This window comes from Bdellovibrionales bacterium (assembly GCA_016716765.1).
Classification (GTDB): Bacteria; Bdellovibrionota; Bdellovibrionia; order Bdellovibrionales; family UBA1609; genus JADJVA01.
The window spans coordinates 288,358-403,700 of record JADJVA010000004.1 but is presented as its reverse complement, the minus strand read 5'-3'; the positions used below and the strand labels follow the sequence as shown (position 1 = coordinate 403,700).

Here is a 115,343-nt window from a genome sequence, read left to right as displayed (position 1 = left end):
GAAAGCGATACGGCAAAAAAACCATCAAGATCATCAAAAGCGTTTTCATCTGGTCCGGATTGTCGCAATAATCGTACTATTTGTCTTGGCGTTTGTAAGAATTTTAAGGTGGATACAAATTATCTGAGGGAAATGCTAGAGTCCGTGTTTTTTCTTCCTTTAAGGAGGAGTCGTCGAGTGGGTGCTAAAATCTGTCTGCGGAGCTCGGTTTACAAAGCACGAAAATTCTTGTTTGTGGTTGGAATGGGATTTCTTTTTGGATCTTATCGTCCTGCATGGAGCATGAGCGAAGCTGAGAAAGAAGTCTACTATTGGAGACAAACGGGCCTTAGTCGACTTCAAGTTCTTGGACTCATTAACAATCGAAGTTGCTCAAAATCGGGTGATGCATTTAAGCTCTGCCTACTTGTTCTTGATGCAATTGCTGGGCAACTGAGACCAGCATTGCAATTGGCTGTAGATCAAAAAAAAGAGGCTCCAGAGAGGCTACGATCGGTGGGGAGCGTAGGGTTTCTTCCAAAAGAGGTCCTTGCGGACGACCAAAGCCTAAGAAATGGATTCCAGACAAAATTGCACCTTGAAAATGAGAAAAATGAAAGAAGAAAGCAATTAGAGTTGTATGGGAAAATTTATTTGATTCATCGGGAAACCCAGTTAGATATAGATAAGGCTGTCATCAATTTATATGACAAACTATTGAGTGAGCCAGGAAATGAAAATCGTGAATCAGCAATTACAGCCGCTGCTATAAATAAATATCTTAAATTCAACGATCCTCATACGTATATCATTGATGAAAAAAGCTTTAACGATCTGCAATCAAATAAGATCAATGAAATTCAGAAAAGTAGTCTGGGTCTTCTGGTGATGCCTTTAGGAAACAAGCTGTACTTGCGCGCTTTGAAAGGAAGTCCCGCTGAAAATGCCGGTATCATGGACAATGATGTTCTTTTGGGCATCGATACGGCAGTTTTTGATCAATCACCTTCTGTCGATCAAGTTGCACCCTTGCTATTAGGGGATCCTGGAACCAAAGTCACTCTCAAGATACAAAGAGGCGACAACCTTCTTGAAGTGGTGGTTCAGAGAGCTGATGTGACGACTGATATTGTGGTGCCTGAATTTATTCAACATATGGGTCGAATGTACGGTTATATCGCTTTAAATGACTTTCTCAATACCGATGAAAATCGATCTACTTGCAAGCAAATTAAAACAGCGATTCTCGAGGTCGAAAGACAGGGAGCCGAAGGAATTGTTCTTGATTTGAGGAACAACGGAGGCGGTTTTTTGGCTCAGGCCAGCTGTGTTGCGGGCTTGTTTTCAGGAGAGAATCGCATTGCAGCCAAGGTGCGAAACCTGAAAGAAAACTCCTTGCTCTTGATGATGACGGATCATCAGCAGGTGACCAAGCTCAACCTAGTGGTGCTGATTAACTCGTTCACCGCGAGCGTAGCGGAGGTCGTTGCTGGTTTTTTCCAGGAGGTTCAGCGTGCATGGATCGTTGGAGAACAATCCTTTGGGAAGGGTACGGCTCAGGACGCTGTGGTAATCGGAGGCTCAAAAGAGAATAGAGTTCTGTTATTCTATACAAGCCACCAATTTTATCAGTCGAGTGGCCTTTCACATCAAGGAAGGGGAATTACACCGGATTTTGATGTCCCTATCGACCCCAGCCTCTCCTCTGATGAGCTTTGGCGGCCTCGAGAAATGGACTTGTATGAGAACGCAATAGCCAACGATACACAGATAAAGTGGACTCAATCTCGACCCGAAGAAGTGAAGAAAATTAAAGAGTGCGTCCATAACAAGAATCTTACAGAACCTGTTTATCAAATCGAAAAGGCAAAGCCTTTTGGAACTGACTATCAGGTTCTAATGGCAGAATCTGTACTCTTTTGCACCCAGTAAATAGGATAGGGACAAATAGACTCAGAATTCACCCAGAGATCGCAAGAATTTCCCATTATTTTCTTTAGATTCGTTATACAGGTGCAGGAGTGTCACGTTTCTTGTAAGACCATGGGTATCGAGGAGGTTCTCTGATGCCAAATAAAAATGCCTGGATTCTGGTTGCTGACGAAAGCCATGCGAAGGTGTTTCGTCTTATATCGCTTACGCAAGGGATAAAGTTTGTAAAAGGTCTCGAATTCCCGGAGGGCCGCGACAAGATACATGAATTCACGGCGGAGCGACCGACCCTTAAGGGCTACACGCGGACTCACAAACACACGACAGGAACAGAGGTTGATATCGAACGCCAGTTGGCGCAGCGGTTCTCAAAGGCCATTGCAGAAGTTTTGGAAAAAAGCCGATGTAAATCTGACTTTGAGAGTCTCATACTGGTTGCTCCTCCAAAATTTTTGGGAGAATTGCGTAACAGCCTCACCGAAGAGACTAAAAAATTGGTTCGTGGAAGCTTAAACAAAGAAATGACTCTAGCTCCGGAAGTTGAGATTTTCTCGGCAGTGAAGGACCTTTTTTAGCTTCTAGAGAATGAGTTTTCTCAGCTCCTGCTGGGAATACAAATAGTCAGCGTAGACCATTGTATTTGTAATATTGCGGTGGCCGAGGGCAACCTGTAGGAGTCGCAAGTCCTTTGTTTTTCGATAAAGCCTGATGGCAAATGTGTGCCGCAGGGAGTGAAGTTTTTTGGGGACGGGCCGATAGAGATCCCATATCTGCCGAAATCTGTTGTAGCCAATGGGAAATAGTCTTTCTCTGTCAGGAGCCCTGGCAGCCAGTTGTTGGAGCTCCCCAAATAGCCAATGCGGCAGTGGGATCTCTCGGTCATTGCTGCCCTTTATCCCCTTGATAAAAAGACTAGATTCGTAAACATTGATATCTTTCTGGCCGAGATTGAGCAGCTCGGTGGCTCTAGCTCCCGTATTTAAGGCCAAAAAAAGCAATACACAGTTGCGTGGGTCTCTCTTTAAATGGCTTTTGAGTAAATACTCTAGCCTTTCAAATTCAGGATCAAGAAGGTACTTATTCTTGTTGAGTGAATAGCGTGATGTGCTTGCCATGCTGCATATACCTCGCGTGTGGTTTTTGTATAACTAACTTTAGTTTATACTCATCGAGTCATTGCGGTTGACGCAATCCAATGCTATGCGATCAAGTATAAGACCTTAACCAGTACACTCTTTAAATTAAATATAATCAACTACTTAATACTGTGACTTATAACTATAAGTTACAGTCAAATTTGAAAGTAGGCATATGGAGGGCAGGGTCAAGAATGCAACCTGTCTATCCAAAACGAATTTTAGACAATTTTATGCGGCGCTCTCTATCCAATTGTGATTTGCTTCATATTTCATTGTATTTCACAATAATGATTATGTAAAACACAATATTAAGGATGATAAATGGAAACACTAAATCAGGAGACAAAGGATAATTCCGAATTGGAGCCCAGGAGAATTCAACCTAAAATCGATGCTGAATATGCATCGAAAAGCATGGTTTTTGAGTCATATTCTGAGGCAAAACTTCGTGAAAAAGGGGGCGCTGACAGATCAAAGACCTCCCTGCGACTCAAATATGAGGCTGAGACTGCAGTCATTCAGAAGAAAATTGGGCACCTCGAAGACATACGAATCTCTCTTGGCTTGAGTCGCCGAAAAATGGCGCAGCTCTTGCTGGTTGACCCTTCTGCATGGACAAGGTGGACCAAGAACGAAGACTCGGCACCTCCTCACATATTTAGAGCCCTTCAGTGGTATATGGCTCTGATTGATAAACAGCCAGGATGGCACCCACAAAACTCATTTAATTCAGGAGATGTGGCGAAGGTCCAGGAGGAACGACTAAACCAAGTTCAATCGGAATTGGAACGGCAAATCTCTTATCTAAAAAGCGAGAACAATCGTTTGGAAACTGAACTGATCAAAAGGGTTGAAGATTTTGAAGACTCCAGATCTCTCGATACTGCGGAACGCCAGGTTTCGATAGAGCTGGGCTGGAAACTAGTTGCTCTAGTGAACTTTCTAGGATTACTTGCTGTTTTCATGTGGAAAATGATTTTCTGATGGAGACCACAAGGCAATTTTTTGCCAATCATTCCAAAACATTTGTCATTTTCTTTGAGCTCACATATAGAGGGCGGATGAAATTCCAAATATTTTTATCTTTTGTCGTGGGTCTTTTTGCTTTTGAGTTTAATTCGGCCGTTGGAGCGAGCAGATGCCTGAGCTATTTGGGCCCAAATTCACGATATGTGAACATTGATTCTGATTCACGGTATTACATTCGTGTCTCAACCCCTGCTTTTAAGTTACCCATTGTAACCATTCATGAAAGAAATGGAAAGCAAGTTTATGATGATCAATCGTTTGAAACGCTTCAACTGAGTCGACCTGGAGGCCGCTACCTGTCGAGTATCGATATTGATCTCGGCGAAGGCCTCACCTTGGAAAGGGCGACTCATCCCAGGAAAGATACAACACGATTCCATCTCATAAAGAGTTTTAAGGTTCCTTCTGACGGTTCGGAGGTAAAAATTCATTATGAATTAACTCAAGGCTCTGTACAGATCGGATCTCATTCTGAAATTACGAGCTTGGAATATAAATTGTCAGTACCTTTGAGGCAATTTCGAAATGGCAGGTTTGCATTTATGGCTACAGAAACCTATGCCCGTTGGGTATTTGGGAAAGGAAGTCCTTTACTCGCTGACATTGCGGTCACGTGGTCCCTGAGCAGCGACGTATCTGATGATAAATACATAGAAGACGCAGTTTTTACTTTTTCTGCCGACGGGACTCTTGATCGCGCTGAGTGGCATGCAAGTGAATCTAGAAAAGCATCGAATGCCATCCATTGCGCTCCTTGGGAACCTTGTGCCGAGCTTCTTTTCCGAACTGTATTTAACAGAGAATTAGGTGACCTCATCGGACCTTCTCCAGATTTAGTTCAGGAAATCGCAGGGTCCGCAGAACGCAGAGAACGCTTAGATATCGTAAAACTGCTCAGTTTCGGCCCGAAAAGGGGACCCCTCTGAAAGAAGACAGAACACCCTTCTAAAGAACCGGCGTGGGTGCGCAGAGAGGGGCCGGAAATTGTGAGCCACTCCAAAAAAAGCACCTCTGAATCTCTTCTTCAAAAAACCATTCTATCGTGAACAATTGAATACACTCAAGTGGGTTGCTATTGCAAAAGGACCTGAAACGAACTCGCCCCTCTCAAAATTTGATATCGCTCGAATGAGAGCACATCTCATTCTTCTCATTATCAATCATTTGCCTAAAATTAGCGATGTGAAAAAACGAAATGAACTGGAACAGGGGCTCAAGGACCTGCGTATTAAGCTGACTGAAGCAGAGAGAATATTCGAGGCCCGTCAGCGCCAGGGGAATAAAATAAGGACATGTCGAAATAGGTTGGCTGCAGATCCAAAGTAATTCTGAAAGCAGCAAAGTATCATTTTTGTATTCTGATTCAGAGTCGTTTAAAGTTGAAAACCCGGACTTCTGAATTATTCAATCTAAATATTAGGTTCGGATTCGGAAAATATTACGATATTTTTAAGAGAAGCTACAGTAGTTTTTACCAATCACTCCAAATAATTGTCCTTGCTTGAGACTTCCGGTAGGGGAAGGGGCATGCATATAGTTGAATCACCAAGAAAGAGGGCACTAACTATCGTGAAATGCAACAAGAGTTTAGCTGCCGTTCTCATGGCTTTTATATTTTCACAACCGATAGCCGCGCAAATTTCATACAGATCAGGAATAGCACTCGCCAAGTCTCTTGAATCTACCTATCGCCATAAGTTTGAAGTTGTAGAAGCTGGCGAAAGGTTTTTGAAGGAAAAAGAGTTGTTCTCGGCTTCAGTTAGCAGAACCGAATGGGCAGTTTTAGAAAGACATTTGCTCAATTATTTGAGAATTCATGATGACCCAAAGACTTGGGAAAGAGAGCGACTCATTGAATTCGGTTATCCTGATGATTTGCCAACAATAAAATCCTTTCTAGCGAAAAGTTATGGTACTTCTTTTCAATCACTCCCTGAGAATAATATTGCCCATAGAGTAAAATCAGAACTCAACAAAACCGAAATGAGATTTAAGATTCAATGGGCAGAGTCTCAAAACGTATCTAGCGAGATGTTTAAATCTATTATGTTTTGGGAACATTATTTGGATATATTGGCAACGAGACTTTCAGTTGAAAGAGCGCAAGAATTGAATTTTAAATATGAACTTTATAGCGGGACAAAATGGCTCTTGAAAATTTATAAAACTGAGTACCTTGATCAGATCACAGACCGAGTTGATGTTTTGAAGGAATTTGAAAAGAAATATTATGATTACGTGATTCAAACCACTGCTGTCCGGTTTAAATTAGATAGGCAGCATCAGTTGTTTGTCAGGCGGGTGGCGGGTTTTACGTGGCATCGACCCTAAGAGTCGCTTTAGTGGCTCTTTTAAAAGGATCAATGTCCCAATCACCGCCATGGCATCGGGGATGCTGATTCTGGTCTTCAGCATGAAGCGCCAAATCTGAACCATCAAATACGCAATTAACGCGACCCAAATCTGCGCTTTCACAGCGTGGAAGCTATTTCCAAGGAATTTTTTAATTTTCAGGTTTTGCTTTAGAGTTTTAAAGAAAAGTTCCACTTTCCACCTGGCTTTGTATAGGTCACAGATCGTCTGCGTCGCGAGATCGAAGCGGTTTGTTAGAAAGATAAGTTTTTTTCCCGTGTCCGGATCGCGGTAGCTGATCCGTCGTAGCTTTGTTTTTGACCGCATTTTTCGCTTAGCGACGGGACCGTTGAAATAAATTTCTTGATCGCAAATGTGCCCTCGTGTTCGGTCCGTGACTCTGGATTTAGCGACTTTAAATTTAATGCTGGTTTTCAATCTGGTAACGAAGAAAACTCCGGCGTCGTTCAGATCGCGAAACCACTCAAAATCGGAATAGCCTTTATCAAAGATAACGGTAGTGCCCTTTTTAAATTTGAACTCTTTTCGAGCGACACGCAAATCCTGAATACGAGCGGGTTCTAAAACGATGACCTCGGGTAAATCTCCGGCCAAATCGATTGCAGCATGAAGCTTAACGCCACCAACGGTGCGGGTTTGCTGTGACCATGGCATAAGTTTTAAACTTAAACTGATCGAGGACGAATCCAGAACGGAGATATGGCCATTAAATCGAAAACTATTTTTTGGAGCAAGCTGTTGCGCCTTCCTTAGTAAGTAACTGAAAGTATTTTCCAAAATCTCGAGAGGCCTACTTTTATTTGCATCGGCCAAGGTGCTTTTGCAAACGGCATTGAATCCAAGTTTTTTTATCTTTGAATCATTTTTTGCAAAAACTCTCTCGATAGAGCGAATCGAGTCGTGGCCAGTGAGCTGGCCAAAAAGCAATGCCCCAAACCAGGTCCAACAATCGAGTGATCTGACACCATGATCACCCTCGTGCTTGTTTACAAAAGATTCGAACTGCGTGCGCGGGATTAATTTGACTACTTGTCCAAAAACAGTATTTTGTGCCAAGGCCTGACTCCTCATTTGGAAAACGTTGTGTGGTAATGACGTCTCTAAATGCCGGATAATCGGGCCTTTTTCAATTCAATCTACAATTTAAACCGGACAGCAGTGGATTCAAACACGATGTGTTCATCATTTGGAAGGTATGAAGTGAAGGTTCTAAAAAAATCGACCTCCCTTCTCTCAACCTTCAAGCCTAATCAGGAAATTCGAATCCTATATGGATCATTCTGATACGTATCCTGTGAAGTTCATTTCCTTTTCGGGTGCCATCAGAGTTCTCGACAATCAAGTGGTAGAAAATAGAAATTAAGGAGTCCCTTATCTCTCGAGTTAATTCTATTCTCTTATTGAGTTGAGTCTGTATCAGTTGAACAACCGGAATATTCTCATTTTTTTCGCACAGATCTCTGACTTCTAAATAAAGTTCTAAATCATGATTTATTCTTTCAATGACGAGTTTGAGATCCTCTTCATCAACACCTCTGACTTTCTGGAGCCATGTAAGTGACAGGTAATTCATCCAATGAATGATCCCGTTTTCTTTGTCCACGGCCCAACCATGAATCTCTCTTACGTCTGCATCAATTTTTTCAATTTCGGCTTTAAAACGTTGAACGATGAGTGCGAAAGAGTATTTAGCTTTAAAGGAACGATCGAGATCGTTGGCAGCAGAAAAAGAACTCAGCTTTAGAATGTCCTCTTGTAACTCAATAGAATGTCTCTTTTTCTCAACCTCAAGGGGGCCTCTATTCCGATTGGATAATCCAAAATAGGACGCTGGTTTGATTCGCTCAAGGCGACTATCTTCTTTTCTTCTTTTCTGAGGAGCATTCCGTTCCTGAGCCTTTCGAGTACCTAAATCTCGAAAACCTAATTTCCATTTGTAGAAGCCATCCAATGCACGGCTGAAAACTGTTGACTGACCATCGGATTCACCGGCGGCAGATCGAGAGACTAAATTCGACTGCGAAGGCAGCACAAAAGAAAAAGGTGGGGCACCATCCAAACTCTTGCTTGTTGGGAGGTCGCTGGGGATTCCAAGAGTTTTGCGCAAAAATTGAGCCTGATTTGCAAAACTTCCGCCTGCGTCGGGAGTTGGCGGCTTCCCGTCCCCGTCATCGAGGATAAAGGCTGGCCCAATTTTAAAATTCAAGATCTCCGGAACCAAAGAGTATGGAGAAGAAAAATAATGAGGTTTTAGAAATAACTCTAAAATAGAAAAAAGGAGAGTCCTTGCAACCGAAGAAGGCAGATTGTACACGAGAGGATTTGAAGATGAGGGCGGGTGATTATGGCCTGAACGGATGGTGTAGATCGCATGGGATTTTGGCAAAGAGTTGAAAAAATGATCTGAGTGTTTCAAGCGACCTGAATTTATAATTCTTCCCAAGCGCTGAAAATATTTACGAAGAAACTCTGCGTCTTTATTGATATGCTCATAAGCATAACCACTGGCCTTTAACATATGGAGCGCTATCTGAGGATCATCTTCTTTTACGGAAGCTGTCCCGTATGACACCGGCTGGTTCGACTCCGAATCGGCAACAGGGGGATCATCAAGAGCGAAAAGATCCTCAAAAAAATTAAAGTCGAGAACCCGGGCGAAGACGGGAGAGAACATCTTTAAGACATTGGCATTTTCAAAAGAAAGTTGTCGTCCCGTTCGTTGAATAGTTTCAAACAAATGTAAATCCAATTGCAAAAAAAAGAGAGTGATCAAGGGATGTGTGTGAAAATCGAGGAGGCTTGGACGTAAAGTATCTTCAATAAGCCTCTTCAGTGGCAAACGAGACCCCCCTTCTGGGGGGTTCGATCGATTCTCCCTCTCATCTAAGAAAATATATTTCCGTTGAAATTGGGAGTCTCGTACAGAAAGTTGCGACCGAGAGTATATTGTGTAAATGAATAAGGCCGTCTCAGCGACAACCTTAGCGCCGTGACGAGGTGATAGTAAATTTTCAAATAAAATTTGCAAAGCACCAAGGCTGACAAAATCAGGTTCAACAGTGACTTCGACAGGCTCATTTGCGGAGGATCTCATCGTAGCTAATTTAAATGTGCCAAAATGAGGGACTACATGAGAGCTATCAAACACCCCAGGTTCATGGCCAGGAGGCGGTATCGCAACGGGCCCAGCGCCTCCCACGGCATTGCCACTTTCAAAGTGCGAATAGGCAAACAAAATCATGTCAATGAAAACGGGATGCTGAAGCCACTGGATTTGGCGCACCATAAAATCACTAATCGCCAGCTGTGTTCGAACAATATCAGCAACTTCCTCTGATCCACTTCGAACAAGCTGGGCCACAAATGCCAGATTGTACAGCAGGACCCGGAGTTTTCGATCTATGGCTACGTCTGGAGAGTCCAAAAAATGGTCCACCTCAGCACTGTAATTTTCTATCTTTTGAGAGATTTCAGCGAGTTCAAAGATGCGATCTGCTGAAAGTTGGGCGTTCGCCAAATCCGATTGCCTCAAAAATAAAAACCAGGGACTCAATCCGTCGGTTTTCACAAATTCGGTCAAATCACCAATTGGCAGTTGCTCGTCGGGCATCAGCCTAGGCTCAGATATCAGTTGCCTTATGCAGGACCCTCGTCTGTCCACGGCCGTGCCAGGCGAGGAACCAAAAGTTGGAACACGAGCAAAGTCTTCAAGCGACGCCGGAGCTTCGACTGCCAAAACCAAAAAACCTGCGGCAAGGAAACATGGAAAGAGATATTTTTGATAGAACAGAGATTTGCCTCCAGAGAAAATGCACTGGTTCAAAAAAAATAGTAAAAGGGGCTTCACTGATCCTGAGATCTAGACTGATTCATAAGCAGCAGCTGTTACCGCACAAGAGCGCGCCGAGTCAACAATCGGATCATATCGATGGAGCTCACAGACAACTGCCTGATGAAATGCGTTATAGTTCACATTATGATCTGACCGAGGCGAAGGACACATTTTTTACTTGCCCGCAATAGGCCCAGTTTCTAAGGTGTTTGGGACATCATCAACCTAAAGGACAATTGAATAAAACCTTGATTGAGCCAAAAAGAAATGGGTGGAGGCCGAGATGTTGAGCTTTGAGTTAATTGAAAAGCACGGGGACCATGAAGAGGTCATTTTCTGCCATAACAAGGAAGTGGGCTTGAAGGCTATCATTGCCATTCATAATACAGCTCTAGGCCCTGCACTTGGCGGGACGCGAATGTGGGATTATGCCAATGAGGAAGAGGCTCTTATAGATGTCCTTCGTTTATCAAAAGGAATGACGTACAAAGCTTCCGCTGCTGGCTTGAATCTGGGTGGAGGCAAGGCCGTCATCTTAGGAGACCCCAAAAAGCATAAAAGCGAAGGTATTTTTAGAGCTTTTGGAGCTTATGTGAATTCCCTCAACGGAAAGTACATTACGGCTGAGGATGTCGGAACAACGGTTCATGACATGGAATATATTTTCATGGAAACCCCTTATGTCACGGGAATCCCTAAAGCTCTCGGAGGCTCAGGTGATCCAAGCCCCTACACAGCACATGGCACACTCATGGGAATCAGAGCAGCCGTGAAGTATAAGTTGGGTGTGGATTCTCTTTCGGGTGTGAGAGTTGCCGTACAGGGGCTGGGCAATGTGGGATCCCACCTAGTTGAGTACCTCGTAAAAGAGGGCGCTGTGGTCACAATTGCTGACATAGACAAGGATCGAGCAAAAAAAATATCCTTAAGATTTAACCTTTCTGTCATCGATCCCAAAGAGATCGTGACCAGCGAATGCGATGTTTTCGCACCCTGCGCCATGGGTGCCGTTATCAATGATCAAAGTCTGTCCAAGCTAAAGTGCAAGATCGTGGCTGGCGGCGCTAACAATCAGCTCGCAGAGTATCGGCATGGGGACGCCCTCATGGAAATGGGTATTTTGTACGCTCCTGACTACGTGATCAATGCAGGCGGCTTGATGAATGTTTTTGTAGAGCTCGAGGGGTATTCTTCGGAACGTTCATTTGAGAAGACAAATCAGGTGTATGACAATTTGATCAACGTTTTTCAAATAGCTAGAAACGATAATATTGCTACGCATCGAGCAGCCGATCGCCTCGCAGAGGCCCGAATTCGATGCATCGGAGGATTGAAGCAGCACCATCACGGCCGCACTTCACGACCCTTTTCAACTTTAAAGGAAATGACAAATAGACAAAAATAGGTAGATAAACAGAAGAATAAAAATAGTTGGGTAGAAACTTTGGCCCCGATGCCAGAATCCAAGCCACGATATGAATATCGGAGCTTTACTTCTGGTTCATTCGGATCATATTCTGACCCCAGATTGTGTAATAAAACGGAGTTTGAAACGTGACTAAAAAGCTAGATAAAGACGACATTAAGGGTCCTGATTCCTTCATCGCCACTTCAGATATGGTGGGTCTGTGGATTCAGAAGAATCGCAAACTTGTGTTCTCAGTCCTCGGTGGTTTGCTTGTTATTGGGGCAGCCGCTGGAGGTTGGAGCTGGTACCTAAAATTCAGAGAGACTCGCGCCCAGGAGGCACTGTATGAAGTGGAGTCAAAGATTTATAAAATTCAAGCCGATCTTCTAAGTAAAAATGAATCAACCACTCAGAAGGACGGAAAAGAGACGAAAAAAAAGGCCAGTGATAAAAATATCGACGCTGATTATGGTTCTCTCTTGGGTGACTTCGATACAAAGATCAAAAGCAATATGGGCTCAAAAGCTGCTTTGATTGGGAGTATCCAGTTGGCTTCTATCTACATGGAATACGAAAACTTTGACCGGGCCCATCAAATCTTAAAGGAAATATCTCCCACTGCTGGAAAAAACGGCGTCTTTTTCGGATTGGTTCAAATGCAGTTAGCATCGGCCCTTGCAGCCATGAATAAACAGGAAGAAGCAAAAGCTCTCTATGATCAGGTTTTGAAGGACAAGGGATCTTCCTTTCTTCATTCCGAAGCTATTCTTAAGTTAGGATTGATGGAGGAAAAGTTGGGAAGGCTCGACCAGGCGAAAACGCATTATCTTCGAGCCAGCCAGGAGTTCTCCTCTACGGATGCGGGGAAAGCAGCCAAGGCCTATTTGAGATTGATAGAACTCGATAAGACTGGGGCGAGCCGATAGTTCCTCTGTTTTTTTGTTAATCTTTATAAGGAGAGGTTATGGAGCACCGTCGAATAGCTGCATTCATTATTGTCACATTGACCGGACTTGGTGCTCTAGGATGTTCCTTAACTCCTCTGCAAAAGCTGCACGCTGAGAAAAAGGACTTTATCATCGAACGAGAGTGGATAAAAGCCACGTTTGCAGAGGAGTCATTGGATTTTCGCCGTCTCAACCGAATGAAGCCCGTCGTAACAGAAAAATTCGTTGTAGCAGGAAATGCCATCGACCAACTTGTGACTTATGATCGATTAACAGGAAAACTAATTTGGTCTCGATCCTTTCAAGGTGGAGTGGAGGGAGGAGCTCAGGCTATCGACAACAGGCTTTTCTTTGGATCCAGCGATGGATTTTTCTATTCTCTCAATTTAGGCACAGGCGCAACCGAGTGGACGTTTCCCGTTCGAGCTGAAGTTCTCGGTGAGCCTTTAGTTCAAGACAACCGAGTTTATTTTGTTTCTGGAAACAATATTTTAAATGCATTGGATGCGAGTTCGGGACAAGTGGCGTGGACCTACAATCGCATGGATCCCTCTCAGATTTCCGTTCGGGGAGCCAGCCGTCCCGTGATCGTCGGACCTCTCATTTACTCAGGCTTCAGCGATGGATCCTTTGTGGCTTTGAATAAAGAAAAAGGAACTCTCGTTTGGGAGCAAAAACTCAATCAGAATAAACGGTTTCGCGATGTGGACTCCACTCCTGTGATTGAAGGCGATAGTATTTACGTATCGAGCTTTGATGGCGCTCTTTATTGCCTTGATAAGGACAAAGGAAACATCCGCTGGAAAGTGGACGAAGGCGGCTATTCCCCAGTGACCTTGAATCAAAATTCTCTTTACTACGGCTCAACTTCAGGAAAGATGATGGCCTTAGACAAGGCTTCCGGGAAAGTTCTTTGGAGTCGACCGGGCATCAAGGGCTTTGCGACAGAATCTGTTGTTTACCGCGGCCTATTGGTTTATGGGGAATCGAGCGGTTCGCTTCAAGTTCTAGACGCTGCCACAGGCAATTGGGTGGATCAATTTGATACCGGCAGGGGCATCACCTCAAGTCCCTATTTGGATACGCAAACCGGCCAGCTCTACTTCATGTCCGCAAATGCGCTCCTCTATAGGATTCGCCTCGGATGGAATTTGCGCACAAAATACTGGCCGTGGGGTTAGCAAAGTTGAGAACTCTGGCAACTTTCGTCATTTTTTGTGCTCTCTGTTCGTGTACAGTTGGCAATTGTCGAAGCAATGGTCAGATGATATATCAAAAGGACCTTCTATCCCAAGGGCATGCTCAAGCTGCCGCAAATGAAAAGAGTTCAAGTGACAAAGCCGCAAATTTTGAAAACCCCGAACGTCGCGTTTTTGTTTACAAGCAAGATGGGGGTAAGCAGTGTGAGCCTGGGACATCCATCTCGCTCAATAAAATGGCAAGAGAACTGAAAAATATAAAGATTTTCTCAAAGAAAAAGGGGCAGGGCGACGGTTTTGTCATTGCTCTTTGCGGAGCTCATGGCACCGGAATCAATGTGTTTGAAATAGGCATCAAAGACTTGGAGAGGGCTAAAGAACTGGGCTTTTTAGAGCTGACGGGAGATAAACAGTGAAGCATTGGCAAATGAGCGACATTGGTTCTTTGATCTTGGATGTGCCCGATTTTCCAAAGAAGGGGATTTTGTTTAAGGATATCACACCCATCTTCGCGAACGGGGCGGCATTTCAATCGCTGGCCATGAAATTCGCAGAGAAACTCCCTTCTGATGTAACACATCTCTGCGCCATCGAAAGTCGTGGGTTTATTATTGGGGCCGCAGTCGCCCAACACAGGGAAATTGCCTTGGTCCTCGCTCGTAAGCCAGGCAAGCTCCCTCGCGAAACGGTGAACCACAGCTATGATTTGGAGTATGGCTCAGACTCATTGCTAGTGCACAAGGATTCCTTTTCGGAAGAGAGTCGCGTTGTGATCATTGACGATGTTTTGGCGACTGGAGGAACAGCCTCTGCCGCAGAAACCCTGGTCAAAAAATGTGGCGCCCATGTCGTCACCCATCTTTTTCTCATGGAATTAAAGGCTCTCGAAGGAGGAGTTCGGCTTAAAGCCCCGTATCATGCATTTCTTAAATTCTAAATAGACTCTTCTGCCGGGGCTCTAAGGGGTCTGCAAAAAATTTCATAATTTTTTCATACGATTCGTCACGGATCGATCATAAAAAATATTTGAGTTGTCCTGAAGTCAGACCTGTGGCAAGGCTTGCGCCAGCTAGTTGGTCCCCTCGAGAGGAAATTCTATGTTTAGTGTGTTTAATCTCTTCACTTCTCTTTTTTCTGACATTCAGTTTCTTTGCAAGCGACTTTCCTGCTTTCTTTTGACGGTCATGATCCCGCTCTTTTTTTCAGTCTCGTCACCAAGCTTGACTGCAATGGCCGGGGATCCGGAACCGCTTAAAAGTGGAGCCAGATTAACAATTGTTGATGCAGATGCAAAGGGCTCGCTCTTTGTGGAGGTGCTAACACAAGCACCGCAAAAAATATCATCAAGAAATCTTCAGCTAGATGATATTCCGGCTTTTCTGTTTGGTCTTAATGGACAAAATAAAATCGAAGCCGATGAGTGGACGCTCTTCTACAATAATTTGCAGTCTCCAGATAAGTCTGTTGAGATCGTCACTCGTGAACTGGATCAAAAATCTAAAATTTACAAAACCATCTTTCGTGTCGAGCTGGGCAAGATCCCCACAGAAGTAACCGAGCTGAGTTTAGCTCTCGCTACCTCACTTGAAGGGGACGCGCAAGATCCGATGGTTAAAGATCTTGAATTCATTACTACTATTGTGCGAGCGGGAGAAAATAAAATTGCTATCTTCTCACCTCAAGTTGGATCCTTGACCGAAGAAAGAGCGATTTTCCTGTTAACTCTTTACAGGCATGGCAATGGTTGGAAAATAAGGACCCAGGGAGATGGGTTTAAGGGCGGATTTGCAAGTTTATTTGAATCCTTCGGTGGAGCGAGAGCTGACGACCCGGAAATGAAAGGCCAAGAGTCGGCCCCTCAACCTGCTGTTCCTGAATCACCCGCACAGCCACTCCAACCACCTCCCTCCACTGCAGAGCAAAGGAACAAAATCACCCTGGAAAAGATTTCAAAAAAAGCGCCTGGTCTCGTGGATTTGGCAAAGAAAGTGAATGTCCTTGTCGACAAAATGGGTTTGGGTGAAATATTTGCGGATGTTCTCCTTGTCCTGGATGCATCCGGATCAATGCAGAGCCAATACCCTGAGGGTGTTCAAAGGCTAATTAATCGCATCGTACCCTTGGCTCTACGATTAGACCCTGATGGGGCCATTCCCTGTTACGCATTTGCCTCCCATTGCGCTAGGTTGTCGATTGATACGACAGGGGACGAGGTCGGTGATTCTATTACACTGGAAAATTATGAGCAGTTTGTAAAGAGAGCACAACAAAGCCGCATGCCCTATGAACAGACAACTCAAGGGGGATTTTTAGGAAAGATTTTTCGAAAGTCTTACTCCAATCAGGAAGATATCTTGCACGCACTTGGTTACGATGCGAATCAGCTGAATGCGGATCAACTGAAGGATTTAGGGATATCTCGACAGCCTTATTCCGGTTGGAGCGGGATATTTCCAGGACTTGGCTCCAGCAATGACGAGGTTGCCCTTCTTGAAATGTTGAGCCGAGATTATGCGGGAACAAAAAAACCGGTACTTGCTATTGTTGTTCATGATGGCGGAGTCGGGAGCTCAAGGGCCATAAGTGAGAAAATTAAGTCTATGGCTAGCGATGGTGTTCCAATTTTTCTTCAGTTTGTCGGTTGGGCAGGAAGTGGTTATGGCGTTTTAGAAAAACTGGATACACTTGAGGGTCGCCGGATCGACAATACAGGTTTCTTTGCATTGACGGCTAAAGATTTAACCGAAATGCCCGAAGAAGTTTTATTGCAAAAAATATTAAAAGAATTTCCTGCTTGGCTAAAAGCGGCTGAAAAGGAGGGGATTATTCAGTCTCATTCCTGCCGAGAGCGATTGCTATGATCTATGAGGACTACCTACCTGAGACTGACGAGATTAACCGCGGACTGACTGCTGGAATTTGACCGGGGTATCAAGAAAAAAGCTCAAGATAGTTGGAGAGGCCCAAAAAAGTGAGGGCAGAGCTCTCCTAGGGTTTTCTCTCTCACAACTCCATCGAGGTTGCACAGGAAAACAGGGACCTCTGCTGAGGCAAATTCGCTCAGGACCTGACGGCACATCCCGCAGGGAGGCCATGGTTCGAGAGAATCTGTCACAACCAATATGGCTTGCACATTTTTAAATCCCTGTCCGATCGCTGAAAATATCGCAGACCTTTCGGCGCAGATGGTGGCCCCGTAGGAGGCGTTTTCAATGTTGCAACCAGAAAATATTCGTTGATCATCCATCAAGAGTGCCGAGCCGACCTTGCATTTACTGTAGGGGCTATAAGAATTCAATCGCGCCTTTATGGCGGCATCAAGAAGTTGCTTTTTTAGGGAAGGAGTGAGGCTCATCTAGTTCTTTTCTTCCTTGGCTTTGTTAGACTGAATGGCCACCGTGCCTGAGATATCCTGGAGGTGATCAAACTGCTCAAGTCTCTTTAGGCCTCCAGACCCCTTGAGCTCGATCGTCAGCACGGGAACGTTATGATCTTTCCACATATAACGCCCTAAGCTGCCCGGAAAATTGCCTAATGATATCCAAGGTAGGGGCTCAAAACGGGGATACTTCAGTCTCGGCCCATCAAAATCCAAAACTCCGAGCGGGGTATGTATCGAAATAATAAAATCTGGGTTAAAATCCTCAATGTGCTTCATCGCGCAGCGAGTTTCCATTTCACTTCCTGAATTCGGACCCGGATATCGACGAGGATCGCTTTTGCTCATTGATTTCCATCTTTGAACAGCTTCACGCTCCCATCCCTCTGTCGGGAAGTTGCGGTTGATATCAACTCCGCGGGCATTGACACGGGTTTTTTTGCCAAATCCATCGGGATTCAAAACAGGAATAACTCTCCAGGAATTACGCGGCTCAACGCTTTCAAGTCTCGCCATCCATGCCCGCGCAACGCTGCCGCTGGGCAGTTCATCCCCGTGAATAAGGGCCAAAGCAAGAATTTTTTTTCCTTTCGAATCACTGCTTAATCTTTCGTAATGAAATATTGGACGTCTCTCCTCGCTCACACATCCCTGAAGCACCTGAGCTTTTTTACAAGCTTTGGCAAAATCTTCACTCTTTAATGGACCTGGAAGCCGCGCCAACTCAAGATTGCAAATGGATGAGACTTCGTTTTGATCATACTGAATTTCGCTTTTGTCAGTTTTATCTGTCTGTTTTTCCACCTTCAGCGAAGAAGGTAGAATTTTACTTGAGGAATCAATTGCTGAAACCAATGGCGGGTTTTCTCGGGTAGCAGTTGTCTCAGTGGGCGCAAGAGAGATTTTCTCACTGCTCATTTCTACCAATAAATTAGAACAGGATTGGATTAGGGGAGCCACCAAAACTCCGATCACAGCGAAAAATAGTCTGCCCATGAATGCTCGCCTCACAGTAAAAATGACGCAGAAAATATATCCTCCATTCTTGGACAGGCCTCGACTAGAGTCAAGCTTCGGGGAACTTGGTTTGGTCACTTTTTTTGAATTATGAGGAGCCAATGTCTAAATCATCCTTAGTCATTTTATCGAGAAAGGCTTATTTCAGTGCCGGAGTGAGATATTTTAATTTTACCTGGACCGAAGACCAAAATCAGAAAGTGTTTGGTGATTCCTGTAGCGAATATGGCCATGGGTATAATTTTATATTGGAAGCGCGTCTGGCTGGGCACCGCGATCCAAAGACCAGTTTAGTCGTCAATCTCACCGACGTAGAAGAAGATCTGAAAGAAGTCGTTGCACTCCTCAACAAAAAGCATTTGGGATATGAAGTCGATTTTTTCAAAGTACGGGTCCCAACAGTAGAAAACATCGCAGAATATTGCTTTATTGAATTAAAAAAGCGCCTAGGATCACTTCTTGTCGGAGTCAGATTGCGACAGGGAGAAGATGATTGGGTCGACATTCTCTAGACGACTCTCAATCACAATCCACCTGCAAGGGAACCTGAATTTTTTCTGGTCAGCGAAAGGCCCGAGTATTGCTATAGAGTACTTATGAGCTTGCTATTTACCCTTGAGCTGCTTAAGGAAACTCCCTTGTGCCAAATTAGACGATCTAATGCCAAAAATTGTCTTCTTCACGGCCTCATTTGCTTCATTGCCGGGCCGTTGTTTTTAATCTCTCAGAATTTGGCAGAGGCTTCAGCTTGCCGAAATAACTTGTCACCACCTGCCCAAATCAAAGAAAGAATCCTTAGATTTTTCGCAAAACAATTTGCAGTTGATCAAAATTGGGCGGACGAGTTGACTCGCGTTGATCAAATTCTGGCTCAGATCATTGCGGAAGATTTTAGTTCCTTTCCCGATGAAAAAATGGAAGCTCTCCTAAAAGGCTTGGAAGACACGGACTACGACATGTCCGAAGACAACAGGCAACAGGGATCCGTTCGGTTCTCTCCTGACCGTTTACCTCGACTGGTGATGGAAATCCTTCATTCAGGACCCTATAGCCGAGTTACTTTACGACATGAATTAAGTCATTATTTGAGATTACATGGGGGTCACAGTGACCCAAAGTTGGCATTCAATGAAGCTGAATTGCGTCTGAATAGGCTAAATGGCGTCTTTCGCGAAGAGGCTCATGCGTTTTCGGATGAATATGATTTTGTCCACCGCGCATGGACTCTCAATGACATATCAAGATTGAGAAATATGATCAATCCTGAGCCTGGCCAGGAGGCAATTAAGATACTTCGTGAAGTCGGTCTTCTAGCAGAGAATGGGCAGGGGACAGCAGTTGGAAAGCAATTTTCTAAGTTATCAGACGAGGAAAAGCTGGCAGCAATGGCCCTATTGAGAGGATGGATCAGCTACAGGCAGGACATTGATTTTGTAGATAAAATTGAAGAAATTCTCTCGACGCCAAAACACGCGTTTGTGAAGAAACGATTGCAACTATATCGGTCTGAGCAAGTTCACAGGAATATTGTTTTAAGGGCCAAGAAATATTTTCCGAGTGGCCTAGTTGATGTCTTCGATACTCTAGGTATTTTCAATCTAATAAGCAGACGGTATAAATTCAGGTGATAGCTGCTTCTCCAGCGAGAAGTAATTCTGCGGATTTAATAGACTCGCTGGTACCGAGTAAATATAGCGTATCGTTCCTTTCAAGAGAAAAATTGGCATCGGGCACTGCAACGCCTAATCCGTCACGAAAAACAGAGACAAGTGTGGCTCCAGTGCGCTTTCGTAAATCAAGCTCACCGAGAGTCTTTCCTGCGGCATAGGAATCGCTCTTTAATTTCATGGGGTAAAGATTTGCCAGAGCTTGCCAGGCGGGCATGTCTATTGTTCTTCGCTCGGACTCCTTAATTCCATTTCGAGAACTCTTTAACCGTTGCTGAGCTTCCAGAGTAAAGTCATAAATCTGCTTCTCGTCCGCTCCATAGGCACGTAGGGTACGGGCCAATATTTCCAATGAAGTTTCGAATTCAGAAATGACGGGCTCAAGATTTGGATTAAAATCCATTTTTTCTAAATCACGCATATATTGCAAACGAACAAGAACTTTGATTTCCGGGCGAATCCGATAAATGGTTCGTAAAATTGCTTCGGTAATATCCAAACTATTTACGACAAGTATAACCAAATGAGCTCGCTCAAGCCCGCCCTGATGAAGTATTTCTTCTTTTGAACCATCTCCAAAAAAAATAGGTTCACCTCGTTTAAGACCCTCCCGAACTGAAGTTCCGTTCATTTCGATGATTCGATAAGGCAGGCGAAGTGACTTTAACGCTGAAGCAACTTCCTGTCCTGCAATTCCGAACCCAATAATAAGCGAATGACCACCCTGAGGAGCAGACTCCTGGTTCGTTGATGAGCTGCCAATCAAACTCCTGATCCAATGAATTTTCAGACTTTTTGCAAGATTCTGAAACCGCTGAGAAACCATGCTGAGGGGCTTGTCTCGAAACCCCAACTTTGGCGCAATTCGATAAAGTAGGGGAGTGAGGATCAGTGAAATGATGGAGACAGCCAAAAAATACTGATACTGTCTATCCGACATTAAGCCAAGGACCCTGCCACGATCCGCGAGAATAAATGAAAATTCACCAATCTGAAATAATATCAAGGCTGTGACGGAGGCAACAGAAGAGGTATGGCCAGAAAACCACAGGACCAAATAGATAGATATGAACTTTAACAAAGAAATGCCAAGAGCAAAGGCCAATATCTGGAGCGTATTTGATGCAAGAAAATCCAAACTCAGCAGCATTCCGATTGAAACAAAAAATAATCCCAAAAAATTATCTCGCAGAGGAGCAAATTCGGCGGTTGCCTGTTTTCCAAAGGGGGAGCTAGATATCATAAGGCCAGCAAAAAAAGCCCCAAGAGAAAGAGAGAGACCTATTTTTTCAATCAACAGTGCCGTTCCGCCGCAAATAAATAAGACCGAAAAGAAAAATACCTCGCTGCTACGGGTTCGAACAACTCGATCGAGCACAAAAGGAACGATCCATCTTGCACACACTCCAATGAACAAAATAAGCCCCATAGATTTCAAAAGAAACATGCCGATCATGAGAGGATCAAATTGAATGAGATGCTCGCCGCCACCCTCCGCTAAGAGCGGGACAGTCAGCAACAGAGGTATGACAGAAAAATCTTGGAAGAGAAGGATTGCCAGCGATGTCTGTCCAAATGGAGAATCGAGATTTCTTCCCTCTTTTAATAGTTTTAAAACCACAGCAGTCGAACTGAGAGCAATGATCGATGAAAAGAAAAATGACTGGGGCCAGGAAAGATCAAATCCATACCGAAGGACAAGCAAACTGACTCCTATGGTCATCCCCATCTGCCCCCCTCCAAGGCTAAGAAAAATTCTTTGCAAGGAACGCAGTTGACGCAAAGAAAACTCCAATCCGATCGTGAACATCAATAAAATACCGGCAATTTCGGTGAGGAGTTCCACTCGCATTACGGTCTTTACCCATCCAAGTCCATGTGGACCGACTAAAATGCCTGCAATAAGAAAACCGACGATTGGCGGCAGTCGCAAGGAGTGAAAGATCGTGGCTACCAAAGTAGCTGAACCTAAAATCAAGATAAGATCCGTGAATATCACATGGTTATCTGACATAAATGGCCTTCTCCAACAAAGTTGCTAAATCAAAAAGTCGAAGGTTCATTCCGCGAGGATTTCTCCTACACAATAGCGGCTATGGGCAGCCTCGAGAAGAAAAAACTCCACTTGCGCCCACTGTCTCTGGATAGGTTTTGTGAATCAGACTCATCAAACCCTCAAAATCCATTCTCCGTCCTTCTTTAAAGTAACCAGTCAGTTTACTATCCCTAAAAGAGCTGCCTGCAAGCAGGCTTTCCACTTCTGCGGCTTTTGGCTTCATTCCAAACGTATTTCGCAGAATTCCGATTGTCAGAGCAGCGGCACCAGAAACAATTGGGGCCGACATTGAAGTTCCAGAAAGTCGAGAATACAGCAGATTCTGATGAAAGGCGACAGGAGTTACAGTTGAAAGAAGACCCAAACTCGGACTTTCCGCTCCCGGGGCTGAGAGCTCAACATATCTTGGGCTAAAATGACTGAAGGTGCTCCAATTATTGGTATTGCTGTCAATGGATCCAACCGATATCATTCCTTGAATGGATTCACCATACAATGCAGGCAATGAGGTCAGGTTAACCCCATCGACCTGACGTCCTGGCGCTGATGCACTGCTTGAATTGCCGATGGCCGCAACGACCACACTGTCTCGATTGACTGCTTCACGAATGGCGTCGAGATAAAATGGATCACTGTCCGAACCGGAGGTTAGCCGCCCTAAACTCAAATTAATGACATCCGCCCCATTTTGATAGGCAAATCGGATTCCGTTAGACACAACTTCGCTCGTCGTTTCATAGCTATTTTCTCGAAAATAGAACACTCGAATTGCCATAATCTTTGCAAAAAACGGCATGATGCCAATGAGGCCCACTCCATTATTTCCAGCGGCTGCAACCAAACCCGCAACGTGCGTGCCGTGGGAAATCGAGGAGTTGTCCATAGGGTCATAGTTCACGGCCGAAGTTCCAATGGTTGAGGCATCAATGCCAACGCCATTTCGATTTCGCCACATTCTAGAAATAAGATCTGGGTGCGTATAGTCAACTCCCGTATCAATGATAGCAATGATTGGTTCTCTGCCATTGTTGATCAGAGGCATGCCATTTGTTTGATCGTAAAAGCCATCAAATGTGGATAACAATCTAAGAGCACGCACATGCCCTTGATTGACCGCCTCTGGGTCATTAAATGTCGCCTGCATTTTGTAAGTGCGGTTGTAGCTGACCCCCAAAAGACACTCGTCTTTCCTGGCTTCGTTTTCGAGATCACTGACAGCTAGGGGCTTTGAGGTTTCAAAACTGAAGGCTTGCTTATCCAAATCACTAAAAATGGGCCGATCCTTGGTTAACTCCATACTGAGCAATTCTGGAACAGGATTCTCCGTTTTCATCTTCATCAGACAGGAGGTGTCGACAAGGGCGACAAGCTTTGATCCCACTGGCAATATTTCTGGACTGTCCGTGACTTTCTGGAAGCCTTGGAAGCTGCCATTCGAAATCTTATATTCTCCCAAGAGGACCTTTTCTGCTGAAAACGGAGATGAATATTGGCGCTCAAAAGATTTCTCAGCAATAGTATTTCTGACGAGATTTCCGAGCGGAGAGTCTGCCGCGCGACAGACACTTGCCCGGGGAGCGAAATCTCCACCGCAAGAGTTAAAAACAATCAAGAGGCCAAAACCTGAGGCACAGATGAAAAAGCCAGTTGGTCGCAAATATCTTCCCCACATCACCACGTCTCGGGCTCTCCTCTTGTTTCCTGAAGTTCTTTCCCTCAATCGGTACTATCCTTCTATTCTACAGAGGGAGACAGGCGATTATCTATGAGATATTCCTCGAATCAAAATGAAGTGAACCAGGAGTGACGAATTTTGCCTCCTGTCTCAAAATGAGTCACTTCGGAACTGGAAAGAATATTGGCCGATATCGTTCATTGAAAGTTCGAAAGTCGGGTTCTAGCATAGCAAATACATCAAAGCCGTCAGGTATGTCTGGCATTGGCTTCCCAAAGATGTGTGCGTAAAGCGCCATGGAATACACTTTCGAAATGAGAGCACTTCCTCGATGTGCCGGTGTCGCGTTCATTATCCAATACAACACACGCATAAAATCAAGATCACTCTTTGTTTCTATAGCACGAGCTGATATCTTCATAGCATCATCCAAAATAACATGTGATTCATCTTTTCTAGGATGGAATACCGTCAACAACTGAATAGGTGGATTCGATGTCCCCCATGCTAGATCTGTATCTATATTAAGAACATACCACTCAGACCCCGTCTGTACACCCATCTCAGTTTCGATGTAATTGCGTCTCTTGAAAATCCACGTTCTATAATTGGCATCTTCATCCTGAAGAGGCTGGCGATTTTTATCATCCGATGGCGAAGACCCTCGTTCATTCATTATTTCTATAAAGCGACCCCGCAACCTTTTGGAAAGATCGCCATTTTGAAAATAGGAATCATCACCATCATCAATGCGAGCTATTTCCGAATAACCTGCCATGGAACGAACTACCAATTCCCCATCTCTGAATGGATCTAGCCATCGAAAATATCCAAAAGTCATAATGGATCTGCTATCTCCAGCAGGCATCATTGCTCGGGCGAGGGACCTTCTTAGAATAGCTAATTCAGAAAAAATAGCAAAAGGTGGCTTATTTGATCGAAAGGAAGCTTGCGCTGTATTTACCATTTCAACAGCAAAACCAGGATAAATGCTCTCGATTCCGGCTTGAATCCCCCATGCTTCCGAGTGAGGAAAATTGCTAGGACTATAAAACTGATGAAATGTAAAACTTCGGCAGGTAGATTCCGCCATAGGATACGCCGGTGTTGACACAAAGATCATCACCCAAAGAAGCAGAGCCGGGCACCACGTTTCAAATTTGACATCAAACATGCTTTCACTTTCTCGCTTACTCATCGAGATGATCCAACTTTTTCAAATACATTGATTTGACTTAACTTGACTATTTCAGAGGCTATAGCTCGCGTTTTATAAATGAAAAAGTAGAAAGTACACATCAGCACAAGATCTTTTAGATGAGGGTAAATGTTCTATCGATTTCTTACCTATTTACAAAAGTCCTCCTGAGTCTCACTAGGGCGTGTCCTCAAATTGGCTTAAAGAATCTGAACTGGCCCGCTTGATTATGCTTATAATTTAAGAAGCTCGAAACTGAGACTGAGTGTCCGCAGGCTTGCTTCTCAAAAATTCGATATCTTCCTGAATGCGAGTTTCACTCACAGTTTCGATAAACATTGCCATTTCAATATTTTGAGTAATGATATCCCAAAATCCCTCATTGTTTATCTTCAGAACTAGTACGTTCTCCAAAGCCACAACTGAGGCAGTTCGGGAAATATCTGCAACAGACGAAATCTCACCAAAAAAGCCTCCCTGACGAATTTTTTTAATAAGAATGCCGTTGATGACGACGCCTACTGTTCCTCGAACTAAAAGATAAAACCCCTCACCTTTACTCCCTTGGTGATAAATTATCTCATTCGCGGAAAAAACTTCAATCAGACCCTTGCTCAAGAACAATTGAACAATATCTTCGGGAAGGTGGCGAAACATAGGTGCGCTTGAAAAAAATTGGGCGACCATGATCGCATTTTTAAAATCACCAATCTCTCGAACGTATTGAGATTCATTGCTCACCGAACGAATCATATCTCCAGGAATCTCCAAAACTTCACTTCCTTCTTCAGCAACAACAGTCGAAGTTCTCTTGACTTGCTCAATAACCGCAATTTCACCGAAAATCGATGGAGGCAAAATTTCACCAACAAATTCCTCTTTGCCCTCGACACTTCTGTGGACAGACAAAGTACCTTTCAAAAGAACGTAAAGATGGTGACCAATATCACCTTGCAGAATGACGCAACTACCAGCTGGAAAATGTCGAATTTTACTCCCATCCAATATTTTCCTCAAAAGCGATTCAGAAAAACATGAGAGCAGAGGGAGATCTCGCACAATATAGATCAGATTGTCCGCGGTGGAAACAACACTGTCCTTCACCTTTACGTGAGCTACCAACTTACGATACGTGGATCTGAGCAGAATATCTATGGAAGTTCCAAGACTCAACATAAGATATTTTAAAAGGCTAAAAATTGAAAACAACATTAGCCCAACAAAACCAGTGCTCCAGCCTTTTCTCCTAATGGCTCAGTCTGGAAGCTATAGGCAATCAAACTGTAGTTTTCTGCAAACATGCGCCAAACAGCAATTGCAGAAACGGACAGCCAGGTTGCCGCTAAATACGCGTAAGGAGTAAGAGTGCCATTTTGAGGATTTAGATAGATCTCATCATGCAATAGACTAAAAATATTTTTGTCTCTGTAATAGTGAGTAACTTGATTAAGACCGTCGTCATCCCGTAGGGCTTTAAAATAAAGAGAGATCTCACTTTCACCGTAAAACGGATTGAGTTCAATTAGCGCAAGAATTACCGAAACAAATACGGCTTGATCAAAAAATTCAGAATTAGGTGCAAGCAAATGGAGGCCATAAATAAAGGAAAAATAACACAAGATAAGGCTGCCGTGAAAAATAGTCAGATACAACCGATTGGAAACCAGGAATAGAGATTCATTCCCAACTTTAAAATAAACTCCAAGTAAGCCCATAACCAGACGGAAGTTATAGGCTTTTCCAGCTAAAAAAAGCAGAAGAAGAGTTTTCAAAAGTGCCTTCGCACTGAGCAGAATACTCGATAGTCCGAAGACATATAGGACGCCTAGCGCATAGCTTCCTTCAACCCTCAAAAATCTAACATTCAAAATTCTGAATTTATATTTTGCATGCCAAAAATTGAGAGAACTATCGTCGCCATCGATATAAAATAAAAAGCCAATGGGTGCGTTTCTTCATTGCTGATTCTTTGACCAAAATAAATCTCAGCTAATGGTCGATAAAATATTGATTTGCCCGAATCAATAAACCGGAAATTCGATTTGGAATAAAGCAGCTCTGATCCGTTTTCAAAGAAGCCTTTTTCCTTGAGTCGATAAACAGCTCCAAAAATCGTTTTGAAATGAACAACACCTTGACGCTTATATATTTTTTCGACTATTTCCTTCATTGAACGCTGACCGTTGCAAAGAATAAGAAGATCAGCCAGCTCGATTGGAAGTATGATTTGTCGATGTTTTTTTTCTGATTCAAAAACTAATTTTGCGCCCTGTGGAGTTACACGACCCATCACCAATTTCGGACGAAAATTGTCAAAATCATGGCGTTCAACTTCACTCATTCCTTGAGCCTCTGATATTCCTGAATCGCTTCAGTGAGATTGACAAGCAAATTTTTGAGTCCCTGCGATTGACTTCTAATATTGGATACAAAGATCAAAAGATCGTACAAAAGACTTTCTTTAATTCTCTGTCCGGGGATAGTGTCTTTGCTTTTTACACAATACACAGGGGCTCCATGTCTATAGAGGAAGATGCGAGTTCCATAAATTGATACCTCAGCCAGTGGCATATTCAAGTCAGTTCCTGGGAATATCGTCAAGGCCTCTCCAGTCATCCCGACCCACATCTCGTGAGTTCCGATATCTAGATGGGCGGCGTCCTTGGCCAAGATCTTCCTCATCTTTAGTCCTAAAAATCCTGGTTTCAATAGCAGGTTGAGGCGAACAAAGGATTTTGAATCCAAGTCAAGAAAGCGCAAGTGTCGCTTGTCATAACCCGCTGCTACAATCAATGAACGTTGCATTGCAACTCCATCAGTCCAAACTAGTTCCAAATCAATTTCATTTCCTACAGTGGATCGTAAGCTGTCAAAACTGTCTATCAAGCAAATTCCACCTAAACTGATATCTTGAACTTTGATTGGTCTACCTTCAAAGCGAATCTTTGGAAGAGTTTCGACATTGCCAAATTCAGGATATTGGACACGAGCCGTTCTTCGTCGGTCGAGCGAATTTTCAGTGGCCAAAGATTGTGTTGAAATTTTAGATTTCTCATATTCATCGGTACTGAATATATCCAGAAGACGTGAGAGCCAACTATGAAGTCTAATGTACTCCATCTACGATATTACCCAAAAATCCAAGTTTTCAAAAGTTCTACTTTTCTATTTTCACGAATGTAAACGATGTTCTCCGGATTATTTTCAGTCTTTTGCTCGCAAGAAAGAGAGATTTTTTCCTTGCCATTACATAACCATACTTGAAAGGTGTCGGACACCCAGTCCGGCAGAGAATCAATTAGATGAAGTTCTCCGAGGGAAAGTGCTCTGGTGAAGGTCAAGAATCTCTCATTCTTACCCTCTATTTCTATTTCAAATTTTTTTGCAATCAAGGTGGAAAATTTCGAAATATCAGAGGATTGAATTGTGCTGTCTGACTCAGCAAGCGGGAGACCTATACTTCGTATATAGGTCGCCGTTTTTGTGACCTCGTCATCTGGTCCCAACCCAGACCCCTTATCAAGGGCACTTTTAAGGGCACTTTTCAGTTCAGGAAATCCACTCAGAGGCTTCCAAGATTTTTCCCCAGTTTTCCAGGCCAGCCAGTGATGTCGATTGCGTATAGGAACAGACTTAAGAATAACCCCAACTTCGGCGAAATTCAATCCGTCCACTTGGTGTTCTTCAACCTGATCATATAAGCTCCAGAGTTCTGCCCGCGATGTTTCACCCATTGATTTACCTACCAGAAGTTGTTAACGCTCTTTGCTTTTGCTCTAAACCCAAAACTCAAATGACCGATTCGAGACAATTTAATTTTGCAAGATTAGAATGCCAAATCGGGAAAAAAATATCTCCTCTTTGTGATTTTATTTAATGCTGATTGGTCGTAACTACCACTGTTTCCATTGAAGTAGTTCGGTACATCATCTAGATCCCAAAAATCGTTGCACAAGTCTCCAATTCCTGAACAGTTTCCGCCGCCCTCAACTCCCGATCTGTCTGGATTTACAGTCACTCCCGCTGAGGATATATACGTCAGATAGTCCGAGTACACATCCCATTCGCGGATATATAGCTTGATCCGATTCTTCACCTCGTAGGCCTTGTCTAGACAATCAAAGGTCCACGCATCGCTCGTCGCTGAAAGCAAGGTCCCGCTTCGATCGTCGATCGGATCAATAAAGTAGGGGAGTGAGGATGAAATGAGTCCAGTACCTATATCCACGTGATCGTGCAAACCAGAAGTTGTATAGTAATTTGCCACTGTCATCGTGTCTGAGCCTTTCGGTTCATCAATGAGAGGTGGCAAATTCGTTGTGTTATTTAAACCTTGAGCGCCGCCTACATATTGCAGACTGCTCAATGGAAATCCCAGGTAACTGATTAGCGTCCAACCTGAGGTGCGCACGTGGCCCCCATAGCAACCAATTCGGTTCCCACCCCACTTGCTATCAGTTCGGATAGATGACGTAATGTTTGGAGGACCTGTGGACGGTATACGTGTGATATTTTGGGTCATAATGTAATTTCCAAAGCAACAATTGTTTCCACCGGAAGCGGAGCGGTCGTATACGCAGGTGGCCCCGGCTGTGGTGAGGTCAAAGTTGAGTTCTCTATAGTTTGGCACGGCGTTATCTAAAGTGCATGGCCCAGCCGTTCCATCAACGACACAGTCGCTGGTCACGACCGCATTTGTGCTATCATAAGTCACATTTATCACGACGTCACTGGGTCCATATCCAACTTCTTGGTTGTAGAAATAATATGGAGTTATTCGAAGGTAATCGCACATTCCTGTGGGGACGTTATAATGAAACTGAATTTTGTTGAAATACAGATCCAACTCATTTACCTCGACATTGCAATTTATCGCGGACAAGGATGTCGCAAACGGAATCTTGCACTCATCGGAAAATCCAGTTGACTTGTGTGCATGAAACGGAAACTTTCCGGAATCATACAGACGAACCCAGAAATCATTATTATCAATGGATCCGATCGGGGGATTGTTCCCTCCACCTCCATTTCCATCATCTCCATCATCGCCTCCGTCGCCACTGGCCGCGTCAGTCGCACCCTCTTTTGCACAGCCGCTAAAGGCCAAAATGGGGAGAGCAAGAATGATCAGGCACAAAACCAATTTAAACAGAGACCTGATCGCATTTCGAGAACAGCAAATAGATAGATCAGACATCTTAAGATTTCTCCTCACTGTCTTTCCGGCCCAAACACAGGCAACTCAGAATTACTCCATAGCAGTGTATACTTATCGGAATGCTTCTGCGGTTTTCGAGCCATTCTCCTGAAATTTCGAGTGACCTGCTAATCCTGGTTCATTTTGGGTCGAGAAACTCAATACGACTGTTTGCCTTTCGTCCATACGAGAGATTAAATTCTGGAAACTTTCGACAATTCTTGACGTTTGGCTAGTCTCATTTTGATTAAGAAATAACTAAAAATATACGATAATACTCATGGAGAGGAATCGCATGGCACTATTTGCAAAGTTGAGCATGAGAATTATCTTGGCGCTTTTACCTGTTTTATGTCTTGGATCTTGTGGTTCGAGCGATGATGGCGGCAGTGATGATTCTAACATTGTTTCAGAAATCGATGAAGCAACAGAGGATATCTCTAGCGACGAAGGGGGATCTTCAGATGGCCAAGCGCTCAGTGATGAGAGCGGCGAAGACAGCGAAGTCAGCGAAGATGGTAACGAAGAATTTGCCTCTGACTATGAAGAGCAGGACGAAAATGGCGACCAAGGAAAAAGGCAAGCGGCTTCAGAAGAAGGCAAGGGGGACGAGGAGTTTGGTGACGAGGAATTTGCCGATGAGGACCTTGCTGAAGGGGAAGGCGATGCCGACAAGACGGATGAAACTGAAGAAGTGGCCGGAGCCGGAGACGAGGATTTTGAGGATTTTGAGGATGCAGGAGACACCGAAGGACAAAAAGGGGGTGCTGCGGAAGAAGATCAAGAGCTCGCCCAAAACGATGAGCCAACCCTCGAATCTTTGGATTCCCCTTCGACCGCTGAGCTCAATGAACCAGCCGAGAAGGATGGAGACGAGGACATTCCAACAACTCCTGAGCCCAGTGTCGACAACCCAAAGGATTTGAATGCTGCTGCCGATATTCCAAGCGAGGAAACTGCCGAAGGAAGCAGTCCTGCTGAATCCGCTGGACCCTCGGGAAGAGGTTGGGTTCCTGTCAAGAAAATTAGATCTGAACCATTTCGTCAGAATGGTCGCTTGATGAATAGTGTCTATATTGTTAGAAACGATTCTAATCTTGCAGGAGTCAGCCAGAAATTATTCGGAAAAAATAGGGCGAAGATTTTCCTGGAAGACAACCCTCATTTGGCGAGGGGTCTCAAAACGGGAGATAAGGTCTATTACAATTCGCCCCTGAGACCTGATGACTCGACGACCATGAAAGTGTCTTATGACGATGTCGGAGCCGTCGCAGAGGAGTATGTCACTCGAGTGGGCGATAACATCAGAAACTTTTCGAAAAAATTGCTTGGTTTCCCCGACGCCTGGAAAGAAGTTTGGTCCACAAATGAGAATGTCGACTCCAAGGATGTCGTAGATCAAGGTCTCACCTTGCGATACTGGAGAGATGACCTTGGCTCACTCAACACCAAACTGGCAAAGGAAAGTCAGCCACCCAGTTTGGATGTTGCAGACGGAAGCGTCGCAGATGATTTCAATTCGGGCTTAGGGCAAACCGAGGCCATTCCTCCGCCTCCAGGACCCGATACAAATGGAATGGCCAACAATGCGCCGTCTCCCAATATGAATCCAGCAATGCCACCCCCAGAGGTGCCTCAAGTAGCCGAGAATATTCCTCCGCCACTTCCTCCGCCACAGCCCCTAGCTGCTGCCGAGAATCCTCCCGAACAAGCCGGAAATGGCGCCAATGGAGATTCAGAAGGAGGAGGATCCATTGGTAAGATCGGGGTGGGGGACAACACGACATTAATTTATATTACTCTGGGACTCATTGCTGCAATGGCAATATTCATTAAGCGCAAGAAAGGGTCTCGCCCATCAGACCTGTTTGAGGCAACCCAGGTTTAATAAATTTTCTGACATCAAAAGAAACTGACAGGGTGACCTTTTGAGGCAACCCTGTCCTGGCACTCTATTATTGAGGACAGCACAAAAAGAGACCGGGAAAAAAATCATAGCAAACCGAGCCTGGGATGAACTCCAAACTGACTTTGCACTCTGACCCCGGAAAGCCGATCGTAGGACTTGGTTCCTTGGGCTCATTTTCACCTGGGGTCTTCGGCTGTCCGCATAATCACTGTAGAAAACTGTGTAAGAAACCCTTCGGCCAACAGAATCTAAGATTTTGGCCAATAAACTGGGATCCAGTTGGGACGATTATCGAATGCCTTATGCCACATTATGGTGATTTTCTGCGACAGCAGAATTCTGTTGGTTTTGGTGTCTCAAATTGAGATAGTGTTCGATTCAGATGTTTTTTATAATGATCTGATAAGATCTATTATGTTACTTTTTTTAATTCTTTGGGTTTGAGAATATTGAGGGGGTTTTCTATCAATCCGTCATATCCACGTAGATTTCTTCTTCAAATGGTTTGATGACAACTTTCCTAATGCCATATCCAGGATATTCTAAGGTTATCTCTGCTGACCTTTCGTCTATTACTTTGACTAAACCTGGCGTCTGAAGTCTCAGAGCTTTTCCGTTTTGATAAATCTTAGCCCCCGACGGCTTGGTTCGAATCTGCACGGTGACAGGATCTTTTGGATATTTTAGACCCAATTTTGAAATTGAAGAAGGTTCGCGATCGCGATCAGCGTCGCTTTTAAGCCCAAGAACCTTTTTAGTATAATCGATATTTTCAGACCAAAATACACTTAGGTCCTTTCTTACCATCTTAGACCACACCATAGAGATTAAAATAAGAGAGGTCGCTACTTTCCAAGAAATGGAAATGCCCTTCTTAAGCTCATAATTGCGCCACATGCCGCGAGCCTGTTTCTTTTTTTCGGTAATTGCCAGGCGAGAATTGCGAAATCGCTCAACTGCCTCCTGAGTATTTGCAGTATTTCGCAACTCCTCTTTTGGCCCAATGACTCCCAGAGAGTCCACAAGATCTGCGTATTGATTGAACTTGCTTTCAAATTTCTTTAGGTTGAGGTCTCCACCCATCTGCGCGATGTACTTTGCTAGTTTGTTATCAATCTCATTCATTTCCTTTCCAAAAACTGTTCTAATCATTTTTTGGAAATCGTGAGGCGAAAAATTTGGATAATTGAGATTCAAATATGAATTGATGTCTTTATAGAGTTCACCAGCTGATTGATAGCGATTTTTTACATCTCCGGCGCATGCTTTCGCGACAATTTCGTCCAATTCTGGCGTGACTGCAGGATTGTAAGCAATCAATCCGGAGTGTTCTGGATTTCCTAACCATCTCACAATGCCCGCATCTGGAATATCCTGATAGAACCGTCTCCCCGATAGCATCTCCCAGAACACAACTCCTAGAGAAAATACATCTGAGCTGTGCCTGACTTCTTCTCCTTTTGCATGTTCTGGACTAATATATTTTAATTTACCCATGATTTGATCGGATTGGGTCTTTTCATTGAACTCGGAAGTTCGGGCCAATCCAAAATCAATTATTTTCACTTCCCCCTCAAAATTTATCATGATGTTCTGAGGACTTATATCTCGATGAACAATATTTAATGGCTTTCCAGACTCAGGATTTTTACAGGTTCGAGCGTATTCGAGGCCAGCAGCGACAGATCGGACAATATGCAAAGCATGTTCAATCGCAATTGTCTTTTTATGCAACATAGCATGGTGCATGAAACGACTGAGTGGCAGCCCCTTTACAAAATCCATGGCAACATAAAAGTCTTCGCCTTCATTCCCGCACTCATATAGGGAAACAATTGAATTGTGCTTGAGCACATTCGCCAACGAGGCTTCCCTCTTTAACATCTTAACAGCACGCGGATTTGTTGATTGCTCAGCACTAAGAACCTTGACGGCAAAAAACTGCACGACATTGTTCTGCATTTTTGAAAAGGCCAAATACACTTCTCCGCTGCCACCCGCTCCCAGCTTTTCCAGAAGAGTATATTTTCCCATTTTCCTAGATTCAGCCGCTGCCACTCTACCTCCGGTATTTCCCAAGGGTATTATCGGCTTCCGACCAAATGCACTTAAAATAACTACTCTTTTTAGAACAATTGGGGAACCAGCGGAGATTATGATCGCAAGATGATTCTATATTCAGGATTAAGGTCTAGGTTCAGACCTTGTGCTTGGTTGATTTTAGATAATGAACTTAATCTTCCAGGGAAGTCTGAGCTTCTGCCAAAAGACTTTCAATGTATGATCGAGCCATTACATTCATCTTAATAATTCGAAGTCCGTAAAGATAAGATGGCGACTTGTGTTCAGATAAATCCTTTTTCACTACGAGGACTTTCATCGTAATTGAGTCAGATCCATTCGACATTTCCAGATCTGCCACATCTCCCTTTTGCAAGATCTCTGACTGAGTTACCAATCCAACGCCTGACAAGCTGAAATTTCCCAAATATCCGGACACTACGGTCGTCAATTCAGAAGAATTAACGCGAACTGAAATTGATGTGATCAATGCTTTGCGATCATAAAGTCGGCGCTCACCAACAGACTCGACATCCTCCAATTCATTTATCTGATCATTTGCAATCTTTGTATCGTTAACATCCAGCCCAACCTGTGGGCCGAAATCAATCAAGTCATTGGCAAATTCAACAGAAGTTTTTCCCGGCGTACGATGAAAGAAACTCTCCATCTCCAAATCAACCCCTGCCGTGCTTTGGCTCAGATCAATAGCATCCTGAATAGTCCGTTCAATTTTTGATTTAAACAATTGTTTCTCCTCAGTGATCGAAACAGATCAAATCCCCCACTCAATCATAAAGCAATGCTTGTGCCATTCAATGCCCACCAAAATCACTCGATTCGATCTCCGCTGTCCCATTTCTGGACATTTGATCAAGATTTCTCGAAGTGTCGTCAGGATAAACAGACAGTCCCATGGTCTGATTTTGCTCCTGAGGTAGCTACAATGGATTGGCTAGCTGCATTCAGTTCCATTTGGAAGAGTTTGATCCCTGCACAGCGGGTAATAGGGCGAGCATTTTAAGCGTAAGTGGAAGTGGTCGTCGTGACCAGAATATGCTCTCAAGGCCGTCAGTACATCCTTTGCTTCGCCCATGAGACCTTGAGATTTCACCCATCCGCACATACTTTTTTTTATTTTTTGATCCACAAAAATCCGGTTGACGTAACCCGTTGCAACTAACATTTTAAAAAAATGATAATTTTTTTCTATATCAAAGTCCTTTTTAACCTCTCCTCTTTTATCCAAAACGGTCCCCCATTTTGACTCTCCAATATAGACAATATCGGCATCGAGACCATTTTGATGGGAAGAATGACCACCCAATGCGCCTCCGCCCTTCTTGCTGAGTGCGTTCACTCGAATTAAATCCTTGTTCCCATACATCTCTTGAAATCGAAGGCTGGCCTTTTTAATTGTAGCAACCAATAATCCAGATCCATAATGCTGCTCTCTTCTCAAATCAATGACTTCGAATTCTCCCTTTTCAGCCTCACCGAGAAAATTCGGACCAGAGCCGGATTCGGAGATAGATCCGCCTACCAAGCGTCGATCATTCTTCGAACAGGCTTGTTTGAGGCAACGACTCGAGCCACAACGCGAAAAACAAACGAAGTAAGGCAATCCTTTGCTTTGAGCTCCCAGTTTTAAATCACTCTCCTCAAGCAAAATTCCAGTCATGGCTTGTGAAGACCGTTCTCTCTCAAGTGATGTTTCACTCTCGCCTGAAGTAGTTGTGCCCGCTCTCATACCTGAAGTAGTTGCGCCTTCACTATCTTGTCTGCCATCAACTTTGACCACATCGCTATCCTCAACATCTGACTGATTTCCCTTTGGCGAAAGTGACGGATCCGGAGAGGTCGGATCTGGATGTGATCTTCCATTCATAGAGACCTTAGGATCCTGACGAATCACCTCGATCCCATCGATCGGTTCCTTCGCACCAGTGCCAGATTTGCTCCCTGTTTGATCCCTGCCTTTAATTACAGGGATTTTTTCAGGCGGGAGCGGCTGCTCCGACGGAGGCTCTCTCTCCTTGGGCTTTCCCAAATCCCTGACCTCCTCATAAAATTTGGAGTCGACTTTATAGCCCACAAATTCGCCGGCACAACCAGTGTGGTCATCACATACTGAAACAATGGGAGTCTCATCGGCCTGACGGTCCTCCAATTTCTGGGATTTGACTTTTTGATCATTGAGAAAGGCTTTCGGAAGATCTAACTGCATTTCTTTGTCAGACTCATCACTTATGAATTGTTTTCTTCGATTAGCTCCATTCTCTCGATAGTAAACATCAACATAAATCGATTGGCACATTGTCAAATCAATACACTGAGCTATTGCGCGCAGACGAGAACCCACATCAGTCGTTTGCGTTTCTTCAAGGTCCGCACGCCCTTGGGCTCCAACTCTCCCCCTCAGAACCAATGGGATCTTTTCACCTTCCGTTTCAATGGTTACACGCAATTCTATATCGCGATTCCTTTTGTCAAAATAAATTGAAGGCTTCACAAACCTCAGAGTATCGTTCAAGTATGTTGTGCCTGCGATTCCGCCGCCCTCCCTGTCAGAATTCTCTGACAGAGCGGGATAGAGAACAACTGAACCACTCAGGTTTACATCTTCCTCGTCACCCTTCTTTGCGTCTCCTGGTTCGAACAGGGCACGTGAATCCCCTGCTCTCATTTCATCCAGTTTTGGTTTGGACTTTTTTGGCGTACAGGCTCCAATAAAAAGAAAAAGACACCCACCTAAAAAATAGAATAATGTCATTCGCCAATTCATATTCTGTGCTTTCCTAATAAGCATAAGATCCGAATCCGTGGTTCGCTGCTTCATCACAAAGCAATTTCAAGACCCCTCAGATCCTGTTATAGCCCAGATAGTTACCCAAAATGCCCATACAATTATCAAGTGAATGACAGTTTTTGTCCTTGATTCGGCAAAAAAAAACCCCCCCCTTTACGGAGAGGGTTCTATCGCAAGAGTGCTGATTCTCTCGCTCCCCCTCGAAGACGATAAAAGCCAACATCCCATCCCTTGCAATCATAAAAGGAAGACCAAAAGGTGAAATGAAACCTATCAATCTGGATGAGCAAGCGAAATACACAAATTCGCACAAATGTTCACATATTGTGCCCACCGCTTTTTGAAAAAACTTCTTAAGCGGGAAAAGAAGGTCCAAAAGGTTTTAAAAGTAGATTTGAACGGAAATAATATTAAGTGTGAATATTATTTATGGTGGACAATCACTTCTTTGCTATTCATTGATAATCATTTGATTTTTATCCCTATTCGTAGATTAAATCACCAGAATCAAACATGAAAAATGGGCAGGCTATGAATAGAGTTCACTCCTCAAGATTTAACAGTCGAGCGATTGTTTGGTGTTCCGTTCTCTCTTTGCTGACACCCGCTTTTACGGCGTTCCTGAATGCGAGTGAGGCATCGGTTGGGGAAAAACTTGCTTCTCCGACAGGCAGTCCTCACTTGGCATCTCCTTTCACCTCGTTCCATGAATTGTCGGGGACTGGGGATTCAACCTATACGGACAGTCGAGGATACAAATACGAGATCTTCTTCCCCTCCTCCCGCCCGAACCTTCAGGCGATCATCGACGACATCAGTATTGATTTGACAAAAACGAAGATTGGAAGCTCTATTTGTTCAAGTATATTGAATCACGACCCCAGTTTAATCGAAAATCACTTATCTGTAAGTGTCAAAGCGGCCAATGAAATCGCCCGCAGTTGTTTGTGGCCGGAAGGTTCCATTCCTGATTCGTCTCAGAATAGCCTTGTTTTTTCAAGTCCACCAGAAGTTCTGAATAAGCTTAGTATCCGACCAGGCAGTAATCAGAAACGATTGTTCATTTTGATTGTGACTGATGCCCCCTCTTTTCCTTTTGATTCTTGGACGGATCCTTTTCTAAATCACACGATACTTTTGGTTCGACACACACCGCAATATTCTGACCTAAACAAGATCTTTCTAACTCAACTTTTGGCCCATGAATTGGCTATTTATTTCGACGGTCGATCATGGCCTGGAACAAAAGAATGGTCAAATATTGAACCGAATCGGATATTCAACAGGTACGTTGGACCAAACAACCTCAGGTCTGTGAACACAGTTCTTTCCAACCCGCTGATTAGCAACGTCTTTGCCTTTATTCGTGCTTTCAATGTCGAGCGGGCCATGATTGACGACATGGTTCAAAATCAAGGATTAAAGCTCCCAGATCGCTACAGTTATGACTTTAAATCATTTCCGTTTTTAGCAGCCAATTATACAGATCAGGATCTCATTGATTTTGTCAAAACTCAGTCCGAGACACTGCTCCCTCTCTCCCTCCCTTTGGTCGCTTGGGCGCCGAATTATCGGGCAAAGAAATGGAGAGACCTGGATGATTCTGTCGCTGGCTCTCAAAATCAATTAACAACTGATTCAACCCTGGTTCTAAAAACTTACGCTCCAGGTTTTATCCGGTCATTTATTGAATCGAATTCACTCAAGGAGTTGCTTAATTTGCCTGAGAGACAATTCGGTGAGTCCGCCTGGCTAAGAACAGAGCAAGTTTTTGCGACTCTGTTTTTTCCAAATGAATTTTCATTCTTAATAGGAGTGGATTCGGCCCTATCATCTAAATATCGACCATCTGATTTCAGCGTATTTAGGTTTATGTCTGAACCCGCTTTAAGTGGCTACAACGTTAAAGGATCTGGCGGTCCTAGACCCCGCATAAGAGGGGGAGGATTTTCTCTCAGTCTAGAAAAATCAAATCTGTTGGCTCATGAATAATACCAGCACTCACCCTTATCATTCAAGTTTGACATCAACAGATATCATTCACAACATGAGATCTCAGACTGAAGCTTTGATCCAAAGCGGAGATTTAGACCTTGCAACAAAATGCATCGAATATTTTGAACCAAATTCACTAGCTGAACGTAGACTAAAGGAACATTTGCGTGGCCTTATCTATGAGTACTCGGGAAATCTCGAAAAGGCTTATTCGTCCTATTTGTTGGCCCTAGAAAAATACGGTGAAAATGTCAACCTCATCCGAGATCTGGCTAGTGCTTGTTATCAACTTGATCTTATAACAAAATGGCGCTTCTACCATCAAATGCTAAGACGGTCATTGACTGAATTGGGAGATACTCTCTCTGTTGAATCACGGATTTCTTGTACCCTGCAGGTCGGGAAATACATGGAGGAGGACGGAGATCTCAGTGGAGGGCTTGCTGTTTATGAGGAATGTTTTGAATTTGTAAAGTCTGTGCGCAATCAAGATGAACGTAGACTTTTGTATTTGCGCACTCTTCCTCAGATTGTCAGGTTAAAATCCCATTTTAATCATACGGAAAAAATGGGATTCTATTATTCTGAATTAATCAGCATTAATAGGTCTGATTGTCCGAAGTCCCTAGATACCGAAGTCCAACACAGCCTTATGCTTGCTGAAATATATTTGGTTGGTATTAATCACGCCTGGGCCCGAGCCCAAACTCTTCTTGAAGACAACAGTCTCTTGGAGAGTGACCGCCGCCTCATCTACTTCGACTTTCTGGAAGAAATGCTGATTCGCGGCGAGTGCATAACCGACGGAATGCGCTCCTTTCAACAGCTTTGCCTCCATGCGAATTCTTTTGAAACTGAGATTTCCGTTCTCGCTTTCAATCCGGAGGGAGCGAGGGACTTGGCGGAACTATCAGGCTTAGCAAGTGTACTCTCTTGGTCCTGTTACCTACGAATTCTAATTCTTTATTTTGGACGCACGCAAGACGGAGTTCTCATTGATGAGCTCCGAAATAAAATTAACCTGATCTTAAGCTCCCTACCTTCAGCGGAGGCAAAGGGATTCTGGCTCAACAGAATGAAACCATATCTCGGTGCAGGGGACCTCATTATCAATTTTTCTCGAGAGGCACGAACGGTCATATTCCAGAACAAGGAAGTTGATCTCTCCCGTAAAAAGGGAATGCTAATCTTGCTTGATGTCATGACTGACGAATCGGAAAAATCAGTTGACGAAATGATTCGCCTTCTTTGGAATTGCGATTATTCTCCAGAAAACTATCACAGACTGAGAATGACTGTTCATCGACTCAATCAAGTCCTTTATGATTTGACCGCCATTCCAAAGGTTTTTGAAATCAGCGCAGATCGCCTCACTGTAAAACCTTCGGTCATCCTAGAATATTTGGTTAACTGAGTAAAAAGGACGATGTGAAGCATCCGTGCTTCAGGATGTCTTCCTGTACGACATCGCCCCCCCATAAACCTAATGCTAGCTTTTTTTGAACTGAGTTCAAGATCTTTTTACATAGTATATTGCAAATATTATAAATTATACTTTTGACTGAGAAAGATGGATGTTTATTTAGCCCCGAATACAGGGCCAAGAGCATGTCTCTTGACCCTGCTGGAAAACAGACGGACGACCTCTCATAGAAAAAAATCTATGAGACGATCACCTCCGCCTTGGATTGATAACCTTGTGTGTCCATAGGCATCACCTCCTTCCGCGGTCCGTTAGAACCAACTGTGCGTTCCAGTCTACCTAAAGTCAGTCTAATTGCCTAGCGCGCGATGAGCATGAACTCCGATTCGATCGATTAAAAAAGACAAATCAGACAAATGTCCAGCCAGGTCATCGAAGTGATCAGCATTCGCAAACTAAATTTCAAATATTTGGATATTGATATCCCCAATGCTTGAGCATAGCATGGACCAGCGATTTGGCACAAAGACTGTATGAATGGGCAGCATGAAACCATTTGCGATGGGGAGGTGTATGATCCGTTGCCAACATGAAAAAATAGACCAGGACAGCGCTTCTGATAATTCAGTTTCTGGATACATCAGAAGGTCTTTTAGAGTTATTTTACTGCCGTTCGTCGTAGTCACCTTGGGCTTTTCAACCGGAGATCTGAGCGCCGCCGGGTCCTGTCTTGAGAAACTGGGGCAACTCCATAGGGATCATGATTCTGCTGTTTCTTCTTTGCCCTCCGTTACTTCCCCCCGGCGGGCTCCGGTTACTTTTGCTGCATTTGAAGCCTCGCGCGAGACCTGGGAGCCACTCGTCAGGAGCCAACGCGAACAGCTTCTGCAATGGTCCAGTCGAAGAGACGCAGGAGAGCCTGTTCTCTTCATTGTTGTTCCATCTCTCAATTTTGACCCCGCAGAGATAGGACCAATCATCGGATCTGCCCACTACGAACAAAGGTCCCTTTGGACTTTGCTTCGAGCAGCTGATCCAAATGTGCGAGTTCTTTTCGTCTCTTCATCGAAAGTGCCTCAAACTGCGCTTGACGAGCTATTTTCTGGGCTTTCTCGGAGTGAAATTAATGCGATAGAGAGTCGCTCCGAAATGATCGCTTTGAATGACAATGGAACTGACTACTTGAGTGATAAAATAGCCAATTCACCTGAGGCCTTGACTCAGATCAAACTGGCATCAAGGAGACTCCTCAACGATCAAGAACCAACAGAAGAAAATACCGTTCTCAGCGGATTTGTAAATGAATCAAGTATGAATAGATTGTCCGCCGAACTCCAGCTTCCTCTTGCGGGAATGCATCCTGCATTAGAAATTCTTAATTCTAAACAGGGCAACAGGATCATCGCTAGAGAATCTATGATCCCTTTTGCCGAAGGTACTGATTCTAATTACACCATAGAAGAGATTGTGCAATCCATTGATGATCTTTATGTCCAGATGAAGGGCAGAGGAAGTTGCTTTATTAAGGCCAACTACGGAGCCAGCGGACAGGGAATAATCAAAATCGAGTTTCGTAACGCAACAGATGCAGACGGCGCGCACAACAAGGATTCAAACATAGTCCTGGCTATGGACATTGAGGACAGTGAAAAAAACCGCAGGGATGCAATTTTAGAACTACTCCAGCGCCATTCAGAGAGGAATTCTCAATTAAAAAATGTTCTTTCGCGCGCAGAAGAATTTGGCGTTGTCATTGAATCCGGAATTGTGCACACACGGGCTCCAAGTGTGCAGCTTGAGATTCTGGCCAACGGTGAAATTGTACCCTTATCCACTCATATGCAGGATATGGATGGCCCGGTTTACAAAGGAGCCTCTCAGCCCGCCTATGGAGACATAGAGCTTGAATCCAAACTCATGTTCTATGCCGTGAAATACGCTGAAGTTCTCGCTCGCTACGGAGTTGTTGGAAGAATCGGATTGGATTTTTTTGAAGTCAATAACAACGAGAAGATTGACTTCATTTTTGGAGAAGCAAATATCAGAGAAGGCGGAACAACCCACCCCTGGGAGACAGTAGCGAGATTGCTTCGCGCAAACTATGATGCCACCAGAAAGGCCTTTATCTCCTCAGAAACAGGTCAGCCTATTTTTTATAAAATGACGGATAACTTTGTTGATAAAGAAACTTTCCAGAATCTATCTTTACAAGACCTGTGGGTGGAATTTAAAAAAGACCCGGAATACCCATCATTGAAAGCCAAAAAGCAGACTGGAACAGGTGTCAAGTTCCACCTATTGTCTGCCTTACCCGAATTTGGAAAAATTGGATTTACTGCTTTTGCAGGATCAAAACAAGAAGCCGCAGATCTTTTTGAGAAGGCCAAACTGGTACTGCTTCGATCCGCGAAGCGACTTCGAGAAAAAACGGGGATTTGAATTGACCCTTTATCGGAGATAAAAAATTGACGGACATCAACGAGAATCTTCTCAGAGATATTGGCGGAACAGGAATGATGCATCTCACCTGGACCCGCCGAATCAATGAGCTTTCTTTAGACTTGGCTAGTTTTCTTCGTGAGCATGAAAACTTACATTTGGCACCACACGAGTACCGAGTTCCCGAAATATCCGGCGACTCCTCTTGTTCATGGAACATGCTACCTCATCCTTTTGATTTGAAATGGGTATTTCACTTCAATGAGAAGAGCCAACTTCGTCTTAATCGCCTTTATTCGGGTCTTCACTGGCTTCAAGGAAAGTGTCAGCTCGATTGGCTGGGTATTTATCAAGAACAAGCGAATCTTCTCATTCCCAGTTATCTTAATGATTTTTATGGAAATGATCCCAGCGTTCCTTTTTTAGTTAAAATCTGTTATCTCGGCGCTCCAAGTCGGGCAATCTTTCCTCTCAACGATGACTATGCAAGAAGAAGCAACAATTGTTCAACCTACATGAACAGACATCACGCGCTCATTCAAGATCTGGATCAGGCCTTGAGCCAGGCTCTTACCTATTATGAGTGCGATTCAAGAGTCAAAAGCGAACTCTGTTTGCCTCTGACTTCGCAAGGTAGCCTTGTTGGTGTCTTAGATATGGAGTCTTTCACAAGGGATTTCTTTGTTACGGAAAGAGTGTTGCCCTGTTTGGCCTTGGCCGAGTTAATTGATGACAGCGGTTTGCTGAGCTAAACTCAACTCAGCTAGAGACACTCAGTCTCTGGAAGAATAGTCCGTCTGTAATCTTCGATTCTTCTTGTCTCTATCGATAGCCAAATAGATCAATTTTTCGATGAGCTCACCGTAAGAAACACCGGAGGCTTTCCAGAGAGTAGGATACATGCTGATCTTTGTGAACCCAGGCAGCGTATTGATCTCATTTACCAGAAAGCGTCCATCTTGAGTCATAAAAAAATCCACTCGCGCCAGACCGGCCGCTTCGAGAACCTGAAAGGTTTTTAAAGCAAGCTCCTGAACCTCGTTTAATTGAGCCGAACTTAACGCCGCCGGCACCACGAGGTCAGCCCCATTTTCATCGACATATTTTGCTTCGTAGGAATAAAAATCTCCCTTGGGAATAATCTCACCTGCTACCGATGCCATTGGAGGATTGCCATCTAGCACCGCGATTTCAATCTCGCGGACGATCTCTCCCTTTTCAATTAAAACTTTGTTGTCAAAACGAAATGCTTCATGAATAGCCCGATCTAATTCTTTTGGGTTTTCCGCTTTGTTCACGCCTATGGAAGATCCCATATTCGCTGGCTTCACAAACACTCGAGGACCCAGCTCTTCCATAATTTTCTTTGAATCCCATTCCTCCGCGCTTCGACGGCGATCTAAAGTTATCCACGGCAGAACTGGGAGCCCCGAATCCCGAAGCAGACGCTTCATCACATCCTTGTCCATTCCCACAGCGGAGCCCAAAACGTCTGAGCCTACAAAAGGAATGTCCACGAGTCTCAGCAAGCCCTGGACAGTCCCATCCTCTCCCATTGGCCCGTGAAGCACTGGAAACATCACATCCACATCTAAGGGCGTTCGAGAGCTCGCGACCAATGGGGCCTCTCCTGAGCCCGGATTAACAGCAACAAGCTGCCCCTTGACGTCTAATTTTATCAACTTTGGATTCTGACTCGATAGGAACAGTTTGGCTGAATCGTCCAAATGCCATTGCCCCATTTTATCGACGCCGATCATCACGACCTCAAATTTGCTCTTATCTATCTCATCTATTATGTTACGTGCTGAGAGCAAAGAGATCTCATGTTCTGCTGATTTTCCGCCAAATAATATCCCGACACGAATTTTTTTGTTTTTCATAAACGTACTTTACCATCTCAGATTGAGAGGGGAAACTACTCAAAGAGCCCTCTTCAAATCATCTGTTCTGTTTTCATTTGAGATATCTATGGCTCGCTGATCACGACGCCCAAGAAATTTCAAAATTATTAACTCAGTAAATTCAAGCGGTTGCACGTATCAAATTGAGGGCTTTCTGGGTAATTCCAAAAATTCTGAGGACTTGAGCCAATTGCAATTTTGACGCGTTGAGCTTCAGAAATCAGGACATCGGTCGATAAGTGAGTATCTGTTGCATGTAATCTCCTGTCACCACCAAGTTCCCGCAAAAGCTGGACGTATTTCATTGGGCCGCAGGTCCAAACAGGGGGCATTTTTATGAAAAGAACAGGCGCATGCTACAGCATTATCATTGCTGGCGTTCTTTTAAGTAGTTTTGGGTGTGAGAAAAACGCGCCCTCATTTTCTCTTCTTCCAGATTCAGAAATATTTTTTCAGAATTCGGGGGCCGTTTCTCCAAAGATAGATTTGCTATGGGTCGTCGACAATTCCGGATCCATGCACAGTTCCCAGGTAAATGTAGCTAACAACTTCTCAAGCTTTATCAATGACTTCTCTTCTCGAGGATTTGACTACCGCATGGCGGTAGTTGCAACCGATGCCTATCGTCAGCTATTCACTGGCAGCCCAACCGTCTCACTCTTCAAATCTGCCGGTGGCACCTCAATTATCACTCCAAGCACACCTGATATTAACAATGTATTCATCAATAATATTATGGTTGGGACCGCCGGTTATGGCGATGAGCGCGCCCTTCAGAGCTTCAAAGTTGCCATGGACAATCCTTCAAACAGCGGCCTCTTACGTCCCGATAGCTTTTTTGCAATCATCATTGTTGGAGATGAAGACGATTTTTCGCACGATGGTAGCGACTACATTAAAAATCAATATTTGGCGTACACTGACCCTCTTCACGTCAAATATAACAGCGCCAAAAATCACACTATCACAAAATATATGGAGTACCTTGAGACTCTCACCGGATCTTCTGGAGCTACAAAACGCTTTAGCGTTAACTCAATCGTTATAAAAAATGAAGATGCTTATTGCCTGAGTCAACTCACTGGTGGCGGTCAACAATATGGCATTCGCAATCAGGGCCTTGCCGAAGCTTCAGGTGGAGTTGTCGGAAGTTTGTGTGGCGATTTCTCCGTTGAATTAAAGAAGATTTCTGAAAATATTTTAACGCTCTCAACACAATTCTTTCTAAAACGACTGCCAATTCCTGAAAGCATCGTAGTATCTATCAACGGTGTGAGTATACCAAACCTCAGCGCTAACCCTGGGCCCTTGTCTGGTGGCTGGACCTACAATGCTGAAGCAAACAGCATTTTATTTTATGGAGACTACATTCCGGCAGCAGGCGCTCAGATCTCAATCGACTTCGATCCAGCTAATCTTGAAATCTGATTGGCCGTGCTGGGAAATCAGATCTAAACTGAGAGAATGAATTGGCTTGGTAAAGTTTTTTTGCTCATTGTTCCTTTTTCATTTCTTATGGGAACCTGGTGGGGCCTACGTAAAATCGAAGGTCAGATAAAAAATCAAGATCGTTCCGGAACTCAATTGAAACTTCTTTATCGCAAAGGAACTATCCCTCCTGAAGCTCTTTCTGATTTCACTTTAAAATCTGGTTTACAGATCCTTGGATATTCAGTGGATTCAGACGAAGCTTTGTTCGCGGAAATCGTCGGTCATCCAGACAAATACGATCTCATCCAGATCTTTTCCTATATGGCAAACAAGCAAATTGGTTCAAAGGGATTTGCCAAACTCAAGCCTCAATTGCTGGCTGATATATCAAAGGTCTCTGCTGATCTGTCAAATCTTTCAATTGATCCTGAATTTGAATATTTGCTCCCTGTCACCTGGGGGATAAATGGATATTTATGGAATACCGAGGTTGCAGGCCCACCTCCCAGAAGCCTTCCTGAGGCCTACGACAATCAAATCCTCAAAGGCAAAATTTTTGTCTTGCCACAAGAAACGGAATTATTCAGCCTCATGCAAAAGACCGGTTTCCTTTCGCCTGACACCATTGATCAAGAAAGGTCCGATGGTTTAGAATCGACGGTTCATCAATTCTTAGCGCAGTATAAAATTGCATCACAATCCATACAACAGCTCTGGATGACGGGACAAGCCCTGCTGATTCAAATACCTAACGGCCCTGCCGCAGAGATTCTTTCCGTCGCAAATGCTGACAAGACTGACAAGACTGACAAGACTGACAAGACTGACAAGACTGTATTTTGGATTCCAGAAGATAAGTCAAATTTATGGGTTTCCTATATTGGAATCTCAGATAGCACGCAAAGATACAGCGAAGCTCATGAGTTTTTATCCTATCTACTTCAAGACAATGCGATTCACCTCTTTGTGCGTTTCAATGGACAGGCCACGGCCATAACCCCCTTCCAAGATGGACAGCTAAAAGCCATGCAGTTACCCAGTTACCTCCGACAAGTGAGTTTGAGTAGAATTGAAATTCCCTCCGAAACCCCTTCGCTCAACTCGTCCTGGCAACGAACACTTCATAGGGTCGCTCCTGAATACTTCGCAAAATACCGCAGAGGAGAAGAAAACAATGAACCAAATACGAAGGTTCAAGAAAGTCACGAGAAAAATGGATTAGAACAGGATGCCGTTTTGGAGATCAAAGCTATCACCGAGGACTCACCGTGATGCTTTTTTTTGCCATAAGTGGATTTTTAAATAGCTCACCATTGGGGTCTATTCCAATGAGCTCTACATCCAATCGGTGCTCTCGACGAACCCCAGTTGTATCCTGAAGTCCCGCTCTTGGTAATTTAACTCGAGTCGAAAAGCGACCGTAAACGCAAGTAGTGCCAAGTCCAAGGTTCTGTGAACTCTGAATCAGCGTGTTATCAAGAAATAATTCCCACAAAACCAGGTTCTGTTCAAAGCCACCCTCATTGCAATCACCTGCCACATCAAATTCTATATCACTAACACCGACGGGATAGTTGTTTTCTGTGTTAATCTTGAGTTCCATAAAGTCAGATGATTGGTGAATGCAGTCGTTTGTATCGACACAATTGGATTTCAATTCAGCAAAGAGATTGTTTTCAGAGTAGACATCACAACTGGTGAAGCAAGCCATGGCAGCCGCCACCCCAATGCCTAAAGTGAATACAATCAATTTTCTTTGGTCGATCTTAAACATTTCAATCCCATTTGTGTCTATTTTTGAGACGTTTCCACCTTACGGGCCACCCAGTCATTGAGAGAGCTCTACATCAAAGGTAATGCATCCCCTGTACCACCCCATCTCCAACTCTTTCCAGATGAGCCATCTATTTTGTTAAATTATTTTGCAGCAACCAAGTTCCAAACAATCCCGCACTTTGGTCTCATATTAAAGCACTGAGAAAAGAGAGCCGATAATGAAGCTATAGATGCCCATTTCAAGGAGTTATCATGGCTAAAAAGGAAAATAAGGAATCTAACGGCCCTTCGGGTGCAGGAACTCCAACTGTTCTAGCAAGATGCTTGGTAGAAAAGTGTGGAAAGAAAATAGAGAGGCTGGACTTCTGCGAAGAACATTATCTTTGGTTTAAGGAAGGACTCATCAATAAGAAAGGCGAAAAACCCAGAGATTTTGATAAAAAATATCAAAATTACATTCGCCGAAATAAACCTGCCGCATAATAGTGAGCACCACTTGGGAAAAGGCCACCTTGACGTGGCTTTTTCCTAGTTCCAAAATCAATCTGCCGTCACTCCTGTCTTCAATATCGAGCAAAAAAGATCAATCCCATGATCAATGAAAAAAGAAATACTTTAAGTCCAAAAATAAAAAAAACCCTCACCTCTTTGATCATCCAAGTCCTTTTCCTACGAGTTTTTTGGATTCCCACAGGATTCCTTGACAGAGCTCGAATTCTTAATACTAATCTCAATATAAAAATCGGGCGAGGAAACCAGGACCTCTGGCCCTGGGAAAAACCTAAGGAGCTCATTCGTGGAAAACTGTGTACTTGTAACGGGCGCAGGCAGTGGCATAGGAACAGAAATAGCAAAACTCTATTCTTCGAAAGGTTTTGAGGTCTGGCTTCTGGGTCGAAATCCAAAAAAATTGGAGACAGTTTCTCAATGTCTCGAGGGAAAATCTCAGATATTTCCATGTGATCTCAATGACTTGGATCAAATAGAGAAAATCAGCCGGAATATTTTGAGCTCCCAAAAAGGCAAGACGCTTAAGTGTCTTATTCACAATGCAGGCTTGATCAAAAGAGCGCCCTTTGTTGACTCAACCCGAAGCGAATGGCAGGAGAGTTTTAATGTGCATTTGCTTGGCCCCGTCATCTTGACCCAAGCCCTCCTGCCCCTGATGTACCCTGCTGCGCCAGCCTACATTGTTAATGTCTCCTCGAATCTGGCCATAAACCCAATAGAAAACACTTCCAGCTATTCGGCTCTCAAATCCGCTCTTCTTAACTGGACGAAATCCCTTGCTTTGGAGTTGGCAAGTAAAAAAATCCACGTGAATGCGGTGGCACCAGGCATTGTTGAAACTCCCCTCCATGGCAAGTGGTCTCCTGAAGACAAAAAATACATGGATAAACTTCAGCCATTGGGACGAGTGGGAACTCCCGAAGAAATAGCCCAAAGTGTTTATTTCCTTGGATCTGAGGGGGCATCGTGGACGACGGGCTCCATCCTCACCGTCGATGGAGGGATCTCCCTCATCTAAGCAATTATCCTTCCGGCCACCTTCAGGTATTTGCCACCAACAAATAGATGAAAACCCCCAGCACTGTCAAAACCCCGGCCACCAATGAAAAGGCTTGGACGAGTTCCAATAAGCTATAGACCCGGACAATTGCAGATTTCCTATGACGTACTACATTTTGTTTCATTTCAAATCATCACCTTGATTAGAAAATTCACTGATAATGTTAATTGTAATCAATGTATTAAAGTATTTGATGATTTTTTCTAATTCAGCCCGTAGATTCCTGGAATGACCCATAATTCGACCCAAATCTGTATATTGACCCCATCGAAATGGGACGTGAATTCCCCACTGGATCAACTATGACCGACGAACCAATTCGCCTTTCTAAACTCATGGCAAATCGCGGAATCTGCTCACGTCGTGAGGCGGACGAACTCATTGCGAAGGGTTGGGTCCTTGCAGATGGAAAAATTATAAGCGAACTGGGAACAAAAGTATCTCCACAGGCTGAGATCGTTCTGAAAAAAGAAGCGACCCAAACTCTCAGTAAAAAAGTTTCTATTATTTTGAATAAACCCATTGGATATTTATCTAGTCCCACTGAAAAAGATTACAGATTGGCGACCGACCTGATTGAACCTGAAAATCAAGAACGTGAAAATCGCCGTGTGCATAAATTCCACCCTTCTCATCGACGAGGACTCGCCTCCGCTGGCCGCCTAGATATTGATTCGAAAGGATTGCTTCTTTTGACTCAAGATGGAGTGCTCGCAAAGACCGTTATCGGCGCCCTAAGTGCCATTGATAAAGAGTATTTGGTCCGAGTGCGTGGCCAAATCAACTCCGAAAAGTTAGCCCAGCTCGCTTTTGGCTTAGAGCTTGACGGTAGAAAACTAAAACCGGCGCAGGTCAAAGAACTCCAGCCAGGTCTTCTCCAATTTGTTTTGCGAGAAGGTCGAAAACGTCAGATTCGGCGGATGTGCCAGCTTGTCAATCTGGAAGTAGCTTCTTTAAAGCGAGTGCGAATCGGAAAAATACGCTTGGGGAACTTAAAGGAAGGCCAATGGCGCTATTTGGGTCCAAATGAAAAACCCTGAAGACTTGATTTTTTGTACTCACCTCGCAATGATGGGAGCTTCATGAGGCGTATTTTGTACAAAATTTTTGAAAAATTTTGATAGATATTTATAATTGAAAAAGTCCACAACACTGAGGTGCCGATTATGGGAAAGAGTTGGAAAAATCCTGCAAAAGCAGCTATCGCAGCTAAAAAAGGAGCTCTATTTACAAAGCTAGCTCGCGAAATCTCAGTTGCAGCTCGCCTTGGCGGGCCGGACCCGCAGTACAATGCCCGATTGTCTCTCGCTGTCGCACAAGCTAAAACTCAAAGTTGCCCAAAAGACACAATTGAACGAGCTATTCGCAAAGGTTCAGGACAGGATTCGGATGCGGCCCAATTTGAAGAGACTCTCTATGAAGGATATGGGCCTCACAATGTAGGAATCATGGTTGAATGTCAGACTGACAATAAAAATCGCACTGTTACCGAAATCCGTAACCTCTTTCGTAAGTACGGCGGCCACATGGGAGAAACTGGAAGTGTGGCTTGGATGTTTGATCGAGTGAGTCTGGTAGAGGGAACAAAGGAAAACATTGGAGATCCAGAAGAGGAGGCCATTGAAGCGGGAGCCAACGAAGTCGATGGAAACCCAGAGGAAGGATATAGCTTCTATGGTTCTCCCGAAGAATTGGATGCCATTCGAACCGCTCTCCAATCAAGGAATTGGGGCATAACAACATCTGAGCTCAGTTACAAAGCAAAGAACTACACGGCTCTGAGCGAAGAGCAACTTACTGAAGTTTCGACTCTGCTGGAAGCACTTGAAGACAATGAGGATTCCCATCGAGTCCATGCCACGATAAAATAGAGGCCGAATTTCCGTTTTTTTTTGATGCCGCTAAGTAATTCGTGACGAGACCTTCTGTCTAGGTATAGATAAGCAATGGTCGATTTGATAACGCGCCAAGATGAATTGAAAGCGGAATTCAGCCAAATTCAGACTTGGGAAGAAAAATATCGCCGCCTCATTGAAATAGGAAAAACTCTTCCGGAATTTCCCGAAGACAAGAGACTGGATGATTACAAAGTAAAAGGCTGCCAGAGCCAGGTATGGCTGTATGCCTACACCGATGAAAATGGGAGAATACAGTTTCAAGCCGACAGCGACGCCCTGATTGTCAGGGGTCTCGTTGCTCTGCTCTTAAGGGTATATTCTAACTCTTTACCTGACGAAATTCTTTCCACTCCTCCGCAGTTTATTAAGGATCTGGGTTTTACCTCCAATCTTTCGCCTAGCCGTGCCAATGGTCTCTTCTCCATGGTCAAGCAGATTTTCTATTACGCAACGGCCTTCAAAAGCCTACAGACCACGAAATAGAAATGAACTACCTCAAAACCCTTCTTTATTTTGGAACCTTGGTATCTCTCTACTCATATAATTTATGTTACGCAGGAACCTGCCTCGGAGTTATCTCAGAGGAAGGAAATATCCTCCGGAGCAAAGCTGAGCAGCGCAAACCTGAGCAGGTTAAATCAGAGCAGAGCACTCCTAAGCAAAGCACAGCAAATTCAAAACCGCATCTCCATGAGGATTTAACTGCCTACATTGCGAAAATGGAGAAAAGCTCTCTTCAAAAGTCCGCCTTTGCGGCCCTTGCACACCCTGGCCATATCGTGGACCTCGGAACTGGATCAGGAGTTGCCGCAAGGGATTTGGCTCTTTTGTATCCAGATTCCCAAGTCATTGGAGTGGATCTTGATGAAAAAATGGTGAACCACGCCAAAGAGCACTACGCTCTACCAAATTTAGATTTTCTCGTCGGAAATGCCGAAGATTCCGCTTTTCCTGCGAATTCCTTGAACGCTGTTTTTATGTCTTCGGTAGGTCATCACCTGACGAGTTACGGAGACGGGGCTCCTTTCGATACATCTCACGTCAAGAAAGCTATTTGGGAAATTCACAAACAACTCAGATATGGTGATATTTTTATTCTTAGAGATTTTGTTATGTCTCCAGGACCAGCTGAAGTTTTTCTTGATTTGCCAACTGATGATGGAACTGAAATTGGCGATAGCGAGCACCTCTCCACTGCTGCATTATTCGAGCGATTTGCAACTGATTTTAGAAATAGCCAACACCCAAATTCAGGCGTCCCCTATCAAGTCACACCGATCGTCAAGGATGGGCAGAGTCAACGGCGAAGGTATCGGATGAGCCATCGGGATGCTGTCGAATTTATTCTTCGAAAAGACTATCGAGAGAGCTACTTTGCTGAAATCCAGGAAGAGTACACCTATTTTTCTCAGTCTGAATTTGAAAATGCACTCCTAAAGGCAGGGTTTCGGGTGGTCCTATCTTCTCCAATATTCAATCCATGGATCATAGCAAACCGGTTTAAAAATAAGTTTTCCCTCCAAACCTTGGATGGCAAAACTCTTCCCTTTCCCGCCACCAATTATGTCATCGTAGGCGAAAAAATTCGAGATGACGAAGCGACTCGAATAGATGAAACAAGTCACCAGGTGACCAAAGACCCTAAATTCCTTTCTGTCAGAGCCATGCAGCAGCTAAGAACTGGCGAAATCTATGACGTCGTTGGTCGTCCCCACGATACAATTGATGTACTTCCATTCTTTAAGCGAAAGGGACAGCTCTTCGTTTATGGCCATCAAGCCTATCCGAGGCCCATTCTCACTGCTGTAAAATCAGATGAATTATTAAATGGGGCCAGCACAAAGGGCTATTCATTTGAGCCCCTTAGTTTTGTTCGGACGCACGATCAGGCTCAAGCTGCAGAGATAGAACGCGAACTCCAAAGCCGCATGGGAATAGGACCCGATCAGTTGTTGCGAGCAGGTTCAGATCAGACTTATACTTTCTATACGAGTCCGGCCTTAGTGACTGAAAGAGTCACGTCCGTCGCAATTCCAATTAAAAAACGAAAATTTAGTCTCCACTATCCGAAGAAAAATGAGTCTGGCTTGTCCTCATTAGGCGCGATAAGACCCATCGAAGCCACTCAACTTTTAAGAGCTTCACAGGCGGGCTCCATTCTCGACTCGAGAATGGAGATTGCAACCTACAATCTTCTGCTTGATGAAAGACAGAGTATTGGCTTATGGATTGGAGAAGAGATTAGTCTTATTGATAACCCTGACTACCGAAAGTCTCGTATCAAATCTGCTTTTGACGTACTGTCTCCGCGACGCAGGGCCCGAGTCTTTCAAGAGGTCGATCTTAGAAATTTTGGTCAATTTCTTGAAGTTCGAACTGGGCAATTCTCTGACTTTGATCAACAGGGAAATACAATCCTTACAACCGAAAGGGAATATATCGTCCCTAAGAAGTTCAGCAATTCTGTGATCTCAGTTATTCCCAGCTTTCGAATGGGAAATAATATTTTTGTCGGAATTGAGACGCGAAATTTACCCGGTATACAATTAAACGAGGGCTATTCCGACATCGCAGTCAATCCTGCATGGAGGATTCCTAAAGAGATCACCACTCTTGAATCTGGAATCGAATTCGTTAAATCGCATGTACAAAGTGATTTTGGGCTAAGGGTTCGTCGCACCTATGGTCTCGGCGGAGCCTACCACCCTACTCCCGGTTTAGCTCCTGAAATTGTCTATCCCGTTGTCGTCGAGGTTGACCCTTCCGCATTTCCAGCGAAAACCAACACCCCTCTTGTTTGGGTTGATCTAGCTGACCTTATTCGGAATCGACGTCACATCAAAGATGGCCACCTTCTCGTCGTCGCCTTTCGCCTCGCTCATGCCACTCTTTACTAAGTTTGTTGTCTTATATTTTTCTGAGCCATTCTGCAGCAGCTATGTTTAAGATCTATTCAACCTGCAAGCCCATTTTGTCATCCTGGTCAAAATTCTATAGATGCTTGGTTAATTATTTTTTTGATTCGATTTAAGTCAATATTTTCAGCCAGTTACGAAGCTGAGGTAAAGTTCTTATGGCTTAGCTCTTGCTCTTCAAAAGCTCTATAAAGAGGAGCATTGTAATGAAATACATTTATGGTTTTTTCTCGGTCTTACTGATTCTTGCCGCAAGTTATCGAGCGGCAGCGCGACCTGCAGGCGAGCACTCCGACGGCCATCCATCCAATTCAACTCCAAAAACTTTTCAGTGCAAATATGAGTCGGGAGACGTTGGCACAATAATCGGAAGAGGTGCGACGGCTAACGAGGCCTTTGCTGATGCCAGCGAAAAGTGCTTTGAACGTAGAGTTTCAATCTATGAAAAAATCCGAGGCAAACATGTTGATGAAGAGCGCGGACTCGATTTCATTGACTCTTGCGTGAACCTGTCTTGCGGATGAATTTGGCGGCGCTCACAAATAGGAAGATCAGCCGAGATCACTTCGTTTTTACCAACCGGACACTTCTTTTCCCGTCTGCAGATATGCCTGCCAGAAAAAGAACCCCGTTGTCTCCAATAGCTGCAGCGGTGATTCGTGACATTGCTCCCTCCAAGGATTGAGAAAGTTGAGCTGAAAAGCCCCTGTCAACCTCCAGCCCTTGCTCAGTCTTGATGAAGCGTACCAAGTTAAAATCCGAAGTCACTTTTTCGAATACCGGCGGAGACGCCTTTTGATCTTTATCATCAGATTCTTCATTGGCATTTTCTGATATCTCTCCCGCATCCTTGGAATTAGCGGCTACATTGATATTTAATTCTAGATTAAGGGGAGCAAAGTCATCGCTCGGTCCATCAGTATATTTCAACAATACAAAAACGGCTGCAGGATCTTCAAAAATATCCACGTCGAAATCTTTGCTGTAACGGGAAGTAGCAGTTAGGAGATGTTTCAATATCGGTAAATTCCAACGATTTTTTCTCAATGGGTAATCGGGAAGAAAGATGCGGGCATCAACTTGATAGTCTTGATCACTTAGAGCTTGCGAAATGTTGGGTTTCATTTTCAATCCAAGAGAAGCAGTTATCCATTGCCCCTCGGAGGCCAGACCATGCCGATGAACGAATTCCATCGACCTTGGAGGATAAAAATAAGGCCCGAAAAGATACCCAATAGTGTCACTGCTCTTTATCAATTTATAACTAACACTTTCTTTTACAGTTATACTCAAGGGAAAAAACTGTCGGAGGGAATTCGGACCTGCCTGATAATTCTTTTCTTGTCCGCACCAGGACCAGCTTTCACGAGTAGATCCGCCTTCGCCGCATTTGCGATTTACCATTTCAAGCCTATTCGAATAACTGCTACTATCTGCTGGCACAACCAAGATTCCTGAGAAACCATTGTCAACCAAGGTCTGAAAGCTGGGCCTGGGATTGGTTGGACCGACTGAGGTGGGCCAATCTATTCCCAACCCACCAAATACCCGAGCACTCTCATCATCATAATTAGGATAGAGCACAAAGACCTGTGAAAATGACGATGGAGCCTCCGAGAGCGCTACCTTGACGTCATCGCCCTTCTTCTCAGATGACGACATCAATGAATTACTCAAGATAACGGCCTCGCGCCATTCCTTCATTCTTTTGTTTGTTTTAGTATTCAGACAGTCGTTACCCACAGCAAATCCTTTACCAACCAGCCAAACTTGGCTATCGGGGGATCGGAAAGATTTGAGTTCTTCAATTTGATAATGAGCTGAATAGCACATCATGTTATTGCTGAACAAAGTGAAGAATTCATTGTTTGGCGGATTATCCAAATAGAATGACTGCAAAACTCCTTGGGTGTTAGCTGTATAGATCCGAGTCCCGCCATTAGACACAATAAAAAATTGATCCGCGCCCGCGCCACTGAAAATTTTAATCTGAGGGCTGAGGGGTTCCAGTTGATCCTTGGGGGACCTTCCAGACCCAACAAAAAGACTTGTCACATCCCAGTTTTTCTCGCGCTTTCCGTCAGAATCAAAAACTACCAATTGCACGCTCTCAATTCGGTTTTTTGGAGATAAAGAGCTCTCCGATGAAATCGGAGAGCAAAGTCGCTCTGTTAAAGCCACAAAGTGTCCATCTCCTGTAGTTGCCACTTGGGTGATATAGGAAGGGCCGCAGCTTTGATCCACTTCTACTGCGGAAGAAGCTTCCTCGGCATGGCTTTGAATACTGGCCAAGGAAGCGACAAAGCTTATAAAAATCCCACAAAGGAGAATGGAATAGAGAGAAGAGTTCATAGAAGAGCCTCCTGGGATCAGATCCCGCAGACATTTGATGTATGAAACAATGTGGTCTTGACTACTCACCCTATTTTTTTCTCAAAATCAAACTTATTTTTATGATAAATTATATCTCGGAGAAGTACCCAGCTTGCTGCAAACTGAAGATTTTCCTCACAAGCCTGTGCCGGAGCAAATTCAAATTTTTCGATTTACACCATTTCTTAGAATCCGGCACTCAATCTAATAGTTGCTGAATCCCTGGCTGATGGTGAGGCAACAAGATCCGGAGGGTGCTATCTGAGGGATAGTCATGCGATCATTTTTTTGAACTTTTCGATCAATTTAACCCGGATCGGTCGACCTGCAAAATATCACTGCCATTGCGCAGGTTTTTGAGAGCGGATTTCGATTCTTTGGTTGTAGATTGAAAATTTCAGTTGGTCAGCGATCAGATATTTTTCTCCACCGAGACCAATGACGTGATCCCGATTAACAACTCTGTATCTTTGATGCAGAAGATCTCTTCAAGCTTACAGTGCCCCGGAAGTGCTTGGCAGGCAGCCTTCAAATTGTGCAGTCTCAGAGAGTATCGTGGGCTATGCTGATGAGGGAGATAGACGGTTTTGAGGTATTCATTGGTTTGCTACATCATTTGCACTGATTGCGTCGTCGATGGCCGCAATAAGACATGTTTCCCGATTATCAAACCATCTATGGTGGCTGCCGTTCCATTTGGATTAAAAGGACCGACTGAGACATCCTGGTGCGTTCATAGCGTGGCTTCACCCGACGCTTCTTTACTCTTTTGACCAATCCTATTTCATGACACCAGCTCCGAAAAGTTTCGCGTTTGAGATTGATACCTTCCACATGCAACTTTTCGAGGACATGAACCATGTTGAAATCGAAATACTTTTCCATCATGACATATTCCACTCGACATTTTTGATTCCGATGCCAATTTGTTCTTTGGCGCACGCCCCTTATTCCCATGTCGAATCAAGGCGCTCTTCCCGTTAATTTGTTAAGTAACGCCTTAATGTTCGACCCGAGACCTACAAAAGAGTTTCTGCTTCAAATCGAGTCACATTGTTTGCTTCACCTATGACTATCACTTTTGAAACGAGTAAATCCTGTGACCCCATGACCTATCCCTCCGCTAACAACCGCCCTGACATAAGTGGCTAAAATCAGATCAGGGAGTGTCGCACAATGAAACAAAAAGAGGTCATTTTCCCTTGGTAATTGGACCCGGACAGAATCGCTTAGTAGTAACAAAGGTGGGAATATTAAACAAAGGAGATGCGTGCATAAGTATTGAACATCCGTCATTAAATTCATGTCTCTTGACTCGACAATCGAGCCATTGCCGGGAACGTATTTTGCAACTTTAGGGGGCGTAAGAGAATTTCCTCAGAAGAAAAGGGTGAAAATACTATGCCATCAAGATCAGGAAAAAAAGTAGGAATTCGAAAAGGTTATTTTAGCTCCGTTTTTCAAGTGCCCAGTTGGTGGATGGGACCGTGGCAGGTATTGTTTTTTGGCTCCCTGGTTTGCCAAATATATGTAATTCCCTCTGCAGAGGCTACTAAATTGCTTGTTACCGAGGCGGAGGTCGCGGAATCCAGACTGATGTATAATCTCACTAAGGCTTGGCCATATTTTGATCCGAATCGGGGAACCTCTAGTATGTATGTTCAGGCTTGGGATTTCTACCTAGAAGGGATCAGGAGAAGAGTGCCTTTAAGCTGGAAAACTGGATTAAAATTGACTAAGGAAGAAGGTCTTTTTGCTGGAATGCCAGGGAGTATGATGCCGCGTTTCGAAGTAGAAGTAAAAGATTCGATTAAATCATTTCTTGCGGAGATACATGCGAACGTGTCGACTCTAAAGCGGGAGTCAGATCACCAATTTTTTCGTGACGAAGAGTGGGAGGCTGATAAAATACAGGCGCAAACTAATCTGCGGTCATCAATAGAGAGCCTGAGGATCTTCTTCGAGAGATTAAAAGTCCTATCCCCTGATCTATCAGAAATGGCTATCCGCGTGGCTCTAACAGAAGGCATAGAAGCTTCTTGGATTATGGATCCGAAAATGCGTCGTACTTCATATGGAAAAGTCATAGCCCTTTCCGTCGCAGACCTTCTGAATGAAATTCCAGATGAGATTTTTAAAAATAGCTTGTTTGCCGCACTCCCAAGTCAGACATATCCAGCGGCGACTGGTCCGAAAGCACAAGGGAAAGGTGAAAATCCACCTGTCACCAGTCTAGTAAAAATCAACGACAGTTCTCCTGACGCTAACCGTTTATGCGGACTCAGTAAATCCTCAGTGGTGCGAGACGCCGTTGATAAGTTCGAGAGAGAAAAAGCACCCAGTAGGCAAATCCTCGTTAATGGCGACGTCTCAGAATCCTCAGGGTTCAACTGCCGATCGGTTAAGTTTGGACTGGTTCGGGATCCCAAAGACAAATCGATTGGATTGGATCCTGAAAGTTACGCTGTTTTTCCGGATGGAAGACAAATCAAGCTAAACAACGACGACTTAAAATCGCTCCGTGAGTCTTGGAATCAGATTCAATCAGGGGACAGAATTGCTCAACCGACAACAGTCAGGCGGTCTTCAGGCGCACAATAGCGCCTGATCAGGCAGGCTCCATGGGAAAAATGAGCGACTTCTGGCACTTTTTCTGAGTATGATTGCATATTCGAAGAAAAATGGTTTGTTCCGTTGTGGGTAAAAGTAAATTTTGATTTTGACCCAAACCCATCGATGAAAGGACCGGAATCAAGGTCTCAATAAATCTGTGTGCATGGTCGAATCCAGAAATCAAAAATCCAACAGTAAGCCTCCCGAATGCATAGGCCATCCACGATTCAAAGAACGGTTGAATACTCAAAAACTTACCTAGTTTTCGTTGTCCTACCCATTCAATTTTCGTGACCCTCTTATATCCGAGCTTCTGCACTAACCCAAGATAGGCTACCGCCAAGGTGGGGACCTGGGAAAATGGAAATGGAATTACAATTCCAGAATTCTTTGTAACAGCATTGCATACAGCAGAGACACAGAATTGGAGTTTGAACTTACCACTATTTTCCTTTAGATATTTTTGAATTCGGTGAAGCTCGGAATCAGTCACTTTTAAATGAAATGAGAGGAATCCTCTGCCGCCAATTTTGGCAGCACGTTCTCGATCAACAGATTCTCCTTCCATTTGATAACCAAAAAAACCACTCCAAAGTGTTCCATCGACCACAAGTTCTGTGTGAGTGACTGGAAAGTATTGTGAATTTGGGTACCAAATAATTTCGACTTCTCTTTCAATCGTGGCTTCATCAATCACCTTTGGTGTTCCAAGCTCAGTACTTTTACACATCTTGATGCACTTAACATGAGCGAATACCTGCGGTGACGCTACGGTGACCGCAATCAAAAGCGCGAAAAGGTAGAATGAAAACTGCCCCATGGACCTTCGAACTGCGAGAAGTATGCCAGATTCACTAGGGCTCTAATTTGTCGCTATTGGATCCAAAGAGGGTCACTCCTTGCTTACCGGCCTTCTCTTTGGCCTGAAATGCGGCAATTATGTCCCTCAAAGTCGACCAGAGTCTCACCGGACTCCTCCCTTATCTCATGGCACACTTTGCGCATTGTGTTCGACAATTATGTTAAATCAAACTATTTTTTCACTCATTTTGGTATTTATCATCGGATTCGTCACTCGCCCACAAGGCGCTGAGGCTGCTCCAACTTGCGCAGAGTCGCTCCTTTCAGGAAGTCAGAGACGTCAGATTATTTCCTATTTGAGGAAAGACAGCAGAAGACCTCCGAAGAAGGAAGCCTATTTCGATGCGTACTCGAGATATGATGGTCCAGAAATCCGACCCAGCAAGACAGATGAGCAAAGTCCTGAGACAAGAGGGGCTACAAGAACATGGTTTTTTCCAAAAGGAGATATTGGAAGCAAAACCTATACAGCGATGGATATGGGAGCGCTTGATTTTCCATCTAAATTGCGCACCAAATTCCGTATCAATACTTTAATTCAGGCTCCGTTCACTGATGTAACAGAGCTGAAGCTGCGTCAGGGCGCTCTGAAGGAATTAATGACGGCTGGTTCTCTTTTAGCCAAATTAAAGAAAATGATAGAAAAGCCTGAAACTAAGGATTGGCTAAAAAGCGCCTTCGATGATGACGAGTATCACCACCCTGAACCAAAATCGGCTGCGATTCTCTTTCGGCCGCCTGGAGAAGAAGAGATTCATGAAGTTCTTCGGAGAAATCCAGAAGCGCCTCTGAAATTGAGCGGAATGGTAGGTGCCGCTCAAAATAACTTACAAAGACGCATTCAGTTTTTTAAGGATGTTTTGGAAATTTTGGATATTCTGAAAGAGGAAAAAGTAAAATCTCCGAGGCTGAGGCAAATTCTTTGGATTCTAGAATCCGTTTCTGGTGATAAAAAAGGGGGAGCGACTGGTGAATGGATTCAACAAATCATAACTTCAGAAGATCTTTTGACTCATGAAAACCTCGTTGAACGAGCCAGTGGCTGGGAATCGATGAGGCGCGGAGGTAGCAGAAAGACCCTTGCAGGGGATGGAGACTCGTCCTTGCGCCTTGGACAACGACTTTCCCTTTTGATAGACGCTTTTAGTGAGCTCATTATGTATTATGAGCTTGCACAACATGCTATTGAAAAGAAGTGGACGATGTTTCCTCAATTTATCGATCCCAAAGTTTCAAGTGGACCTGTCCTTTCGATTGAAGAGGGACACTCGCTACGAACTCTTCAGGATGAGATAGACGGAGAGGCCAAGTCCATTCCAAACTCCGTTCAAATCGGATTAAATGGCAAGAGGCATCTTATTGTGACAGGACCAAATGCCCAGGGCAAATCAACGGCTCTGAGAATGGTGGGACAACTCCTAACTCTTGCTCAAATGGGCCTGCCGGTTCCAGCGAAGTCTATGCAGTTGACTCCTATGGGGCTCATCGTCTATCTGCACCCAGAAGACAATCCTTCTGTGGGTGATAGCCTTTTTATGGCAGAAGTGCGAGAACTCTGGCGAGGAGTTTATCCAAGAGCCTCTCAAGACCCCTATCAGCTGGTCCTAATGGATGAAATTGCACCAGGAACTATTGCACAAATCAGAGCAGATTTTGAAAGTGTCTTTCTCAGTGAAGCTCTGAATAAGACGGGGGTGTTAAGCATCACCTCTACTCACAATCCTGAGACGACAAAACTAGGAGATGAATCTGAAAGTCCATTTGCAAATATGCACGTAGATAATTATCGTCTCTTACCGGGTTCTAATTCTGATCTTGCTCCGATGTATGAGGGGGCGGCCCGAGCTCTTCTGGAGGTGGGTGTTCCCGATGAATTCGTTCAAAAATTTCTCGAACGAGGCCGTCGGCGAAATGTTTCCAAAGCGAGGAACCATTTTTGAATAAGCATGAAATCATGATTTCTCAAGGGGTGGTCAAAAGTCTACTCGCCCCTCTCCTTGAGACTCTCCTTCTGGTTTCTCTCACTGCACCGCAGGCTCTAGCTGGACAGCATTTCTTTATGGTGGACCCCCCACACGGTCCGATTCAATCGACCTGTGGCAGACTATTGGGAGCCCACTTAGGCATTCCACCCGAAAGAGGTTACTTCCGAAGACTCTTTTCTATACACCGAAGGCCACTTAAGGAAATGACGATACTCAAGAAGCAAAGAATCCTTCAAGGTGGCCACAAGCCATCAAACATGAATTCTTGGACCAACCTGGCAAGCGCCGACGCAGTGATCCTGATCGTCCACCAAATGGGTCATTTGCAAGATGAGTCGGCCCGAAGACTGCGGGAGGATCCTCAATTTCATAACATGCCTCGATGGGTTATAACCTCTGATCGCTTTTTCCTGAAAAGCAAAGATCTTTTCGATGAAGCAACGGCGCTTTATTACTCGGAGGGAGGAGAGTTTTCCTTAGATTTTAAAGCCTCAAAGGTCCACTTTATGGGAGGGTTCTGCGGACTCTGTTTGTTTACCGCTACACTTCATGCATTAGAGGCCACAATGAAAAGTGGAACGGATTTGAACTTCTATTTTCATCTGGGTGCGATTTATTCTGAAAGCGAATTTGGCTCCAAAGAATCCATTGATTCATGGATTCAAAAGCTGATCAGTATTGCCTCGTGGAAAGCAGATGTCCTCGCAGAAGAGATCAACGACGAGGCCATCCGTGTTTCAATCAACGGACCCAACGGCCAGAGAATCACAATTCACTTTCTTTTTCGCTGAGCCGAGCTCCGAGCCGAGATCATCCGAGAAATCTCGCATCTTGAAAAAATCATTTCAAACCAGTTGACGGATTTGCTCATATTTTATTGACTGTCCATAAGGAATTAACGGGGGACATTGTGGTCAAAATAAAATATCGCCTTTTGTTGTTGGCTTTGTCAGTCAATGGTCTTTTTCTTTCATTTTCAGGGAATGCTCGAGAAGCCCCTGACTCCAACGAGTATCAAACCTATTTTTCCAGTCAATTTTTATATGCCCATAAACGCCAACTCAAATTGCTTTTTTTTGCTCATAACAATCCAACGATCGCTGAGTTTGCTCTTGCCAAAGGACGAGTCAGCACAATCCTCAGCGAGATTCTAAACCATCACTTTGAGCCGAAAGTGGAAACCGCAGAGATTGGCCTTGCACCTCTAAAAATGGATGGAGGACAGGTTGTCAGCCATAACGGAAGGCTTTACATTTCAATAAAAGCGACTGACGATCAAATTGAATCAGGTTTGCTTGATTATTTTGAAGTTTTTGAAATCTCCGGCAGGCTGGTCTTTTTTACTCATAATAGACCGACAATTGCGCAATTTTATCTGGTAAAACAGAGAGTTGAAAATGTCTTGAAACGATTTAGCCAATACGGCTTAAAGATCGAGATCCCTTCTTTGGAAATCGGAGCAGTTCCCGTAGCGATGGCAGGAGGTCAAGTGGTTGAGCACAACGGAAAAGTCTACATTGCTTCGACGGCCACCGAGGAAAAAATCGAAGGATACTTCACCCGCTACATCACAGGAAAACGGTGGGGACAGAATCTATAGCTCTATTTTCCTATCCATCTGATTTCTACGAGATTTTCACTCCGACGGTGAGCCCTTCACCCGTCGGAAAAATCGTTGTGCAAAATTGAACGGAACTCGCAAGCCTTGCATTAAACTCACGCATCGCAAGGACTGAAGACGATTCCTCCTGACCTGGAAGGCAAGCCCCAATTCGCCCAAAGGCAAAACTGTTGTCTCCAATCACAGCTCCCCCCGTACGAAGATTTTTTTCTGCCCAATCCAGATATTGAGGATAGCTTGCCTTGTCAGCATCAATAAAAACCAAATCAAAAGGCCCTTCGCTTTCAATGCTTTTCAGATTTTCAAGAGCCGGCCCTACGTATTGCGTAACTTGACCTTCAAGACCCGCGGCCTTGAAATTACGATGAGCGACTTGAGCATGAGCGGGGCTGAGTTCAAAGGTATACAAATGACCATTTGGACCCATCCCACGAATCAAAAAAATCCCCGAATATCCCCCCAAAGTTCCGATCTCGACAGCTTTTTTTGCATTTGCCATTCGGACCAAAACCTCCAAATGACGTCCATCAAATTCGCTGACCTGGATATCAGGCATCCCTGATAACAGACACTCTTTTCGCGCTGCTGCCAGGACGGCATCTTCTGCCTTCAATAAATTCTGCACATAATGCCTGATCCCATTGTCAGCATTTCCAAAGAGTTTCTCCACTTTACTCCTCCCGACCACCCAACAGTGGCTTCACCTTTAACTTTAGCTTTAGCCTTAATTTTAAAAGACGCATCATCGCCGTTACTTGATTATATGATCACTTGATCATTTGATTTTTGGGCCTCAAATGGCTATATTACTGCAAGAAGTGAGGAATATGGGCAAGCTTTTAAATTTCTTATTCGGCAAAGAAAATAACATTTTTGATTCTCAAGGTCGTGTCCTACAGCGACTTCCAAGACAACGATGGGATGCTTGGCAGCAACGTTATTTGAGTGACTCTGCCTACAACTGGAAAAACCACTCGGGAATGAAAGCCCGTGAACGTCGCTCCTCCTCGTCGCCAACTTCCTCCCACTGATTGGTTCCCTATTAATTTTATTCGGAACTCGACCATCCCCTCTCGGGACTCTTGTCTAGATTAGTTCCAATTTGGGACCTGCTTCCTGAAATCCTCTTCCCGTATAGCTTTGCGCTGCCTATGCTAGAACAAACAATAAGAATTAGCCAGTTCTAGAAAGGACTCGCACATGATAACAAAACGGATTTTGTTTCTATTCGCTTGGCTTGGAGGAGTGGGTATTGGTCTTGGTTTCGACTTTCCTCAAACACTCTGTGCTGGGTTTGTCGAAGAAAATACGATGAATATTCCTGTGGGCGCCGCCGCTGGCGGACTGACTGAGACCGATTTCAATTCAGTTCTTAACGCTGTTGAAGCTGTCTATGCTCCTATCGCCGCCGCAAAAGGAGGCACTCTTCAAATTCGCCGCTTGTGGAGCGATGGGACTGTAAACGCCTCAGCCATGCGCTACGGCAGCACCTGGGTCGTGAACATGTATGGCGGTCTCGCTCGCCACCCTGCTATCACCACGGAGGGCTTTGCACTGGTTGCCTGCCATGAAGTTGGACATCACATTGGGGGAACGCCGAAGGTCAGTGATGGCTGGTTTAATTCATGGGCAAGTAACGAGGGGCAGAGCGACTATTTTGCGGTTCTTAAATGCTTGCGCCGCGTATTTACGCCTGCTGATAACCTCGCATGGGTTCAAAACAGCAATCTCGACCCTTATCTTTTGTCAGAATGCGCCGCTCAATTTCAGTCCCCCGAAGAACAGGCACTCTGTGCTCGCGCCTCCATGGGTGGAATGTCGACAGCAGAGCTCTTTAAGGATTTAAAAAAGGAAACCACTCCGGCCCTGTTCAATACCCCGGACCAAAAAGTAGTCGCAGCCACGGACGACGCACATCCTGGAACGCAATGCCGACTCGACACTTACTTTCAAGGCTCAATCTGCACGGCTGATCTCAATGCGGAACTCAATGACCGAGACTATCGTCAAGGTACATGCACTGTATCTTCAGGCTTTCAAAAAGGTCAGCGACCACTCTGCTGGTTCAAACCCTAACCGCTCGCACTCCCAGCAAGCTTCAAGATGTCATTTCAGAAAACATGGTCCTGGCTTTGTCCAGGGCCTCTTTTTTATCTCGAATCAGTCCTGAAATTTGAAGTCGGTAAACTCGATCAAGAATCAAACCCATTTTAGGGCCCTCATCAATTCCGAGACTCAAGAGGTCAGCGCCCTGAATCCAAGGCTTTTCCAAATGGCCATCGCCTTGGTCTCTTGAGACAAACTCTTTATGAAGCCTAAGAAGACGCTCCTGACCAGTCCCTTCGATCGAACTTAACAGCATCGAAAAATCCAATAAGGATATCCCATGTGGCCCGTCTAAATTCATAAGGCAACTCACCTCGTCAGCACTCAGAGTTTTGTTGTTAGAAGGAATAGGATCTGATTCACCTCCCGCCCCTCCCTTCACAAATAGGCCTGAATGGCTCAAGACAAAAAGTGCTTCAAGGATCTCACTTCTAGGAAGCCTGAGGCGACGAAAGAAGGGTTCAAATTCTGTTTGCATCCAGGCCTTGTGGTGCTCCACCGGAATATCATCAAGCCCACGGGCCTTCGCCTCGGGCCACACAAGAAGAGCCCAGAGAAGTCCACATCGGGATTCATCGCCAATCTTGTGTGCTAAGTGACGTCCGGTGCGAGCCCAAGAATGCAAGTCCGATCTGGCCATCATCCTTAACTCAGGGAGAATCACCTGAGCCATCCCCGTTAGAACCAAATCGTGTAGGGCTCTGACCCGATCATTCAGCAACATCATTTTTCGAAGTTCGGAGGTGATTCTTTCCTGCGATACAAGATTGACCTTGGACGACAATTTGTAAATAGATTTAAATGTTTGTCTCTCTATATTAAAGTCAATTTGAGCTGAGATCCGCAGGGCCCTCAAAAGACGAAGTTTGTCTTCTTCAAAGCGCAACTCTGGATCTCCCACAGTCTTCAGCACCTTGTTTTGCAAATCTTCGCAACCGCCAACGAAGTCAATAATCTGTCCCGTGGAGAAATCACAAAAAAGGGCGTTCACTGTGAAATCCCTCCTCTCGGCATCCTCCTTTGGGCTGGCTCTGCGAACAGTGGAGGGTCTGCGTCCGTCGAGGTACAATCCGTCTGCACGAAAACAAGAGATTTCCACTTGGAAGCCCGAAAATGGGATGATGAGCACCCCAAATTGTTTCCCCACAGAGAGAGCTGAAGGAAAAAGTTTTTCCAATTCTTCTTGACGCGCATCAGTTGCGATATCAAAGTCGTGGGCCGTGCGTCCAAGCAAAAAGTCTCGAACACAACCTCCGGCAAGATAGGCCTTATAGCCGTTTTTTAACAATCTCTGGCAAACCTCTTGAACGGCAGTAAAATGTGGATGCTGATCGAAATTTTTCAATTGGTAGGAACCTCGCTGAAATGCAAACTATTCACCGTTTATATAGACCATCCTCATCATGACACAAATCGAAGAACAGATCAAAATCAAGGGTTTCAAGCGATACGGTTTTGCTCCTCTTCAGCCAGCACTCAGTCTTGATTTGTATAAAAATTGGCTTGAGAAAGGTTTTCATGGAGAGATGAAGTATCTAGAAACCCATTTGGCCCAAAAGGAACAGCCTCAACTTTATGCACCGAAGGCTCACTCCGCCATTGTGATTGCGCAGGATTATTTTCCCACAGTACCTGGCCATGAAGAATTTCCTTTGCGGAAAAATGCAATCGCAAGTTATGCCCGAGGCAAAGACTATCATTTTTGGTTCACTCAAGCTCTCAAAGAATTGACTTTAACTCTTCAGTCTTTGTTTCCGAAAGAACAGTTCTATCCTTGCTCCGATTCAGCTCCCGTCTTAGAGAGAGATCTGGCCTATCGAGGAGGGCTGGGTTGGATTGGCAAGAACACTTGTGTGATTGATCGTCATCACGGTAGCTTTTTTTTCATAGGCGAAATACTCACAAGCCTCAAACTCAACGCGGCCCTTTCTTTCACACCGGACCACTGTGGAACCTGCACTCGCTGCATCGACGCATGTCCGACTCAGGCTCTCGTTGCTCCGCGAGAGCTTGATGCCCGTAAATGCATATCCTATTGGACCATCGAAAGCCGGGAAAATCCTCCTTCGGAACTGCGCTCTAAAATTGGTGATTGGCTCTTCGGCTGTGATATTTGCCAATCTGTCTGCCCCTGGAACAAAAAAGTTTTTGGAGCAAGACTGACAGAAACAAAAGAATCACAACATCTTCTCGATCTTCAAGATCGAGAAGAAGAATTAGGATATATTCTCAGGACTTCAAACAGACAACTCATGCGTGACCTCAGATTGACGCCTTTAATCAGAGCCGGTGGAACTGGACTCAAACGAAATGCCATTGTCGTGGCGACCAACTTAAAGCTAAAAGGGCTCGTGCCAGATATTCAGGTCTTTTTAAATCATCCAAAACTAGGTCCATTGGCCACCTGGTCTCTCGATCAATTGACAAATCCGGACCTCTGATCAGATTTGAATTCCTTATAATAGGCGTCACCTCTGATCCTTGCCTCAGCCCTTGAAGCTCCGCTAGACTGGGTTTGTTTTTTGAACCCCCCCCCAAAGGAGTACTTACATGGCCATTAGCCTCCCCCCGCTACCTTATTCAAATGATGCACTCGTTCCTCATATTTCCCCTGAAACAATTGAATACCATTATGGAAAACACCACAAAACCTACGTGGATAAATTAAATGGACTGATCAGCGGAACTGAGTTTCAAGACATGAGTCTCGAAGATATCGTAAAGAAATCTTCTGGAGGGATCTTTAATAACGCTGCTCAGATTTGGAACCACACTTTCTATTGGAACTGCCTAGCCCCAAAAGCGGGAGGCGAACCGGCCAAGATTCTGGCCGATCAACTGAGTAAGAATTTCGGCTCTCTCGAGAAATTCAAGGAACAATTCTCAGCGGCCGCGACCAATCAGTTTGGTTCGGGATGGGCGTGGTTGGTAAAAAAATCCGATGGGAAACTCGCCATCTACTCGACTGCCAACGCCGATACTCCCCTGACTAAAGGCGATACCCCCCTATTAACTTGTGACGTTTGGGAGCACGCGTATTACATCGACTATCGCAATGCAAGACCCAAGTACGTCGAATCCTTTTGGAAACTGGTTAACTGGAAATTTGTGGAAGACCAATTGAAGGCTTGATTACGGAGATTCCGCCAGCTTGGAACTCTCCTTTTCAGCCAGATTGTCCTCTGATTCAACTGGGTAAAGGCCGCGGAAGTGATCTGCAGCCTTTACCAGTCGCCCTTGTAGAATTCTTGTCAGATCTTTACGAAAAAACAGATCGTCTAACAAATGGCCCATAAAACCAAAGGGCAGCTCGTAGTCCACGATGTCAGTAACCAAGGTTTGGTTCCGTCCATGAGATGAGAATTTTTGAGTGTGGATCCATCGACGATAGATCCCTTCCGTTTGCTTATAGGTCAGAGAGTTGCCCCGAGAAACCTCTTCAACACGAAAACGCAAGTATTGAGAAATTCCCGCTCTTGTCATCAGGTAACTAAACTCAGAACCCTTCACCAGATCGGCCTCTGCGTTCTCTATCTCGACGTCCACTTTGCCCGCCAATAAAAAAGGAACTCTCTTAGGATCAGTGAGAAACTCAAAGGTTTCCTTGATGGGAGCTGGTACGACAAATGAGCAATTTATATGTGCCATAGGGGCACAGACTATCGAAAATAGCGGCAAGACGTCATTTAGTTTTGCAGCGAGTTAGATCCTTTTCTCCCGAATACCCCTCGCGTTAGACGCTTTATTTGAGTTGCCTGAGTGGACGAAGTTCCCTATCAGAATAGGAATGAAGGTTATTTCCTGGGCGATTTTACTGTTTCTCTTTTCTTTCACTTTGAAGACCCATGCCCTGACTGCCATTGAGGGAAAAGTTGTTGTGAACAACTTTGGCATCTTTTTGAAAATGAGGCATCTCAGGCAAAGGATTAAGATTTCCTCAAGAGACGCTGGCATTATAAAGGACATACAGAAACTCCGAACGGGGGATTATATTTCCGGCAAAGGAGAATATGATGCAAGTCTGCAGGTCGTCTCTCTGGTCACCCTCGAATTCGTGGGACTACATAAACTCTTGGGACGCTGGGAAAATCATGAAAGCGATATATTTGACTTCAAAAACTTTAGTCAGCTTGATCTTTATCTAGCTGCTCCCACGGAAGATCCATCCCTAGCCATTCAACCATCAAGACGACTCCGGTACACCGTCGTTCCAGATCCAGGATCAGGATGGTCGATACTGATGGTCGACAGCTTTGCTGGCAACGCATCTCATTCGATTGAGGTCGGGAACCTTTCCCTCTATCGAGGCAAACTTCAGATTGACATATTTGATGCTAAAACTGGCCAAATCAAAAGAACAATCCACCTTTTGCCAGCAACAACTTCGGAGAAGTGAGCAAGTATGGCTGCTATTCCCGCCAATAAGTCTCTTTTTTTTACAAAGCCCGACAAAGCCGATCCACGACTGGGAGGACTCACTCAGTCCTCTATGGATTTTGCGGCAGAAGTTAATCCCAACCATTTTTATATGATCGGATATCCGGACGAAGAAGGTATTCTTATCAACGGCGGCCGCCCCGGGGCAAGTCTTGGACCAGACTCAATTCGAAGCGTCCTTTACCGAATGACGCCGCCGCCAATTGCAAATGCAAATCTACAACTCACTGACATTGGCAATTTGAACATTCAAAATCTCTCTCTTGAACAGCGGCATGAAGCAGCAAAGAAAATGGCTAAAAATGTACTCAGTCTAAGAGGAAAATGGCTCAGCTTAGGTGGAGGCCATGACTATGGATATTCAGATGGAGCATCGTTTATTGAAAGTTCGCTTGAGAATTTTCCTCTCGAGCGTCCCTTGGTTATTAACTTTGATGCCCACCTCGATGTACGCCCCCTTGACAACGGACTCACCAGTGGGACCCCTTTTTTTAGACTCCTCGAAAAGTATGGGGATAAAATTGATTTTGTTGAAATCGGAGCACAATATCAATGCAATAGCAAAGCTCACGTCTCATGGTGCCTCGACCGAAACGCAAGAATTCTCTTCTGGGAGGACATTCAGTATTCAGGAGAATCGCTTCTCGTCCTTGTCAGTCGCTTCCTTGAAGCCGAACTCACTCGAAGGCGGCCATGCTTTTTATCCGTGGATATTGATGGCTTTTCATCCTCCTACGCTATGGGTTGCAGTCAGAGTTGGCCCACGGGCTTTACTCCCCACCAATTTTTTCCTGTTCTCCATCTTCTGCTCCACCGCTGTGATGTCAGGGCCCTGGGCATTTACGAGGTCAGCCCCCCTCTTGATCTTGACCTTCGCACAGCCAAACTGGCCGCGCAAATAGCTCACAAATATCTTTTTTCAGAATGAGGTGCGAATATGTCTTTGCAATCCGCTCGAGGAACCCATGATCTCCTGTTTGAAGATTTTAAAACCCAGGCCTTGATTGTTGAAAAGGCCCAAACCGTCTGTGAATGCTATGGCTATGAGGGAATTTCTACCCCTGTTTTTGAATTCACAGATGTCTTTAAGCGCACATTGGGAGAAACATCAGATATTGTTCATAAGCAAATGTACACATTTCCCGACAACAATGGTGATCTTCTCACGCTCCGACCGGAAGGCACGGCGGGAATTGCTCGCGCCTTTATTTCCAACAATTTGAGTCGACAACTTCCACTAAAGCTTTACTATCAAGGTCCTATGTTCCGCTACGAACGTCCCCAAAAAGGACGGCAGAGACAGTTTCACCAATTTGGGGTGGAACTTTTGGGGGTATCGGACCCCAAAGGCGACGTAGAGATTATTTCTATGGGGTATTCATTCCTCAAGAATCTCGAAATTCTCTCGTCAATTTCTTTGGATATTAATACCATTGGTGATCAGATCAGCCGTCAGGTTTACAAAGAAAAGCTCCTGCAATATTTAGAAAAATTCGAGAAGGATTTAAGTGAAGATAGCCAAAGACGTTTGCGCCTAAACCCCTTGAGAATTCTTGATTCGAAGGACGAAGCTGACAAGAAAATTGTATCCACTGCCCCCGAGTTCAAGAACAGTCTGAACAGTGAATCACGTGATTTTTTTGATAGAGTTCAGGATGGGCTGACTCTTTTGGGCATTTCATTTGAAATCAATCCTCGTCTGGTTCGAGGATTGGATTACTACTCTCATTGTGTCTTTGAGTTCAAGAGCAACGCCCTAGGCACTCAAGATGCCGTTTTAGCTGGCGGTCGCTACGACGGACTCGTTGAGCTCATGGGTGGCCCATCCACTCCGGGTGTCGGTTGGGCTGCAGGCCTTGAAAGATTGGCTTTACTTGTTAGGCCTCAGAATAAGTCCCAGAGACCCGTAACGATGATACCACTCGGAGATGCCGCCGACCGGCACCTTCGAAAGCTGGCCTTTGAACTCAGACTAAAAGGTCTTGCCGTAGAACTCGATTTTTCTGGGAATATCAAGAAACGTCTGGCCCGTGCCACCAAAGCCAACGCGCGCTGGGCGCTTATTCTCGGTGACGAAGAGCTTAAGAAGGGCGTTGTTGTCTTAAAAAATTTGGACCTTCAAACACAGGCAGAAATCTCACTCGAACAAGAGACTGTTTTGAACAGCCTCAAGTTGCGATGACTTGGATAATTTGAAGGCTGCTAACGGGTAACTTCTGTCGCTCCTGTTGCGGGAACGGTGCTCGAACCCGAGAGAACTTCCACTGAGCAAATATCCACAATACCGTTTGAATACAAAGAGGCCCCCAAAGAGTCCCGATCCACATACAAACGATCGATTTGATTTCGACCGATTTTCACGCCTCGCTTCGACGAAGTTATGATTCCAGCGCCTGCCCCACCAAAATTCAATCGAAATTGAGGAGAGATTCCTCTGGGTTTTATACCTTGCTGACTTCGATTTTTTACCAAACCCACACAAGCGACGAGATTCTCTTTTAATTGAGTCCAAAGCCGGTGGTAATAGTCAGTTTCGGCCCTGGACTTAGTGTTAAAACTCGCAATTTGTCGCCTTAAGAACTCCAGGCGAGAATCGACGAGCTTTTGGTCAAATTTTGATCTGCAAATGAGGTCTTGAGCTTGCTCAAAGGACAAAATAGGGCTGGGTTCTTCAGAGCCTGGAAAAGCGGCATTAAAGTCGAGCGCATGAGGCCTGCAATCGCCCCCATATTGTGGCTCTCCGTCGTCGCTCGTTCGACGTCTATCGGTTGGTGCACCATCGACGCGAGATCCAGCCGCTGGTGGAGGATCGCCGCCGTCCTCAGCTTCGGCAACATCCTCTTCTGGCATATCTTCATCAGAAGGCTCACCATCATCAGACTCTCCGTCATCTCCAGTGTCACGGGCCACTTGCCTTCTTGTTGGTCCACTTACTGAACGAGTTCTAGCGCCCCGGCTTTCTGCAACTCTATCTCGTCGCTCCACAGAAGCCTTTCCTGCCTTTGATTCTACTTTCTCTGGCCCCTTCTTCGGTGCATCTTTCCCCTTCGAGACAACAGCAGTGTCTCTCTTCGATTCTTTAACCGCCACAGACGGACGCAAAAGAACATTCAACTCCCGAAGTCTATCGCTCAACACTTTACAATAGGGAGGAGCGCCAACCCTATTGCAAGGAGCTGTTGATTTTCCAAACGATTCATTAAAAGTCTTCCATTCCGAAGCGCTCAGCTTTATTTCCTCAACGACATTTGAATTTGGTTTAGAATTCTGAAAACACGTGACTGTAGCCTTTTTTCTGTCCTCAGCAGTTGCTACGGAAACGCAAACTCCCTTTCCGAAGAGAAGGGGGTTGCACTGAACTGAGTTCTTACTGGCGTCACCTTCGCAAACTTTGGGCCTTTGACAATATCCCTTGCTATCCCTTGTGCTGATCCACCCCGCATAAACACACGACTGAGGTACAGAGGCTGTTGTAGGGGCAGGCTTCACTTTCACCGGGGCTCTCACCGCGGCTGGCGATGAGCTCCCGCCGGAGGGGACAGAAGGTTTCACAGCCGGAGGAGCAACCCGAGGAGCTGGTGAAGCAGCCGGAAGAGCCGGCTTAGCAGGAGAAGTGGCAGGAGTAGCAGCCGGGGCCGGAACAGAAGCCGGAGAAGGAGAAGCCGCAGGTAAAACTGAAGGGTTCGGTTTCGCCCAAACGCTCTCAGCAACGAGAATAGCAAAGGCTCGATCCAAGAATTTTAATTGTTCGCTCGTGTTTCCGGCAACCAATTCGGGGTGATGAGTCGCTTGCGATTTCTCCCAATCGACCAACATGAGTTTGATCCCAGTGAGGTAAAGTCCTAAGTCCTCTTTTGACAGGCTCATCAGTTGCTCATATTCCATCAGCTGCATAGAATTTTCAGGTGAAATTGCTTGAGACCCTTTTGCTGACGTGCCACCTGACGATATCCCAATGGGAATTGACAATGAAAAAATTAAAATAATTACCGCCGCTCGATTCCAATTTTTCACATTCCCAAGCGCCATGATCCCTCCAACTGATTGTCTACTTCTCACTTCATTTAAATGAGAACAAAGCTACGTCTTTGACCGACAAAAACGAGCCAACTCCCCCCGTAGGTCGTGTGGACTGCAGGGAGCGAGAAGCCGATTCAATTGCTCTATCGGAACGCTTTCCTTCTGACTGAAACACCATTTGGGACTCTGATCCTTGTCTATCAAGACCGACCGGACACCCTCACGAAAGTCTAGCTCCGAACTCAGACGAACGGCGAGAGACCACTCCAAATCAAAGACCTCCGATAGACTGAGATTTCGGCATCGCTTAAGGTGAGACCAAATGATTCTAGACACAAGACCTGAAGCATTTAATAATTGGTCTCTTCCTTTTTGATTCTGATTGTTCTCGAATTGATAGGAAGATAAAAACTCAAAACCCTGATCATATTCTTCAATTTGATTGAGCCTCCGCCCCACTTTCCGCAATTCCAAAAGCTGTGCTTGGCTCTCTGCCTGAATGTGGTCCATAGAAACCGAGATTGAAGAAACAGAGTTCAAAGAGGCTGATACAACTTGAAAAAAATCTTCCCCAGAATTTTGCATTTTGTGATTTTTGGCATCGCCTGAAATGGCTCCCAAAACCTCGAACACTGAAGATCTGTCTTCGGCCATCACAAGACCCGTTGCCATGCCGAGTGCCACGGCAACTTCTCCGCTGATACGCGTGCCCGTGAGACCCAAGAAAAGACCCACTCCAGGCACCATTTGGTTTAGAAAATATCCAGCGCCGACATCAGGAAAAAAACCAATACTGACTTCAGGCATTGCCCATGTGCTTGATGAAGTTGTTAACCGGTGACTGCAGCCACTTGCCAGCCCGATACCCCCTCCCATTGTGATTCCTGAAGCCCAACACACCACGGGCTTCGAATAACAGTGAAGATAATAATCCAGCCCATATTCAGTCGTGAAAAAAGACTTTCCGAAATCGGGAGATCCATTTCGAGACTCCATCACGATTGACTTTACGTCTCCTCCGGCGCAAAAAGCTCGATCAAGACCGGATTCTAACCACACCAGTGATATTCGAGGGTCTCTCTCCCAAGACTCAAGCGCCTTTCTCATCTCCGATAACATCTCAGTCGTCAGAGCATTGAGCGCTTGAGGACGCTCTAAAGTGAGACGAGCAATCGAGTTACTCCCAAATGAAACTTCCTCAGCTTTGATGTTCATGTCTAGGCCTCCATATCCCAATCTTAAACGTTCCATCTCAATGCAAATATTTCCAGTAATAATAAAGGATGTTCAATAGATAGCCAATGTAAAGAAGTTCGTCTTTCGAATATCCTCGACCCCTCGTTAAAGGGCTGCTGAAGTGGCACAGATTGTGGATTCTACAGCAGTCAGAGGGTAATTAATAATGGGGATCATGAGGGACCACATCTGGCTTTTCTGTTGTGAAATAACATTGAGAAAGGCGCAGTAGATCCTTTTTGATACAAGGGGGACAAGGTTGACAAATTTTATCAGTTGCCAAGCCTGCGGAAAAACGATTCCGCCAGAAAGAATTTTTTCAACAATGATAATTTGTTCTTGTGGCTGGACAGAATCACCGCAGACAGAAGCTGTTGAAAAAGAACGCTTTCGCAAAACAAATTTCACAATAATGACCGGTGCCGTTCTGATTTTGGCGGTCTTTTTCCATGTTGTGCACTGGGACAATTATTCACTCGCGATCATTCCACTCAAGATCAAGGAATTGACAGGTACGGCGAGCCCCAAGGACCACCTCAATCTCATTGAGATTTGTTCAAGCAGACGCAAATATGACTGTTTGAAAGACGCCTACAAAGGCCTCTATCGTTCGAGCAAGGACATCTCCTTGCTCGCGAAACTTGGACAGTTGGAAAAATCAACAGGCGATCTTCAGTCAGCCTCAGCAACACTCAAAGATTATTCCAAATTGGGAGGTAAGGACAAAGCGGCTCTCGCGAGCTACGCCGAAGTATTGAGTCAAACAGGCCGGACAGAAGAGGCTCTTAAAGTTTACAAAGGAATCCTTGCGAGCGCACCTCGCACCCTTCAAATTTCACTGGCGCGCAACTATGTGTCTTTGCTCATTGAAAACAAAAAGTACGCTCAGGCCCGCGAAACACTGGAGTACTACAGAAAAAAGGCGACCATAAATGGGTATTTCATGGAAAAGGAGTACCAAGCACTCAACAAGAAGTTGCGCTCAAGTGAAAACAAAAGCTAACATTAAAGCTAAAGCTAAGCCTAAAAAAAACGAGAACCTTCTCTGCAGGTTCTCGTTTTTCGTGCAATATTTTTTAGATTTCTCTAATTAAAACACATTGATATTCGCACTCAGAGCCACATTGGTGCGATCTGATCTTGGATGCTCTGGCAAAAACTGAACATTTGGATAAAGGAAAATATCCCGGGTCACTGAAATACCCAATCCAACCGATTGATAGAGGGTCTCTTGATAAAAAGTCCAGGCGCTCTTTGCATTTCGACCATGCCCAATGTACTGCGCCAGAAGTGTGCGAAAATTGAAGGTGTCATTAATCACATACTCCAAAACTGCAGCGGTTCCAAATTTGTAATCTGAACTATTTGCCTTTGCCTCGTCGGTAAACTTATCGAAAACATTCGATTCTGCTGACAAAACAAGCCCCAAACTCAAACCGCTCGTACCAATATCTTTCATAAAGATCTGATCCACACCAAATCCCGCAACATAACCACTTGCTCGAGAGCTCGCTTCCGTGACAGCAATTGCAGTTACCGTCGTGACAGACTGAACTCCGGCCAATTTATCCAGGTAGGTGTAAGTCAAATAGGGATCAGAGATATTTCTTCGCTCCAAGTCCTTTCCCTTTTGGTTCTTGGTCGTCCTGGCATCAAGAGACTCATGAAATGGCGCCAACATCATGATGCCGACTCCTGCGCTCAAAGAAGACTGCTCACCCACTCGATATTTCCCGGATACCGCACCGGAAATTCCAGCTACTGCGGTCTCATTTTTCGCAGCCTTGATATTTGGACGAATTTTATTGCCTGGCTTTTCAACAGACCCACCGTTGTAACCAAACGACGCCGAGAGAGAAACCTTTGATTTAGAACCAGTTTCTGCACGCAGTTTTTTATTTGTGATCAATTGATCAACATCTTTCTGACCTTCGTCTCCTTTAACATCTTTCAGTTTTGCTTTGGTCTCGGAAGATTCCTGAGCATGAGACAAGGTACCGTAGGACAAACTCACTGCTAACGCCAATCCCAAGAACAGGCTGCCCGTTCCTTTTGTTTCCTTTTCCATTTCTTTTTCCCTTCGTTCGCTCACTTTTGCTCACCAAAAGAAGCATCATTAAGTTATTGTGGCTAAATCCCACCAAAGCCCCTACTCTGAAGGCACCTAGACCATTGTCTGGCCGATAATGCAATGCGCCCGAGAACCTGTCAAATACAAATAGGAGTGTGCCGCAAATCAGATGATCTTGTGAATTTGGGCTACCGTTGAGCGGCTTCCGCGATTACACTCAAACCATGGATATTTCTTCACTTTATTGGCGAAAATGCAGTTCCTGCAAGCTTGATATTGGCTATCAAAGGACCCACTACAAATGCAATGTTTCAACCTGTAATCGCAATCGAACTGGGCTCGTGTTCTGCTCCATCCCCTGTTTTGAGCGCCATCTCCCCTCCGCAAGACACCGTGATGCCTACGCAATTGAGGAAAAATCCCCCAGCTTTGAACAGTGGAAACAGGAATTGGAATCAGCTGACTCGGCGGCCCCCTCGGCGCCGGTACCAGCCGTTGCGAAAGCTGCAGCACCCATGGCGAACCCCCGAGTCTTTTTGGTACCAAAAAATCCTCAAGGACTCACAGTAAAAAAAGTACGCGAAACGGAAGTTCTCGTTGTGGCCTCAAAAGTAAAGGACTACATTCGGCGAAGTTCAGAAATGAATACCTCCGGAGAGGTCCTACAGGCTCTCTCGGATCAGATCCGCTCGCTGTGTGATAAGGCAATGGACTCGGCCCGTGCAGACGGAAGAAAAACCGTCATGGAGAGAGATTTTAAGAAATAATGAAGGATATCCTTACCTACTTTCTTTACACTTTCATGAGTATCTTTACCATTGTGAATCCGCTGGGAACCTTGCCCGTTTACGCTGCCTTCACCGATTCAGTCAAACGGGACCAAGCTATTCGTGTGGCCAGGACAGCCTCTCTGGTTGCCTTTGTTTTGATGATTCTCTTTGCACTGACGGGTCAATTTCTGTTTAATTTTTTCAGCATATCTATAGATGGTTTGAGAGTGGTTGGCGGCATTCTTCTTTTCCTTACCGGTTACGACATGCTTCAAGGAAAGAATTCTCGAACAAAAATTCTCTCCAAAGCAGAACGATTAGAAATAGAGGAGTTTGCAATCACCCCTCTCGCTATTCCAATGATTTGCGGTCCGGGAGCCATCACGGTTGTGATTGTTTTGATTCAGGAAGCCAACAGCCTTGTTCACAAGTCAATTTTGTTCAGCAACATCGCCCTGGTCTGTTTGGCCAACTTTCTGTTCCTTATTGGCTCAAAGCGGATCTTGAGCCTCCTGGGAAATAGCGGAAACAAGGTTTTCTTTCGCCTGATGGGCCTCATCATTATGATGATTGCCGTAGAATATTTCTTCCGAGGCCTCACTCCCTACGTACAAAAAATTATCAGAGCTTGATCGCCCTCGGGTTATTCGGCATAGCTCACCTTCAATTCCTTTAAAATCTGATCGTCCGTTCGCGGAATATAGACCGTAATGGGACCTTTCCCAACTGGTTGAACCCATGATCCAAAGCCCCCGGGTATTTTTTGGTTGGATTTAGCCAGTAAATTTCCGTTCCAGGAAATACTGGATACAGGGCGATGGCTGATGACTTGCACTTTCCACTCTCTCCCATTTGATGCTCCAGCATAAGTGCCTTCGCTCGATCCAATCCTCACAACATAATCACTGCCAACGGATTGGTGGGATACTTTGGTTCTCTTTATAGCTCCAGCCATATAGGCAGTTGTCTCTCCATCATCTTCACGAAGGACAAACTCTCCTCCGTTCTTCGACGGATAAATCCTCAATTCCTCCGCCCCACCAGAGCTTTTTTCCAAGTGTCGAACTGTTTCTCCCATCAGTGGAAGAACTGCACCCTCCCTCACATAAAGCGGAAGCTGAAATTTTCCGGTCTTCCAAAACGGATGAGCTGAGACCCACTCTCCTCGACTGACAATTGGACTATTCTCGTAAAACTCGTACCAAGTTCCTTTGGGTAAGTAGATTTTCCGAACTGTCTCGACATAGGAGGCCGTAATTCCCATCATCAGATTGGGACCGATCATCTTTTGATGAGCCATACCGCGAGCCAAAGGATCATCTTGAAAATGATAGAAGACAGGAGGAAAAATAGCCTCGCCATTTTCATGAGCCGCATGAGCCAAGGAATAGTAGTAGGGTGCCAATTGATAACGCAATTTGATATTAGCACGATTGCTCTCTTCGTGACCTAAGCGATCAGGAGCTGTTTCTTTGCAGTTGCAAGTGTTCTCAACGTGGGGCCGCACAGGAATATCGAGGAGCGAAGAGTTGGCAAACCACTGAGTGTAAAGAAGATTGAGATCGCCATCGAGCCCTCCTCGATGAAAACCTCCTATATCTGAACCATAAAAATCGAATCCAGAAAGTGACATGTGCATTTGTGCACGGAGGTGCGAGGCGAGGCTTGGCATATTTGAGCCAATGTCCGCAGACCACATTGCAACACCAAATCTCGGGGATCCTGGTCCACCTGATCGACTCAGGATAAAGGGCCGGCGCTCCGGATGAAACTTCGAGTAGCCCTCAACAATCCCTTGGTGCCAAGAAAAAGAGAAATAATTGTGAATCGAGGCATGATTGTGTAATCCCAACTCGGGCCATCCACTGTACCACGACCAGGGCTGAAACATTTCTGGTTCGCCCAGATCTGTCCAATGTCCCTGAACTCCCATGTCGACCAAGGCTTTGCGCTTAGATTCAGCCCAGTAATTTCGAGCAGCTGGATTTGTCCAATCAATCATGCCGCCTTTGCCCCACCAGGGATTCGTATCATTGTAACTAGGCCCACAATTGAAGCAGTCTTTTGCCAAAAGGCCTCGACTCGCCAATTCCTGGTGCTCTTGAAGTCCCTTTCCAACATAAGACTCCTCAATCAAAATCAGTCCGAGATGTTCATTTTTATCAAGCTCCGCTATTTTTTTTGCAGGCTGCGGAAATCGATTTTCATCCCACTGAAGCCTTCCCATTGGCGTGTGATCGGAATGAGACTGAACGCCTCCAAACCACTGAAGGTCCATCACAAAACCATCGACAGGGAAGTTTTTGGCTTTTAAAGACTGAAGTTTTGACTCCAGTTCTTGCCAGTTGTCGTAACCGTATTCAGAAACCCAGAGACCAAACATCTTTCGCGGTGGAACCGGTGGCCGACCCGTCAAAGCTATGTAGTCGCTCCGCCAATCTTTTAGATTGGGACCCGTAAAAAAGAAGCCGCTGAGATCCTCAGAATCTGTCGAAGCGCTCCAAGGTTGACTTTGAAAATCAAATGAAAGCTTTGCGAGACTATCAAAATACATTCCGTAGCCAAGGTAGCCATCACCCATTGCGTAGAGAACAGGGATTTGTGTATCGCCAACGGCTCCTCCTATAAACTCCTTCATAAAATTGCCATAGGGACCCGGCGACACCCTTTTTCTCCCAACCCAATCGTCGCCCAATCCGCCGTCTTTTCTTGGATCATCGAGCTGCTGACCCAAGCCAAACACCTGCTTCATTCCTAGTTGGTCGATCTTGAGCTGCATACCGGAGCCCGCGTTCTTCGCAACGCAAAGATTGGTCAGTGGTTTCTGGTGATTTTTTTTATCTTCAACATTTATGCACGGCAGATCGTTGCTGACCGTAATCATGAACTCAGTTGTCTCGATCACTTGCTCCCCCTGAGCATTTGAACGACGAAGGAATGCCTGAGAGGGATTGCGACGCTCACTCAAAACAGAAGGGGTCGTCCAAATGGGCGAACCTGGGTTTTTGCTGGAACCAAATCTAAAATGAAAGAGATCTTCCTGCCAGATTTCTACTTGAACATACTGATTGCTGCGATAAAAATTAAATAAGAGAGTTTCTGGCGAGCCTTGTGCCACACAGATCGGCAAAAGTAAAAAAACAGTCGCGAGCACTTCCCGTGCTAACTTGAATATCATATTCTCCCCCTTTTTTTGACATCCCCTTAAAATTCATAACCCGATCTGAGGAGGCATTGCCATAAAAAAGGAGCTGTTGCACTGTGCACAACTGTTTTAAAGTTAAATTCTTATGTAACCCAACAGCATGAATGAAAGATTTTGCGAAGCCATAAACTACGAACTATGAACTCAACGAATTCAGAGACTAATCGCCAACTACCGTGCGAAATTCCCTGATACGCCTTTTGATCGCTTTTAGCGGGTGCTCCTTTGCAGCAACGCCACCAATTGTGTCGAGCTTGTTGTTATATTCAGCAAGAACTAAGTCTAACTCCGACCTTCTCGTTGCCCCTATCCCTTTAAATTGCCTATACAGCTCAGCGACTTCAACAGAAAACTGCCTACTCCTCATTGCCAACTCACCTATGGCCCCCTGGTAGGCATTATCTGTGTAGCTCCTCAGTATTTGAAGACTCTTATAATCACCATCTCTATCTGGGGTATTATTTTTTATAAGCGGAATCGAGCGATCAAAAAGCAATTTATAAAACCACTGACCCACAGTATATGGTCTGTTAAACTGGATCTCAAAGGATTCAGTGAATAGAGGTGTAAATTCAATTCCCAAATGTGAACTCAAGAGTCGAAAGAACGAATTATTTTCGGGCTCATCAGGAGAATCGGAGAACAATATAATTGGCGTGTTTCCGGAATGGTTGTCCTTATTTCTTGCTTGCGTTTGGAATAGCAAAGCGATCAATGCCTCCCGGTAGCGAGAAACACTCAGCAATGGATATTCCTCTGCATCAAACTTAAATTCCCGAATAAAATCTGCAAAGGTGATAACCATGCCCATTCTGGCTTTCATGGGTGCCAATTGATCTTGAGTCCAAAGCACGTCGAGCGCATGATGAGCCGTATCGTGAACGATTTCCTTGGGGGCAAACGGAACTAGGTTTTTGAAATAGAACCCACGAACGTAATTTTCCGAATAACTCAACTTGATCCCATCAGGGCTCACCGCGGTTTGAATTTCTGCCGTCCACCTCGCCGGAATTTCTTCGAACCCATGTCTTTTTAAGACTTTGTTTAAAGCAGCAATTCGTTGGTTGAATAGGACACTGTTAGGTGCATACATAAGGTCGCTTCTGATAAGGCGAAATCCAAGAAATGCCGCCACCCTTGGACCCAATGCCGAAATGATCCAAGTCGGATCGCTTTCAGGCGCAAAAAAAATTGGGGCCTCCGTGACGCCGCCATGTCTGACCTATCCTGCGAAACAAAAAATAACCCTCACCACCCCTTTCCAACAATTACTTGCTCAACCTGAACGGCAGGAATCCTCGGAAAGGCTATGAAATCGATGGACACTTTCGGAAGGGAGAAAAAGGGGTCACTTCTTCCAATTCGAGCATCTAATGCCACGAATAGATCCTCCAATGTCTGAGGGTGCTCTACGTTAGAACGGTCGCTATTCGATAGATGATTTCGGCAAGCCGATTTGGCGCTCTTTGTGCCACTTCCCGCGTCATTTGTTGCGCTCACGGCTGAACAAAATGCAAGAGAAACACCTAAAAGGAAGAATAAGAAAAATTTGCCCAGATGAATAGACATCTTATCGAACCTTGCAAAAGCTAGGCCGCTGATTCCAGCAACCTAGCTCAGAGACCCTCCGCCTTGAACTGTCTTCTCTCATCGGCGTGCAAAAGGTTTTCCCGTCACATACTTGAACATCATCGCCTCCCCAGCTGGCAGAGAGACCTCAAGTCGATAGACATTGTTACCCAAGGATTTGAGGGACACAATTTCTTCACGACCGGATTTAGTATTCAGCCAAAGCAATTGATCTGCTTTAGCGTAATTTGGATTAATGGAGAAATCTACTTCTACTCGACCGGATTTGATCGTTCCCAAAGGAAAGTCGGCGCTCGCATGCCGAGTGTTTTGAATCATGGTATAGAGCTCCCCTCGATCGTCGCGAAAAAAGCCAATCGATAAATCAAGAAAGTATTCTTTAGAGGCAGGTCGAATACTCCTTATGTAAGGGTCATCGCCTGCTCCGTAAGACCAAGCCTTGGTCCCTCGCGGCTGTAAGAGCGAAGCTCTGTAGCGAACATCCGTGCTTGTCAGCTGAGTGACTACTTTTCCGTACTCAACCAATTCTCGATTGATATTTGATATCACAGTGTACATGGCCGTTTTCTTTGCATGAAAATTTGCGTTTTCCTCAAAAAGAATCGCATTTAAGTCAGATTCCTTCGGCGATACTTGATACAGAAACCAAGTGAATCCTGTGAACCCATAAAGAACTCCACCAAAAGCGTCCCAACGGGCATCACTTTCGGTCATTCTATCTTTTGGTTGGTCTATGTACGATCTCAAGTACTTCCAATAAGGCCTGTTGTATTTAAGACCCTCTTTGCGAATGCCCTCAAGAGGTTTGTAAGTTCTTTGTTGGCGTGAATACCAATCATAGCTGATCAGGTCCGCATCCATTTTTCCGTAATAATCCACCATTTCATTGTAGTTCTTATTGCCAGAAATGTTTCCGAAATTAACATAAAGCAAAGCGTCTGGATCGTACTTTCGAACCTTGTTTATCGTGTCAGCCATCTCGCGAAGATCACTCATCTCAGAGGGTTCATCACCGATCTGAAAACCAATTCGTCCTGATAGACCAGGAGGAAGGCCTCCCATGAACTGCCCGTTGGACCAGCTATTTCCGAGCTGATTGACCCAAGAAACAAATGGGAGGTTCGCACGATGCTTGCGCCACCCTGCAATTTCAAATGGCAAGCCTGTTTCCCAGGTATGAACGGCACTGGCCTTAAAGAGATCAAGGTAGTCATTCACGGCTTCAGGCGGAGGCTCTCCCATATTCACATTGAGACCTGATAAAAACATCGAATGAGACCTGACCCATTTCAATCCTCTTGTCAAAGCAGGAGGAGTGAAGGGCTTCGGATAAACCCCCGATTGAGGATGTTCTTGTTGCTCAACAACAACTTCTTTCTGTGCCGTTTGCTGGTTCACGGATGAAGTAGGCGATGCCGCCTGACCGCAAGATGCTAAAAAAAGTAAAAGTACGCAGGAAAGTCCACTCGTTGACGCTAATCTATTTTTGGATATACAAACTTCCATCTTTCCACCCCCAAAACTTCTTTTCGGTGAAGGTGGAGTGGAACCTTAAAAAATAATAATTGAGACTCACCGGACCTCGTGAAAATAAAACTGAAGCTCAGATAATTGAAACCAACATGGCGCTCCGATCACAGAAATTTGTAGCCAATTCATTGAGGATTGCCAACATAGTCAATGGCGCGTTTCACAATTTTTTTATTTGTCTCATTTGCTTGCTCTAGAAGTTCCCGACGAGATTCAGGAAAACTAAGAGCATACTGCATCGACAACTCGACTTTATCTCCAGCAAGGGAGACTTTGAGATCTCGAGGCATATTCGCCTGAATATTTTGAGCCAAAATAATTTGCTTTACCGTATTCTGGGACTCATACCTTGACGGATTTTGATCATAATGAAGGGACTCATTGAGAAACTCTACAGCAGCATATCGAAGAGTTTCGTCAGAAGAATCGAGAGATTCTCTTGAGCCCTGCAAGAGAAAATCCCCCACAGCACGAATCTGAGCGGTATCACTCAGAAGCTCTTGATAAGCGGCCAATTCAAACTCATTGCGAAGCCAGTTCCTCTTCAATTCAAAGAATTGCTTGAGAGTCGGAGCTACAGAAACTGAGGATTGGGACAAAACCTCAGAAACTTGCTCCGGATTCAATATTCTTTCTGATGAAAATGCACTCGCCCTTTTTTGCTCTCCCTTCTGTTCACTCGGACCTGAAGGGAGAGAACTCGTAGCAACCGACGGAGATTCCAGGGAGTTTTGCTTATTCTCAGAACTCTTATCAATCCCAAACCCAAAACTCGACTTTAAATGTGAAACTTTTAAGCCACTTTGAAAATAATTATTCAGGAGTATTCGACCCCCTATCACCGCAGTGAAGAGGATCGAACAAATAACTATTATGTTACGACTTTTTAGGCTCATTTTTTAGCCTTGGACTGAGCGCTGCGAGGAAATAGATCCTCGACCAAAGCATGGCGCAGGATGACTCGCCCCATATACTCATTTCCTTCGCTTTGATAAAAGGCTGATCCACTTATGAATCCCTGGGCCACAATCAAATTCTTATGAAGTTCTTGTGACTGAGGATAGAGATTATAGACTTTGCCAAATATTTCGAATTTGCGAATGGCCACAATAACATCGGGTCGTCCATTATAAAGAATGAGCTTCTTGCCTACCTTGAGAGTCTGGGCATCTACCAATCGACCGTTCTCAGTTAACATGGGGTGACTCTCTGTCACTTGAATACGGCCGCCACTGGCAGTTCTAAATTCAAGTATCGTCTGATTGGCTGGAGCCAAATCGACGATAAATCGATTGATTTTCTCCCCAACCAAACGCAAGTCTTCAAGGAAGCTCTCGGGATGAACCACCATCACTTCCTTCACTGAGTTTTCCATCGCAGAACGAATGCCTTGATACTTGTTTCCACCAAAAAGGATATTTTGATTTTCTGTGAAACAGCCTGCCGTGCACAAGCCAAGTAACTTCACTCCGTCTGGAATATCACAGGCAAACGAAGATTTCACAGGAGCTTTCCATGATTTAGTCACCTTGTCATTTTTGATGTAACCAAAAGATGGATAGTGATTTCGATGGGTATAGAGTTTCTCCCCCCCCATATCAAAGAAAAATTTTATTTCAGGATGATCCTTGCACTTGCGGACCCAATCTCTGCGCCCCTGCACTTCGGTAGCAAAAAGAGAGTCCCCAGCACACCGACCCGAGACATTAAAGGGTCTGCAATTCTTGACTTCAGAGCTTGAAATTATTTCTGACTTCACAAACCTATCTTGGCCCTTCTGGCACAAATAGTGCTGATTTATTTTGCTTTTGCGAACAATTTCTCCAATTTGATTTACGGGACAATTTAGGCTGTCAGTGCTTTCTTTGATCTCGCTCCACGTCTCACCCTCGCTGCGGCCACTTGGACAGAGCTGAACACAGGAATTCTCTTTATCGATCCAATTCCCAATAAATTCGCTACTTGATATTGCACCAACTGTGCAAAGGAAAACTGTGGTAATTTGTCTTTCCTGAAGAATCTGTCCTCGATATCCCTCACTGCAGTTCACAGTTTGTTGTTCAGATCTCACATGAGACCATTTTTCTCCATCAATCCTTCCGCCTTCACACATTTTTTTGCATGTATTGCCAACCTCAAACCACTCTCCAAGATCGACATGACGAACAATGCTGCCATTGTCACAACTTAGATTTGTGACCTTCTCTTTTCTGTATTCGACTTCGCCCGAAAAGCCGCTGGCACAATTTTCCTTTTTGGATTCGGTATCAACCTGTCGCCATTTGTCTCCGTGCTTGTGTCCATCGTCGCAATTTCTTTTGCAGGTATCTTGCAGAACTGTCCACTCCCCATAATTTCCCTGAGTGTTCACAACTCCTTCCATACATGTCAGCGTCTCGGTGTACATGCGTTCCCGAGTAATTTGCCCAGTGTAGTTGACATCGCACTGTTTGACTTCGGTTTGTTTGGTCGTCGAAGACCGAGACTGACCATGGGTTAGACCCACCTGAGGACAACTCTTGTGGCAACTGTTGGTGACGAGATCCCAATCTCCAACAACATAGGCTGTCCTAGAAACAGTCCCATTGAGACAAGTGTAAGTCTGTGTCGTCGTTTTCTTATAATCAATTTGACCCGTCTCATCGGCTTTGCACGATTCAATCTTCTTTTCGTCAGTAGGTTCGCTCCAAACTTCATTGTGTTGACGATTTCCGCATGCCTGTCCCGAAGGAGGACGTACCTGGCAACTGCTGTCATCAACCTTGTAAATAGTTCTTCCCGATGCCCCTTCCGAATTCCACTTTCCATCTTGGCACAATTCGCTCGTCCGAACCAAATAGGTCAGTTCGATAGCGCCATTTGAATCCTCAGGGCACGGAAACAAAGCAGTTTGAAAATCGAAAAGGTTGCGCGCTTGACCGTTCTCATATTCGCCACACTTAGATTGAGTCCGTTGGCACTGAGCAACTTGGAGCAACCGGCCCCTAAACTCCCCGACTTCTATCACCTGACCCTCTTCACAAATATACATTTTCACGCGCTCATATGAGTCGGAATTTTCGGTTCCATCCTCACAAGCTACTCGTACGGGAAGACTTCCGTCGACGTACGTCCAAGGAATTCCGCCGGGGATTCCCTTGCAGGAATTTTGCTCAGGAGAAAGGCTGAAGAGGGCTAAACTCTGCGCCTTCTCAGACGGCATATCAACTAAGGAAATCTCGTCCGTGCAAGCCTGCAGTCCGGTAATTAAGAGCGTAAAAACCATAAATGTGAATATGAAATTATTGTGTTTGCGCATATTGAGTTCTCCGTCTTTCAGCCAATTGGCTGTTATTGCAATTTCTTAAACCTCTCCAAAACCAATCAACTGAGGATGACCTCACGACAACCAATCGCTCGCACCAAAAAACCACCCATAGCTCAATTTAAAAATTGAAAATTAGGACATCAGACTGGTTGCGTGATCGAAAACATCCTTTTCCCGCGTACACACAACAATCAAGGTGCCTATAGCCTCGCAAAGATAGGATCAAAAAAAAAGGGGATCTTATAAATAAATTCTTCAAAATCGCTACAGCGATTCTGTTTCGTTTCCTGTTTTATTGATGGACATTAAGACTTCATTTTGAGACGGATAATGGCCAAAAACAGGACACTAATAGTTTTTCGTTTTTCCTGAAATTCAGCTGCTAGAAGCGGCATGTAATTTGCTTGTAAATAATTTTCTAACTCGGGGTCATCTGACACAGATATGATGCTCTGTCAGATGACCCCGCTTTGTGGTGGGCGGATAAAAAAGATGAGAAAAATATTCAAACTGTCTTCCGTAATCTCTGTGATCCTCGTTTTTGGGTGTTCGAAATCAGGCAATCGAGACTCCCATGACTCACCTGCCCCGACCCCGTTATCGCCAAAGCAATCAGATAAAGATGAATCAAAAAGTGAGAATGAAGAACCCGAAGCCCCCAGAGAGCCTGATAAATCACCCACAGAGAAAAATGTTGATAATGATAACGACAAAGCTGAACCAATTGAAATAATCCCGGCATCTCCAGTGCCTTTTCCGCAGGCCACTGATGCCACTCCCCCACCACCTTCAGAACCTCCGTCACCTGCAGTGCCTCCGCCACCTGCAGTGCCACCGCCTGAAATTCGTGGCGCCCGCTCCGCAGCGAAAAAATATTCAGATGAACAATTTTTGGTTCTTGACCCAAAACGTTCTGGAAAATCTGAATTTTTAAGTCAAGACGACTTCCTCTGGGATTTTCGCGGAGTTTTTGATGTCGAAGCTTTGGACTATCTTAAAAAACTTTCAATCCGAACAGGTGGTTTTGTCACATTTTCGCCAAGACCAACTTCTTTTGCGGAATCCGTTGATGCTGTTTTGAATATAATATTGAAAGACCGTGGAACAGCAGGAAATGATGTCGTTTTGATTATCGACACAACAAACTCAATGACCAATGACATTCAGAATTTAAAAGAAAAAAAGGATGAGATCCTGCAAAAGCTGAAAGATAAATCGAATCACCCCGATCTCAAATTAAGTTTGATTGCTTATCGGGATAAAAACAATAGTTACGTGGCAAAAATTGTTAGGGATTTCACAACTAGCGCTCGGTCTTTTGGCGGGGCCATTGACGAATTGAACGCGGGCGAGGGCAACAAAGATATTCCTGAAGCCATCTTAGATGCGCTGGACCTTGCTGACGCCAAACTATCTTGGCGTGAGGACACAAAGAAGAGCGTGATATTAGCAAGTGATGCTCCCGGCTTCCCCGTAAGCTACTCGAATCAAACATTTGAACAAATTATCGAGAAATACAGCCAAAAAAGCCATCAGATAGCTATCTACTCGATTCTGGCCGGGAGCCTTGAATAAAAAAGCCTTAGGCTTGTTGCGAGCGCAGCCTGATCTAACCTCGATAACCTCGACCAAGCCAAGCGAGGACTTACCATGCGAGAACCTCGGTAGATTGAGAATTTGACAATCGCCAATCTGCAAATATATCGTCTTGAGATGACTGATCATCTTATTTATTTTTTGATTGGCTTTATCGCCCAACTTTTTGATGGTGTTTTGGGTATGGGCTACGGGGTTGTTTCCTCAAGCCTGCTTTTGAGCACAGGACTGACACCCTTGGCAGCAAGCAGTACTGTTCATTTTTCCGAAATTTTCACGACTGGCATGTCAGCCTACTGGCACTCAAAATTTGGAAATGTCGATAAAGCGCTATTCAAAAAATTAGTTATTCCAGGGGCAATAGGGGGCATCCTAGGAGCATATATTTTAAGTCAGGTCCCGGGAGAGGGCCTATTGAAGGCACTTGTCTCTATTTATCTTCTGATCATGAGTATTCGAATTATTTTCAAGAGCCTCAACAAATCTATCACCTTAGCTCCTCTTAAAAGGATTGCCCCCTTAGGCCTTGCAGGTGGTTTTTTTGATGCGATTGGAGGAGGGGGATGGGGCCCTATTGTAACAGCGACCCTACTCGGTCGCGGACACAAATCTCATATTGTCGTCGGTTCAGTTAACGCAGCCGAATTTGTTGTGACAATCTGCCAGTCGGCAACCTTCTTCACAATGATAGGATTGGCTAATCTCAATATCACGATTGCTCTGGTTTTAGGAGGATCTCTCTCTGCGCCAGCGGGCGCCTTTCTTTGTCGAAAATACGCCTCAAAAAATGCAGGACTCGCCATTGGTGGCTTCAATTCAATTATTAGCCTGCAGACACTGTATAGATCTATCCTTAGCTTGCTACATTAAAAGCGGTGCGGGTACACTCACTATTTACCTTTTTTGTTATCGTCTTTACTTTTTTCCTCTAAAAAATATTGGGGGTCTTGAGTGCGAGTAATAAATCTACCCGGTTTAATGATCTCCCAGACAGAATGCTTCGAGATCACTTCCAACTCTCCCCGCTCAGGTTGCAAGAAGCGTTTGCGAAAAATGGGGTAGGTCCATCTTGTATCATCATCCAAAGTAATTGCGAACTTTCCTATTTGGCTACTAGGCAACTGATAAACGAGGCTTTCACTGTTTTGCCCTTGCTCCATCTGCCTTGAGAACTCAGACTGCATCTCCTCAGGATCACAAAGTCTATATCGGGCATATTTTCCCGACATCTCAACCTTTACGTCTTCCATCTCCTGATAATGCCAATACAAAGCACCACCAGTAATAAGGCCAAGCAAAATAGCACCCACAATCGTATCTTGGGTTTCGTACTGCCTTTCTTTTCCATGATAAACAAGTTGATTGCTCAGACCTGCTCCAACTATAGCTCCAGTAAACATTCCACCTGCTATCGATTTCCCATGGGTCGCACAACCAGCTTGAATAAAAATTAACACAGAAAAAAGCAGTCCTAATATTGGCCTAACCCACGCCCGGTTCAAACATTTTTTTGTCATTTTGCTCCCTTTTCAGACAACTCATATCGGCTTGTCAAAGCCACAAAAACACGTTCTCCTGCTGGTACCACAACGTATTCAATAGCGCGATTGCGAATATCCCTCAAAATCTCCTCAGCTACTTGAAATGAAGCTGTACTGATCCCCGAAAGGACTTGGTTACTGAGATCATGTTTTGGCTGTAGCCCGTAAACTGTAGATTCCCTCTCGCGAGAAGCATCGGCAAATCCGCTTAAGAATCCAAAAGCCAAGGCCGTTCCGTAATTTTGTAAATCATCCGAAAAATACAGCCCATCTAACTCGGGCAGCGCATTTCGCGATAAGGCGAGCCCAGCCAATCTGGTCTCAATCCCACTTGGCAAGACGAGAGTATCAAATTCAACAACAACTCCCTTCAAAACTGGATTAAGCCTAGCTCTCCCGATCAAACGAGACCCCTTTGGAATTCTTCGTTTCATGTCCATACGGTATTCACTTGTCGTCTCAGCCAAAACAAAGGTCTTTGACACCGAGGTCTTGATAGGTGTGATCAATCGAGCCTGAAAAACCGCTCCTGTCGGAATGTAATAATTTTTATTTTCTACGTTTACCTTCGTAAAACCTTCTCCGGGATCAATATCGAGAACTTTCACTGAGGCATTATCTGGACCAGCATAAGCCTTTCTAAGCCCAGATTCTTTCAGACCACCCTTTTCACCAGGTGACGATGGGCTTTCCACTTGGCCTGCAGGGGACATAGCAGTCTGCCTAAGACCTTCAATTTCTCCCTGAAGCTGCACTGCTTCAGCTTTCAGTCGCATTAATTCCGCAAGAAGGCTCACCTCTTGAGCCTTCTTTATATCCTGTGCTTTTTGGGTCTTAATACCGCTCTCTCTGTATTTCAACAGCAAAACAGCTCCAATAATCAAAGCAATGCTTATCGTAGAAATTCCAAAAATAATTTGAATCAATGATCTCCTCTGAGTCCTCCAGACTGACGAACTCGTGGGCTCCTTTAGTAGGTCCTCAAGACTCATAAGCCACAGCCCTTCTTGAAAAGCTGTTTCACCATGACTATGTAGTCCGCTTTATTTTTTTCTACAAATCTCAGCTGAAACATCAACTGGTTGTTATTGTCAAAAAAAACAAAAAGATTGGTCTTGAGGGATTTATCCAATTCCGAAGCTAGCCCTTTGGGGGAAAGCTTCTTGTTTTGCGAAGACTGAAGGGCTTCAATTTCTGAAGACTCAACAAATGGGATAATAGCAAGACTTCGAGGAGACAAAGAAGTTGTGGTAATTTTAAAATGCTTTTTATCTGCATAAAGGGTCACCTTAGGCTCCTGTTCCAAAACAATTTGAGTCGTCATGCCCAAGCCTAGGTTTACCTGAATGATGTCACAAGAACTGGCGGATACTTCACGAACATCTGTACCAGCCTGAGCGACACCGTCCAACAGACCCGCCGATTTAGCAGTAAGAAAAACAAACACAAGACTATAAATAAACAAGGTAAAATATCTTCTCATCATTCATGATCCTTACCATCATGGTCTGGGCTTCTTCTCAAATCTTCCTTTGCTTTTTTTGCCAATTTCACGAAATTCGACTGAGGCCCCTCTCCTCCACCCTTTGCCTCATGCTTTTTATGATGCTCACCATTGTTTTTTGGCGGGTGCCCGTCCGTATGCGACGGCTCAGATCCGTGGTCGGATGCTTCCTCAATTACAGTTTCCAATTTCCGTTCGAACAATTTTTTCTCCTCCTCAAGAGTTGTCACTTCATGTTGGTGTCTCGTACTTTTCGCAAATTCTCGAACCATCAATGTATTATGGGTTAAAGCCTCCCATTTATGAGGCACGACTGGGATACCGACCGAGGCAAGAGCCCTACTCGAAAGTGAAATTCCAAATATAGCTCCCAACGCACGAACAGTTGGAGGAAACATTGAGGCACTCAGATGACCAGCAAATTTCTGGGTAATACGTGGAACGAAAAAAATCATTACCGATAGGACCAACGACATAAAATAGACACTGGCTTTTATATAGGAGGATGAAGCTTTTCCGCTTACAATATCAGGGGCTATAATGGCCACCAAAATTGCGAGAGTTGTTTGCCATAAGAATAGAACAGCGATTTCCTTTATGACATCTAGAAAATTTTCAATCTCATCAGACAGGATCCCCTTAGCTAGAACAAAGGGACCCAAAACCGCAAAAAAGAAAAAATAGATCATATAGAAAGCATAAATGATCCAATAGGATAAGTTAGGCAGTCCTCTAATCAAAAATTCAAGAATACTAGACCCTAAATCAACCTCTGGAAAACCAAATCCATTCCATTCTATCTGAAATATATCGCGAATCAAAAAGGTGTTAAAAATATCCACCAGATTTTTTGTAGACAACATAATATGGGGCCAAAAAGATACTATGACTATAATAATAGGGATATTCCACAGTTTCTTTTCTAAATGCGCATGTTCGAATCTTTTTAAAGCGAGTATTCCAATTGATATCATCAAGAGTAAAACCATGAGCAGGAAAGACGGTTGAATGAGCTTTGGAGCGTAAACATCGAACCAGTCTGCTGGTAATCCAAAGGCTCCTTTGCTGATTGGAAAAACCTCTACAATTTGATTCGCACCAGTACTCATTGTCGAGGCGCCTGTTGTAGTTTTTCGCTTTGCATTTTGGAACCATTAACTAGCAATTGCAAAATATTTGGACCTTCGTCCTTCAACCTCATAGACCTAAGTTCTTCGCGCATAGCATGAATAGCAGAGAGGAGTTCAGTTAACTGGGCCGACACACGAGTGCTGGCCTGCCAGCTTCCCAACTGTGCTTCTACCTGAATCTTAGGAACAAGCCCTGGTTGGGCGGATTGCAAAGCCTTTTGCAAAACGGACTGGCGAGACAAATCGCTATTATTAGCTTGTACACTCCTCTTTTGAAAGGCTACCACATCATCAAAATCATTCTTAACTGAAGTCTCTTGACCATTTTTTTCAATAGCTGGTCGATTTCGTTCTCTGACCTCCATGCTATCAGAATATGTTTTTTTAAAATCACTCTTAGACTGTAGCTCTAGCAAAGCTTTGGAAAAGGCCTCAGTTCCCTGAAATTTCTCAATAGAATCATCAATTCCTGTAGATAACCTCTGGAGCATAACGCTGACATTCTGTATAGACTCTGAATCTCTCTTTTCATATTTAAGCATTTCTCGCAAAGATTTGATCTGTTCTTCAGACTTTTCAATAAGCTGCTGGAGCTGAAGCGACTGAGGCGAAATGACTGCCTGAGCCTGGACCGGATAATAAGAATGCATGAGTCCCATAGGCAAAAGGAGCAAAACAGAAAGTCTCACTTCACAACTCCTTGTTTAGTTTCGACGAAATCAATCATACTTTGTTGAAAATTTTTACTGTGTTTGCCGATCGAAGCGGAGAGAATCTGGCCATCTTCTGGAGCTGTTGTGGCTAACCAGTATTCCAATTCACTGGGTACATGACGTATAACGGTTTTATCGGTATCACGAATGAGGAAGATGTCAGAATAAGCGCCTTTTTTCCTACTTAAAGATTCAATGGCCCACTGATCTACTTGGCTCAATGAGAGGACTTCAGAATAATTTTTGGATTTCCACGTTGCTGAAGAATAGCTTTGGAATATGTATTTTGCAAAATGCTTGAACCGGCCAAACTGGATGTGACTTTTTCTAGATCTTGGACAACAATCACAGCGCCCGCAAAATACTTGCGTAGAGTTGAAACAAGCTCATCTACAAACAATGGCTGAACTTTCAAAAGTGAAAAGGCAATCTCATCTAAAACAATCCAAGAAAATCGCTTTCCATCCGTTTGACGAATACGAGCCCAAAGGCTTGCACAAACTATTAGTTGTACCACTCGTGAAAGGTCTTCAAATTCAGTAAGTCCTTTTAAATCAAAAGCTAGAATCGATCCACTATTGCCAACCACTTTGTCATTGTCCAAAAACTGACCAAAGAAATTATTCTTCGCCCAACGTTCAAGCAGCATTATCAATCGGCGCGCCTCTTTAGATGAAACTTGACCGAGCAAACTGATTAAATACGAAATGGGATGTTCTGGAAGCTTTTCCATTTCAAAGATAATTTCAAGACTCTCCGATAGTTGATGTCTAACCTCTATGGAGGGAAGTTGGCCATCGATTCTGCACATCTCAAGGAAGATTTGAAAAATGTGTTGGCGTCGCATTCTTTCTTCACCAGGATCTTTGCTCTTTGGTAGAAAAAATGGGCTCAACTCAAATCCTTGACCAGGTTCCAGACTTCTCACTTTCCCGCCAAGAAACTGAGTCAATTTATTATAGGAGCCACCAATATCCACAATAAAGATATTAGGGTCGATTGAAGCACTCTGAGCCAAAAGGGAATTTACAAAAAAACTTTTTCCTGATCCGCTAGTACCACTTACCAACCAATTGTAGTTAGCTGATTGATTTGCAACAGGGTCAACTCCATACAAAGTCCCTTTTCGCGTCTGAAAAGTAGCCACTGATTTTGAGTCTCCCTGGCTGGGTCGAAAAAAAGGTAGAAAGTGAATTGCATTTGATCCCAAAACCGTGTGGGTTCGCAGATTTTTACCGGAAAAACCGGGAATACACTCTAAATAGGCATCAAATGTTCCCAAGCTCACTTCATCAAAATCACAAAAATCCATTTGTGACCCTGCACGCATTACGCTGGCCAACGCCTTGCGATGAAGTGAGACCAAATGTTGGGGAAACCTCAACCCCAGCGTCACTGTCATTTCAAAAATTGCTTCCGAACGGTCAGCCAAATTCCGAAGAACCTGATCAATCTGCTCCATCTGGCTTTCAATTTGTGGCGACGGACTTGACCGATTAGATCTTTGAGCGTTGAGCAAGTTTCTCTTTCTTTCAAGTCGTGAAATAATAGGCCGACTGTCTCTGCCCTTTATCCGCACACTTAGATCTATTGGGTAGGGCAAATCCGTCAATGCCTGAATCATTCCGAGCTCGGTATAAGACTCGGGCAATTTCGTCATTTCTAAGGCTCGAAAATTATCACCATTAACTTGAATATGACCAGCCTCTATTCTTAGGTGTGGCCACTCAGGCTGCTGTAGCTCTGTAACGGAGAGATCCTGAACACTGCAATTGATTTCAGTGATAATCTTGTCCTTATCTAGAATCCCGATAAAAAAACCAAAGGCCCTCAACTGAGATTGTACGAGTTGCCGTCTTTCTTCGATAGCGTCTTCATCCAGTTCTTCCCTCGTCCAAAAGGTGATGATTATTTTTTGGGATAACAGCTGAGGTTGATCCTCGCCCATTCGCGAGACTTGATCGGAAAGTCTTTCAAGCAAAATGCGCCTTCCATAGGGATTGTCAGATAGATAAATTTGATTAAATTGGTCTTCAATCCAGCGCGTAAATTCCACTCTCTTACGAAATACGATTTGAACTTCCTCTTCAGGGGACAAACGCAGCAAAGTTCGCCAATCGTCATGAAGCAACTTACGCTGGTCCGAAGACAAGAATGATCCATCCAATCCTCCGGCTTCAAACATAAAGCCAGTGGCCTTTTTTGAATAAATAATTCCTTGCTCAGTAATTCTACTGACGTTCCAAAAGTCACGCAGAGAAAAAGGCAATGGTGCTTTTCCCTTTAGCTTAAAAAATTCAAAAATATTTCTCAAATCTACTCCACGATAAATCTAAATATTAATTTAGAGTAAATCTCTTTAGGAAGTTCCAAGAAGCGAATTAATCTCGGGACAAAGTAATCACCCAAAGAGCGGCGGACCCAAATCAACAAGCATCCAGTTACTACTGTAAAAACCAGAGCCCAAATCCTATGAAGTCCAATAAAGCCAGCGAGTTCTCCCCCTCCTACGAGAAAGATGCAAAGAACAGTTAATTCTGCAGAGTTAAATCCCAAGATTTGAAAGGGCCGATCTAAATTTCGATAAACTGGCGAACGCATAAAACACCTTACTTTTCAGGGTTTAGACTCACCCAAGCAACAGGGGCTATCAGATCAGTTATTTATCTAAAATAACTAATAATGAGCTGGGCTGCATTGACCACCACAAGCCCAATTATCCCGTAGATGAGCCTGGCTACACCTGAGCCATCTCCCTTAGCAATCAGGAACCCCGACCAAACAACAAATCCAACTATTAAAATATTTATAATCCTGACCAAACTATTGATGGTGTCGCTTATCTGGCCTTCTAGTCCACTTTGCCCTAAAGCTACAAAACCAATAAAATTTAATGCAACCATAAAAATCAGGCAAAAAAACAGAGAACACATAGGGTTAAAATTATTCATTCTGGAATTTTTCATTTTATTAACTCACCTAAACTTTCTCCAGATGTGACTCCGGTTCCAAATTGGCAATCAGAAAGAAAACCTCTGCAAAAGGTGGACCCGGATCAACTTAGATCCCCTTAGATTGGGTTCGATTAAACAGCTCCTCATAGGCAGGAAGGAATAAATTTTACAGAACTATGGAATCAGTAGACACCTATACTATAGGGCCCCTGTACCTGACTAAAAAGCACAATAGGCGTCAGACTTAGGCAGACATTACGATAAGCTGTACTTTTTTTACTTTGTAGAAGTTTGGCTTGAACTGGCTTCGGTCTTTTTAGAATCAATGTGCTTCACACAGCGAAATCCTACATAGCCATATCCTGCTGGGGCAGATGGTTGATGATAGAGGCTCGCACTGAACACGCCCGCTGGCCTACTAAAACACGACCATCCACCTCGCACAATTGATCCTAGATTGACTTCAATCTCCGCATATCCCAAGCCATAATATTGATTTGACCTCTTGCCATGCATATAGAAACCCTGAGGGCCAAATAGCGCTTGCCTTGCCTGCATGCGATTAACTGATCTGCCTGTGGCCCCGCCCCACTCAGTAAACCGAGAAATCTCTGTGGCCCTATCATCGTTATCATAATGGTAATATTTATAGGAATTCAGCTCACCTTTGACCCACTCACCAACATTTCCAGAAAGGTCCCAAACAGCCTCTCCACTAGGAAGAAACAAGGTTCTCCGCTGGCCCCTTCCCATTTTCAAGTTCTGATAATCATTGTTCATAGTTAAATCAAAATGATCTTCACTATTCACGACGGGCAGAGCTGTCCCTGGAACACAATCGGAATTACCAACATACATCATCTCTCTACCAACATTTTCACTTGTCCAATTATCCGAAACAAGTTCTAAGTTTCGTGCCAAGGTCTGCCATTCATTGTTAGAGATGAGATCATATCCTTCTCCCAAAGCCCGGCATTCTGTCTCTGCAGAACTTCGATCAATACTTACCCAGGGAGTGCCACTCGGACGAGATTCCGCAATATATTCGGGCTTATAAGGAGTATTTCCATCATCTACACCCCTTATCTTCATCTCATAGGCTGCCACGCAAAAATCCTCTGAAGCATAGGAGCTAATTCCAGGTACTCCCAAATAGTTCTCGGGGCATTTTAAATATGAAATTGATCTGAACCTGCTCACCTCCAAGGCACCTGGCTCGCTAGGAATTTTCAAAGATCTATCGGGAGTGGAATCTGAATCTAATTGAGGTGCTTTATCATTTTTTGTTCCATTTTCTGGTTTCTCTTCTCTCTCTTTCGAATCTGTTGGACCCCCTTTTCTCTCCTGAGTTTGATCTGCTAATTCTTCGCTCTCTCGAAGTCGCGAACAAGACACCAATGTATTGAAAAGAAAGAAACCCAATACCGGAAAGAGAAATACCATATTCTTGAGTTTCAAATATATACCCCTGGTTAGTAGCTCCCCGAGGATACATGCAAGTGCCTTGCCAAAAAAATGATTCGTTTAAAAGTAATTTTTGCACGTTCGAAAAACTTCGAACAAAACTGGTGCGGGTAAGAGGACTTGAACCTCCACGAGATTGCTCTCACTAGAACCTGAATCTAGCGCGTCTACCAATTCCGCCATACCCGCTCCCATCAAAAGAGCCCGTGCAGTCATAACACGACCGCACCCAGACTTTCAACCAGTCAGATTCAGGGCAGTTGGATTTTAGCGTTTTCAGCTGATATCCAATCAATATCAGAACTTCTGACACTAAGTATTAGACCCTAAAACGCCGATAGATAAAATGGTGTCGAAGTGAGATCCATCGGAGTCGAAATGTCTAGCCTGCAGGCAAAATTAAATCCTCAAGCTGTGTCAACGCCTTTCGCGGTCGCTTTGATCATTGCAAAAAATGAAGAATTCAATCGTTCTATCATGAAATATCTTTGGCAAAACGGTGTCGATGCACTTCTCACCTCTTCTCTCACAGAGGCGCAGTCGATGATTGTCCAACATTTGCCGGACTTTGTCTTTCTTCCCTATGACCATAACGATTACCAACTAGTGGCCTCCTTTGCCAAAAAATTTAGCCGCCTTAAGACGACTCACTTCATTGCCTATGCAGAAACCGAATTACCAACGGCCGTAGCAAGAATTACGCAATATCAAACAAAAAAATCACTCCATCCCCCAATTACAGGTGAATCGTTTTTAAAAATTATCCGTGCAGCAACTAATCAAAGCGCTAATTGGTCAGAACTTCGAAACCAAAAGGTCACTCTTCTCAAAAATGTCGACGTTAAAAGGACTATCGATATTCAGACGATCAACAATGCCCTCTCTTACATTTCAAAAAAGTTTCCGAAGCCAGACTCAAGTAAACCCACTCAAAGTTTAAGCTCTATCGCGCGCCTCACCTGCTCTATTATCACAAGTAGTTTCTTTACTGGATACCTCGTTGGAACCCTAGCGGGTGATTCAAAGGATGAAATGAATTTTCTCGAGTTATTTGCTCAATGTTTTCGAGATTTCCTCAAGGAGAAGGGGTTTCATTTAGACGAAATGAAGCTGCATCAAATAAGAATCCGAAAAACTAGTTTTTCCAGTTGGGCTACGGCAAAAACATCCACCAAGCAATTTGGCCTGTACGGCAATCAAGAAATAGGCCTTGCTATTTTTGAGATTCCATCTGGTACTTTTGATCTGGTTGGCCCCATTGAAAAAGGCATGGCTCCTTTCGACGTAACCAAAATTGAAATAGATTCCCCTTCTCCCGTAAATCTCCACCTCTACTCGGAGACACTTGCTCGGTACACTGCTATTCTAAAAAAGGGGCAGATTGTTACAATCGAGGACAGATCAAAACTCGCAGAGAAAAAGATATCCTATCTTTATGTGCATCAAGATGAAATTTCGGACCTTCAGTCACATCGTCTCCAATCGCTCATTGACGAAAATATCGAGGATTTCAATTCAGAGGTCAGAGCAAAGGATTTGGCAAACAAAAATAGAATGGAACAGGAGCTGGAGACGGCCAAGACCGTGCAAGATGCACTATTTCCAAAGCCCAACTATGAAGACGATTTCGTCAAAATCAAGGGACACTACCGTACCTCGAGCGAATGCGGAGGAGACTGGTGGTATTACAGCATCGTCGGAGACAAGGTGTATTTGTTCATTGGAGATGCCACAGGTCATGGCGTACCCGCTGCCCTGGTGTGTAGCGCAGCGAAAGCCTCGGCGAGTCTTCTTGTCCACTTCCCAAATCTGACTTTGGATGGACTGATGTCAATCCTCAACCATGCAATATACGGGACCACGCAGGGAAAAATCCTTATGACTTTCTGCCTTGCCTGCGTTGATCTAAGGACAAGCGAAATCACAATATGCAATGCAAGCCACGAAGCTCCTCTAGTTTTTCCGCTCAAGACGAACCTCAAAAAATCGGATATTACTGCTCTCACCGCGACTCCAGGACCTCGACTCGGAGAGGGACTCAAAAGTCCCTACACTGTGGAGAAGTGGAAAATTGATCTCGCCGACCGTCTCTTCTTCTACACTGATGGAGTCACAGAACTTGAAAATGAAAAAGGCGAACAATGGAATGAACAGCGGATGACGAGATCACTTCTCAATGGCTTCCAAAAAGGACCCGGCATCGAAGCCGCATACGCAGGTTTGAATTCCGACATAGAATCCTTTCGAAATGGCACTCCATTTGTCGACGATGTGACCTACTTCATGGTGGAGTTTAAAAAAATCAAGAATTGATTTCAAATCGCCATGCCAAAGTCCAGATGAGTCCGGCGATTTTCTCTGACCAACTGATTTGAAATTCAACTCCAATATCGTGGGAAGTTTTTCCCTACCCAACTGAATCTCCCCATGGAAAACTACTGCTGTGGCAGTATCAAAAGCTTTGTCGTTTCTATTCTTCTTTTCGATTGGTCTCTCGGCTCAGGCTTCCCTTGAAATTGGAACTGGCTCAACATCGGCTACTGGCGGTCGATTTGTTCCCGCACTTGCTATAGGAATTTCAAATTCGAGCTGGGGGATTTTTGCTTCATCCACAGGAGTGGCAAATCAGTACTACTTTCAATCGAATTATCAATTGTCATATTACTGGATTCACAACAGTGGCACCATGTGGGGTGGCGTCATCTCTCCAGGTTTTGGAGTCGGGACGATGTACACGGTTCGCTCCTTCAAAGATGAGGGCTCCACAATTGAACTCAAATCTGATGATTCTGCCTTGGGACCGGCGCTTCGATTGCACTGGATCTATTTTGATTCGATCTATATAGGTTTGGACGCCATGTGGGGAATTCGAAACATGGCAAATATTGTTGGGCTTGCCTATCAAGACTACGCCTGCTTGTCGTTTGGAATGAAACTATGGTGAAGTGGCCACTGCTCTCTTCTCTCCTCTTCTCTCTGCTCCTTTGTCCCATGGTGGCGCAGGCCAAACAGCGTGATTTTCACGCACTTGCAGCCTTTTCAACGAATTTTTCCTTTCCTGGCAGTATCCGCGTCGGATGGGGACAATGGGAGCTTGGAAGATTGACTCCATTTTCCTACGGTTTTGATAAGATTTTCGATATGACAGACCACACCTACACGAGCTTTGGCTTCGCAGCTTCTTCACATGTGGGATTGTATGGAGGAGTTGGGTTTTCCTATAGCTGGTATGGATTTGGTATTCGTGGCGAACTTACGACGGTCTTTGATGCATCTGGATTTTCACAGGGCTTGGGAATTCTGGGGGTGACATATGGTTTCTAAGAAGACCGTTTTTTTTCTGTCATTGGCCATCCTCTTCTGTGTCGGCTTTCGGCATTTTCCGAACGGAAATGCATGGCTCCTCGACAAATCAACGACCTCTGGGTCAAAGATCTTTGTCACTTATCCTTACGGTACTCGAGTGATTGAAAACGATTTGCCAGCTGACGATCCGGCGGCAGGTGTCTCCACGATAACGATCGACAATGTGATGACATCTATCTTCAACGACTATAACAATATTGCGGCCTCATTCCTCATCCTCGCCAATGAAAATGACCCCGATTTTGCGGGAAACTCAAGCAATCGCATGATCACAATTTCGGAGGCCGATCCCAACGGCGCTTTTTCGGGAGGCGATGCTCAGCAGTCTCGCTCAGAGACTCATGTCATTGGCTGCACGATCAGAATGAAGTCTGAAATTTTCCAAAAGGCAAAGGTCTTGGTTGCTAGCATCACCCACGAAATTGGCCACTGCTTGGGCCTCGATCACCCGCAGGAAATAACCAGATCGGTGATGTCTTATTTCAATTCACCAGACAATGTTCGTTTGCAAGCGGATGACATGATGGGGATCACATACTTATACCCTACAATCTCTTCAAAGGCGACGGAGAGCGCGACTTTAGGCATGTCCTGCGCCAGAAAGTAGCGCTTTTGATCTTCTGCTATTCATGCACCTCAAGAAACCTAGCGAAGCGATAATTGTTGGGACAATAGTTGCTATGACTAGCCAATCACTGAATCGTAAGGGAACCAAATGGAGAAACTCCAAATGATCCGAACACTGAATTAATGCCACCGAAGATAAAACTGTCATGCAGGACAAAATATTTGCGACTTGTGACCGAAAGCACGGCAGATAGAAGGTTATGCCTGCGCTCCAAGATGTCAGAAGGGCCATTGCCATGGATCGCGCCTGCTCTGGGCTGGCATAATCCGATAGACGAGATAAAAAAACCCATCCCAAAGCAAAGGAAAATACAATTCCAATAAAACAGATCGTTAAAATTTGATAAGGTGAAAAGAAAAACTTCCGATTTCTGACTTCGTCGTGATTGGCCGATGCCACGGTCTGGAATGCAAAGAGCGCCGTAGGATGAATCACGAGTTCCAGCCAAACAATATGAACTGGAAGATATACCAGCGGGTATCCTATCAATGGCACAATTGCGGCGCCCAACACAAGAGGGATATGAATCAACAACAAATATTCAAAACTCATCGCCAAGTTTCTGAAGAGTTGACGCCCCTCACGGATCGCGTTGACAATTGTGCTAAAGTTATCGTCGGCGAGTATTATTGACGAAACTTCCTTAGCGCTTCTTGTGCCCCGCTCACCCATCGCAATCCCAATATCAGCAGCTTTCAAGGCTGGAACATCATTCACGCCGTCGCCGGTGACAGCAACAATTTCACCCGCAAGCTTTAAAGCCATTACAATCCGATATTTCTGCATCGGCGTGCAGCGAGCGACCACATCGATTCCCTTTAAAAATTTAGGATTTTGATTGAGGCAATCCAGTTCAAATTTAGCTGGATCGTCCTCAGCAGAAACAACGATCGGAGTTCCCAATGTTAATCCTGCATCTTTAGCAATGGCTGCCGCAGTCTCCGGATGGTCGCCAGTCAACATGAGAACACGTATTCCACTTTGACGACAGTAGGACATTGCTCCTGCCACCTCTGGCCGGGGTGGGTCCTCAAAAGCCAATAAACCACAAAACTCAAATCCCGAATCTGGCTCGTTCTCTTGTTCCAAAAGAACATTATGTTTCTTTGCAATTCCGATGACCTTGTGTCCTGTTTTTGCCCATTCAGTGATTCTCCTGCTCCAATATTCTCTATTTTCAGGCGTGATAACTGACATTGCGAGAATGTTTTCGGGAGCACCCTTCACACAGGCCATGATACTGTTGTCCGACTGCCGAACAAACCCAGTTTCCCGCTTGCGATCTTCTGTGAAGGGAACCGCCCTCAAGCGTATTGGGAGGGGTATACCCTTCTCTCGAGCCACCTCATGAATTGCAAGATCGAGGGGATCGATACTCGAACTTGAAGCAACAAAAGCAGCACTTAACAATAGATCAGTGTTTCCACTGACTGGATCAAGATGAGTGAGCGTCAATCGACCTGCTGTAATTGTTCCCGTCTTGTCAGTGCAAATTTGTGTGATACGTCCGATATTCTCAACGCTAAGGGCCCGCCTCACGAGAGCGCGTCTCTTTGCCAGCCTATAAATGCCAACACCTAAAAAAAACGTGAACACCACCGAAAACTCTTCGGGAATGGCGGCCACCGCCAGCGTCGCGGCACTCAGCAGCGCGTCTAGCCAGCCATGACCTTGATAGACTCGAACCAATGCCAGCAGTCCGCACAAAAATGCTGCCGCAATAATTAAGATTTGGATCAAACGGTTCATCGACTTTTGCAAAGGAGTACGTTCGTGCGGCATGCGTGAAACGGATTGAACGATCTCGCCGTAAGAAGTTTGAGAGCCCGTGAGTATGACTCTCAGCAATCCAGAACCTGCCAAGATTCTCGTTCCTGCATAGCCCAGCGTGTGAGCTGGTACTTTTACTTCCCGATGAGATGCGAGAGAAAAAAGATCCAAGTCTATCTGTTTTTTCTTGATGGGAAGTGACTCCCCAGTCAGAGCTGATTCGTCCATTTGTATATCCCGAGAGACTTCGAATATTCCGTCCGCAGGCAGAAGTATGCCTTCACCGACAACGAGGAGATCTCCCGGAACGATCTCACGAGAATCTATCTCAACGTCCCTAGAATCTCGTCTAACCTTGATGCGCGAGCTCATTTGACCTTTGAGCAAAGCTGTTGATGCTCGGGTTCTCCAATGCAAAAATGCGTCCATGAACAAAAGTGGAAAAACTGCAAGGAATAGTGTAATCCCATCCGCAACTTCCCCAGTGAGAAAGAAAACTGACCCAATTCCAATAAGGAACCAAATCATCGGGTCCTTTGCTGTATCCTGAAAAAGCTCAATCCAAGGATTTCCTGCCACCTCTACGATATCATTTGCTCCAAATCGCAAACCTTGTGCCTTGACTTCAGAAATGCTGAGTCCCCCATCTTGTTGTTCCAGTCCGCTGAGCGATTCCAATGAAATAGTCTTCATTGCTTACCAACGTCCTCACTTGCCCTGGAGGCCGGCAAGAGCAAATCCTCAAGAAAAAAGGCGGAGAGCTCGGAACGACCCGCAATTCCTGCCTTTGCATAAACAGCCATTGATTGAACTCGCGCTGTCTTTTCAGTTGTGTTTCTAACATGAGCAACCTCTTTGAGGCTCAGTCCCTTCAACAAAAGAAATGCCACTTCCTTTTCTGCCAGACTGAGGTTCCATTTAGAGAGCTGCTGGTCAATGGCTCTGGCCAAGCCATCGACATATTTACGGGAATCAGCACGCCATGCATTCGCCTCCGTTTTGAACGCAGAAAACTCCTTCATTTCTTTTTCAAGGCGATGACGGAGTATCACTGTTCCTCGCAAAAGGTAGAAGACCCCGGCCAATGCGACAATTCCAATGGTACCTTCAATCAGAATATGCCAAAGGATGACACCCTCGCGTGAATCAGTGAAGACATCAAATCCAACGAGAACTGCGATCGCACAGAGAATTCCTGCTATAGCAAATCGTTCACGTTGTTGCACAAAATCCCTCGCTAATCGTCGTCGCCATTTTCCACACTTTCATTTTTTTCGTCTGTATCATTGATTCGCTGAATACCTTCTTCGCCTTCTTTTTCGGCTTTTTCGTTTTTCGCCCAATTGCAGGCTTGTACCAAAAAAATTGAGTGTCCGGTTCAGACTGTCGAAGTTACCTGCAAGATAGGTTGCAAATATGAAGACCAGTCCAACAAAAAGTAAGGCAACTCCAGGTCTAGAATTCGAAATAACTTCAGCAACCGGAATATCCTTCTTCTCTCCATCAATCATCGTCATGGCAATCCCATCCCGATGGCGAAGCGCGTGCACGACAACTCCGGCGATATGCATTAAGACAGTGATTAGAAAACCGTTCGCCAATAGCTCATGAAAATCTTCAAACGTCTCCTTTTCTCCACTGGCCATCAAGTAGCCAGTGAGCCCAAGCCCCAAGGCAAAGCATAGCATAGCTATCGTTGCCCAACTAGATGCGGGATTGTGGCCAGCCCACCTTCGCTTGTCACCCGACAGTATCCCTGAAAAATAGGCCACCAAGCTCTTTGGATGAAGGGCAAAAGAGGAAAATTTAGAGTGTTTTGTTCCGACAACCCCCCAAAGGATTCTCAGTAAAACTGTAAATCCCAGAATGAGACCTGCCAGCATGTGATAAGAAAAAACGAGCGACTCATCATCCACGGTTTTTGCGATTAAAAACGCTGTGACGAAGAGACCAGCAAAAAGCCAGTGAAATATCCGCGTCGGCAGATCATAAACAAGTTGGTTTCTCATGTTCATTCCCTTCATGACGCACTTATTGTGCGCCCGATGGCAACACAATCGTCCTTATTCACTCTTCTGACTATTGGTCGAATGGCCTATGGACCATAAATCAACCACTTAGGCTATTTGCCCAATGGTCAAATCTAGCACATTTCGATACGATTTGTGCAGGACGGGAATCAACTCGTCGCGCCACACAGGAGATGAAAATGAAAAAATTCGTTCTAACGATGGCCCTCTTGCTCGTGGGAGGGGTCGCACACGCCAAAAAAAGCTGCACCGATCAACCAAAGGACAAATGGATGAAAGAGGAAGATCTCAAAAAGCGCCTCGAGGGGGAAGGCTACAAAATCCGAAAATTCAAACAGCCAGGAACCTGTTACGAGATTTATGGAACCGATAAAGACGGAAAAGACGTGGAAATCTATTTCAATCCAGTCGATGGCGCTATTGTGAAGGGAAAGTAAATTAAAGCCCTCGTCATATCGATGTTTTCGATATTTTTAATATTGCAATTGGACATACCGCCAGCGGTGGTATGTCCGCGTAATTTCCTCGTAGGTGTTTCTAATGAGACCAAGAGCCCCTGAGGAAGCTCTCCATCACAATCGAAATTTCACAGGTATCGTTTCTGTCCAGCGTCGCTCTACGCCGATCGACTCTCCGAAGTGGATCATTTCGTCCCAAGTCACGTCCTTCTTCTTTGATACGACAAAATGTTTGCCCTTGAAGAGCACGTAAAGCTTGTTGCCCAAGTCGCTAAAAAAGTGAATGTACCACCCACCGTCATCAATAGCCGCTTCGAGTCGAGGGATCAACTCACCAAGACTGCGCTCATCGAGACAGTACCTGTTTATATTCCAAACCTTCGTCTTCTCATTGGGCATCTCTGCCCGGCGGCACTTGATCTTGAATGGCTCAAGAGCATTCAAAACGGACGTATCATGGAGACTTTCGACGATGATTTCTCCGATGTAATTGAGCGGTCCCAGTGCCTCAGATCCACGAAGTCTGTCAGGCAGGCCGTCATGGGGACCATGGTTGTGCTTGGGAATATCGTGCCACCAAGAGTCCTTGCACTCTTCGCGCCGACTTGGATTCAAAGGATAGTAGATTTTGTTTTCCTTCTTCGAAGACTCGCCAACGACGAGGAGCCTAACGTCTGAATCAGTATTGTTGATAAAAGTGTGACTGATTCCGGTTCCGCTTGGGAAGCCGACCGCATCGCCAGGATTTAGCCGATAGAGATCACCGTTGATCCAAGCTTCGGGGTTACCCTCTATAACATACACAAACTCTTCTTCGGCACTCTCGGCATGAGGCCATGAAGTTCGCCGACCGGAAGGTAGGAGTTCATGGTGTATCCCAAGTCTTGTCAGCCCAAACTCTTTTGCAAATGGGGAGCCAATCGAGAGGGACTCCTTCGTTCCTCGGTAGTACGATGATTCAGGTCCTTCCTGGATTTCAGAGTAGTGCTTAATAAAATTGGGACGTGAAACCGCGTAGTAAACCTGAGTGTCATACTCTATCCGAACAAGGCCGTTTCTCTGATGTTTTTCAAAAAGATACTTCAGGGCCGAATGCATTTGGGAAAAGCGCGGGTGACTCTCATTGGGTGCATACGAGGAAGACACCAGACGACCTAAAAGGCCATCGAAGTCAAAATCTTGGTGGTTGATAAAATGCTGAACTTCAAAGGCGCCCATAAGGTCCCGAAGGCAGGCTTCGCCAATGTTCTTATGCCTCACTTGCTTGTAGTCCAGACCAAACAAGGTTATGAGGGCCTCATATTCTTCGGCAAACGGCGTTCCAGATATTTTTCTATCGTTCCAGATGAGAACAATTCGACCCTCCTCTTTTAGTATTCGATGAAACTCCTTCTTTGTTTGATTGGGCTCAAACCAATGAAAGGCTTGGGCTGCAACGACGAAATCCGCAACCTTATCCTGAAGTCCCGTATTTTCTGCTGTGCCTTTCAAACTATAATAATTTGAATAACCACTGAGCGCAGTCTCAGCGGCCATCCTCATCTCGTTGTTTGGCTCAACGGAGAAGACCTTGTTTCCATTTTTCAGAAACATCTCAGATGAAATTCCAGTGCCAGAGCCAATGTCAGCAACAGAACTCGCAGAATTGAGCCCCAGTCGATTGCTCAAGAAAGAAATAATTTCGCCGGGGTAACCTGGTCGGTATTTGACGTAGTTCCCAACCCGGTCGCTAAATCTTTTTGTGAAATCAATTTCCATGCTTTCCCTCTTCTTCTATAAACCCAGTGATTTTACCCATTCAAAAAATTGCGTGGAACAAAAAAATTGTCTTTGAGCATTTGTGCAAACATCATGATCCCAATAATTGTGCCAGCTCGCTCTGATGGGGAGGGCTCCAAATGTTTTTGCCGCCTGCATGTCGTGGTCATGATCTCCCACCATGACTACTTCTGAGGTCTCGCACGAAAAAAACTCTTGAATTTTAAAAAGCCCTTCTGGGTGGGGCTTTCGCCTCGACACGCAGTTACCAGAAACAACATGATCAAAATACTGAAGAAGCCTGTTTTCATGTAGAATCAATTTTGCAGATTCTAAATCGCGACTTGTCCAAACGGCCATCTTCCGATTGCTATTTGCCAACCAAGCACACATCGAGTCCATCGCGCGGTATATTGAAACTAAGCTGGCTTCGCTCTCGCTTTTTTCTTGAAGAACCTGCATGGCGCGAGTCGCTTCCTCAGCAGGCAACTGAGACGAGAAGATTTCCAATGGATGCATTCCGATGAGATGCTTCTTTTCAACCCGGGAAAAATTTTGTCCGAGAAGAGTTTCAAGCGTAGAGAAATAGTGACCAAAGGAATCTGTTAAAGTCCCATCAAGATCAAATACCCAGTACTTCAATTACTGCCAACCCACTTTCTTGTTTCTAAGAAGGTTCAAGTAAGCTTCTTTTCCAAGACAATTTTACAACCGCCTTCATTCGACTCATGGCAACCAATGACTTCGAACCCGTGCTTCAGGTTCAAAATGAACATCTCACGGAAACGGTTCTGCGTCTTGGTTTGAACTCTCTTGTAGCCCTGTTTACGGCACCAATCGTGTTGGGATTTCATGAGATCAGAAGCAATACCGATTCCTCTAAATTCCGGAACAACCCCTCCGAGCCAACTATAAAACTCCTGGGAATCTTGTTCATAGCCAAGTTTGAATCCTACGACCTGATTATCCACGAGCGCGGTGACGAGATGAAATCTATTGTGATTTTTGAATTTCGAATAGAACCAATTAGCATCCCACTGACCGAACGCCTTCTCAACAACAGGAACAATCTTCTCAAGATCAGCATTCGTGACTTCGGTGGTTTGATCGAGAGTCAATGGAATAGGCATAAAACGTGGCACTGATTGACCATCAAACTGAACTGACTCAAAGAACATCTGCTTTGGACGAACCCACATTTTTCCCAGCGCATTTTCATAGCGAGTTTCGTAAATAACGACTTCATCGAGCGTTTCGCTATGCCTCGCTTCTCCGAGGTATCTGTAAGGTTTGTTTTTGTAGTGACGATACAGCTTCATCTTGTGTGATATCTCACCTTTAGTTGGAATTGCGTAACCGCTTTCTTGAAAGAATGACTGACTATGCCGCCTTTCTTATTTTTCTGTCAACGGCTTCCATTTGTAGCTTTTCATTTTTTTCGTTCACTGTCTTGAGTTGACTAGCTGCTTGGCGTGTACCAAGCATACGTGCCAATTCAGATGCCTGTTGTTTTAACTCTAGAGTTAACTTAGCTTTTGAAGCTTTTCACACAAACTTCTTCCCTTTGTGCTGGACACAAATGAACTAATTTTGGATTCCTAAAAAAGGGAGGAATATGCCAATTTATACCATAAGTAGCTGACAACTGTAGCGGTTTTTGGCATATTTTCAACTTACTCGATTGGCGCAAAGGAGTCGGTTTCATTATGGCCAAAACAAAAAAGCGTGTTACAAAAAAAAGAGAACCACAATTCAAGACGACTGACATCGTTTCTATTAAAGATGCGCCACTAATGAGCGAGTCCTCATTGAAAAAATTTGCCGTTCATGAGGCCTTAGAGTCGGCCGAAGGAACAGAATCATCTTTTATAGATTCCTATTTCACCCAGTACCAAACTCGCGATCTTCGGCGGTTATTTAGACGTGTGATTCATATGCGTGAAGATCAAGAGCAGCTTCAGGGGTTTGACCCGGATTCGGAGCTTGCTGAAAATTGGCGTAAGGGTGGATATCCTTACAAAAACAGAATGCTACGTCGAACTTACGAGAAGCAGAAATTTCTGTTACAGGTTGAACTTTTAAAGCTACAGGCATGGGTTAAAGAGACCGGTCAAAGACTTGTGATTTTGTTTGAGGGACGAGACGCCGCCGGAAAAGGTGGCACCATTAAACGTTTTATGGAGCACCTTAACCCGCGTGGTGCACGAGTTGTTGCCCTGGAGAAACCGACACAACAAGAGCGCGGGCAGTGGTATTTTCAACGGTATGTTGAGCATTTGCCTACAAATGGTGAGATCGTTATGTTCGACCGCTCGTGGTACAATCGCTCGGGCGTCGAACATGTTATGGGCTTTTGTGATGGAAACGAATATCAGTTGTTTCTGAGACAATCTCCTGAGTTTGAGCGCATGCTAATTAGCAATGGGATGCATCTTATAAAGTTTTGGTTTTCGGTGAGTCGTCAGGAGCAAAAGCGCCGGTTTAAAGAGCGTGAGCGTCACCCACTCAAACAGTGGAAGCTAAGCCCTGTGGATATGGCTTCACTTGATAAATGGGACGAATACACTCAGGCCAAGGAAAAGATGTTTTTTCATACCGACACAGCAGAATCCCCATGGATTGTTATTAAGTCAGATTGTAAAAAGCGCGCTCGTTTAAGCGCTATGCAGTGTGTTTTAGAGCGTTTCAATTATTCGAATCGCGAGAATGGGAACATTGGCTCTCTCGATCGCCTGATTGTCGGTCGAGCCCATACAATCTATGAAAAAGGCGAAAACCCGGGAATATAATTGACTGGAGTAGAACCGAAATTGGTTATGGGGAGCTGCCCACATCCGAGAGTTTATTTTTGAACAAAATCCCTTGAAGCCGCTCCAGTCCCAACGCCGACACAGAGAACGCGTGCTTTTGCTGGAGCACTTTTCAGAACCAGGCGAATCAGAAAATGCATGTTATCGGCAATAGGTGCTAGTTGCCGATTTTTTTCATCATAAACTTTTGCAGCTTCTGTGAAGTGATCGATTACGCTGGGATTGGTTTTCATTCTAAATCTCCTGCTAGGGGACGAGCTCGATATGGTCCGGTTGAGGTGACGTGGACCTAATATCAACATCGCCCTCAGACCCTGGCCACAATTTCTTGTACGACTCCAGCCACATTTCATAGTTCTGTTTTTTAATTTCATTTCGAGCTGATGTTTTGAGATCAGCCAACTGGTCCATTGCAGCCTTGCGAAGACGAAACAGATCCATTTCATTGTCCGAGTTACGCTGGCTATAACTGAGAACCGACAATAGATCGCGAGCGTGAATAGTGAGTTCTTGGCCATTGAGCAAGTAATCGTCAACCCAAGCTACTCGAGTTCGGTGCGCGCCCTCTAACTTGTCCAGCGAGGCTTTTACGGTGCAGCGCTGAGCCTCATTCAGTGTGAAATTCAAAAGGTGCAAGTGTGCCTCCTACTCACCGCCGGTGAGCATGGAACATTTCCCACAGCAAATTTTCGATTTTCTGAATCGTGCGCCAATCGTGGACCCTCACCCTTTGGGAAAGCCACCGCACATGCGAACCTGTAGGAGGTTCGCATGATTTTTTGATTTTCATTTTCCGAATTGTTTTCAGTTGCTTGACCAATTCTTCCAAGTTCGAAATTGGTTGCGGGGAACTGTTGCGCACCCGCAGGTTTCTTCCAAAGTATGGGTTCGCGCCGAAAATGACAACTCCATACCTATATAATATCGCGTGGCGTCTAAGTATTTGTAATCAGAGACAAAAATTAAATATCGGAGGTAGTGCTAGATACAATACTGAGCGACAAAGCCCAGCGAGAGGTATGGCTCAGACCGTCTTTACTTGTCTGTAATAGTCTCAGACAATTTATCAGGACCGTCATGGAGGGCTTATGCCAAATGTTGAACCTTGGTGCTCAGTTGAGGAAATCGCACGACACTTAGGCGTCTCGAAAGAGACTGTCTATCGGTGGCTCGATAAACGAACGATGCCGGCCCATCGCATGGGCAAACTTTGGAAGTTCAAACCATCGGAAGTAGACAGCTGGATCAAGAGTGGCGGCGGCGAAGGAACAGAAAGTTTGGAGGCTCAAAATTGAGCTATGCGCCCACCCGCGAAGACGTTTTGAAGCTACGCTCACCAGAGGCTGAATGTCTTCTACAGACCGTATTGTGGTGCCGCGCAGACCTCCTTAGAGCCAGCAAGAGCACTATTGATCAAATTGAGCAAACTACAGTCAGGCGTCGACATAGAGAGTTTGTTCAAGATGGAGGCCTTGAACTGACCGTTAGACTGCCAGGTTCAGTTCAACTTCAGCATCCACTTTCAAAGCACAACGGGGTGTAAAAATGACTAAGACTCCGCGTTCACCCGACGCTATTTCCAAACAGGAAATCAAAGAAAGGCTTGTTTCAGCTCATCAGAAAGGTAGCGTCGGTTTCATAACTGAACTTTTAGCAATCGAACAAATGCTGCCATACGGGGATCAAGGTTTTATTGAGGCTGCTTCTGAGTATGTTAACGAGCGGGCCGCCGACATATTTCAAATTGCAAGTGATGCAATTGCTTCCGGTCAAGACGTCTTTCGTATCGCTCACATCGTTCCGATCTTCCCTTTGATTGAGCTGATTGAAGCAACTTCGCTTCTGTCATTTCTCAGAATTTACGATGAGAAAACCGAAAACGATATGATGAGTGGTCAATTGTTCGAGCCAGTTCGAAAACGCGCCTCGCTTCAGAAAGACTGGGCAAGGAACCTTGAGAGCGTCATTTTGGAGAAGGAACAAAAGCGATTCTATTCCTACCTCTTAGCCATTTATCTCGGTTTTTCAGATTCAGATCTGAGCTTCGGCTACGGCAAAATTAAGACGGCGTATACTTCCGAAGTGCCAGAGCTAAGAGGAATTGGACTTAGAGGAATTGCTATATTGCCAAAGCTGTCTGACGAAGAAAAGCAAGAGTCTTTCAAAGTGCTTATTCTGAGTGCCGACAGTTCCGATGAGGCGGTCGCCTGTAATTCGGCATTCTCGATCGCGCGTCTTCACTCGGAGAGCGAAGACCTAAATCGCAAGAGAATCGAGTTATCCAAAACCTCAGTTCCCGCTGTCAGATTTGAAATCCTGAGGCAAATCCAATTCAAACAAGGGACGCTCACGCCGGACGATATTCAGATCGTCAAGAATCTTTGTGTTTACGATTTGAGTTTGAAAGGAATTTCGGATTCGCTCGACAACATCATATATTTTCTCATCACTAAAGGCGAAGCTGATGCAGTCAGGGATATCTTGAATACATGGGTCGCTTCTCATTCCTTTGAAGAGCACGTTAGCTGCAATTTTCCAGAAATATTTGATTCTTCAGCTTTTGAGATGCTCAAGAATCGTGATCTGATGCAGAGGCTTATCACGGATTGGTTCAATGCGGATGACTCACGCTTTCATCACGTCCTGCAAGAGGTCATCTCTTACATGGGAGTCCATGGCACCAAGACAATTGCATTGGAGCCGGCAGCTGTAAGTTCCTGGACGGACGATGACGTTTTGTATGTCGTGCGCAAAGTCTTAGGGTTTGTTCATGATTTCGATATTTCGATCTCACTTATTCTCTCAATTCTAGATCGCGAAATCTTGTCTGGCAAAACTGCTGGCGTTATTCGCTCAGTTCTTGTCGAACATATCGGAGACAATTACCTGGTCAGAACAATTGATCGTCTTAACTCTGAAATTCAAAATGCAGTTGCTGGTAGCACCAAATTCAAGACTCTCTCGGACGCATTACAAAGACTTCAAGAAAAGTTGAGCGCGAAGTCAGCTCTTTCCCGACGTGATGAATTGATGCCGAATGCGGCCCATGAAGCAGAGTTAAACAGAGCATTTCACAAAAGTATGAATGCTTCCATGAAGGAGGCGCGCAAAAAGTCTGTTCTCGGAAATTTATTTTCTCAGATCACCGTCAGAGATGCGTTGTCGACTTTCTCATACACACACGGTGAGTTTAGGCCGCCGTCGAAAATGGGCTCATTCTCACACGGCATTGAGCTTCCTAAAAAGGACGTGCTCGACGAAGTTGGTGCATCCTTCGAACGAGCCGGTTTCAGGCTTGCAAAGCGAGGTGAACAATGAGGCTGCTCATACAAGAGTACGTAGGGATGATGAAGGAAGAGGTCGAGCTCGAGTCGGTCGTTTCGGCTCTTGTCACATCAATGGGCCTCGACATCCGGTCGCTCCCTCCAAAAGGCGTAAGGCAGGATGGAGTCGATTTACACGCGATTGGAGTCGATCCAGACGACAATCAGAAGAAGAACTTCCTGATAACCATTAAGCAAGGGAACATCACGAGATCGGTTTGGGACGGCAATAGCCAAGCTGTGCGAGCAAGCCTGAATCAAATTATCGACGTTTATGTGCAAAACAAAATATCGGTAGAGGATAAAACCTATCCGATGAAAATCATTTTGTGTTGTGGTGGTGAGCTGAGACAAGAGATTCAAGCTGATTGGACTGGGTATCAGGTGAGTAATTCATCAAAGGGCCTCCAGTTCGA

102 protein-coding genes and 1 tRNA gene (1 of these 103 running past the window's edge) are annotated in these 115,343 nt (G+C 44.7%); 52 read left to right on the top strand and 51 right to left on the bottom strand.

Annotated elements, in window-relative coordinates:
* The first annotated feature begins 177 nt into the window (after positions 1-177).
* Both IPL83_03030 and IPL83_03025 read left to right on the top strand, forming a co-directional pair.
* Entirely contained in the window at positions 178-1,911 is a 1,734-nt protein-coding gene (locus tag IPL83_03030; protein ID MBK9038130.1) for a PDZ domain-containing protein, read from the top strand.
* A 134-nt stretch (positions 1,912-2,045) separates the two neighbouring features.
* Positions 2,046-2,486 (top strand): host attachment protein, encoded by a 441-nt coding sequence (locus IPL83_03025; GenBank protein ID MBK9038129.1) that lies wholly within the window; start codon positions 2,046-2,048, stop codon positions 2,484-2,486.
* Positions 2,487-2,489: 3 nt separating this feature from the next.
* Here the strand turns inward: IPL83_03025 and IPL83_03020 are convergent, their stop codons facing one another.
* A complete protein-coding gene (locus IPL83_03020) occupies positions 2,490-3,026 on the bottom strand; it encodes a site-specific integrase (GenBank protein ID MBK9038128.1) in 537 nt (178 codons plus the stop codon).
* A gap of 345 nt (positions 3,027-3,371) precedes the next feature.
* On the opposite strand from IPL83_03020, the gene IPL83_03015 reads away from it, so the two are divergent.
* The 4 genes from IPL83_03015 (at position 3,372) to IPL83_03000 (ending at position 6,410) form a co-directional block, all read left to right on the top strand.
* Positions 3,372-4,034 carry a hypothetical protein gene (locus IPL83_03015; protein MBK9038127.1) on the top strand — a complete coding sequence of 221 codons (663 nt, stop codon included), beginning with the start codon at positions 3,372-3,374 and terminating at the stop codon, positions 4,032-4,034.
* Positions 4,035-4,111: 77 nt separating this feature from the next.
* On the top strand, positions 4,112-5,005 hold the full coding sequence (locus tag IPL83_03010; protein ID MBK9038126.1) for a hypothetical protein: 894 nt from the start codon (positions 4,112-4,114) through the stop codon (positions 5,003-5,005).
* A 124-nt stretch (positions 5,006-5,129) separates the two neighbouring features.
* Positions 5,130-5,405 (top strand): hypothetical protein, encoded by a 276-nt coding sequence (locus IPL83_03005; protein MBK9038125.1) that lies wholly within the window; start codon positions 5,130-5,132, stop codon positions 5,403-5,405.
* Between the two features lie 201 nt (positions 5,406-5,606).
* Positions 5,607-6,410 carry a hypothetical protein gene (locus tag IPL83_03000; GenBank protein MBK9038124.1) on the top strand — a complete coding sequence of 268 codons (804 nt, stop codon included), beginning with the start codon at positions 5,607-5,609 and terminating at the stop codon, positions 6,408-6,410.
* Here IPL83_03000 and IPL83_02995 read toward each other — a convergent pair.
* Both IPL83_02995 and IPL83_02990 read right to left on the bottom strand, forming a co-directional pair.
* Positions 6,348-7,508, bottom strand: coding sequence for an IS4 family transposase (locus IPL83_02995; protein ID MBK9038123.1), 1,161 nt, complete (start codon positions 7,506-7,508; stop codon positions 6,348-6,350). The genes IPL83_03000 and IPL83_02995 overlap by 63 nt on opposite strands.
* A 190-nt stretch (positions 7,509-7,698) precedes the next feature.
* The gene (locus IPL83_02990) at positions 7,699-10,194 is read right to left on the bottom strand and encodes a hypothetical protein (GenBank protein MBK9038122.1); all 2,496 of its coding nucleotides are present in this window, start codon (positions 10,192-10,194) and stop codon (positions 7,699-7,701) included.
* 373 nt (positions 10,195-10,567) lie between these two features.
* On the opposite strand from IPL83_02990, the gene IPL83_02985 reads away from it, so the two are divergent.
* From IPL83_02985 to IPL83_02960, 6 genes are all read left to right on the top strand, one after another.
* Positions 10,568-11,689, top strand: a complete 1,122-nt coding sequence (locus IPL83_02985; protein MBK9038121.1) for a Glu/Leu/Phe/Val dehydrogenase — start codon at positions 10,568-10,570, stop codon at positions 11,687-11,689.
* A gap of 149 nt (positions 11,690-11,838) precedes the next feature.
* On the top strand, positions 11,839-12,618 hold the full coding sequence (locus tag IPL83_02980; GenBank protein MBK9038120.1) for a hypothetical protein: 780 nt from the start codon (positions 11,839-11,841) through the stop codon (positions 12,616-12,618).
* 38 nt (positions 12,619-12,656) lie between these two features.
* On the top strand, positions 12,657-13,820 hold the full coding sequence (locus IPL83_02975; protein ID MBK9038119.1) for a PQQ-binding-like beta-propeller repeat protein: 1,164 nt from the start codon (positions 12,657-12,659) through the stop codon (positions 13,818-13,820).
* Positions 13,784-14,254, top strand: coding sequence for a hypothetical protein (locus IPL83_02970; GenBank protein ID MBK9038118.1), 471 nt, complete (start codon positions 13,784-13,786; stop codon positions 14,252-14,254). Before IPL83_02975 ends, IPL83_02970 begins: the two co-directional genes overlap by 37 nt.
* Positions 14,255-14,265: 11 nt before the next feature.
* The gene (locus IPL83_02965) at positions 14,266-14,775 is read left to right on the top strand and encodes an adenine phosphoribosyltransferase (protein MBK9038117.1); all 510 of its coding nucleotides are present in this window, start codon (positions 14,266-14,268) and stop codon (positions 14,773-14,775) included.
* Between the two features lie 160 nt (positions 14,776-14,935).
* A complete protein-coding gene (locus IPL83_02960) occupies positions 14,936-16,699 on the top strand; it encodes a VWA domain-containing protein (GenBank protein MBK9038116.1) in 1,764 nt (587 codons plus the stop codon).
* Between the two features lie 83 nt (positions 16,700-16,782).
* Here the strand turns inward: IPL83_02960 and cdd are convergent, their stop codons facing one another.
* Both cdd and IPL83_02950 read right to left on the bottom strand, forming a co-directional pair.
* Positions 16,783-17,193 (bottom strand): cytidine deaminase, encoded by a 411-nt coding sequence (cdd, locus tag IPL83_02955; protein ID MBK9038115.1) that lies wholly within the window; start codon positions 17,191-17,193, stop codon positions 16,783-16,785.
* Complete coding sequence (locus tag IPL83_02950; GenBank protein ID MBK9038114.1) at positions 17,194-18,213, bottom strand: DUF2817 domain-containing protein; 1,020 nt, start codon at positions 18,211-18,213, stop codon at positions 17,194-17,196.
* 122 nt (positions 18,214-18,335) lie between these two features.
* Here IPL83_02950 and IPL83_02945 point away from each other — a divergent pair, with 122 nt between their 5' ends.
* On the top strand, positions 18,336-18,746 hold the full coding sequence (locus tag IPL83_02945; GenBank protein MBK9038113.1) for a 6-carboxytetrahydropterin synthase: 411 nt from the start codon (positions 18,336-18,338) through the stop codon (positions 18,744-18,746).
* An 84-nt stretch (positions 18,747-18,830) separates the two neighbouring features.
* Complete coding sequence (locus IPL83_02940; protein ID MBK9038112.1) at positions 18,831-19,862, top strand: hypothetical protein; 1,032 nt, start codon at positions 18,831-18,833, stop codon at positions 19,860-19,862.
* Here IPL83_02940 and IPL83_02935 read toward each other — a convergent pair.
* The 9 genes from IPL83_02935 to IPL83_02895 all read right to left on the bottom strand — a co-directional run bounded on the left by IPL83_02935 (position 19,855) and on the right by IPL83_02895 (position 30,027).
* Positions 19,855-21,915 (bottom strand): cation:proton antiporter, encoded by a 2,061-nt coding sequence (locus IPL83_02935; GenBank protein ID MBK9038111.1) that lies wholly within the window; start codon positions 21,913-21,915, stop codon positions 19,855-19,857. The genes IPL83_02940 and IPL83_02935 overlap by 8 nt on opposite strands.
* A gap of 79 nt (positions 21,916-21,994) precedes the next feature.
* Positions 21,995-23,632, bottom strand: coding sequence for a S8 family serine peptidase (locus tag IPL83_02930; protein MBK9038110.1), 1,638 nt, complete (start codon positions 23,630-23,632; stop codon positions 21,995-21,997).
* A gap of 160 nt (positions 23,633-23,792) precedes the next feature.
* Positions 23,793-24,830: a hypothetical protein gene (locus IPL83_02925; protein ID MBK9038109.1), complete on the bottom strand. Its 1,038-nt coding sequence runs from the start codon at positions 24,828-24,830 to the stop codon at positions 23,793-23,795.
* Positions 24,831-25,070: 240 nt separating this feature from the next.
* Positions 25,071-26,042 (bottom strand): cyclic nucleotide-binding domain-containing protein, encoded by a 972-nt coding sequence (locus tag IPL83_02920; GenBank protein ID MBK9038108.1) that lies wholly within the window; start codon positions 26,040-26,042, stop codon positions 25,071-25,073.
* Positions 26,042-26,683 carry a hypothetical protein gene (locus tag IPL83_02915; GenBank protein ID MBK9038107.1) on the bottom strand — a complete coding sequence of 214 codons (642 nt, stop codon included), beginning with the start codon at positions 26,681-26,683 and terminating at the stop codon, positions 26,042-26,044. The genes IPL83_02920 and IPL83_02915 overlap by 1 nt, the downstream gene beginning before the upstream one ends.
* Positions 26,684-26,694: 11 nt before the next feature.
* Positions 26,695-27,171 carry a hypothetical protein gene (locus tag IPL83_02910; GenBank protein ID MBK9038106.1) on the bottom strand — a complete coding sequence of 159 codons (477 nt, stop codon included), beginning with the start codon at positions 27,169-27,171 and terminating at the stop codon, positions 26,695-26,697.
* Positions 27,168-27,950 carry a hypothetical protein gene (locus IPL83_02905; protein ID MBK9038105.1) on the bottom strand — a complete coding sequence of 261 codons (783 nt, stop codon included), beginning with the start codon at positions 27,948-27,950 and terminating at the stop codon, positions 27,168-27,170. Before IPL83_02905 ends, IPL83_02910 begins: the two co-directional genes overlap by 4 nt.
* 8 nt (positions 27,951-27,958) lie before the next feature.
* Positions 27,959-28,564, bottom strand: a complete 606-nt coding sequence (locus IPL83_02900; GenBank protein MBK9038104.1) for a hypothetical protein — start codon at positions 28,562-28,564, stop codon at positions 27,959-27,961.
* Positions 28,565-28,656: 92 nt separating this feature from the next.
* Positions 28,657-30,027, bottom strand: a complete 1,371-nt coding sequence (locus IPL83_02895) for a hypothetical protein (GenBank protein MBK9038103.1) — start codon at positions 30,025-30,027, stop codon at positions 28,657-28,659.
* Positions 30,028-30,322: 295 nt separating this feature from the next.
* Between IPL83_02895 and IPL83_02890 the strand changes: the two genes are divergently transcribed.
* The gene (locus IPL83_02890) at positions 30,323-31,915 is read left to right on the top strand and encodes a hypothetical protein (GenBank protein ID MBK9038102.1); all 1,593 of its coding nucleotides are present in this window, start codon (positions 30,323-30,325) and stop codon (positions 31,913-31,915) included.
* 486 nt (positions 31,916-32,401) lie between these two features.
* Here IPL83_02890 and IPL83_02885 read toward each other — a convergent pair whose 3' ends face one another.
* From IPL83_02885 to IPL83_02875, 3 genes are all read right to left on the bottom strand, one after another.
* Positions 32,402-33,994: a serine/threonine protein kinase gene (locus IPL83_02885; GenBank protein MBK9038101.1), complete on the bottom strand. Its 1,593-nt coding sequence runs from the start codon at positions 33,992-33,994 to the stop codon at positions 32,402-32,404.
* A gap of 175 nt (positions 33,995-34,169) precedes the next feature.
* Positions 34,170-34,745 carry a PilZ domain-containing protein gene (locus IPL83_02880; GenBank protein ID MBK9038100.1) on the bottom strand — a complete coding sequence of 192 codons (576 nt, stop codon included), beginning with the start codon at positions 34,743-34,745 and terminating at the stop codon, positions 34,170-34,172.
* A 207-nt stretch (positions 34,746-34,952) separates the two neighbouring features.
* Positions 34,953-36,839, bottom strand: a complete 1,887-nt coding sequence (locus IPL83_02875) for a penicillin-insensitive murein endopeptidase (GenBank protein MBK9038099.1) — start codon at positions 36,837-36,839, stop codon at positions 34,953-34,955.
* 498 nt (positions 36,840-37,337) lie between these two features.
* Here IPL83_02875 and IPL83_02870 point away from each other — a divergent pair, with 498 nt between their 5' ends.
* The 4 genes from IPL83_02870 (at position 37,338) to IPL83_02855 (ending at position 43,415) form a co-directional block, all read left to right on the top strand.
* Positions 37,338-38,798 (top strand): hypothetical protein, encoded by a 1,461-nt coding sequence (locus IPL83_02870; GenBank protein ID MBK9038098.1) that lies wholly within the window; start codon positions 37,338-37,340, stop codon positions 38,796-38,798.
* Entirely contained in the window at positions 38,791-40,215 is a 1,425-nt protein-coding gene (locus IPL83_02865; GenBank protein ID MBK9038097.1) for a hypothetical protein, read from the top strand. The genes IPL83_02870 and IPL83_02865 overlap by 8 nt, the downstream gene beginning before the upstream one ends.
* Positions 40,216-40,797: 582 nt before the next feature.
* A complete protein-coding gene (locus tag IPL83_02860; GenBank protein MBK9038096.1) occupies positions 40,798-42,663 on the top strand; it encodes a hypothetical protein in 1,866 nt (621 codons plus the stop codon).
* A 26-nt stretch (positions 42,664-42,689) separates the two neighbouring features.
* A complete protein-coding gene (locus tag IPL83_02855) occupies positions 42,690-43,415 on the top strand; it encodes a hypothetical protein (GenBank protein MBK9038095.1) in 726 nt (241 codons plus the stop codon).
* A gap of 21 nt (positions 43,416-43,436) precedes the next feature.
* Here the strand turns inward: IPL83_02855 and ddlA are convergent, their stop codons facing one another.
* The gene (gene ddlA / locus IPL83_02850) at positions 43,437-44,546 is read right to left on the bottom strand and encodes a D-alanine--D-alanine ligase (protein ID MBK9038094.1); all 1,110 of its coding nucleotides are present in this window, start codon (positions 44,544-44,546) and stop codon (positions 43,437-43,439) included.
* 357 nt (positions 44,547-44,903) lie between these two features.
* Here ddlA and IPL83_02845 point away from each other — a divergent pair, with 357 nt between their 5' ends.
* Together IPL83_02845 and IPL83_02840 are read left to right on the top strand one after the other, a co-directional pair.
* The gene (locus IPL83_02845) at positions 44,904-45,995 is read left to right on the top strand and encodes a hypothetical protein (GenBank protein MBK9038093.1); all 1,092 of its coding nucleotides are present in this window, start codon (positions 44,904-44,906) and stop codon (positions 45,993-45,995) included.
* Positions 45,996-46,031: 36 nt separating this feature from the next.
* Positions 46,032-47,270 (top strand): hypothetical protein, encoded by a 1,239-nt coding sequence (locus tag IPL83_02840; GenBank protein MBK9038092.1) that lies wholly within the window; start codon positions 46,032-46,034, stop codon positions 47,268-47,270.
* Here IPL83_02840 and IPL83_02835 read toward each other — a convergent pair.
* On the bottom strand, positions 47,251-47,772 hold the full coding sequence (locus tag IPL83_02835; protein ID MBK9038091.1) for a hypothetical protein: 522 nt from the start codon (positions 47,770-47,772) through the stop codon (positions 47,251-47,253). The two genes, IPL83_02840 and IPL83_02835, sit on opposite strands and share 20 nt — an antisense overlap.
* A gap of 254 nt (positions 47,773-48,026) precedes the next feature.
* Here IPL83_02835 and IPL83_02830 point away from each other — a divergent pair, with 254 nt between their 5' ends.
* The 7 genes from IPL83_02830 to IPL83_02800 all read left to right on the top strand — a co-directional run bounded on the left by IPL83_02830 (position 48,027) and on the right by IPL83_02800 (position 54,681).
* Positions 48,027-48,257 (top strand): hypothetical protein, encoded by a 231-nt coding sequence (locus IPL83_02830; protein ID MBK9038090.1) that lies wholly within the window; start codon positions 48,027-48,029, stop codon positions 48,255-48,257.
* A gap of 313 nt (positions 48,258-48,570) precedes the next feature.
* Positions 48,571-49,302, top strand: coding sequence for an SDR family oxidoreductase (locus IPL83_02825; GenBank protein ID MBK9038089.1), 732 nt, complete (start codon positions 48,571-48,573; stop codon positions 49,300-49,302).
* 344 nt (positions 49,303-49,646) lie between these two features.
* A complete protein-coding gene (locus IPL83_02820) occupies positions 49,647-50,384 on the top strand; it encodes an rRNA pseudouridine synthase (protein ID MBK9038088.1) in 738 nt (245 codons plus the stop codon).
* A gap of 126 nt (positions 50,385-50,510) precedes the next feature.
* Positions 50,511-51,215 carry a YebC/PmpR family DNA-binding transcriptional regulator gene (locus IPL83_02815; protein MBK9038087.1) on the top strand — a complete coding sequence of 235 codons (705 nt, stop codon included), beginning with the start codon at positions 50,511-50,513 and terminating at the stop codon, positions 51,213-51,215.
* A gap of 75 nt (positions 51,216-51,290) precedes the next feature.
* The gene (locus IPL83_02810; GenBank protein ID MBK9038086.1) at positions 51,291-51,725 is read left to right on the top strand and encodes a SufE family protein; all 435 of its coding nucleotides are present in this window, start codon (positions 51,291-51,293) and stop codon (positions 51,723-51,725) included.
* 2 nt (positions 51,726-51,727) lie between these two features.
* A complete protein-coding gene (locus IPL83_02805; GenBank protein ID MBK9038085.1) occupies positions 51,728-54,139 on the top strand; it encodes a methyltransferase domain-containing protein in 2,412 nt (803 codons plus the stop codon).
* Positions 54,140-54,363: 224 nt separating this feature from the next.
* The gene (locus IPL83_02800) at positions 54,364-54,681 is read left to right on the top strand and encodes a hypothetical protein (protein ID MBK9038084.1); all 318 of its coding nucleotides are present in this window, start codon (positions 54,364-54,366) and stop codon (positions 54,679-54,681) included.
* Positions 54,682-54,718: 37 nt separating this feature from the next.
* Here IPL83_02800 and IPL83_02795 read toward each other — a convergent pair whose 3' ends face one another.
* Positions 54,719-56,509: a hypothetical protein gene (locus IPL83_02795; GenBank protein ID MBK9038083.1), complete on the bottom strand. Its 1,791-nt coding sequence runs from the start codon at positions 56,507-56,509 to the stop codon at positions 54,719-54,721.
* 1,422 nt (positions 56,510-57,931) lie between these two features.
* Here IPL83_02795 and IPL83_02790 point away from each other — a divergent pair.
* Positions 57,932-59,131: a hypothetical protein gene (locus IPL83_02790; GenBank protein ID MBK9038082.1), complete on the top strand. Its 1,200-nt coding sequence runs from the start codon at positions 57,932-57,934 to the stop codon at positions 59,129-59,131.
* 7 nt (positions 59,132-59,138) lie between these two features.
* On the opposite strand, the gene IPL83_02785 is transcribed toward IPL83_02790, so the two are convergent.
* Positions 59,139-59,963 carry a hypothetical protein gene (locus IPL83_02785; protein ID MBK9038081.1) on the bottom strand — a complete coding sequence of 275 codons (825 nt, stop codon included), beginning with the start codon at positions 59,961-59,963 and terminating at the stop codon, positions 59,139-59,141.
* 199 nt (positions 59,964-60,162) lie between these two features.
* Between IPL83_02785 and IPL83_02780 the strand changes: the two genes are divergently transcribed.
* From IPL83_02780 to IPL83_02770, 3 genes are all read left to right on the top strand, one after another.
* A complete protein-coding gene (locus IPL83_02780; GenBank protein ID MBK9038080.1) occupies positions 60,163-61,944 on the top strand; it encodes a hypothetical protein in 1,782 nt (593 codons plus the stop codon).
* Positions 61,941-62,780, top strand: a complete 840-nt coding sequence (locus IPL83_02775) for a hypothetical protein (protein MBK9038079.1) — start codon at positions 61,941-61,943, stop codon at positions 62,778-62,780. Before IPL83_02780 ends, IPL83_02775 begins: the two co-directional genes overlap by 4 nt.
* Before the next feature lie 119 nt (positions 62,781-62,899).
* On the top strand, positions 62,900-63,589 hold the full coding sequence (locus IPL83_02770; protein MBK9038078.1) for a hypothetical protein: 690 nt from the start codon (positions 62,900-62,902) through the stop codon (positions 63,587-63,589).
* 25 nt (positions 63,590-63,614) lie between these two features.
* On the opposite strand, the gene IPL83_02765 is transcribed toward IPL83_02770, so the two are convergent.
* On the bottom strand, positions 63,615-64,166 hold the full coding sequence (locus tag IPL83_02765) for an O-methyltransferase (GenBank protein MBK9038077.1): 552 nt from the start codon (positions 64,164-64,166) through the stop codon (positions 63,615-63,617).
* Positions 64,167-64,921: 755 nt separating this feature from the next.
* On the opposite strand from IPL83_02765, the gene IPL83_02760 reads away from it, so the two are divergent.
* Positions 64,922-65,686: a hypothetical protein gene (locus IPL83_02760; protein ID MBK9038076.1), complete on the top strand. Its 765-nt coding sequence runs from the start codon at positions 64,922-64,924 to the stop codon at positions 65,684-65,686.
* Between the two features lie 22 nt (positions 65,687-65,708).
* On the opposite strand, the gene IPL83_02755 is transcribed toward IPL83_02760, so the two are convergent.
* Positions 65,709-67,061, bottom strand: coding sequence for a CCA tRNA nucleotidyltransferase (locus IPL83_02755; protein MBK9038075.1), 1,353 nt, complete (start codon positions 67,059-67,061; stop codon positions 65,709-65,711).
* A 58-nt stretch (positions 67,062-67,119) separates the two neighbouring features.
* Between IPL83_02755 and queG the strand changes: the two genes are divergently transcribed.
* A complete protein-coding gene (gene queG / locus IPL83_02750; protein ID MBK9038074.1) occupies positions 67,120-68,157 on the top strand; it encodes a tRNA epoxyqueuosine(34) reductase QueG in 1,038 nt (345 codons plus the stop codon).
* Positions 68,158-68,266: 109 nt separating this feature from the next.
* On the top strand, positions 68,267-68,848 hold the full coding sequence (locus IPL83_02745) for a superoxide dismutase [Fe] (GenBank protein MBK9038073.1): 582 nt from the start codon (positions 68,267-68,269) through the stop codon (positions 68,846-68,848).
* On the opposite strand, the gene IPL83_02740 is transcribed toward IPL83_02745, so the two are convergent.
* The gene (locus IPL83_02740; GenBank protein MBK9038072.1) at positions 68,849-69,364 is read right to left on the bottom strand and encodes a hypothetical protein; all 516 of its coding nucleotides are present in this window, start codon (positions 69,362-69,364) and stop codon (positions 68,849-68,851) included.
* A 139-nt stretch (positions 69,365-69,503) separates the two neighbouring features.
* Between IPL83_02740 and IPL83_02735 the strand changes: the two genes are divergently transcribed.
* The 3 genes from IPL83_02735 to IPL83_02725 are packed head-to-tail and all read left to right on the top strand — an operon-like array spanning position 69,504 to position 72,335.
* The gene (locus IPL83_02735) at positions 69,504-70,112 is read left to right on the top strand and encodes a hypothetical protein (GenBank protein MBK9038071.1); all 609 of its coding nucleotides are present in this window, start codon (positions 69,504-69,506) and stop codon (positions 70,110-70,112) included.
* A 6-nt stretch (positions 70,113-70,118) separates the two neighbouring features.
* Positions 70,119-71,081, top strand: coding sequence for a formimidoylglutamase (locus tag IPL83_02730; protein MBK9038070.1), 963 nt, complete (start codon positions 70,119-70,121; stop codon positions 71,079-71,081).
* A gap of 9 nt (positions 71,082-71,090) precedes the next feature.
* Entirely contained in the window at positions 71,091-72,335 is a 1,245-nt protein-coding gene (locus IPL83_02725; GenBank protein ID MBK9038069.1) for a histidine--tRNA ligase, read from the top strand.
* A gap of 20 nt (positions 72,336-72,355) precedes the next feature.
* Here the strand turns inward: IPL83_02725 and IPL83_02720 are convergent, their stop codons facing one another.
* Together IPL83_02720 and IPL83_02715 are read right to left on the bottom strand one after the other, a co-directional pair.
* Positions 72,356-74,182, bottom strand: a complete 1,827-nt coding sequence (locus tag IPL83_02720; GenBank protein ID MBK9038068.1) for a hypothetical protein — start codon at positions 74,180-74,182, stop codon at positions 72,356-72,358.
* A 51-nt stretch (positions 74,183-74,233) separates the two neighbouring features.
* A complete protein-coding gene (locus IPL83_02715; protein MBK9038067.1) occupies positions 74,234-75,388 on the bottom strand; it encodes an enoyl-CoA hydratase/isomerase family protein in 1,155 nt (384 codons plus the stop codon).
* A 280-nt stretch (positions 75,389-75,668) separates the two neighbouring features.
* Between IPL83_02715 and IPL83_02710 the strand changes: the two genes are divergently transcribed.
* Positions 75,669-76,412, top strand: coding sequence for a tetratricopeptide repeat protein (locus IPL83_02710; protein ID MBK9038066.1), 744 nt, complete (start codon positions 75,669-75,671; stop codon positions 76,410-76,412).
* A gap of 87 nt (positions 76,413-76,499) precedes the next feature.
* Here the strand turns inward: IPL83_02710 and IPL83_02705 are convergent, their stop codons facing one another.
* The gene (locus tag IPL83_02705; protein ID MBK9038065.1) at positions 76,500-77,477 is read right to left on the bottom strand and encodes a hypothetical protein; all 978 of its coding nucleotides are present in this window, start codon (positions 77,475-77,477) and stop codon (positions 76,500-76,502) included.
* Positions 77,478-77,674: 197 nt separating this feature from the next.
* On the opposite strand from IPL83_02705, the gene IPL83_02700 reads away from it, so the two are divergent.
* Both IPL83_02700 and IPL83_02695 read left to right on the top strand, forming a co-directional pair.
* Positions 77,675-78,247 carry a hypothetical protein gene (locus tag IPL83_02700; GenBank protein MBK9038064.1) on the top strand — a complete coding sequence of 191 codons (573 nt, stop codon included), beginning with the start codon at positions 77,675-77,677 and terminating at the stop codon, positions 78,245-78,247.
* The gene (locus IPL83_02695; GenBank protein MBK9038063.1) at positions 78,247-78,882 is read left to right on the top strand and encodes an NAAT family transporter; all 636 of its coding nucleotides are present in this window, start codon (positions 78,247-78,249) and stop codon (positions 78,880-78,882) included. Before IPL83_02700 ends, IPL83_02695 begins: the two co-directional genes overlap by 1 nt.
* An 11-nt stretch (positions 78,883-78,893) precedes the next feature.
* On the opposite strand, the gene IPL83_02690 is transcribed toward IPL83_02695, so the two are convergent.
* The 5 genes from IPL83_02690 to IPL83_02670 form a co-directional block, all read right to left on the bottom strand.
* The gene (locus IPL83_02690) at positions 78,894-81,428 is read right to left on the bottom strand and encodes a DUF5110 domain-containing protein (GenBank protein ID MBK9038062.1); all 2,535 of its coding nucleotides are present in this window, start codon (positions 81,426-81,428) and stop codon (positions 78,894-78,896) included.
* Between the two features lie 187 nt (positions 81,429-81,615).
* On the bottom strand, positions 81,616-82,590 hold the full coding sequence (locus IPL83_02685; protein MBK9038061.1) for a hypothetical protein: 975 nt from the start codon (positions 82,588-82,590) through the stop codon (positions 81,616-81,618).
* Between the two features lie 512 nt (positions 82,591-83,102).
* Entirely contained in the window at positions 83,103-84,551 is a 1,449-nt protein-coding gene (locus IPL83_02680; GenBank protein MBK9038060.1) for a hypothetical protein, read from the bottom strand.
* Between the two features lie 149 nt (positions 84,552-84,700).
* Positions 84,701-85,471 (bottom strand): hypothetical protein, encoded by a 771-nt coding sequence (locus IPL83_02675; protein MBK9038059.1) that lies wholly within the window; start codon positions 85,469-85,471, stop codon positions 84,701-84,703.
* Entirely contained in the window at positions 85,468-87,873 is a 2,406-nt protein-coding gene (locus IPL83_02670) for a hypothetical protein (GenBank protein ID MBK9038058.1), read from the bottom strand. Before IPL83_02670 ends, IPL83_02675 begins: the two co-directional genes overlap by 4 nt.
* Before the next feature lie 501 nt (positions 87,874-88,374).
* On the opposite strand from IPL83_02670, the gene IPL83_02665 reads away from it, so the two are divergent.
* Entirely contained in the window at positions 88,375-89,457 is a 1,083-nt protein-coding gene (locus tag IPL83_02665) for a VWA domain-containing protein (GenBank protein ID MBK9038057.1), read from the top strand.
* 102 nt (positions 89,458-89,559) lie between these two features.
* The gene (locus IPL83_02660; GenBank protein ID MBK9038056.1) at positions 89,560-90,348 is read left to right on the top strand and encodes a sulfite exporter TauE/SafE family protein; all 789 of its coding nucleotides are present in this window, start codon (positions 89,560-89,562) and stop codon (positions 90,346-90,348) included.
* Between the two features lie 20 nt (positions 90,349-90,368).
* On the opposite strand, the gene IPL83_02655 is transcribed toward IPL83_02660, so the two are convergent.
* The 11 genes from IPL83_02655 to IPL83_02605 form a co-directional block, all read right to left on the bottom strand.
* The gene (locus IPL83_02655; protein ID MBK9038055.1) at positions 90,369-90,995 is read right to left on the bottom strand and encodes a hypothetical protein; all 627 of its coding nucleotides are present in this window, start codon (positions 90,993-90,995) and stop codon (positions 90,369-90,371) included.
* A complete protein-coding gene (locus IPL83_02650) occupies positions 90,992-91,945 on the bottom strand; it encodes a TrbI/VirB10 family protein (GenBank protein ID MBK9038054.1) in 954 nt (317 codons plus the stop codon). The genes IPL83_02655 and IPL83_02650 overlap by 4 nt, the downstream gene beginning before the upstream one ends.
* A 62-nt stretch (positions 91,946-92,007) precedes the next feature.
* Entirely contained in the window at positions 92,008-92,505 is a 498-nt protein-coding gene (locus IPL83_02645) for a hypothetical protein (protein MBK9038053.1), read from the bottom strand.
* The gene (locus IPL83_02640; protein ID MBK9038052.1) at positions 92,502-93,632 is read right to left on the bottom strand and encodes a hypothetical protein; all 1,131 of its coding nucleotides are present in this window, start codon (positions 93,630-93,632) and stop codon (positions 92,502-92,504) included. The genes IPL83_02645 and IPL83_02640 overlap by 4 nt, the downstream gene beginning before the upstream one ends.
* The gene (locus IPL83_02635) at positions 93,629-94,342 is read right to left on the bottom strand and encodes a hypothetical protein (protein MBK9038051.1); all 714 of its coding nucleotides are present in this window, start codon (positions 94,340-94,342) and stop codon (positions 93,629-93,631) included. Before IPL83_02635 ends, IPL83_02640 begins: the two co-directional genes overlap by 4 nt.
* A complete protein-coding gene (locus IPL83_02630; protein MBK9038050.1) occupies positions 94,339-94,587 on the bottom strand; it encodes a hypothetical protein in 249 nt (82 codons plus the stop codon). Before IPL83_02630 ends, IPL83_02635 begins: the two co-directional genes overlap by 4 nt.
* A complete protein-coding gene (locus tag IPL83_02625) occupies positions 94,584-96,680 on the bottom strand; it encodes a hypothetical protein (GenBank protein MBK9038049.1) in 2,097 nt (698 codons plus the stop codon). The genes IPL83_02630 and IPL83_02625 overlap by 4 nt, the downstream gene beginning before the upstream one ends.
* Positions 96,681-96,682: 2 nt before the next feature.
* Positions 96,683-96,967, bottom strand: a complete 285-nt coding sequence (locus IPL83_02620) for a hypothetical protein (GenBank protein MBK9038048.1) — start codon at positions 96,965-96,967, stop codon at positions 96,683-96,685.
* Between the two features lie 62 nt (positions 96,968-97,029).
* Positions 97,030-97,332, bottom strand: coding sequence for a hypothetical protein (locus IPL83_02615; GenBank protein ID MBK9038047.1), 303 nt, complete (start codon positions 97,330-97,332; stop codon positions 97,030-97,032).
* Between the two features lie 264 nt (positions 97,333-97,596).
* On the bottom strand, positions 97,597-98,778 hold the full coding sequence (locus tag IPL83_02610) for a hypothetical protein (GenBank protein ID MBK9038046.1): 1,182 nt from the start codon (positions 98,776-98,778) through the stop codon (positions 97,597-97,599).
* Positions 98,779-98,886: 108 nt separating this feature from the next.
* Positions 98,887-98,973: transfer RNA gene (locus tag IPL83_02605), tRNA-Leu, on the bottom strand.
* 189 nt (positions 98,974-99,162) lie between these two features.
* Between IPL83_02605 and IPL83_02600 the strand changes: the two genes are divergently transcribed.
* The 4 genes from IPL83_02600 to IPL83_02585 all read left to right on the top strand — a co-directional run bounded on the left by IPL83_02600 (position 99,163) and on the right by IPL83_02585 (position 102,757).
* Entirely contained in the window at positions 99,163-101,097 is a 1,935-nt protein-coding gene (locus IPL83_02600; protein MBK9038045.1) for a serine/threonine-protein phosphatase, read from the top strand.
* Between the two features lie 130 nt (positions 101,098-101,227).
* Positions 101,228-101,728 (top strand): hypothetical protein, encoded by a 501-nt coding sequence (locus tag IPL83_02595; protein MBK9038044.1) that lies wholly within the window; start codon positions 101,228-101,230, stop codon positions 101,726-101,728.
* Positions 101,722-102,108, top strand: a complete 387-nt coding sequence (locus tag IPL83_02590) for a hypothetical protein (GenBank protein ID MBK9038043.1) — start codon at positions 101,722-101,724, stop codon at positions 102,106-102,108. The genes IPL83_02595 and IPL83_02590 overlap by 7 nt, the downstream gene beginning before the upstream one ends.
* On the top strand, positions 102,098-102,757 hold the full coding sequence (locus tag IPL83_02585) for a matrixin family metalloprotease (GenBank protein MBK9038042.1): 660 nt from the start codon (positions 102,098-102,100) through the stop codon (positions 102,755-102,757). The genes IPL83_02590 and IPL83_02585 overlap by 11 nt, the downstream gene beginning before the upstream one ends.
* On the opposite strand, the gene IPL83_02580 is transcribed toward IPL83_02585, so the two are convergent.
* Genes IPL83_02580 through IPL83_02570 form a run of 3 tightly spaced genes read right to left on the bottom strand, consistent with a single transcriptional unit; the run spans position 102,731 to position 106,557 of the window.
* Entirely contained in the window at positions 102,731-105,241 is a 2,511-nt protein-coding gene (locus tag IPL83_02580) for a cation-transporting P-type ATPase (protein ID MBK9038041.1), read from the bottom strand. The two genes, IPL83_02585 and IPL83_02580, sit on opposite strands and share 27 nt — an antisense overlap.
* Positions 105,238-105,774, bottom strand: coding sequence for a hypothetical protein (locus IPL83_02575; protein MBK9038040.1), 537 nt, complete (start codon positions 105,772-105,774; stop codon positions 105,238-105,240). The genes IPL83_02580 and IPL83_02575 overlap by 4 nt, the downstream gene beginning before the upstream one ends.
* 57 nt (positions 105,775-105,831) lie before the next feature.
* Entirely contained in the window at positions 105,832-106,557 is a 726-nt protein-coding gene (locus tag IPL83_02570; GenBank protein ID MBK9038039.1) for a cytochrome b/b6 domain-containing protein, read from the bottom strand.
* Between the two features lie 200 nt (positions 106,558-106,757).
* Between IPL83_02570 and IPL83_02565 the strand changes: the two genes are divergently transcribed.
* On the top strand, positions 106,758-107,015 hold the full coding sequence (locus IPL83_02565) for a PepSY domain-containing protein (GenBank protein ID MBK9038038.1): 258 nt from the start codon (positions 106,758-106,760) through the stop codon (positions 107,013-107,015).
* Between the two features lie 135 nt (positions 107,016-107,150).
* Here IPL83_02565 and IPL83_02560 read toward each other — a convergent pair whose 3' ends face one another.
* Genes IPL83_02560 through IPL83_02550 form a run of 3 tightly spaced genes read right to left on the bottom strand, consistent with a single transcriptional unit; the run spans position 107,151 to position 110,113 of the window.
* Positions 107,151-108,794 carry a cupin domain-containing protein gene (locus tag IPL83_02560; GenBank protein MBK9038037.1) on the bottom strand — a complete coding sequence of 548 codons (1,644 nt, stop codon included), beginning with the start codon at positions 108,792-108,794 and terminating at the stop codon, positions 107,151-107,153.
* A gap of 15 nt (positions 108,795-108,809) precedes the next feature.
* Positions 108,810-109,436 (bottom strand): HAD-IA family hydrolase, encoded by a 627-nt coding sequence (locus tag IPL83_02555; protein MBK9038036.1) that lies wholly within the window; start codon positions 109,434-109,436, stop codon positions 108,810-108,812.
* Positions 109,437-109,471: 35 nt separating this feature from the next.
* Entirely contained in the window at positions 109,472-110,113 is a 642-nt protein-coding gene (locus IPL83_02550) for a GNAT family N-acetyltransferase (protein ID MBK9038035.1), read from the bottom strand.
* A 387-nt stretch (positions 110,114-110,500) separates the two neighbouring features.
* Between IPL83_02550 and ppk2 the strand changes: the two genes are divergently transcribed.
* Positions 110,501-111,583, top strand: coding sequence for a polyphosphate kinase 2 (gene ppk2 / locus IPL83_02545; protein ID MBK9038034.1), 1,083 nt, complete (start codon positions 110,501-110,503; stop codon positions 111,581-111,583).
* A 53-nt stretch (positions 111,584-111,636) separates the two neighbouring features.
* Here the strand turns inward: ppk2 and IPL83_02540 are convergent, their stop codons facing one another.
* Complete coding sequence (locus IPL83_02540) at positions 111,637-111,837, bottom strand: hypothetical protein (protein MBK9038033.1); 201 nt, start codon at positions 111,835-111,837, stop codon at positions 111,637-111,639.
* A 13-nt stretch (positions 111,838-111,850) separates the two neighbouring features.
* On the bottom strand, positions 111,851-112,240 hold the full coding sequence (locus IPL83_02535; GenBank protein ID MBK9038032.1) for a hypothetical protein: 390 nt from the start codon (positions 112,238-112,240) through the stop codon (positions 111,851-111,853).
* Positions 112,241-112,692: 452 nt separating this feature from the next.
* Between IPL83_02535 and IPL83_02530 the strand changes: the two genes are divergently transcribed.
* The 3 genes from IPL83_02530 to IPL83_02520 form a co-directional block, all read left to right on the top strand.
* Complete coding sequence (locus tag IPL83_02530) at positions 112,693-112,899, top strand: helix-turn-helix domain-containing protein (protein MBK9038031.1); 207 nt, start codon at positions 112,693-112,695, stop codon at positions 112,897-112,899.
* A 250-nt stretch (positions 112,900-113,149) separates the two neighbouring features.
* On the top strand, positions 113,150-114,922 hold the full coding sequence (locus IPL83_02525) for a hypothetical protein (protein ID MBK9038030.1): 1,773 nt from the start codon (positions 113,150-113,152) through the stop codon (positions 114,920-114,922).
* Positions 114,919-115,343 carry the 5' end (the start) of a hypothetical protein gene (locus tag IPL83_02520; GenBank protein ID MBK9038029.1) on the top strand. The gene runs 469 nt beyond the window's last position, so only the first 425 of its 894 coding nucleotides appear in the window; the start codon lies at positions 114,919-114,921; its stop codon lies off the right edge, out of view. Before IPL83_02525 ends, IPL83_02520 begins: the two co-directional genes overlap by 4 nt.

Excerpts from the sequence above, each read along its gene's own strand:
- IPL83_02810 (MBK9038086.1), top strand. The coding sequence starts at position 51,291 with ATGGTCGATTTGATAACGCGCCAAGATGAATTGAAAGCGGAATTCAGC.
- IPL83_02925 (MBK9038109.1), bottom strand. The coding sequence starts at position 24,830 with ATGAGTAAGCGAGAAAGTGAAAGCATGTTTGATGTCAAATTTGAAACG.
- IPL83_02765 (MBK9038077.1), bottom strand. The coding sequence starts at position 64,166 with ATGCCTGATATCCAGGTCAGCGAATTTGATGGACGTCATTTGGAGGTT.
- ppk2 (MBK9038034.1), top strand. The coding sequence starts at position 110,501 with ATGGCCAAAACAAAAAAGCGTGTTACAAAAAAAAGAGAACCACAATTC.
- IPL83_02740 (MBK9038072.1), bottom strand. The coding sequence starts at position 69,364 with ATGGCACATATAAATTGCTCATTTGTCGTACCAGCTCCCATCAAGGAA.
- IPL83_02560 (MBK9038037.1), bottom strand. The coding sequence starts at position 108,794 with ATGGAAATTGATTTCACAAAAAGATTTAGCGACCGGGTTGGGAACTAC.
- IPL83_02715 (MBK9038067.1), bottom strand. The coding sequence starts at position 75,388 with ATGAACATCAAAGCTGAGGAAGTTTCATTTGGGAGTAACTCGATTGCT.
- IPL83_02730 (MBK9038070.1), top strand. The coding sequence starts at position 70,119 with ATGGCTGCTATTCCCGCCAATAAGTCTCTTTTTTTTACAAAGCCCGAC.
- IPL83_02965 (MBK9038117.1), top strand. The coding sequence starts at position 14,266 with ATGAGCGACATTGGTTCTTTGATCTTGGATGTGCCCGATTTTCCAAAG.
- IPL83_02950 (MBK9038114.1), bottom strand. The coding sequence starts at position 18,213 with ATGGGCAGACTATTTTTCGCTGTGATCGGAGTTTTGGTGGCTCCCCTA.
- IPL83_02585 (MBK9038042.1), top strand. The coding sequence starts at position 102,098 with ATGGTTTCTAAGAAGACCGTTTTTTTTCTGTCATTGGCCATCCTCTTC.
- IPL83_02540 (MBK9038033.1), bottom strand. The coding sequence starts at position 111,837 with ATGAAAACCAATCCCAGCGTAATCGATCACTTCACAGAAGCTGCAAAA.
- IPL83_02705 (MBK9038065.1), bottom strand. The coding sequence starts at position 77,477 with ATGGAAAAGGAAACAAAAGGAACGGGCAGCCTGTTCTTGGGATTGGCG.
- IPL83_02970 (MBK9038118.1), top strand. The coding sequence starts at position 13,784 with ATGGAATTTGCGCACAAAATACTGGCCGTGGGGTTAGCAAAGTTGAGA.
- IPL83_03010 (MBK9038126.1), top strand. The coding sequence starts at position 4,112 with ATGAAATTCCAAATATTTTTATCTTTTGTCGTGGGTCTTTTTGCTTTT.
- IPL83_02800 (MBK9038084.1), top strand. The coding sequence starts at position 54,364 with ATGAAATACATTTATGGTTTTTTCTCGGTCTTACTGATTCTTGCCGCA.
- IPL83_02640 (MBK9038052.1), bottom strand. The coding sequence starts at position 93,632 with ATGAGTACTGGTGCGAATCAAATTGTAGAGGTTTTTCCAATCAGCAAA.
- IPL83_02960 (MBK9038116.1), top strand. The coding sequence starts at position 14,936 with ATGTTTAGTGTGTTTAATCTCTTCACTTCTCTTTTTTCTGACATTCAG.
- IPL83_02890 (MBK9038102.1), top strand. The coding sequence starts at position 30,323 with ATGGCACTATTTGCAAAGTTGAGCATGAGAATTATCTTGGCGCTTTTA.
- IPL83_02975 (MBK9038119.1), top strand. The coding sequence starts at position 12,657 with ATGGAGCACCGTCGAATAGCTGCATTCATTATTGTCACATTGACCGGA.
- IPL83_02720 (MBK9038068.1), bottom strand. The coding sequence starts at position 74,182 with ATGGCGCTTGGGAATGTGAAAAATTGGAATCGAGCGGCGGTAATTATT.
- IPL83_03000 (MBK9038124.1), top strand. The coding sequence starts at position 5,607 with ATGCATATAGTTGAATCACCAAGAAAGAGGGCACTAACTATCGTGAAA.
- IPL83_02580 (MBK9038041.1), bottom strand. The coding sequence starts at position 105,241 with ATGAAGACTATTTCATTGGAATCGCTCAGCGGACTGGAACAACAAGAT.
- IPL83_02785 (MBK9038081.1), bottom strand. The coding sequence starts at position 59,963 with ATGGGGCAGTTTTCATTCTACCTTTTCGCGCTTTTGATTGCGGTCACC.
- IPL83_02645 (MBK9038053.1), bottom strand. The coding sequence starts at position 92,505 with ATGATGAGAAGATATTTTACCTTGTTTATTTATAGTCTTGTGTTTGTT.
- IPL83_02935 (MBK9038111.1), bottom strand. The coding sequence starts at position 21,915 with ATGTCAGATAACCATGTGATATTCACGGATCTTATCTTGATTTTAGGT.
- IPL83_02570 (MBK9038039.1), bottom strand. The coding sequence starts at position 106,557 with ATGAGAAACCAACTTGTTTATGATCTGCCGACGCGGATATTTCACTGG.
- ddlA (MBK9038094.1), bottom strand. The coding sequence starts at position 44,546 with ATGAAAAACAAAAAAATTCGTGTCGGGATATTATTTGGCGGAAAATCA.
- IPL83_03025 (MBK9038129.1), top strand. The coding sequence starts at position 2,046 with ATGCCAAATAAAAATGCCTGGATTCTGGTTGCTGACGAAAGCCATGCG.
- IPL83_02615 (MBK9038047.1), bottom strand. The coding sequence starts at position 97,332 with ATGAAAAATTCCAGAATGAATAATTTTAACCCTATGTGTTCTCTGTTT.
- IPL83_02780 (MBK9038080.1), top strand. The coding sequence starts at position 60,163 with ATGTTAAATCAAACTATTTTTTCACTCATTTTGGTATTTATCATCGGA.
- IPL83_02870 (MBK9038098.1), top strand. The coding sequence starts at position 37,338 with ATGAATAGAGTTCACTCCTCAAGATTTAACAGTCGAGCGATTGTTTGG.
- IPL83_02745 (MBK9038073.1), top strand. The coding sequence starts at position 68,267 with ATGGCCATTAGCCTCCCCCCGCTACCTTATTCAAATGATGCACTCGTT.
- IPL83_02735 (MBK9038071.1), top strand. The coding sequence starts at position 69,504 with ATGAAGGTTATTTCCTGGGCGATTTTACTGTTTCTCTTTTCTTTCACT.
- IPL83_02900 (MBK9038104.1), bottom strand. The coding sequence starts at position 28,564 with ATGGGTGAAACATCGCGGGCAGAACTCTGGAGCTTATATGATCAGGTT.
- IPL83_02815 (MBK9038087.1), top strand. The coding sequence starts at position 50,511 with ATGGGAAAGAGTTGGAAAAATCCTGCAAAAGCAGCTATCGCAGCTAAA.
- cdd (MBK9038115.1), bottom strand. The coding sequence starts at position 17,193 with ATGAGCCTCACTCCTTCCCTAAAAAAGCAACTTCTTGATGCCGCCATA.
- IPL83_02695 (MBK9038063.1), top strand. The coding sequence starts at position 78,247 with ATGAAGGATATCCTTACCTACTTTCTTTACACTTTCATGAGTATCTTT.
- queG (MBK9038074.1), top strand. The coding sequence starts at position 67,120 with ATGACACAAATCGAAGAACAGATCAAAATCAAGGGTTTCAAGCGATAC.
- IPL83_02840 (MBK9038092.1), top strand. The coding sequence starts at position 46,032 with ATGAATTGGCTTGGTAAAGTTTTTTTGCTCATTGTTCCTTTTTCATTT.
- IPL83_02590 (MBK9038043.1), top strand. The coding sequence starts at position 101,722 with ATGGTGAAGTGGCCACTGCTCTCTTCTCTCCTCTTCTCTCTGCTCCTT.
- IPL83_02690 (MBK9038062.1), bottom strand. The coding sequence starts at position 81,428 with ATGATATTCAAGTTAGCACGGGAAGTGCTCGCGACTGTTTTTTTACTT.
- IPL83_02820 (MBK9038088.1), top strand. The coding sequence starts at position 49,647 with ATGACCGACGAACCAATTCGCCTTTCTAAACTCATGGCAAATCGCGGA.
- IPL83_02830 (MBK9038090.1), top strand. The coding sequence starts at position 48,027 with ATGGCTAAAAAGGAAAATAAGGAATCTAACGGCCCTTCGGGTGCAGGA.
- IPL83_02550 (MBK9038035.1), bottom strand. The coding sequence starts at position 110,113 with ATGAAGCTGTATCGTCACTACAAAAACAAACCTTACAGATACCTCGGA.
- IPL83_02795 (MBK9038083.1), bottom strand. The coding sequence starts at position 56,509 with ATGAACTCTTCTCTCTATTCCATTCTCCTTTGTGGGATTTTTATAAGC.
- IPL83_02525 (MBK9038030.1), top strand. The coding sequence starts at position 113,150 with ATGACTAAGACTCCGCGTTCACCCGACGCTATTTCCAAACAGGAAATC.
- IPL83_02805 (MBK9038085.1), top strand. The coding sequence starts at position 51,728 with ATGAACTACCTCAAAACCCTTCTTTATTTTGGAACCTTGGTATCTCTC.
- IPL83_02910 (MBK9038106.1), bottom strand. The coding sequence starts at position 27,171 with ATGAGTGAAGTTGAACGCCATGATTTTGACAATTTTCGTCCGAAATTG.
- IPL83_02665 (MBK9038057.1), top strand. The coding sequence starts at position 88,375 with ATGAGAAAAATATTCAAACTGTCTTCCGTAATCTCTGTGATCCTCGTT.
- IPL83_02985 (MBK9038121.1), top strand. The coding sequence starts at position 10,568 with ATGTTGAGCTTTGAGTTAATTGAAAAGCACGGGGACCATGAAGAGGTC.
- IPL83_02530 (MBK9038031.1), top strand. The coding sequence starts at position 112,693 with ATGCCAAATGTTGAACCTTGGTGCTCAGTTGAGGAAATCGCACGACAC.
- IPL83_02895 (MBK9038103.1), bottom strand. The coding sequence starts at position 30,027 with ATGTCTGATCTATCTATTTGCTGTTCTCGAAATGCGATCAGGTCTCTG.
- IPL83_02860 (MBK9038096.1), top strand. The coding sequence starts at position 40,798 with ATGATCCGTTGCCAACATGAAAAAATAGACCAGGACAGCGCTTCTGAT.
- IPL83_02620 (MBK9038048.1), bottom strand. The coding sequence starts at position 96,967 with ATGCGTTCGCCAGTTTATCGAAATTTAGATCGGCCCTTTCAAATCTTG.
- IPL83_02760 (MBK9038076.1), top strand. The coding sequence starts at position 64,922 with ATGAATATTCCTGTGGGCGCCGCCGCTGGCGGACTGACTGAGACCGAT.
- IPL83_02865 (MBK9038097.1), top strand. The coding sequence starts at position 38,791 with ATGAATAATACCAGCACTCACCCTTATCATTCAAGTTTGACATCAACA.
- IPL83_02845 (MBK9038093.1), top strand. The coding sequence starts at position 44,904 with ATGAAAAGAACAGGCGCATGCTACAGCATTATCATTGCTGGCGTTCTT.
- IPL83_02600 (MBK9038045.1), top strand. The coding sequence starts at position 99,163 with ATGTCTAGCCTGCAGGCAAAATTAAATCCTCAAGCTGTGTCAACGCCT.
- IPL83_02940 (MBK9038112.1), top strand. The coding sequence starts at position 18,831 with ATGAGCTTGCTATTTACCCTTGAGCTGCTTAAGGAAACTCCCTTGTGC.
- IPL83_03015 (MBK9038127.1), top strand. The coding sequence starts at position 3,372 with ATGGAAACACTAAATCAGGAGACAAAGGATAATTCCGAATTGGAGCCC.
- IPL83_03020 (MBK9038128.1), bottom strand. The coding sequence starts at position 3,026 with ATGGCAAGCACATCACGCTATTCACTCAACAAGAATAAGTACCTTCTT.
- IPL83_02920 (MBK9038108.1), bottom strand. The coding sequence starts at position 26,042 with ATGTTGTTTTCAATTTTTAGCCTTTTAAAATATCTTATGTTGAGTCTT.
- IPL83_02905 (MBK9038105.1), bottom strand. The coding sequence starts at position 27,950 with ATGGAGTACATTAGACTTCATAGTTGGCTCTCACGTCTTCTGGATATA.
- IPL83_02945 (MBK9038113.1), top strand. The coding sequence starts at position 18,336 with ATGTCTAAATCATCCTTAGTCATTTTATCGAGAAAGGCTTATTTCAGT.
- IPL83_02725 (MBK9038069.1), top strand. The coding sequence starts at position 71,091 with ATGTCTTTGCAATCCGCTCGAGGAACCCATGATCTCCTGTTTGAAGAT.
- IPL83_02675 (MBK9038059.1), bottom strand. The coding sequence starts at position 85,471 with ATGAGCCTAAAAAGTCGTAACATAATAGTTATTTGTTCGATCCTCTTC.
- IPL83_02835 (MBK9038091.1), bottom strand. The coding sequence starts at position 47,772 with ATGTTTAAGATCGACCAAAGAAAATTGATTGTATTCACTTTAGGCATT.
- IPL83_02790 (MBK9038082.1), top strand. The coding sequence starts at position 57,932 with ATGCCATCAAGATCAGGAAAAAAAGTAGGAATTCGAAAAGGTTATTTT.
- IPL83_02670 (MBK9038058.1), bottom strand. The coding sequence starts at position 87,873 with ATGCGCAAACACAATAATTTCATATTCACATTTATGGTTTTTACGCTC.
- IPL83_02655 (MBK9038055.1), bottom strand. The coding sequence starts at position 90,995 with ATGACAAAAAAATGTTTGAACCGGGCGTGGGTTAGGCCAATATTAGGA.
- IPL83_02680 (MBK9038060.1), bottom strand. The coding sequence starts at position 84,551 with ATGGAAGTTTGTATATCCAAAAATAGATTAGCGTCAACGAGTGGACTT.
- IPL83_02565 (MBK9038038.1), top strand. The coding sequence starts at position 106,758 with ATGAAAAAATTCGTTCTAACGATGGCCCTCTTGCTCGTGGGAGGGGTC.